Here is a 95,563-nt window from a genome sequence, read left to right as displayed (position 1 = left end):
AAAAGGTATACGAACTCCCCGGGGCAGTCGTAAGGGCTGTGGACCCTAGAAAACCAAAAGGGAATACTTACGGAACATTACTCGACACTGCTGCGCTCGCTAAATATAAGCCCATGTCCCTGTATAACTACATGATGTTCTTGCCGGGAGTGGTAAGGGTGGGGGGAGGTTTGTTTGTAAAAAGAAAAGGATTGCCAATGCCTCAAGAGTTGGCTTTTGATATGTTTTATGCTCCCGTTTCATTATCGCTTAACGGAAAGGGATGCGCTTTGAGTGATTTAACTGACTACACCGTTGATGATGTCCTATATATCAACCATATACACAAAACAGAAACAGCAATGATAGGAGAGTATCCGTACCACATAGAAATCATCCTAAAAGAAGGGGTTTCTGCTATTAGATCCGAAATAAAAATGTACCGCACGATCGGTTATGCCGAAAGCGTCGAGTTCTACAGTCCGGTATACGATACGCCCGAAAAGATCGCCGACGAAAAACCCGATATCCGTACTACGCTGTACTGGAACCCTTATCTGCAAATCGGCCCGGACGGCACCGCCCAAATCGAGTTCTACTCAAACGATCATAAAAACCAGCAATACGATATCGCTATCGAGGGAATAACGCCCGACGGAAAAACATGCCGCTACCGAAAAGATATATCCGCCCGGTAAATACGACGGCGGCATTTTCTGTTTCCTACACGAATACGCAAGCGTCGATTCGCTGAAAACCGCGCAGCAGATCGGCTACGGGCATACGCTTTTTACCGGCCACCTGCAGTTCGTCGAGAAAAACGTATCCGTCCGCACAGGCTACTTTCAGAAAGGTTTTTCCGTCGGAAAGGATCGTTCCGGGAGCGCTCCTCGCTCCCGCATCCGGATCGGGATGAGCACGGTAAATCTTGACGGCAAGCGGAGCCGCATCGTCCCTGCGGAGTTCGCTCCATGCGGCCGGATAGGGACTCAGTCCGCGGATCAGGTTAAACACCGTCCGGCGGTCGGACTTCCAGTCGATCCGACAGGTGTCTTTGAATATTTTCGGCGCCTCCCGGATTTCGGCAGGCGCTATGCCATCCTGTCCGACAGGTACGATGTCTCCCGCCGCGATTTTCTCGACCGTCTCGACGACCAAATCCGTCCCCGCGACCATCAGTTTGTCATGCAGGGTTCCTGCGCACTCGTCCGGCCCGATCGGGACACGGCTCCGGCACAGGATATCTCCTTTGTCTATCTCGTGGTTCAGCATAAAGGTAGTGACGCCGCTCTCCGTCTCGCCGTTGATAATCGCCCAGTTGATCGGCGCGGCCCCCCGGTACTGCGGCAACAACGACGCATGCAGGTTAAACGTCCCCAGCTCAGGCATCGACCAAATAATTTCAGGCAGCATCCGGAAAGCGATCACGATTCCCAGGTCGGGCCGCAACGCCCGGAACGTCTCGACGAACTGCGGATCTTTCAATTTTTCGGGCTGCAAAACCGGCAACCCGACTTCCACGGCATACCGCTTGACGGCCGACTGCTGCAAATGCAGCCCGCGTCCTGCCGGTTTGTCGGGCATCGTCACGACGCCGACGACGTGATAACCCGCTTCCACCAATCTCCGCAACGGGGCCACCGCAAAATCGGGGGTACCCATATAAACGATACGCAGTTTCTTGCTGTCCATATCTCTAAATATCCCGTTAAGCTACGATCTCGATCCGGTTGCCGTCGGGGTCGCAAACGACGCTCTCGAAGTATCCGTCCCCGGTCTGCCTCGGTTCGCCGGCGATCCGATACCCGTCCCGCCGCAACCGTTCGGTCAGGCTGCACACCGCTTCGCGGCTGCCGACGCCGAACGCGACGTGACAAAAGCCGGTATGCTCGCCTTCGTCCGAATCCCGGACATCCGTCCTCCGCATCAGTTCCAACGCGACGCCACCTTCGAAACGGACGAAAAAAGACTCGAATCCCTTGGCCGGATTACGGTATACGGGGCCGCTCTCCCCGTCGAAATAACGCACGTAAAAATCCCGCAGTTCTTCCAGACGGTTCGTCCAAAGCGCTATATGAGCAACAGCTATTCCCATTAGACCACAGCGTATTATCCGTTATTACTTAAACAATCCGAGCCGGTGCCCCATCACCTGCTCTTTGGTGCGAAGGTATTTTTCGTCGTACGGATTCGGAGCGATCACGATCGGGACATTCTCGACGATTCGCAGGCCGTAGCCTTCCAGCCCGGCGCGTTTCTGCGGATTGTTGGTCATCAGCCGCATGTTCCGGATACCGATCTCGCGCAGAATGCTGGCTCCGACTCCGTAATCGCGCTCGTCGACCCCGAAACCCAGTTTGACATTGGCTTCGGCGGTATCGTACCCTTCTTCCTGCAATTTATAGGCTTTCATTTTATTGAAAAAGCCGATTCCCCGGCCCTCCTGATTCAGATAGACGACCGCGCCTTTTCCTTCCTGCTCGACCATTTTCATCGCTTCGTGCAACTGGGCTCCGCAATCGCAGCGGCACGAACCGAAAATATCGCCCGTCACGCACGAAGAATGCACGCGCACCAGCACCGGTTCGTCCGGCTCCCACTCCCCTTTGATCAAGGCCACATGATCCAGCCCGTTGCTCGTCTGGCGGAACGGGATCAGCTTGAAATGTCCCCATGCCGTCGGCATATCCACCATTTCGCCCCGCTCTACGATCGATTCGGTTTTCAGGCGGTAAGCGATGATATCGGCGATCGAAACGATCTTCAGGCCGAATTGCTGAGCGATTTTCCGCAAATCGCCCAGACGGGCCATCGTACCGTCTTCGTTCATGATCTCGATCAGCGCGCCGCCGGGAGTCAGTCCGGCCATCCGCGTCAGGTCGATCACCGCTTCGGTATGACCCGGACGGCGGAGCACCCCTTTGTTACGCGCCCGGAGCGGGAAAATATGCCCCGGACGGCCCAGATCGGACGCCTTGGTGGCAGGATCGACCAGCGCCCGCACCGTAGCCGCGCGGTCGGTCGCAGCCACGCCGGTCGTACAACCGTGTCCGAGCAAATCGACCGACACCGTGAAAGGCGTACCGAGCAGCGACGTATTGTTGGCAACCTGCATCTCCAGATCCAGTTCCCGACAGCGGTCTTCGGTCAACGGAGCGCACAACACGCCGCGGCCGTTGTGAAGCATGAAATTGACGATCTCCGGGGTGATCTTTTCGCCGGCGACGATAAAATCGCCTTCGTTCTCCCGATCCTCGTCATCGACCACGATGACGACTTTGCCCGCGCGGATATCTTCGATCGCTTCGTCCACACTGCTGAGAATCTTTTCGTTGTTTTGTTCTTGTGACATGATATTTCGATTTTGTATTTTTAATTTTCGGTTTTCGTACGGTTACCGGTTCTCCGGCTGCATACGCCGTTTTCGCGGGAATATCCGTTTAAAAAATCCGCGGATCTTCCGGGTATGGGCGAGGTACCATTCGGCGTTGAACAGGTTCGAATCGTTGGTCGCTTTATAGGTCAGGTAGACGGAAATCGGCAGTAGGATGAACGTAGCGATCCACATCCCGATAAAAGAGTTCCACGAGCCCTCGCGCGCCATCTTCTCGCCGGTGATCGTAATGATGTAATAGATTACGAAGAAACCGACCGATACGACGACCGGCATCCCCAGCCCCCCTTTGCGGATGATCGCTCCCAAAGGCGCTCCGATCAGGAAAAAGATCATGATCGAAACCGGCAGGGCCATTTTTTTATGCCACTCGACCTTAAATTTGTAGAGCTGCGTGAGGGCGTCTTTCGAGGTCACCTCGTCGAAGGAGTAAAAACTGCGGGAGTTGCGCGCTTTGTTGAGCGCCTCGTTGTAAATCCGTTGCCGGTCTTTCAGGCCCATGCTGTCGATGTGAGCATTCAGATAAACGGGCCGCCCGTGCAACGGAGCGATCGAATCGGCGCCGAGTCCCTGGTCGAAAGGGAAAATGAAGGTGGTGATCAGCGGCTGGTAGGAGGCGCTGGCCGCCGCCGCGCTGACTTTCTCCAGCGAGTCGATCCCGGCCGAAAGTTCTTTCGTATTTTTGGTCTGGCTGTTGTTGAACAGCGACATGTCGGTTCGGGAAAAATCGAAACCCGACATCGGGATCACCATGTTGTAAACGTCGAAATAACGGCGTTCCAGCGTATTATCTTTCATCCACTGGTAGTTGCGCACCTCTTCGTGCATCTCGCCGTTATACAGCGTGGCCAGCAGAAAACGCTTGTCGTCGGACAGCGAAATGTAGCCGGAGTCGGCTACGATCGTCCCCATCTTGCCGTTTATATTGGTATTGCGCGTATCGTAGATCAGGATATCGGTCAGCAGCTTCGTCTTCGGGTCCTGGTGGTCGACCCGGATGCTCATGTCGTTGTCGAGATTGAAAAAGAGCCCGTCCTTGAACTCGATGACCTGTTTCTGCTGCCGGATGTCGTAGATCAGCGCCGACATCTTCCGCATCGCCATCGGCACCAGATTGTTGGCGACGAAAAAACTGCCGACGGCGACGAAAAAGACCAGTACGATCAGCGGCCGCATGATCCTCGGCAGCGATACGCCGGCGGATTTCAGCGCGAGCAACTCGTAATTTTCCCCCATGTTGCCCATCGTCATCACGGCGGCGAACAGCGTCGCAAGCGGCAACACCATCGGTATCAGCGTGATGGCGGCGTACATCATCAGCTCCATAATCACGCCCATGCCGAGCCCCTTGCCGACCAGTTCGTCGATATAGCGCCACATGAACTGCATGATAAAAACGAACAGGACGATGAAGAAGGTGAGCACCATCGGCCCTACGTACGATTTCAATATGAGCTTATGTACCGTTTTCATCCCGCTTCCGCATAAAGTCACGCAAAGGTAATAGTTTTACAATAATAAGCGTAACGGTCAGTATAAATATTGTAGACGCGCCCGACGGAATATCGCCCTTGTAGCTGACATAAAGCCCGGCGAACGAACCGAGCACGCCGATCGCCGAAGCCCCGGCCATGATCCGTCCGAACGAGCGGGTCAGCTGGTTGGCGATCACCGCGGGCATGGTCAGCAGCGAGATCAGCAGAACGATCCCCACCACGCGGATCGAAATGACGATCGTCACGGCGATCAGCGCCGACATCAGGTAACCGATCAACCGCGTCGGCATATTCTGGCTGCGGGCATACTCCCGGTCGAAAGCCACGTACAAGATCGGCCGGTACCAGACGGCGAAAACGATCACGATCGCCAGGTCGACGATCCCCATCCAGATCAGGTCGGAGGAGGTGACGCTCAGTATATTCCCGAACAGGAAACTCATCAGGTTCGGAGCGTATCCCGGCGTCAGGTATACGAAGATAATCCCGACGGCCATGCCGAGCGACCAGATCAGGCCGATCGCCGAATCCTCGCGGATCCGTTTGCCGGCCGTAAAGGCTTCGATCCCGAACGCCGACAGCACCGCGAAACAGAACGCGCCGGCAATCGGATTCAGCCCGAAATAGTAGGCGATCCCGATCCCGCCGAACGACGAATGGGTGATCCCGCCGCTGAGGAAAACCAGCCGGCGGCACACCACGTACGTACCGACCATGCCGCAGGCCAGACCGCACAACAGGCAGGCGAGCGTCGCATGGGTCAGAAACCTGTACTGAAAAAGTTCGTAAAAGAAATCCATAAACCGTCGATCGAACTACAAAGCTACGCGTTTTTTTCGGGAATTCTTCCACAATGCGGCATAAGCGGCAAAAATTAGGCGGCGGTTTTGTACCTTTGCGCCGGTATCGAAATACAACGCCATGTCATCCGCTAAAAAAGTAGGTTTTTACACATTGGGCTGCAAGCTCAATTTCTCCGAGACGTCGACCATCGCCCGCGAATTCGAAGCGGGCGGCTTCGTACGCGCCCGGCAAGGGGAAACCGCCGACGTATATGTCGTCAACAGCTGTTCGGTCACTGAACATGCCGACAAAAAGTGCCGCAACATCGTGCGCCGGATCGTCCGGACGAATCCCGATGCCATCGTCGCGGTCACCGGATGCTACGCCCAGCTGCGACCGCAGGATCTGGCCGCCATCGACGGGGTCGACCTGGTGATCGGCAACAACGACAAAGGCTCGATCTACGAACGGGTATCCGCACTCGGCGCCAAACGCAAAGCATCGGTACACACCTGCGAAGCCGGCGAACTGACGAACTTTTTCGCCGCGTTCTCGACCGGCGACCGCACCCGCTCGTTCCTGAAAGTACAGGACGGGTGCAATTACCATTGCAGCTACTGCACGATTCCGCTGGCGCGCGGCGCCAGCCGCAACCTCCCGATCGCCGATCTCGCGGCCGAAGCGCAGCGAATCGCCGCGCAGGGTCAACGCGAAATCGTACTGACGGGTATCAACACCGGCGATTTCGGCCGAACGACCGGCGAACCGTTCATCGACCTGTTGCGGGCCCTCGACCGGGTCGAAGGCATCGATCGCTACCGCATTTCGTCGATCGAGCCGAACCTGCTGACCGACGAGGTCATCGCTTTCACAGCGGCTTCGAAACGATTCCAGCCGCATTTTCACATTCCGATCCAGAGCGGAAGCGACCGCATCCTGGCGCTGATGCGCCGCCGGTACGACACGGCGCAGTTCGCCGACCGGATCGCTGCGGTGCGCCGCGCCGTGCCGGACGTATTCCTCGGTATCGACGTGATCGTCGGATTCCCGGGCGAAACGGACGAAGACTTCGCCGACACCTACCGTTTCCTCGAACGTCTCGCCCCGGCATTCCTGCACGTTTTCCCCTACTCCGCGCGTCCCGACACCCCCGCCGCCGGATTCCCGAACCGGGTTCCGCCGCCGGTCGCCGAACGACGGGCCGCCGAGCTCGGCGCGCTGTCGGAACGTTTGCACCGCGCTTTTTACGAAAAGCAGGTCGGAACGCAAGCGCGAGTATTGTGGGAAAGCACGCGTCGCAACGGATATATGTACGGATACACAGGCAACTACGTCAAAGTCCGCACGCCGTTCGACCGTGCGCTAATCAATACGATCACGCCGGTGAAACTGACTGCGACGGACGGTGAAGAGGTAATGGATGCGGCTATTCTCGGCCGGGAATAGCGTAAGTACGCCAAATTGTTTATATTTGTAATCTTGAACAACGACAATCGGGCATGGGTTTGAAAAACAAAATACGGTTGGGCTTCCTTTCGTTGGCCCTGCTGCTTTTCTTTTCGGGAATCATTTCCTACTTCGAGCTCAGCAGGCTGAGCCATTCGACGCACAGTATGCTGGGAGCCAGCTTCCGCAACATGGAACTGTCGAAAACGATGCTGGACGCCGTGCAGGATCAGAACACCGCACTGCTGCAGATGATCGTCTCGGGCAGCCGCAACAGCGACTCGATGCTGATCGTCGGCCGGCAAAAATTCGATTCGTCGATGCGCGAAGCCAACGTGCTGATCCGCGACCTACAAGGGTTCGACTCGATCTACGCCGCCAACGTCGCCTACAACCGGATCGTCGACGCCTACCTCAGCGACAGCCTGCACAAAAACAGCGTCGGCTGGTACGTCAACATCTACGAAACGTCGTATGCCGACCTGACCACGTCGATCAAAAATTTCATGGTCTCCTCGCAGCGCATCATGGACGTCAAAGCCCAGCGGCTCGAAGACAACGCCTACCGCGCTACGATGCCGGGCTTCATCGCGCTGCTGATCGGCATTCTGATCGTCGTGGTATTTTTCTATTTCATCAACCTGTACTACATCTCCCCGGTGCTGAAAATCACCGACGCGCTGAAAAATTACCTGAATTCGAAAATCCCGTTCAAGGTGAACGTCGAGGGCCGGGATGAAATGTTCCGGCTGAAGGAATCCATCGAAAAACTGATCGATCAGCAAAAAAGCAAACGAAACGAATAGTCGGACATGCGGTTGAACATCGTACTCAGATACATCGGTCTCATCTTGCTGCTGAACGCGGCGTTCCTGCTGCTGTCGGCTTGCGTTTCGCTGCTGAACGGCATGGATACCGCTTTCTACCCGCTGTTGCAGAGTTTCCTGCTGACGGCGATCCTCGGAGCCTTCCCGCTGATCTTCGTGCAGGGCGGCGAACAGATATCGAGCTCCGAAGGCTATGGCGTGGTGGTCGGGGCGTGGCTGATGTCGTGCCTGATGTGTATGCTGCCCTACATGCTCTGGGGCGGCGAATTCACGCTGGCCGACGCATGGTTCGAAAGCGTTTCGGGCTTCACGACGACCGGGTCTACGTCGCTGAGCAACGTCGAAGCGCTACCCAAAGGACTGCTGTTCTGGAGGGCGTCGACACACTGGTTGGGAGGCGTCGGGGTCGTGATGTTCGTTCTGGTCGTGCTGCCGTCGATGGGCTCGACCAAGATGCGACTTTCGAGCGTCGAACTGTCGTCGATGGCCAAGGACAATTTCCGGTACCGCACCCAGAAAACGCTGCAAATCCTGATCGTCGTTTACGTCGGATTGACGCTGATCCAGACCGTGCTGCTGAAGATCGTCGGGATGGGCTGGTTCGACGCGGTCTGCAACTCGTTCTCGACCATCGCTACCGGCGGGTTCTGCACCCGCAATTCGAGCATCGCGTCGTTCAACAACGCCGGGGTCGAATTCATCGTGATGTTCTTCATGCTGGTCTCCGGACTGCATTTCGGCCTGATATACGGCACGCTGACCGGCAAGAACAACAACATCTTCAAATCGGAAATCAGCAAATACTACATTTTTTCGACACTCGCGGGAGGCGTCGTCATTGCGATCAGCCTGTGGCTGACGGACATCTATCCGAATATATGGATTTCACTAAGATACAGCCTATTCCAGATTATATCGGTCGCCTCGACCACCGGTTTCGCCACGGCCGACTCGTCGGTATGGACGCCGCTTGCCATCGTCGTGCTGATGCTGTTCACGATCCAGTGCGCCTGCGCCGGGTCGACCGCAGGCGGCATCAAATGCGACCGTATTCTACTGTCGTTCAAAGCGATGAAAGCCGCCATCATTCAGCGGCAACATCCGAACGCCATCATCCGGGTGAAACTCAATGGAGTGATCCAGGAGAACAATACGGTCAACATGGCGATGCTTTTTATCGTGCTGTACCTGATGCTGCTGGGGATCGGAACGGTCGTGGTAGCCGCTTTCGGCATCGATCTTGAAACCAGCTTCAGCATGACGGTAGCCAGCATGGCGAATGCAGGAGCCGGGTTCGGGCAGGTCGGTTCGATGGGCAACTACCACGAGATGCCGGGGATGGTGAAATTCATCGCCACGATCATGATGCTGCTGGGACGGTTCGAAATTTTCGGATTCATCCAGCTTTTCTTTTTGAACAAGTGGAAATGACGCCGGGCCGTATGTCCGTGTCGTTAAAAAATATATTTTTGCAGTTAGATTGATATTGCCATGTACAGACTGAGTCAGCTATTTGTTACGTTGTTTGCGGTTGCCCTCTCGACCGGACTGCAAGGACAGCAGGTCACGGCGCGCGTAGCGGGACTGGAAAGCAATGCGAAATACATGTCCCTGCTCGAACAGGAACAGCGTCTGCACCGAACCGAAGATTCGGTCGTGCAGGTCATCAACGACACGCGCAAACTTTTTACCGCCGAAACCACCGATTCGGAAAAAGAACAGCTCGGAACCAAAATCCTGCAACTCGAAAAAGAACTCTTCGAAATCCGGAATCAGCAGGGAGTCACGGCCAATGAAATCGGAGCGATCGAGCAGGACTTCATCCTAAAGAATCTGAACGGCACGGCCGAAAATCCGGCGGCAGCCGGCACTCCGGCTCCGGCGGGCGGAAAACAAACTCCGAATCTGGTCTACAACGTCTACTTCAAAGAAAACCTGTCGGAGCAGGATTACAAAGCGCTGCGGCACGCGCAGGAACTCGAACCGCTGCCGCTGAAACTGCTGGGAACCTATCTGGAAAACTACCGGAAAGCAGACTCGCTGGCAACCCTGTACGACACGACCGCCAACAAAACGCTGGCCGAAGAGACCTATGCGCAACTGGAATCGATCGGATCGCTGAACCGGGCGCTCAGCGACTCGCTGTCGCATGTCTGGAATTACATTTACGACAACAAGACCTACGCTTACAACTACCTGCTCGACAAGATGGGCAAGAACGAGATGCTGGACAAATTCGGCACGCAATTCCGCAACAACCGCCAGCAAATCGCCGCGATGCAGGACAGCGTAGCCTCGGAAACCGTTTACGGCTACCCGCTGAACAAACGGCTGCTGCTCGGCTACGAGGAGGCCCTGGCCGGAATCCTCGGATACACGGCGGCCCGGGACTCGGTGAACAAACAGGCCGAAATTTTCGGCAAACTGCACTACGACCTGCCGAAAATAGCTCCTAAAGAGCGTATTTTCATCGAATACGCCGATATCGAACGGGCCAGCCCGTCGAAATACAACGCCTCAAACCCGATCCCGGAAATGGAAGTATACCGACAGGGAACCGTATACCGCATCCAACTGGGCGCTTTCACCCAGAAGCAAGCGGTTTCGCTCTTCAAGGGAGTCTATCCGCTGTGTTACGAGAAGAGCGAAGACGGGAAATTCCGCTACTTCGCCGGGGCGTTCCGCGATGCGGCCGCCGCCGACGCCGGACTGGCCAAGCTGAAAAGCATGGGATTCCGCAAACCGGAAATCGTCGTATGGCGTGACGGCCGCTTCGAAATTCCCGGTGAAACGGGCGGCGAAGGAACGGCCGGCGAGCTTTCCACCCTGTACCGCGTAGAGATCGCCGGGCAGGGCGAAACCATTAGCGAGGCGATCAAAGAAGTGACCGACAGCCAGGCGGCCGGCAAGGAACTCTCGCGCGCCACGAACGACGACGGATCTTACCTCTATTCGATCGGGAATTTCGACAGCAAGGAAGCCGCCGATTCGCTGTGCCGGGCTATCAATGCAGTCTCGCAGGGTAGCGCGACCGTATTGGCCCTCGACTATTAGCGACCGGTTCCGCGCCCCCTAAAAACGATGCCTTCCCCGGTAAAAAACGGAAGGCATTTGTTTTTCACCTTATTTTCGACCGGTTCTTTTGCAGGTTTCCAAAAAATCCGTACCTTGGAAAAGAATTTCCCGCCCGGGATAAAATCTGATAAAAACAGGCTTATGTGGTTAATCGTCGCGCTGATCGTCGTGGGCGTACTGTTGCTGGTAGCGGAACTGGTACTGCTGCCGGGAATCAGTGTCGCCGGGATCGGAGCATTCGTCGCATTTCTGGCGGCCGCATTTTACGGTTTCATGCAATACGGCGTAATGGGCGGCGCACTGATCCTCGCAACGATCGTGATCCTCTGCGTCATCGCGGTAGTCGTTTCGCTCAGAGCCAATACATGGCGCCGTTTCTCGCTGAAAGCGACCGTGGACAGCACGTCTACCCCTACCCCCGAACAGCAGGACATCCATGTCGGACAACGGGGCGAAACGCTGACCCGACTCGCTCCGATGGGTAAAGTGCAGCTCGGCGAAGTGACCATCGAAGCAAAATCCGTGGACGCCTACATCGACCCGCACCAGGCGATCGAAGTGATCGGCTACGACAATACCGCCGTCATCGTAAGGCGGGTTGATTCCGCGGCCGGATACCGGGGAACATTTTCCGAACCGCTCGATTAAAAACACAAAAACACTAAAAATATGACTATGGAAGGATTTGGTATTTGGGTGATTGCGTTCGTCGCGCTCGTTCTGTTATGGTTCATTTTATACTTTATTCCGATCGGGCTATGGTTTTCGGCCCTCGTATCGGGAGTACGCATCAGTCTGCTGCAACTGGTGCTGATGCGGTTCCGCAAGGTGCCGCCCTCGGTCATCGTCAACCAGATGATCGCCGGAACCAAAGCGGGTCTGCATCTGACCTCCAACGACCTGGAAGCGCACTTCCTGGCGGGCGGCAACGTGCCCAACGTCGTGACGGCTCTGATCTCGGCGCAAAAAGCCAACATTACGCTCGACTTCCGGATGGCGGCGGCCATCGACCTGGCCGGCCGTAACGTGGCGGAAGCCGTACAGATGTCGGTCAACCCGAAAGTGATCAACACCCCTCCGGTAGCGGCCGTAGCCAAAGACGGCATCCAACTGATCGCCAAAGCCCGCGTAACGGTACGGGCGAATATCAAACAACTGGTCGGAGGCGCCGGCGAGGACACCGTGCTGGCCCGCGTGGGCGAAGGGATCGTATCGTCGATCGGTTCGTCGACGTCGCACAAGACCGTGCTTGAGAATCCGGATTTCATCTCGCGGGTAGTACTCGAAAAGGGACTGGATGCGGGAACCGCCTTCGAAATCCTGTCGATCGACATCGCCGATATCGACGTGGGCAAGAACATCGGCGCTTTCTTGCAGATGGACCAGGCCAATGCCGACAAGAACATCGCGCAGGCCAAAGCCGAAGAGAAACGGGCGATGGCCGTAGCGCTGGAACAAGAGATGAAAGCCAAAGCGCAGGAAGCGCGGGCCAAAGTCATCCTGGCCGAGGCTGAAATCCCGATGGCGATCGCGGAAGCCTTCCGCAACGGCAATCTCGGCGTGATGGATTACTACAAAATACAGAACATCCAGGCCGACACCCACATGCGCGAAGGGATCGTGAAGCCGGATAAAAAATAACATCCGGCCGTACACCGGTATGAAAACTCCGCGAAGAGGATCTCTTCGCGGAGTTTTTCGTTATCCCCGCCTCTATTTGTTTTTTCAGGCGGAAATCCCTAACATTGCAACGTCCGAATCGTTTCCGGATCTGAAACCAGAATACGAAAAACATGAATCCATCCGAAAAATACTGGCTGACACGCCTGGAAAGTTGTGCGAAAGCGCTGACTAAAAACGGATTCTCGGCAATCGTCGTAGACCGGATCGAAGATGCGGCAAACGCGGCGGCGGAGATCATCGAAAAGCTGGCTCCCCGTACGATAGGTTATGCCGATTCGCGCACCATGCACCGCAGCGGAATCCTGAACGTCATCCGGCAGGACGACCGGCGCACGCTGATCGACGGATTCGACCCGTCGAAAGAACGCGCCGAGAATCTCCTGACCAGACGGCAGGCCCTGCTGTCCGATCTGTTTTTGACCGGAGCGAATGCCGTGACAGAAAAGGGGGAATTGGTATGGCTGGATATGATCGGCAACCGCATCGCGGCGGTCGCATTCGGGCCAGAACACGTCCTGTTGTTCATCGGGCGGAACAAGTTGACTCCCGACCTCGAATCGGCCCGCCAGCGGATCAAGACCCTCGCCGCCCCGATGAACGCCCTCGCTCATGCGACATTCAAAACGCCCTGCCGGACGACCGCCCGGTGTCACGACTGCAACAGTCCCGACCGGATTTGCAACGGCTGGTTGATCCTCGAAAAGTGTTTTCCGAAAGAGCGGATCGCCGTCATCCTGATCAACGAGGATCTGGGCTATTAGCAAACCGGCGACTACATCTCCTCACGGGCATAATCCACGGCCCTGTTCAACAGAGCGATGAAAGGCATCGTCGCGCGGAACTCGCGGGCAACGCTTTCGACCAGATCCGCCTGCAACATAAAACGGTCGTCGACGAACTTTTCCAAATAGACGTCCTTCAGTTTCAGGTATTCGACATACGGACTGTCGGACGGAAAACCGGCCGGCGCCCGTTTCAGCCGGTTCTCCGCGTTCAACGAAAAACCGGACGCTCCCCGGACAGCGGCGGCGAAACGTTCCCCGTTATCGAAGATCTCGTCCCGGACGCTTTTCAACACGTTCGGTTCCGGCATATACAATCCGGCCGAAAGCAGGTGACCGCCGATCAGCCCGTCGCCCTGCGGCTCCACATGGAAATAATAACCGGCATACCCCGACTTTTTCCCGCGAGGACAAAAATAAGCCCCGAAATGGGTTTTGTAGGGTTCTTTGTTCGGACTGAACCGCGTATCCCGGTAAATCCGATAAGTGCAGTCCTTCACCGCAAGCCCAGCGACCGAAGGATCGAAAGCGGCGATCGCGTCGATCAGCCGGGCGACCAAACCGTCGAACCGGGCCTTTACGTCGCGGTACCAAAGCTTGTTCGCTTCGAACCATTCCCGGTTGTTATGGCGCCTCAACTGTTCCAGAAACCGTATGATATCTTCCATGCCTATCCGAATTGAGTAAGGATACAAAGATAACGAAATATCCGGACGGTCGCGGAACTACACATAAATATCCGGCTCCTTCCGCACGGAATAAGCTTTCACGAATTTCCGGCGGACGATTTTATACAGCAATCCCCCGAAACGGCGGGCGCGGGCCGGACATACGACGATGCAGCGGCCGCAGGCGATACACTTCTGCGGATCCGTTTGCCGGGGACGGCCGGCAGGAATGGCCTGTACGGGGCATCGTTCGACGCATACGCCGCACCCCGTGCACTTGCGGCCGCCCGTCGGTCGCAACGGCACTTTCCCCGGCGTTTTATAAGGACGGCCGCCCGGAGGCACGACTTCCTGCAAAGAGGCGGAATCGGCCGCAGAATCGATTTTCCGACGGAACTGCCGAACGAATGCGGCGATCCGCCGTATGTCTTCCTCATCCGGACGATTCGTTCCGACCTGCGGAAATATGGAGTGTTGCGCGACGAACGCGGCGGCGGCGGCGACCCTGAATCCGTTTTCTCCGACAACATCGGTCAGTTCGAGCAACGCATCGTCGTAATCCCGGTTGCCGTAAACGCATACGACGACGGCAGGCGTCCCGTTTCCCCGGAACTTGCGGAGCGCCGGCAGCGCGGATGCGGGAATGCGTCCGGAATAGACGGGCATACCCACTACCAGCAGGTCGCCGTCGTCCATCGTTACTTCCGCCCCGGGCGCGCTCCGGGTAATGTCGTACTCCGTCTTCCGTCCTTCGATTTGCGCGGCGATCTGTCTCATGACCTTCCGGGTCGTATAAGTCGCGCTGAAATATACCAGGTGAATATTTTCCGTCCTCACATTCTTACGACTTATTGATAACAAACGCTTTCTATACGTACGGGGCCCAGCAGCCCGGATGTCTGCAACGGCGACGACGGGGTCCACGGATTGTGCGGAGACCACGTCGGACGTTCGCCGGCGGGCAACGCGCTGTCGCCGATCAGACGGTTGACCCAGGTATTGACGACCTCGATTTCCAGATCGTTCCCGCCCTCTTTTACGAAGTCGGTTACGTCCAGCCGGTACGGATAAGTCCACACCCCTCCGACGTCGCGTCCGTTCAGCCTGACCCGGGCCATCGCGGCGACGCACCCCAGGTCGAGCAACAACCGCCGGGAAGGATCGGCCGCCTGCCAGGTAAACCGGTTCTTATACGAAGCCGTTCCCGAATAGAACCGGATCCGGTCGTCGTCGCTGAGCGCCCAGTCGGTCAGGGAATCCATCGTTACGGACTCTCCGGGTCCGCGCCGGGCGGCGTCGAAAGCCACCGTCCAGGGAGCGGTTATCTCGACGACCGGAACCGGCTCCGGATAGTTGACTCCCCCGCGGGAAGCGTCCGACGCCTGCGCAGGCTCACGGAAAACGACGAACGCGCTTTCGTAAGGCTCCAGCTTCAACGGAACCGAAACGCTCCTGTCCGAAACCGTAAACTCGGGAAGCGGGCGCATCGCACCCGAAACGGGAAGCCACAGCTCCGGTCGAAGCCCCCTAACGCGAAAACCGGCCTCGAACGCAACCGGACGGGCGGATTGGTTCGCCACGAAATAGATATCCGTCTCCCCCACCCTGCGATGCCCGTATACGATATCGCGGCAATCGGTTTTCAGATCCGGCGGGCAGTCGACATAGGCCAGGGCCTCCTCCATGCTCATGCCGGACAACACCGCTCCTTTGCCGTACCGCCGGGACTTCCGGGTCACTCCGTCCACCTCCGCCCACATTTCGGAAGCGAGCGCACGCACCAGCAGGTCGGCGCCGGGCTGTCCCTGCAAGCTGGGCGAACGGTCGGGACACGGGCCGAGCACGACGGCCCCGTCCCTTACCAACCGGGCGATCTTCGTCAGCAGTTCCGGCCGCATGGTTTCGAGTTCGGGAAGCACCAGCAATCTGTACTGCGTTCCGTGCGGCAGAGTCAGCAACCCGTCGCGCACAGACGCCCGGTCGCGCAGCACCTCCCCGTTGATATAGTCGAACTGATAACCGGCAGGTAACGCGGGATCGGCGACGCCGGTCATCTTCGGAGCGTCCTCGCCGACAAAATAGGCCACGTCGGCTATATTCAGCCCCTGTTGCAACATGAAATTGCAGCGACGCAGGTACTCGATAAAAGTATTCAACTGGGGATACCACGTGTTGTTGCGGTTGAATTCGTTTCCGTAAGCGGCATTCACGCCCGGAAGCCGGCCGTCGTCGAGCTGCGAGATGAACAGCGTCAGCAGGGTGCTGTTGATCCCTTCGGCGAAAAAACGGTCGCAACGCTGTTTCATATTGGCCGGATAACGGCTGAAAGCCGCCCCCGCACATGTAAACGACTCGGCATACACCCTGGACTTGCCGTAAATATGCGCGCAGGACGAAGCCGCCCGGTTCTCGATATCGCCCAGTTCGCCCTCGCTCCAAAACTCGCCGGCCACGTCGTCCGACTGTCCGCCGTACTGCAGGAACTCGCCCGGAAATCCCCAGTGCCCGTAATTTTCGAGCCATGTGGTAAGCCCGTGTTCGTGACAGACTTCGCGCATGCCGCCTACATATTCGTACGACACGGCGTCGGCCACCATCCTGCGCACATCCCACAGAAAACGCTCCGAAGTTTCGGCGCTTCCGACCACGACGCCTTCGAACACCGGCAAAAACGGCACCGGATCGTATCCGTAACATTTTTCGAACCGGGCGATGAAATCGTCCGTAAAATTCTGCCCGCCGGTTTCGTAACTATCCTGCACCACCACTTTGAACGACCGGCGGTCGGCCTCCGGAATCCGCTCGAGAATCTTACCGATAAAAGCGTCGAAATGGGTACGGACATGCTCCCTGTTCATTTTGTCGATCTCCAGCCCCGTAGCCTCCGGGGCGGCGGGACTGTTCGTAACGCCCGTGGAAGCCATTCCGGTACGCAGGATCGCCCACTCCCCGGCCGGGACGTCCCATGTCAACATTCCGTCCCCGGATACGAACTCCGTGATATCCCGCACGGCGGCAGGATCGACCGCCAGCGAAGGATCGTCCGTTTCGGCCGGAGCGGGCCAAAGGTAGTCCTTCCAGTACGGCAGAGGAGTCTGGTGCATTTTAGCCAGACTTTTTTCGCTGTAACGTTCGACCCGCGCCGCTGCCGAAAGTTCCACCTCGCGCAGGGCGGCGGGTCCGCCGGCATTATCGACCGAAAGGCGGAACGCCCGGGAAGACGTGGCCGGGAAAGAGATCGTAACGGGAGCATAAACATCGAACCCGACATTGGGCATTTCGTTGAACCGACTGATATCGAACTCCGCCACCGGCCGGTAGTCGCTCCCGTCCAAAGCCTCGAGGACGGCATTCGCTACGATCGGGCGGTGTTCCGGACGTACGGTGATGCTGCGGGCGGTAAAAAGCTCCGGCGACTCGAAAACGATCGCGGTTTTCCCGACGGGGAGCCGGACGGACGTAAGCGTATCCCCGTCGGCCAACCGTCCGATACCGGGCAAAGCCGGTACGGAACGCACCGTTCCGGACGCGCCGTTCAGCAGCACTCCGTCGTTTTTCGGCACCGGATAGGCGATCACGCGCACGTCCTGAATCATCCCTTCGGGCTTCGGCAACCTGCCCGAAAACTTCGAAGGGCCCTCGACCCGCACCTGCGAACTGCACAGATAACGCATCGACTCTTCCGGCTTCACCCAGGGACCGCCGGACTGACTCCACCCCGGAGAGTTGAAAATGCCGATCTCCATATCCAGTTCCGTCGCGGTCTTGAGGGCCGTATGCAGTATCTCCCACCACGGCTCGCTCATCAGCTCGACCGGCCCGTAAGGAACGTCGTCGTGACCGATGTTGCCGATATAGGCGCGGTCGATTCCGGCTGCTTTCATCGATCGCAGGTCTTCGGCTACACCTTCTTTCGATACGTTTCCGGAAATCCAATACCAATACGTACTGATTTTTACCGAATCGGGCGGGGCGACGAATCCCCGTTCGAGCATGGACGAAGCAACGGTTCCCGCATCGCTGCGGCAACCCGTTAAAAACACGGCGGCGATCAACATCAGCCGCGCTCCGAATAGAGTGTGGGACATAGTTTAGTAGTTTTTTCTGTTTACCGGAATTCATCCGTATTCCGAACCGGCACAAGCCGCTCGGGTGCATAATCGACGATCGGGCAACGGGTCATCTTTTCATGATTCGGGATCGACGGACAAAACATGCGTCCCCGTTCGACAAAGCACATTCAAATATAGTGTAAATATCGGTACGAAAATCATTTGCCCGTACCGACAACGAAGCTTTTATCGGTAATCCGTCCGAATTTCGCCGTTTCCGCCGCCGGAAAGGACGCGAGCGGAATGCAGGACGCACATAATTCCGCCGATTCGACAATATTCGGTTCCGCATTCGCGACGAACCGAAAATAATATTATTTTTGTAGAATACTTAATCTAAACAAAATGAAGGAAAAAGTACTCGTTGCGCTCTGTTTTTTTTTGATTGTCGGAGGAAAACTGTCTTCACAAACCGAAAATAAAACGACCGGCTCCTTTACCATCGAATGGGAAGGGGGAACCGGAACGGGAAGCATTTCGGCTACGAACGGGAAAATCGCCCGGATCGAAGCCGTAAAAGGGAATGTCCGGATCGACGGGAACGCCTACCGCATCCGGAACGCTTCCGGAGCTCGGCTGGAATGCTTCGTCGACAGCGCCGATACGAAAATCGGACCGGAGGCGACTCTGATCCACGTCGAAGCTCCGCAGGGTTCCTTCTCCTTTTTCCTGAGGGACTTAAACCGGAATACGCCGATCTACATTCCGAATTACAAAGTAACGGTACTCCCGGCCGGAGACGGCCGTTGTTATGCGGAGGTCGAGCGAGAGATCCTTTCCCGAAAAAGCCGTACCAAGATCGAACGGATCGAAACCGAGCCGGAAGTCTCTTTCGAAACCGCGGCGGCACGCGCCCGCCGGTCGAACGTTCCGATCTGGCTCGGCATGGGAAGAGACATCCGCATGTTCGAAATATCGGAAGAGCTGCCGGACGGCACATTAGAGGACAAACTGATCCGTCCGATTTTCTCTTCTTCCCCCGTCGTACTGCCGGAAACGGCCCCTTCGGCGCTCTACTACCGGTACGCGCTGGGACGCGGCGTGGGAGTCATGGATAACATCGCCCGGCATCTGGATGAGGGCGTACTTCCCATTTACCACTCCGAACTCACGGACGACGATGTCCGTTACCACAGCGTATCGTTCGTGTCGCTCGAAAAGTCGGAGTTGAACGCCGGCAACGTGCAGGGAACCCACTTCCTGATCTCGGACAGCCGTTCCGGAGGAAGGGTATTTACCGAAACGCAGCAGAAACAGTTGGCCGACATACAGGCCGCGATCCCGCCCGCCGACGAGGAAGCCGTCCTCTACATCCGGACGGAAATCGAAAACGAAGGAGCCGTTCCCCGCTACGCCTGGATCAAGGCCCCCCGCCCGGCAATGCCCACCAACAATCTGTATATCGGAGCGGCTTATCAATTCGACCGGGAAAAAGGATTTTCATTTTTCTCGGAGGACCGGGTATTCTGTATTTCCACAATCAAAGGGAAACCGCTGTGTAACGAGGAACTCGCCGTACTGCTCCAACCCGGGGAACGGATCGAAGTGAACTTTTACATTCCGCACGAACCCGTCTCCCGACAGCGGGCCGAAGAACTGGCCGCACAGTCGTTCGAAAAACGCTACGAAGCGTGCAGGGCCTATTGGAACGGGAAACTGGAGCGCGCCGCCCGTATCCATGTCCCGGAAAAAAGGATCGACGAGATGGTCCGCGCGGGCCTGCTGCATTTGGACCTGGTGACTTTCGGGCAGGAGCCGGACGGGACGCTGGCCGCTAACGTGGGCGTTTACTCTCCGATCGGAACGGAAAGCGCCCCGATCATTCAATTTTACGCCTCGATGGGGTTGAACGACCTGGCCCGGCGGGCATTGAACTACTTTATCGAAACCCAGCAGGAGAATGGAAAAATCGAGAATTACAACGGCTATATGGTCGAAACGGGGGCCGTTTTGTGGTCGGTGGGCGAATACTTCCGCTACACCCGGGACAAGGAATGGATCGGGGAAATCAAACCGGCCTTGCTGAAAGCCTGCCGCTACCTGACCGAATGGAGAAACCGCAGTAAAAAGGACAGCCTCAGAGGACGCGGATACGGCATGATCGACGGAAAGGTCGCCGATCCGGAAGACTATTTCCACCAATTCATGCTGAACGGCTACGGTTACCTCGGCATGAAACGCATGGGAGAAGTATTCGAAGCCATCGGAGCGGAAGAGGCCGAAAGCCTGCAGAAGGAAGCGGCCGACTGGAGAAACGACATCCGCGAATCGCTCGAACGGACGATGGCTCTTTCGCCGGTCGTTCCGCTGGGAGACGGAACGTGGAGCCCGACCGCGCCTCCCTGGACGGAAGCTCCGGGACCGCGCCTGCTGTACCAACAGGCCGAATGTTTCCGCTCTCACGGCACCTTTACCGTCCCGGATGCCATGCTGGGGCCGATGTACCTGGTTTTTTGCGAGGTAATCGACCCGGCAGAGCCCGTTTCGAATCTGTTGTTGAAATATCACAGCGAACTGATGTTCCAGGAAAATTCGACTTTCAGCCAACCGTATTACAGCCGTCACAACTGGTTGCAAGCGAAAAAAGGAATGGTAAAACCTTTCCTAAGCACCTATTACCACACCATGGCCCCCTACGCCGATCCGGGAACCTATACGTTCTGGGAGCATCTCTACAAACTGAGTCCCCACAAGACCCACGAAGAAGCCAACTTCCTGATGGAAACCCGCTGGATGCTTTATATGGAGGATGCGGATACGCTGAATCTCTTCCGGGTAATTCCGCGCCGGTGGATGGCGGACGGCGATCGAATCGAACTGAGCGGCGTGCAAAGCTATTTCGGGCCGCTGAACGTCCGGGCGGTATCGAACGTCCGCAACAACCGGATCGAAGCCAGCGTTCGATGCGACCCGGCCCGGAAACCCGCCTGCGTGAAAATCAGGCTGCCGCATCCCGAAGGGAAAAAACCCGTGCGGGTAACGGGCGGCACATATAACGCGGACGACGAAACGGTCGTCGTCCGCCCTTTCGACGGAGAGACTGAAATACGGCTCGAATTCTAAACATTCGGATTCCCGAGAATCCGAATGCGGACGACACGCCTTACGCTCCCACGAAGATCGCCTGCCGGATCGCCGACGCCGCGTCGGTGCGAAATACGAAAATCTTTCGTAAATTCGCGTCGTTGTTTTTCGTATCGATGAAAAATCTTGTGGGCAGATACCTGTTGTTCGTGACCGGGCTTTATTTCCTGGCCGCCGGAATCGTGCTGATCCTGCGTTCGTCGTTGGGGACAACCCCGATATCGAGCGTGAACTACGTGTTGAGCCTCAACAGCGCGCTGACGTTGGGAACCTGGACATTCGTGATAAACATGCTGCTTATCGCCGGACAGTTCTGGTTTATTCGCGACCGCATGACGCGACGCGACACGGTCGAAATCCTGTTACAGATGCCTTTTTCGTTGCTTTTCGGGCTGTTCATCGATTTCAACATGGTACTGACGCAACATCTGCTGCCGCCGAACTACGCAGCGGCGATCGTACTGCTGTTGGCCGGCTGTATCGTGCAGTCGATCGGCGTCGTACTGGAGATCAAACCCCGCGTGGTCATGATGAGCGCCGAAGGATTCGTCAACTACGCCTCGCGGCGCTATAATACGGATTTCGGAAAATTCAAAGTCGCTTTCGACATCTCGCTCGTAACGGTTGCCACGCTGCTGTCGCTCCTGCTGGCACGGCGCATCGAAGGCGTGCGCGAAGGAACACTGATCGCCGCTTGCAGCACGGGATACATCGTCAGTTTTCTGAACCGCAGGATACTCACGCGGGCGACGCTCCGCCGCGTACTGCCGATCAAAGGAATATAGCCGTCGCTTCGGAGAACGCCGCCGAAAATTCGACATCTCGAATTTTATTCGTATTTTTATCCGCGATAGGCCGACTGTCAGCCGGACATCCGGAATATCCGACGTACAATAAAACGAAGCCCAGTATGCAAAAACCTTATCGACTGCTTTTACCCGTCCTCCTTTTTTTCTGCATTGCCGGCCCGAAAGCCGCTTATCCGAAAATCCCGGCGGAACCGGCGCTACAAACGGAACCGGAACGCGCCGTGAACGTCGAAGGGAAAGACGCGGCCCTGACGGAACGGGATTTCCTGTTCGGCGACGACCGTCCTTTCAAACAGTGCCATGCATCCACGCTGGTAGGACTCGACGACGGCAATTTCCTGGTAGCATGGTTCGGCGGAGACAAGGAGAGCGCGGACAACGTAGCCATATGGCTGTCCAAAGGCAAGCCGGGCAACTGGTCGGCGCCTCGCCGAGTCGCGAAAATCCGCGACGACGCCCACTGGAACCCGGTGCTGTTCCGCGACGGGAAGGGAAAAGTTTATCTTTTTTTCAAAGCGGGGAAAAAAATAACCGAATGGGAGACATGGTGGACGACTTCGTCGGACGACGGAACGACCTGGTCGAAACCCGTCGAACTCGTCAAAGGCGACCGGGGAGGCCGGGGCCCTGTTCGCAATAAGCCCATCGTCCTATCGAACGGCGTATGGCTGGCCGGCGCATCGTTCGAAAGCGAGACGGGCGACAAACACTGGGACGTATTCGTCGACCGCAGCAGCAACAACGGCAGAACATGGAAGGCGACGCCCTTTCTGGAACTGGACCGCAGCAATTTCAGGGGACACGGGGTCATCCAGCCCACGCTCTGGGAATCGGAGCCGGGAATCGTCCACATGCTCGTACGCAGTAGCAACGCCCGCATCTACCGGAGCGACTCGAAAGACTACGGAAAATCCTGGTGTCCGCTCTACCCGACCGACATGCCGAACAACAACAGCGGCATCGACCTGATAAAACTCCCGGACGGCGCGCTGGTTCTGGCATACAATCCGGTCGGCGGCGATGCGGGGTCGAGGTCGCTGCTCAACTTGGCCGTATCGTTCGACAACGGCAAAACGTGGCCGAAGACAATCGCGCTCGAAAACGACAATCCGCCGGCGGAGTATTCCTACCCGGCGATTATCGCCCACGGAGACCGTGTGGCGGTCACTTACACGTGGAACCGGCAACGCATCGTTTTTTGGGAGTTCGCAAACGATGCTCTGGAGGCCCGATAATCATTTACCCATGAAAAAACTATTGTTATCCGCCCTGCTGCTACTGACCGGCAGCCTATTTGCGAACGAGCGCATAGCCCGCCTCCGCTGCGAAGAGATGACCGACCCGATCGGGATCGACGTATTGCAGCCGCGGCTGAGCTGGGAACTCGAATCCGACCGGCGGGGCGTGCTTCAGACGGCTTACCGGATCCTCGTCGCTACGGACAAGACTCTGCTCGACCGCGACCAGGGCGACATGTGGGATTCGGGAGAGATCGAAAGCGACGCGACGTCGGGGATAAAATATGCGGGAAAGCCGCTGCAGCGCAACAGCTATTACTACTGGAAGGTAAAAGCGAATACCAACAAAGGAGAAACGGCATGGAGCGAACCGGCGCTATGGCAGGTCGGGCTTCTTCAATTCCAAGACTGGGTCGGCCAATGGATCGGTTTCGACCGCCGCTTCCCGTGGGACGGCGATCCGCAAGGTTCGCGACTCTCCGCACGCTACTTCCGCAAAGAGTTCGACTGCGACAAGGAGATCCGTTCGGCGACGGCTTATATCATCGGGCTCGGATTTTACGAACTTCGCATCAACGGCCGAAAAATAGGCGACCGGGTACTGGCTCCCGTACAGACCGAATTTACCAAAAACGTAAAGTACAATGCATTCGACGTAACGGACGCGCTGAAACGCGGCCGCAACGCGATCGGCATAGTCCTCGGAAACGGTATGTATTTCACGATGCAGCAGTTCCAGCAAGCGTTCAAAATAAAAAACTTCGGCTATCCGAAAGTACTGTTCAACCTGGCGATCACCTACGCCGACGGCTCCTCGAGAGTGATCTTCACGAACGACTCGTGGAAGGGAACGGCCGACGGCCCCATCCGGGCCAACAACCTGTACGACGGCGAAGAGTACGACGCGACCCGGGAGTTTCCGGGCTGGGACGCGCCGGGATTCGACGACGGCGGATGGCTGCAGGCCGAGTTCGTCCAGGAGCCGGGCGGAACCTACGAGGCGCAGACGACCGACCCGATGAAGGTCGTAAAAGAACTCGCCCCCGTCTCCGTAACGGAGAAAACGGACGGCCGGTTCATCGTCGATTTCGGGCAAAACCTGACGGGATGGATGCGTTTCAGCGTCCGCGGAGAGCGCGGACAGACTGTCCGGCTGAGATACGCCGAATCGCTCGACGAAAACGGAGAGCTATTCACGGCCAACCTCCGGAGCGCCAAAGCCGAAGGGTTGTACACCCTGCGGGGCGGCGAACGAGAAACCTACGAACCGGCTTTTACGTACTACGGTTTCCGATTCGTCGAAGTCTCCGGTTATCCCGGACAATGCGACCCGTCCGATTTCACGGCCTGCATGGTCTCCGACGATATGCGTACGGTAGGCAGTTTCAAAACCTCGGACGAGTTGCTCAACAGGATCTACCGCAATGCCTGGTGGGGCATTGCGGGCAACTACAAGGGAATGCCGGTGGATTGTCCGCAGCGCAACGAAAAACAGCCGTGGCTGGGCGACCGGGGAGTAGCCGCTCTGGGAGAGAATTTCGTGTTCGACAATGCAAAGCTCTATCGCAAGTTGCTCGACGACCTGAAAAGGGCGCAGAAAGCGGACGGTTCGCTGCCGGACCTGGCGCCCGACTTCTGGCGCTATTTCAGCGACAACATGACCTGGCCCGGAGTCATGCTGATCATAGCGGACATGCTTTATACCCAGACGGGAGACCTCTCCGCCGTATCGGATCATTACGATGCCATGAAGAAATGGCTGGCCTACATGAAAGGGCGTTACATGACCGCGGAGTATATCGTCAGCAGGGACGTCTACGGCGACTGGTGCGCGCCTCCCTCTACGGCCGAGGCCGGGAAAGGATTGAGCGGGAACGTAAAAAAACCGAACCCGCTCCTATCCACGGCATACTATTATCATTTCACCGGACTGATGCAAAAATTCGCCGAACTGACCGGCAGGCCGCAGGATAAAGCCTATTACGCCGAGCTGGGCGAAAACATCAAAAACGGATTCAACCGCAGGTTCTACCGTTCCGAGGACGGCTATTACGACAATGGGGAACTCACATCCAACCTGTTGCCGGTAGCGTTCGGAATGGTGCCGGCGGAAGAACTGCCCCGCGTGACCGCTTACGTCGGCGACCTCGTCGAGGTGAAGAATCGGGGCCACCTGAGTACGGGCGTCATCGGCACCCAATGGCTGATGAAAACGCTTTCGGGCATCGGCCGTCCGGATCTCGCGCTCGGCATCGCCCTCAAAAAGACCTACCCGAGTTGGGGTTATATGATAACGCATGGCGCCACGACGATCTGGGAGCTCTGGAATTTCGATACGGCCGCACCCGATATGAATTCGCAAAACCACGTGATGATGCTCGGCGACCTGCTGGTATGGTTTTACGAGAACCTTGCAGGCATCCGAACCGATCCCGCGAAACCGGCCTTCCGGCGGATCGTCATGAATCCCGACTTTCCCGAAGGACTCGACTTCGTCGAAGCGTCCCACCATTCGGTTTCCGGAAAAATAGAGAGCAGGTGGCGGCGGACGAAGCGCAAAAAAACGGAATGGAATATCCGGATACCGGCCAATTGCAGCGCCGAGGTGCACTTCCCCGCAGCGGCGAGGGAAAAGATCACCGAATCGGGACATACCGTCGCGGCGGACGACGAAAACATCAGGTATCGGGGCACCGTAAACGGCAAACAGGTGTTCGAAGTGCTGTCCGGCGAATATAGCTTCGTATTTTAACCCGATTTACAAACGACGATCAATCAAAATCGCCTGAGGCCGATGGCCTCAGGCGATTTTGATCCGCATACCGGAAAAAATAAATACGAATATTTTGCCCACTGAGCGGAACCGCCCTCAAGTCGGATATACAAGCCGGCCCGTTCGGGACGCCCTCATGTCACCGGCATTTTACGCTGTTCCCGATAAACTTTTTTGTAACGATCGGTCATAAGTTCGCTCGTAAACAGGGCATATGCCCGTTTGCGGGCCGCTTGTCCGAAAGAATCCCGAAGTTCCGGGTGCCGGATCAGGGTCATCATATTTTTCGCCAAAGCCTGCGGATCACGCGGATTGCATAACAGTCCGGTTTCTCCGTCCGAAACGACCTCGGGAATACCTTCCACGTTGGTCGCAACTACCGGAAGCCCGTAATGGGCGGCTTCGACGAAAATCAATCCGAAAGATTCGTAGATCGAAGACATCGCAAAAATATCGTGCGAAACATAGAACGATGAAACATCTTGCTGCCATCCGGCCAAATCGATACTGGCCGTCAAACCATTGTCTCGGATAAAACGCTTGCACTCCCCGTATTTTTCGCCGTCTCCGACCATAGTAAACTTTGCGTCGGGGTATTCCCCGATAAGGATTTTCGCCGCTTCGAGAAAAGTCAGAGGGTCTTTCGGCGTATCCAGCCTGCCGACAAAAAGAATCCGGGGCGTCGTTCCTTTCTGAGAAACCGGAAGATGTCCCGGATAAGCGGAAAAATCTATCCCGTTATAAACGGTCGAAACTTTACGGGCGCACCATTTGAAATATTTGCTGTAATAACGGTTGACCAGGATGATTCTGTCGCAAAACAACGACGCAAACATCTCGCATCCCCAGTAAAACAGCCACCGGGGAAGCCCGACGAATTTATGAAAGGCCAGTCCGTGCACGGTATGTATTACCCGCGGCGTACGGGCCAACGTCGCCGCTATGCGCCCGACCACACCCGGTTTCGTGGAATGGGTATGTACGATGTCAAATCTTTCCCGCCGGCATAACCGATAAATCTCCCGGACAGCTCCGATATCCGACAATCCGATCGCTCGCTTCATTTTATTCGAGTAGATAACCCGAACGCCGGCTCTCCGGAATTCTCTTTCACACTGCTCCCGATCGCCGACGTCCGTCGAATCGCTGAAAAGTATCCATTTGTCATACTGGCTATCGGGCAGACTCTTCATAATCTCCAGAGATACGCGTTGTACGCCGGATAATTTCGGAAGCACCTGAATGTGCAGAATTTTTGTTTTCATAATTGATATATGCACCGAACAGTCCTATACGGGCAGCAACAACGCGGCGCCGATACAGGACTATCCGGTATTATTTGTTCGATTGAATTTTAAAGCCGAATGTAAACAGGGACAATAACTAGCGAAACAGAATACCGAAAGTCATAACAGAGATTCAATCGGCAACCTGCGCATCCTACAGCGCACTCAGATTTTGATTCACACGCTTTACGATCTCCAGATAACGGTAACCGTTTCTCAAGTCGGGTTCAAGATAAGCGCCTTCCGACCATTCGTTCCATGCATTGAAAAACACATAAGGAGAGTCGTGCTCCCGCGCCTTTTTCATGAGTTCGGTCAGGTTGTTTTCCATGGAGTCGAAAGAGAGCCCCCGGTATATTTTTGCCTTGTTTTTGTAGCGGGCCGTATTATCCCAGTCAAAAAACGCCGTTTCATAAATATCGACAGACTCTTTGAATTCGGGACAATAAGCATTTTTTAAAATCACCTCCCACAATTCATTCGCATCGATGATTTGATAGCTGCGTATACTTTGATTGATTTTACGCAAATAATTTTGAATGCTTTCCGGGAGTTTGCGCAGCCAGTAAAAACGATCCGTTAGATTCTGATGTTTGAAATGTTTCGAACCGAAGGCTTCCCGTGGCTGCGTTTTTAACAAACCATCATACGATTTTAGAAAATCGCAGGAAGGATATTGGTGTCCTTTGACGGCCATCAGGTATAAACCGGGCAGGCCGCTTTCTTCCGCCCATTTACGCCAGTATCCGAACATTTCCTGCGTATTCGCAATAATAAACGGCTGATAAATCAACAATAAAGGCTTATTGTCGATGCGGATTGCCCGCTCGTCTTTGAAAAACGGCAACAGGTAATCGAAATGCCTGCGCCACAGATCTACATTGTCCGTATGATTCTGTTGTATCAATACCGCTTCGGGATGTCCTATCCATGCCCGTGTCCAGGTCTCGTTGGCCCAGGTCAGACAAAACGGAATATCAATCTGCTTATGTTCCAGAAAAGTCTCCAGCGGCTTCTCCAGCATCAATTTACCGTCGAACCAATAATGATAAAAAGAAAATCCTCCGACACCGTATTCCGAAGCCAGCCGAGCCTGTTTGGCAAGCGTCTCTTTATCACAGGGGTTGTAATAGTTTCCATCTATGGGGATACGGGGTTGATAGTGTCCGTTAAACAGCGGTTTTGCATTTTGCACCAGTTGCCAATCATGAAATCCGGCCCCCCACCACACGTCGTTTTCCGGAATAGCGTGAAACTGAGGGAAATAAAATGCAATAAGTTTCGGAATAGTCATAATATGTCTTTTATCGTTAGTTCAAACTGATGATTGAGATTTAGAAGGCGGACTTTATCATATCCGTTAGAAGACAGCCTGTTGCGAAGCCCTTCCTCCTGTAATGCTTCCAAACACTTATACAATTCGTCTTCGTCGGACGGGTCGAAAAACAGGCACTCTTCTCCGGTCAGTATCTCGTGCAAACCGGTTTCCGTCGTCGTAATGACCGCTTTCCGCTGGCTCATGGCTTCCAAAACAGTCAATCCCCACGATTCGTTCAGCGAAGGCTGGACAAGCATATCGATATCGGCAAAAAAGCCGGACACATCGTTTTGAAAAGCCCGGAACTCGGTAAACGTCTCTACATGAAGCGTACGGGCCAAATCCTGCAATTCATGCAGGCAAGGCCCGCTTCCGCATATCAGCAAATAAGGAGGATCCTGCGGATGAGAAGTATGCAACCGCGCATAAGACCGCACGAGCGCAGCGACGTTCTTCCCCGGAATCAAAGCCCCCAGATAACCGATCGTGAGAGCCGTTCCTGTTTTCTTCGAAACCGTTAAAGGCAGCTCTTTCAACGGAGGATAAGCAATCCTGTAAACGGGGAAATCGCACGCTAATTTTTGACTCCATAACCTACGGCACCGTTCGGTCACGAATACGGGAGTGATATTGGATGCCGTAAACAGTTTTCGATAGGTCGAAATCATCCAGCGGGGGAGGTAATCGGTATGTGCATTGGGCTGCTCATGAATATGCCACAGACAGCGTTTCCCCGTAATGTAAGCGACCCATGCTCCGGGGAAATTAACAGCGCTGTTCACATAAATCCGATCGGTCTTGCGGAACAGGCAGACAGCGATAAGCCACAAAATCGTCGGAAGGCTGTACAGGAGAACAATCAATGTCTTTAATGAGCCCGAAGCTATATTCCGGTAAGGCAATGCGCAACATCGCCTTACGGTTTCCGAACGAAGCGCTGTTCTGAAAAGGGAACCCGTTCCCAGCGGGTAATATACATCCGTTTCATACCGGGAAGAATCCGACAACACGTTGTTGATCGCGTGCGCCAGCACGGTCTCCGCCCCTCCCATATAACCCGAATGCGCGACGATGAGGAGCCGGGTTTTAGTCATTATTTTCACGATTCATCAATTCGTACAAACGCTCCTCGCCGTTACTGGGGAGCTTAAAGATTTTATGCACGATGTAATTCTGGTACGGCGAAAAAGTCGGGATCGAAAAGAAATAATTCTGACATTGATACCAGTTGACAAAAACGAAAACTACGAAGGTCAACTGCCGGATCAATTTCCGGGATACGATCTCGAATAACAGCGGAAATCCCATCGTCATGCCCAACGACATGTAAAAGCCCAATCGCATATCCAGTTCGACGGATTCCCACAATACGTTTCTGAGCAGCACAAAAAGGAAAAGCAGATTCAATATAATATTGAAATAAGGAAAACGTTCCGCCAGTTTATTTCGGTTATATACGATGACAAAGAGTATGGCCAGGTAGAAGAATACTTTAATATTGATCGGCCAGGGTTCTATATCGGAAGTCGTATAATACAATACCTTGTATAGTATATTCGACGAGAAAAGCGGTGAAATCAGATATTCGGTTATCCAACCTATAATCGGCAACTGCAAACCGATTACCAGCAATCCTGCCACGGACGTTCCCACGATCAGCCGGGACGATATTTTTTTATTCAAAAAGAAATATAACGGATAAACGATGATCACCGACACATGAAAAGTCGCAGCTAACAGGATACAAAGCGTATAACGCCAAAACTGGCGCCTGTAAATATATCGAAGCGCCACGAAAAATACATTCAATGCGATGGCCTGTCTCAATCCGCTCATATCCATTTGAAAATAGATGAAAGCGAAGTAAGTCAACAATCCGAGGTATTTATAATCGGGCAGATAATCTTCGAATGAACGGAATAACAGTAAAGTCGTACAGAAAGAGATAAACAGAAACATGTAATTGACATCCACTCCCAACGAAATGAATATGGAATTAATAAACAGATACCCCGGTTCGATCATCGGCACATCGAACGTACCCGTATGCAATAAATGGCTGAGATCGGAGGAACTGTCGAAAATCCGGACATACGCCAGGTAATCCGTCCCCGTTTCATACCTCCATCCGGCCGTAAACCAGAAAAAGATAAACAACAAAAATTGCAATCCCCGTTTAGTTTCCGGAGACAAACGACCGTGCAGCGAGAGGCTGCAGCATACGACGATAAATAAGAAAAAAATGAGGTAGTACATCCGAATAAATGCCGCTCTATCGATTACGGCAAGCGTTCGCCATGCGGCCGATGCTTTTGATCAATCTTATGGGGAGAACGTACAGCCTGCCCCGAATTCCCCGGAACCGACGTCGACAGACGACTTCGAGGCATATATGCCGGGCACTATTTACGCTCCCAGCCAATAGTCGAATTTTAGGGATATGTCGTTCCCCGTTTGTTTCAAATAATCGTTGATCGCCCGGATGTCCAGCGGGTCGAGTAAAATATCGAGTGAATTTTTATAAATCCTTTCGGTCAGATGCACCGCCGACAGCGTATCGAAGATACGATCGTTCATCCGCGTAAAAGACCCGGCCAACGGAATGACGACGAACGGTTTATTGAAAATAATACTGAACACCATTCCATGGAACGAATTGGTGACGACGTACCGGGCATTCCGGATCAGACTGAGCCACTCGTCCACATTGGGATAGATTTTGTCGTATGCGTCCTGCCGTCCCTGACTTGCGACGTATTTCACCTCGATATGCCGGCTTCGAGCCCAAGCATAAACTTCGGCCACATCGAAATCGATTTCATTGCCGAGCAGGTAAAGCAGCAGGTAATCCTGCGAATATAGGCACGGGGCGGCTATCGACGAATAATCGTGCACGGACAACAGCAAAGTAGGATCGGGTACCAATGAAGCGTCGCTGCGTCCCAACTCCCTGCATATTTCCACGCCCTGTCGCTCCCGCAATGCCAGTACGTCGAACCCGGATATGTACCGTTTAATCTTTTTCCGGAGGCTCCCGGCGAGTTTCATACCGCCGAACGACGGCGCATAAGCAATTTTTTTGCAACCTTCCGGCACGAACATCAGGTAATAGACCGGATCGACCGATCCCCAGACCTGATCGCTTCCGGCGATGTATGCATCCGCCCCGGGCGGATCGGTGAAAATATCATATTGATCATAGACTCTCGAAGTGACCGCAATAAAGCGCTCTTTGAATGTCGAAAAATGACGCGGATGGGCAGCATTCTCCTGCCTCACGATCCGGTTCATTTCTTTAAATCGCTGCGAAAAACGGAATTCCTTCCGACGGAATAACCGTAGCGAGATCTTCCTGACGATTCTACACGGAAGAGACAAAACCCATTTCAGGTTTATTTTCCGTCCGGGCGCATATCTTATCAGAAAAGCATCGTGCCCTTTATCCCGCAGAAAACGCTGAAGAGCATAACACTGAAGTATTTGACCGTAATTATCCTCGCTGTTCCAGAAAGTTACGATTCCAATTTTCATATTCTGCAAATATTCTTATGAGACAAAAAGCCAATAGTTACCGGCCCAGCGTTTTTTTGATGAAACTTTTTTGTTTTTCGCTCATAACCGATCGTGCGAAATCCACCAACTTCCCTGTCGTATTCTGTTCGACGGAGCGAATGGCGCGAAGGGCATCGCTCTCGTCCCCGCTGTCGGTAAACACTTCGAAAAGCATCGGCCGGGCGGCCGGTTCAGGAGAGAGGAACCGCTCGTACAGCGCTTCGAATTCATTTTTGTCCGAAGCGCACATGTATTCGAATCCGAGATCTTCCGCATAGTGCCGGATCAATGCCTGCGATTTGTTGCCAAAATGCCCTGCCGCTGCGATATAAGGATCGGCTTCGTCTCCGAAAAGAGCTCCAGGATGGTCATACTGACGAAATTCGGTTCCCCGGCCGTTATTGATTATCAAAATCCGGACATTGTTGCCGACATGACGATTTCCGACCGCATTCATATCGTAGAAAAACGCAAGATCGCCGAAAATACCGAAACAAAGTCGGGTCGGGTCGGCCAACGAAGCCCCGATCAGCGAAGAGACGCCGCCGTCGATCCCGAACCCGCCGACGTTCGAATCGGAAAACACGGACTTCGGTATTTCGAAGAAATTCCACGATCGCAGCGTATTCAGAATGCCGAAATGCAACACGGAGTTCTCCGGAAGAAGAGGCGCCATTTTATACGCCGTCCAAACATTCGAAAAGGGCAAATTCTGCGGAATAGCGTCGTAAACTTTTTGATAAAGCGCCCGACAGTTTTTCAGATATTCATCGGAATGCCTATCGGATACACCGGCATAATGCCCGAAAAAATTCTGCTCGGACATTTCGAATACATAACGCAGTTTATGAAAGGTATCGCGGATCTCGCCGTCCTCGCTGACGCGCCATACAGTCCGAGCCGAAGGATAGTAAGACGCGGATACCTCTCCGATATGAATCAGCAAATCGACGCTGTTGGTTTCGGTTGTAAGCATCTTTTGATTCTGCACCAACGAATAAAGAACCCTGTATCTCCCTTTGTAATTACTCGTATGATCGCAGAAAACGACGGCATCGTGCGCCTCGCAGAATCGATCGACCGCCTCGGTCTGCTCCGAAGTCCATTTCGGATGGGAACCGACGAAAACGGCAACTTTACCTTCAGGAAATTCCGGAAACCGGTCTCCTGCACAAATCCTGTCGATCACGCGGACGGACGGCAGTTCCTTCACCGAATAATCCCTGCTGTAAGTGGTCGCCAAATTGATATGCGCCGGACCGCCGCCGCGATGCTTGAGGGCCAGGATCGCCTTATTGGCATTTATTTCGCAACTCCACGCTTCTTCCTCGTCCCTTACGGCCGGAAGCGAAACGCTTACATGAACGATATCGTTGAGCGGTCTGCTGCGATCGATTACCTGAGGTATATGATGCCCGACCCTGCCTTCGTACTGCGTCGACGTGATCGCCAGTACGGGCAACTTCCGGTAAAAGGCTTCGGTCAGCCCAGGAAGGTAATTTCTCGAAGCTGTAGCGCCCGTACAGCTCAAGACGACCGGCTCGCCGGACTCTGCCGCCAGACCGCACGCCATATAGGCCGCCGAACGCTCATCGACCGAAGAATAGATCTCGAAATAGGGATCCTGCTGTATCGAAGCGACGAACGTTATGTTCGTAGCGCCCGGAGATGCTATGATTTTACGGATGTTATTAGCTTTCAACAGAGCGATCACGATCTGCGCATTGCGTTCGGAGGTGTAATACTTTTCCATGATATTTGTCTGACGATTATCGAAAAAAGGATCAATTACCGTTTGATAAGTTTTCGTATGAGTTCAAATAAATTACGGGGCATATACCTTGCCGCCAGATACGCCAAGCGGAATTTTACGGACGGAATCTCACGAAGCGGAGTCCGTTCGCCCGTGATTCTGTCGCAACGGGCTTCCGCCGTCCAAACGATCTGCGCGAACCGCGGATTCCGAACAAAACGTTCCAGACAGAACCGCAATCCGTCGGCCGGTTTCGTAAAACCGGCCGTGTCGCAGAACCGGTCGATTTGCGTATTGTCGAATTTGCGATCATACCATCTGTCATATCGCACCTGATATTGCGTTTCCGGATTTTTCAGGTTGGGAGCCGCGTCAGGCATCACCACTCCGGGACGTGTCCCCAGATGAGTTTCAAGTACATCGAGGTATATTCCCAGCACATCGCTCCATCTGATCGCCTCCGCAGCAGTAACATGAAACGCACGGCCGTTAGCCGCCGGTTTTCCGGCAACAGCGGCTATACCGCACGCCACATCGTAACCATAGGTCAACGTAGTCATTTTTTCCGCGATATCTTTCGGAAAAACGATTTTTCTACCGTTCATAGCCCGGTATAGCCACTGCTCTTTTTCCAGTACGCCCAGTTGCAACCGTATTTCGCTGTAAGTTATATAAGGGCGGACGATCACCCAGTTCGTTTTTCCGGACTGCGACAGTAAATTTTCTTCGCGGGCCTTTGCAAGGGCGTATTCGTCGGTTCGCAGGTAAACTTCATCGTTTACGGTATCCAACAACCTCGGCGAGGTTTCGACGATCGGCTCGTTCGATCCGGCATAAACCCGGGCCGAACTCAAAAAAACATATTGTTTGCATACCGACAACAAGAAATCCACGCGCTCCCTGAATTCGTCGGGCGTATAAACCATAAAATCCACGATGCAGTCCCACTTCGCCCCCACAGGGACAAGCGATCGGACAAAGCCGATATCATGGGCATTTCCCCGTACGTACCGTATACAACCGTTTTCGACGGAGGGAAATTCTTTGCGGGTGGTAACCGTCAGTTCATTCGCAGGATCGGCCGCAAGGATCCCGACCAGGTGCGATCCCATGGCGCCGGTACCTCCCATAATTAAAATCCGCATACTTTTTCAGACATTTTACCGGCCTGTCAATTCGGAATGAAATAATCCGGACATGTATTCTACAAGGAGTCTCCGCCGAGAATTTCTTCTTAAAAAATACCGAAATGAAGAACCATTCAACAGACGCCTGTCTACGAGGCATCAACCGGACTACTCAGAGCCGTACTATTTTGCGAATAGGCTTTATGAACAGGTCGCGTTCATACTGATTCATTGAGAACCGATAGATACAGGGAAAATATATCAACGAAAAAACAACCGCAACACACAGGAAAGAGAGTACGCTGTCTACCGATACGTATTTCAACAAGATGAACGCGCCGACAGTAATGATCAACGGAGCGACACTCATCCGCGCGATCTCCGTCCAGAAAAGCGGTATATCCAAATGAATTTTGCGCTTATAATAGATATTCAACAGGATGCCATGTCCCAGCACGACCGCTACGGAAGTTACCGCCGCCACACCGAAAGCTCCGAACTGTCTGGCTGCCGGGATGGCCGCAGCCAGACTCGCCGCGGAAACCGCCAGAATAAGGATCGACCTGTATTTCATTTCATTCCTCGCCTGAAGAATCGTAATTCCCAGATTCTGAATCATCGGAATCAGGGTCGAAGCAAAAAACATCAACGCGATAACATAAGTTTCGTCATACCCTTCGCCGGCCCACAACGCGATAAACGGCCGCCCCAACAGAATAAAAGCAGACAGGACATATGCCAGTACGATGTACTGGATACGTCCGATACGAATAAACAGATCGGATACGGTCTGCTCCGACGCGCCGGTAGTGATCATTGCCGTAACTTTGGGTAGGAAAACGCCGGATATCGAGGTCGAAAACGAATAGTACATATCTTTCAGGTAAATCGCTACGGCAAAAACGGCCACGGCTGCGGTGCCGACGGTGGCTCCCAACACAAACTGCCCCGTACCCCAGTAAATGCGGTCCATAATCGCATTCAGAAATATCCAAAACGAATAAACGGTTACTTCCCGGAGAAACCCCCAGCGAAAACGTCCGAAAACGATCCGTATCCCGATTTTGCGACGACAGTAATAATAATTCAACAACAGTGTAACGAGATTGAACAGCGTTTGCACGACTACCATCGCTACAGCCCGATACCCCATTTTCAACAAACAGATCATCACGACGGTGTTCAGCAAGATGCGGACGATCTGAACGACTTTCTGAAAAATAAAATCTTCGTAAGCCGTAACAACGGCTCCGAAAATACTCAGAGGAAAAGTGACGGCCAAATTAAAAATCAAAATGATCATCAACACCTTAGCCCGTTCGACCTCAACGACGGTCATCGTATCTCCGAACAATGCTTCGACATTGAAATACAGTCCCAAGCCGGCTCCGAATGCAAGTACACCGATCACCGAATAGAGGATCAGAAACATTCCGAACATGGCGTATTGCTCCTGCTGTCTGCCTTCCGCGCGAAATTTAGCCGTATAACGGATAATAGCATTTCCAAAGCCGAAATCCATGATCGTCAGATAGGCGATCACAGACGCCACGAGCGAATAAAGACCGTATTCGCTCTGCCCCATCATCCGCAGCATATAGGGCGTATAAAGCAGCCCGACCAGCGAGTTCAGCCCGATCACTACGTAATTTAGAACGGCTCCGGCTTTCAGTTGATTTACGACCATCGGATTTTACCCATTACTATGTCCGAAAAATAAATCTTTTGTAACAGATATTGCATCCAGCACCGACGCATAAAGCGAGGAGACATTCTCGAAACACACCCAATATCATATCCCTATAAGGCCGGTACGAATGTCTCGTACCGCCCGAAAGACACGGGATTACCCCAATACGTACAGGCAAATTCATTCGGCCTCCTGCATTATTTCATGCTGCACCCTGTCCATAATATCGGAGCAACATTGCTCGACGGCGTAACTGGTAGCAAGATACCATGTATCGGTACGAGTCTCGACAGTATTCGCCACCCCTTCGATCAATCCGGCAATCCGCTTCGGCAGATCGTGCTCACAAGGGAACGCACCGGAAATCCGCAACAGATCATACCATGCCGTCAACAACGGAAGTTGTTCGGCGACAGCGTTCTCAGGAAGAACCAAACGTTTCTTATAATAGTTATACGCACGCAACACCGCATCGTGAAAACGATCGTCCCGGAAAGCATCGCTATAATTTTGCAGCAACTCGATCCTACGTACGGCTATTTCCTGAGGAAGTCTTCTCCAGCAACCCTTCGTATCCAGTTCGCCGACCCATTGCCCGCACTTTGCTCGGTAAAACGGGTAATAATCCAATTCCGTATTATCACCCATAACATTTCCCAACTCATAAGCTATACAGCGCAGTACATCCAACTCCTGTCCTGGATCGGGATCTTTCAAATAACTGTCTAAAAGTCGGTAATATAATCCGCTACATTCTTCGTCTTTTTTTCCGTAAACGCCCCATGCGGATTCTTTAACCAGGCGATACATCCGGCACAAACCATTAACCGAGGTACGATCCATGATCTGATAAAGAATGTCCATCTTGCGGATAATTTTATTGCAATTCAAATAATCACAAGACGACGCAACACAACACAACATACTAATCGACAAATACATACGAAGAAGAGCATCGATACGTACTTCGCTTTGTCCTTTTATGCGGTGATTACACAAAAACGGAAGCAATACCTGTAAATCTGTTTCGGTCATGGAAATTCCGGTTATGGCTGTTAAAATAAGAGATGAACGGGATGAAACGACCGCTGTCTATTCGGATAAAATTTCGATCAGATCGGGATTGACTTCAACCGCGACAGCCAAAGTATTGGGCAACTCTATCACCAGCCGTTTGGCCTTTGCGCCTTTTACCTTCATAAATATGCCTTCAATTCCATCAAACGGCCCTCCGTGAATTCGGATTCGGGTTCCTTTATCGATATTCAACTCCTGAGGCGTAAAATAAATGGGACGTTCCGATCCTTTCACCGCATTGATAAACTGTTCCATCTGGCTGTCGGGAATAATAAGAGGTTCTGCCTGTCTGCCGCCCCGGCGGTACCGATATTGGAAATAATTATCGGCTTCCAAAAAAGGAGCTAAAACTTTTTCGGTAGAATGAACGAACAGCAAATCCCATATTACAGGAACGTAAGCGCGTATTTTCTTACCATTTCGATTTTTAATCTCGCAACGCATAGGAACGAATGTTTCGACAGAAGCTTTATCGAGACGGTCCCGCGTATCCGATTTGCGATTATACAGAAAACGCATTACATACCAAACGAGTCGTTCTTCCTCCATGCATTGTGACATTCGAATTCTCTCTGCTTTCAGGCTTAATCATCGCTAAATTTGAGCTATGGACATAACTCTGAATCCCCTAATATCACCTATATCACTAATACTAAGGTCATTGGAAACTAAAATTCTAAATACGCACTTTCGTATCAGTATCGTTTCTTTGTAAGAGACGGCACTTTATGGGTACAAATATTGGAAATATAAATCTAACGGCCAAATATTCCATCATCATTTATAGCTATTTCGCGCGTTTTTATGTATTACTAACACATTGATTTATATAATTATATACGTGACTTTCAAATCGCAACAGCATTTACTCCGGAAAAGTTCGGAATACGTTATCGAATCGACGATCCCATTGCCCAATTTATATATCTCTTATCCTGAATGATGTATTAAATGCTACTCTCTCATTGTTTATTACACTTGTTTACAGTATTTTATTATTCCATGCCGTCTCTTACAAAGAAACATCCTAAACCTATAAATTACCAACAGCGATCCGCAACAAAGAAAACATTGATACCCAGCCCTTGGGGATCATCCTGCATCTCTTTCGTATAGATTCCGGGATTCGCTTTTAAAGCTATTTTTCGCATTCGGTTATCGAAAACGAGCCGCCGCCATTATAATGATTTTGGAGGAAAATACCGGAAAAATTCTCCGGTTCCGAATAAACGGTTATCTTTGCAAGAAACATCAGATGATATGATGAAAGAGCGACCGGATTCGGTCATACGGAAAAGATCGCTGGCCGAAGAGTTGGCCGAACGGCTCCGCCAACGGATTACGGACGGGCAATTCGAGGTAGGCGAAAAACTGCCGGCCGAGCCGGAACTGATGCGTATTTTCGGCGTCGGCCGTTCGACGGTGCGCGAAGCTGTGAAGATACTGGTTAACATGGGGTTCCTGAAAGTGCAACAAGGAGCCGGGACGTTTGTCGAGAGCCGGGCGGCGGCGGACGACCCGATGGCGCAACGTCTCCGCCGTGCCGACATCCGCGACCTGGACGAAGTGCGGAGAATACTGGAGGTCGCCATCGTCGAGCGGGCTGCCGGACGGCGTACGGAGCAGGATATCGAAAAGATCGAAAGATTCCTTGCGGAACGCGGCGCGACGGCAGCGGCGGGGCGGTTGGAGGCGTGTATCGAAGCGGATATCCGGTTTCATGTCGCTTTGGCGGAAGCTACGCACAACGAGATTTTGTACGAACTCTACCGGTCGGCGACCATCCACCTGCAAAAAGGTTTCGAACACATTTACGTCGATACGGGCTATTTTCTCGCATCGCAGCCTACGCACGAACGGTTGGTACGGGATATAATCGCCCGGGATGCCCGGAAGGCGCTGCATACGATCGGCATTATCCTGAAAGAACCGTAACCCATGAATACGAACTCCTCCTGCGCGCGGCCGCTCCGTAATCCGATGAACCGGACAGTTTATCCGATCCTGTTGATGGTTTGCACCACTCATCTGCTCAACGACATGATGCAGTCCGTCATTCCGGCGGTCTATCCGCTTCTCAAAGAGAAATTCGGCTTTACATTCGCACAAATCGGCGTCATCACGCTGGTTTTTCAGATGACTTCGTCGCTTTTGCAGCCTTTCGCCGGACGTCTGGCGGACCGTCATCCGAGGCCCTACTCGCTAGCTGTAGGGATGTGTTTCACGCTGGCCGGACTGCTCGCGCTGTCCGTAGCCCCCGGCTTTGTCTTTATTTTGGCGGCGGTCGGCCTGATCGGCTGCGGTTCGTCGGTTTTCCATCCTGAATCCTCGCGGGTAGCGCAGCTCGCCTCGGGCGGGCGCAAAGGACTGGCACAGTCGATCTTTCAGGTCGGCGGCAACGCGGGAAGCGCTATGGGGCCGTTGTTGGCGGCTTTGATCGTGATTCCGTTCGGTCAGGCTTCGATCGGCTGGTTCGCATTGGCCGCGCTGCTGGCTATTTTCATACTTATTAAGATCGGGAACTGGTACAAACGGCGGCTGGCCGTAGCGGCACGCAAGACCGTCGCAACGGCGGCGGCGCCGGCTCACGGACTTACGAAGCGAAAAATCCGGGCCGCGCTCATTATCCTGGGCGTATTGGTATTTTCGAAATATTTTTACATCGCCTGTATGACCAACTATTTCACGTTCTTTTTGATGGATAAATTTTCGATGTCGGTACAGGGGGCGCAGTACTGTCTTTTCGCATTTCTGGCGGCTTCGGCGGTCGGAACATTCTTCGGCGGGCCGCTGGGCGACCGCATCGGACGGAAATACGTGATCTGGGGTTCCATTCTGGGGGCCGCTCCCTTCACGCTGATGCTTCCCTATGCCAACCTGGCCTGCACCATCGTACTGGCGGTCGTGATCGGCCTTGTCATCTCGTCGGCGTTTTCGGCGATTCTGGTCTATGCGACCGACCTGATGCCGGGAAAGGTCGGCATGATCGCCGGAGTATTTTTCGGACTGATGTTCGGGCTGGGGGGACTCGGTTCCGCCTTTTTCGGCTGGCTGGCGGACAAAACCAGCATCGAGTATATTTTTCAGATCAGTACGTTGTTGCCTTTGCTGGGTGTAATAACGGGCTTTCTGCCTAATATCGAATCGAAGAAAACCAATAAATAAATCAGCGATGCAGTACACTTTTAAATACCGGTCGCCCCTCGGCGGGATCACGATCGCAGCCGACGACGAAGGCCTGACGGGGCTGTGGTTCGACGGGCAGAAATATTTTGCCGACACGCTGTCGGCCCGGCACGAAGAGAAAATGCTGCCGGTATTCGGGCAGGTCAGGGAATGGTTGGACTGTTATTTCGGCGGCGGCATCCCCGGTTTTACGCCGCCGGTGCACCTACAAGGTTCGCCGTTTCGGCTCGCCGTCTGGGACGTGCTGCGGCAAATCCCGTACGGGGAAACCGTCACTTACGGGGAGATCGCCCGGGAGATCGCCCGGCGACAGGGAGTACGGAACGTATCGGCGCAGGCCGTAGGCGGCGCCGTGGGGCACAATCCCGTCAGCATCGTCGTGCCCTGCCACCGCGTCGTCGGGAGCAACGGAAGCCTGACGGGTTATGCGGGCGGCATTACGCGGAAAGTGCGGCTTCTGAATCTCGAACGGGCGGAAATGTCGGGATTGTTCGTTCCGAAAAAAGGGACCGCATTGTAGGCGGCCGGCCGCTGTCGCGTCTTCTCGTTTAGCCGATGTCCGTCAGGTTGACGAACTTACCGTGCAGCCTGCGCCGCTCGATGAGCAGTTTCAACTGTTTTTGACGTTTGGGAGTGATCCAGCGGCGTGCAAAAATGTTCGGGATGGCCACGCCGATAGCGATGCAAAGGATCATAAGCGAGGCCTGGATGGCATTGTTCATCGCTACGGTGACTTCGCCCACCACGCCGCGCATATCGATGAAAGCAAACAGCGCCCGATACATCAGCACGCCCGGGATCATCGGGATGACGCTGGGAATCGATAGGCAATGGTGAGGGGTGTGGAACCAATGCACCGCCCGCGTTACGATGATGCTGATAAGGGCCGAGCCGACCAAAGAACCGATCACCGGTCCCATGTCCAGTCCGATATTGTGGTTGCTCGGGCCAAGATTGACAAAGTTGCGGGAGCAAACGGCGATGACGCCTCCTACGGCCACCACCCAGAGCAACCGGCGCGGGATATTGAAGATCATCGAAAATCCTACGGCCGATATGGCGGCCGCTACGGCGAATTCGAAATAGGTGTGATGCGGCGTCATGCTCAGATCCTTCACGAAGTTGTCGATCCCGCAGACGTGGATGGCCAGCGCGATGCCGAACGACATGGCGACCACGATGAGCAATGTATTGACGGCCCGTGTGATACCCACCTGCACGTAGTTATCCAGCATGTCGCTTACAAAATTAATCAGCGGGACGCCGGGGACGATGAAAAGAGCGCAGGCCATCAGCGGATGCCACGGCGTATCGGAATGGAGAACGGCATGGAGCGGTCCGGGCAGTGCGAGCGTCGATATGAACGTGGAAACCCATGCCAGCAACGTTGAGACGAAGGCGGCGACGGCAATATTCATAAAGTGATTGGAACCCAGATCATTGAGCACCGCACGCAAACGGAACCCCAGGATAGCGGCCACCGAAGCGTAGAAGAAGGCCGGCCAGTCGCAACCGAACTGGATGCAGAACCCGCCGCAGGCGAATCCCGCGCCGACGGCTACCTGCCAGGGGGTGTAGTTACGTTTGCGGGTACGGATTTTTTCCAGCTCCTCCTCGTATTTTTCCAGCGAATAATCCTCGCGGATGGCTCTCCAGGAGAGTTTGCTGACGGCGGAAATAGCAGTCATGTTGATGCCGTGTTTTTCGCAACTCTGGAATTTGGAAAACGAATGTTCTTCGTCGCCCAGGTTTACCATCAGCATGTTGTAGTTGATGTAAATATGCAGGTGTTCGTCGGGCAGTCCCAGGTAGGCCGCCGTGCGTTTCATGTTGCGCATGATGCGGCTCGTGTCCGCCGCGCTTTCCATCAATAGCTTGCCCGTACGCAGCAGCAGGTCGAGCTTCCGGTGCAAAAGTTTTTCCGAATACTGTGATGTCTTTTCCATAACCGCCTCTCTTTACATCCGACAAACCGGCATTGCCGTGCCGGTGTTCAAAAGTTCCACTACGACGCTGACATACTTTCTCATCCGTATATTTCTCAAAACGAGGATAATTTTTTTCGCTATTTTTCTAAACCCACGAGCAAAAACAGCCTTTTACGAACGGCAGGTCTTCTGACTGACTCCCGCTTTGAAACCTTCCCGGCCCCTTTCGAAACCAGTGGTATCGTATGATCAAAGCGTAAACGGAGCTTCACAGCAGCGGGACTGTCCGGGATTTTCACCCGATTCCCTTTTAATCCGGACGACAGAAAAGCGCCCCCGGAACCGATTCCGAGGCAAAGATAAGTTTTTAAAATTAATTAAAATAGATCCGCCGCGATATTTTAGGGCAACCTGCGAACTTTTTCGGGCGAGAAAGGCAAATAAAAAACTCCCTTCGGGAAGAGCGTTTTTCGAGGTTTGCGCGCCGGGACGGTCGCCGGAAAAGGTCATTCGGATTTGCCGATATATTCTTTGACGACCTCCCCGAAGATTTTAAGTCCTTTCTCGATCCGGTCTCCGGGTATATTGGAATAATTGATCCTGAGGATATTCTCTTTATGCTCGTTCGGAAAAAAGAGCCGCCCGGAACGAAAGCTATTTTTTTTCGAGGCATTTGTTTAAAATTTCGCGCGCCGAAATCCCTGTCGGAAGTTCGATCCAGATAAATAGTCCGCCTTCGGGCCGAATGAATCTTATGTTCGCGGGGAAGTAACGTTCGATGGATCCGACCGCAACGTCCCTGCGCCTTTTGTACACTTCGACTATCTTTCCGATATGCCGGTCGATGTCGTACCGTTGTAGATACCGGACGATGGTCATCTGGGCCATCGTATTGCAGGTCGGTTCCCTGTTTGACCAACCAGGACGTACTTGCGGATGATGTCCTTGTCTCCGGCGATCCAGCCGATCCGGAATCCGGGGCAGAAAATTTTAGAAAAACGTCCCGTGCACGGGACGTTGCCGGTCGTGTCGAAAGACTTTACCGACGGCAAAGACGCTCCTTCGAATCTTAGCTCGCCGTACGGATTGTCTTCCTGTACCGCGACGCCGTATTTCGAGGGCAGTCCGGCCAGTTTCTTGCGTCTTTCCAGGCTCCACGTTTTTCCATCCGTTCATTTTCAATCCATCCGACTTCCGAGCAGGTTCTTAACACTCTTTTGCCCTCATCTGTAAAGGATTCATTCAACAGTGTCCATTAATTTTACACACCCGGATCGAACCACACAACATAAAATCCTGTATTACAAACATTAGCACATCGCGGCATTATTTTCGAACATTGCTGTATCGATTGAAAAAGCACTCCGCCGGATCCAAAGCGGAAAAATAAAAACCGACGACCAATATGAGGGATCTGAACATCGCCATACGCTCGCTCTTCAAAAGGGGACGGCATAACGTAACAAAAATCGTCTCGCTGAGTATCGGATTGGCCATCGGTCTGGTACTGATTGCCAAGATCTATTTCGAACAATCCTACGACTCGTTTTATCCGAATGCGGATAGGATCTATCGTTTGACGGGCTACACGAGCAACGAAAACGAGTCGAAGGTCAGCGAATCCGTTTCGGCAATCGTCGCTCCGACCATGAAAGAGGAAGTACCGGGCATCGAAGCCGCAACCCGGCTGACCCATATCGGCGGAGACAGGAACAAATTCATAACGTCCGATAAGCGGCGCTACTCGATCGGCGGCATCCTGATGGCCGACAGTTGCCTGTTCGACGTGCTGCCGCGTCCGGTACTGTCGGGCGATCCGAAAAAGGTATTGGCCCGGCCCGGCTATGCGATGATTTCGCGCTCGTTCGCCGAAAAGCTCGGAGGAATCGACCGGGCAGAAGGCACGGTCATCGCTTCCGACAACAAACCGGAGATGACGCTGACCATCGGAGGCGTATTCGAAGATCCGCCGGAAAACTCGCACTTGCGCTACGACGTACTGGTCACATTGGAGGAAGCGGACGACGGAGGCTTCCTGGCCTGGTTCGGCCGCCACTACCTAACCTATGTGCTTCTGTCCCCCGGCGTCACGCCCGAAACCCTGCGTCCGGCCATCGACCGGATGCAACAAAAACACATCGTCCCCCAAGCCCTGCAAAATGCCGGCGTCGACCGATTGGCATTTTTCCTGAAACCTATAAGGGAAGTGCATACCGGCGAAGCCAATATCCGGAACATGACCGTCATGTTGGCGATCCTCGCTTTCGCGCTGCTGTTCACGGCCGTGATGAACTATATCCTGATCGCGATCTCGGCGATCGTGAACCGTAGCAAAGAAATCGCCCTGACTAAATCGTACGGCGCATCCGGGACCGACATCCACCGTATGACGATGTCGGAAACGCTGGTACATCTGATTCTTTCGCTCACTCTGGCCGTCCTGCTGATCCTCGCGTGCCGGGACACCGTCGAAGGATTGCTGAACGTTTCGCTTGCCGCCTTGTTCTTCTCCAAAGGAGCTTTCATCCTGTCGGGCATTTGCGCCATTGTATTTTTCGTAACCGGGTTCGTCCCCGGCATGCTGTTCGCCCGCATTCCGGTAGCGTCCGCCTTCCGCAATTTCAAGGAAAACCAGCGGCATTGGAAGCAGGGATTGCTGTTCATGGAATTTACGGCCTCGGCGCTGCTGGTTTCGCTGCTGATCGTAATCGGCGAACAACACCGGCATATGCTGAACAGCGATCCGGGATACTCGTACGATCGCCTGGCTTACTGCGCGGTCACCGATCTGGATTCGACGGCTCGAACGATGTTGACCGACGAAATCGAAAAACTTCCGGAAGTGGAACAAGTGTCTTCCTGCATAAGACTGCCGTTCGGCCAAATGCCGGGCGGCGCGGCGATGTTACCCGGCACGGACCAGACCTGTTTCGAGATCGCCGATCATTTCCGCGTCGGCGACGGATTTCTGGCCCTGATGGAAATTCCGGTCGTCGAAGGACGTTCGTTTACGGAAGAAGTATCCCATTCCAATGAAATTATGGTAAGCCGCTCTTTCGTCGATCGGATGAAGGATTTCGCGGATTGGCCCGACGGTGCGGTCGGCAAGCGGATCTCGATCACGGGGCACGAGCAGAGAGACTTTACGATCTGCGGCGTATACGAGAATTACCGCATCGGATCGTTGGCCGGCAACCTGGACGATCGGCCCTCCGTCATGCTCTACGGCCGCCAGGATCGGCGCATTCCGTCGAGATACCTGCTCGTGAAGTTTCGCAGGATGACGGCGCAAGCCGTAGAAAAAGCGGATTCCAGATTGCAAGAATTGATGCCGGATGCGGAACTGGAGCTGACGCTTTACTCCTCGAGAATAGCCGGACTGTACGAGAGTTCGCGTATGCTTTGGATCTATGTTACGATCGGAGGTCTGATTACGGTAATCATCTCGCTGATCGGCCTAATCGGTTATACGAATGATGAGATCAACCGCCGCCGCAAGGAAATAGCCATCCGCAAGATAAACGGCGCATCGGTACGAACCATTCTCCGGATTTTCCTCGGGGACATTCTGAGGATAACCCTCCCGGCAGCCCTGCTGGGTTGCGGCATTTCCTACTTCGTTTCGGAATACTGGCAACGGCAATTTGCCGAGAAAGTTCCGCAGAACCCTTTGTTTTTTATCGCGGGCGGCCTGAGCGTTTGCATCATCGTCACCGCCTGCGTGGTTTACCGCACCTGGAAAGTAGCCAACGAGAATCCGGTCAACAACCTGAAGTCGGAATAAACCAAGTTACGTACCCCGGTCTTTTCCTGCTTTTCCTTTCGGGGGCCTAAAAAGAAAAAATCCTTACATATCATGGATACATAAGGATTTTTCTGTCTTTTGCAGCCTCTTTATCAGGGCTTTAAGAGCGGAAAACGAGAACCGAACCTTCGGTTTTTATCCGTTATATATCAACGTTTTAACGCGAGTCTTAACTTTTTAGATCACTAATAAGGAGTTGTGACTTTGCACCGCATTGCATTTCTATACTAAGTATAAAGATAGTAATAAATGGTATTAGAAACAATCAATCTATGATGATTGTTTGTGGAAATTTCAATGCACAAATCTCGATTATAGCCTATTTTTGTGCATTAATAGTCCGATTGTCAAACTATTATACAGCAGGAGATACTGGGCGATTTTATATAAAACTCTCCGGTACGATAATTTGATTTTTTTATGTGTTGGTATATCTCCAAAAGAACAATAATGTATTTATAATCAATGTAATAATATATACCAAACAAATGAAAGTGATAATAATCATTGCATATACAATCCAGCCTATATCTAAAAACTTATCTATCCAATACATCATATAAGACAATATAGACATTGCGCTTATTAATCCTATATGAATTATTGCCTTTCGTAACCGTTTTATATATTTTATTGAGTAAACTATTTTTCCTTTAAGACTTAAGTCCATACTTGATGTTTTATAGACATCAGAATAAACTTTAACCTCATCTTTTTTACTAATGGTAAAAGATATTAATACAGTTAATAACGTAATACCTATCCCAAATAAAGACAAGTTCAAATTTGAAATATCCTGTATGGTATTTGTCTGATCAAGCATAACTTGCTAAATAGTTTTCTATGACAGGTTTAAGTTTTTCTGTCATAAAATCAATGCTATATAAAGTATTTGTTTCTAGATATTCGCCTGTTACATAACTTGTCATATTAAATGTTTCTTCAACTACGTCTTCTAAAAGTTTCTTTGCTTCATCTAATTGAGCTTTCTTGATAATTTTATATTCTTTTTTACCAACAGTTATATAGATGTCTTTATTGTGATATTCGGATTTATATGATTCATCAGAGATTATTTCCTCTGTATAATCGAATGGCATATTGGCAAAAGATTCTAATTTTTCTTTTTTGAATTTATCACAAATTACATAATTCTGATATTTAGGCATAACATCGTTATTCCCAGATGCAATATAAGTATATTTTATTTTCAATTCGGGCGTTGTTCCCAAATCTTTTAGTTCTTTTAAAACATCTTGAGTTTTAATGTGTCTTAATCTTAATTGTAAAATATAACGAACAAATAGTTTGGCCGATTGTGTAATATCGTTAAAATCCTTATGAGGGTCAGCATATACAAAAATTAACCAATAACAGGTATAGTGATTTGGGTCTATTCCCTTAATTTGAGGGTATAATAATAACCAATTATTTTCACTACCAACTTTGTCAGTTTTGCCAAGCTCTATAAATTCTTCTCGCTGTATATATGTATCATATAAATTTGTATTGCCGGCATTCATTCGCACGAATAATGCCGGCACATCATTAAAGGAACGTTTAACGTAATTAAGTTCTGCGATCTCTTTCTTTTTTGTTTTCTTTCTTTGTTGAGCTACTATCTTTTTTTCTGATGCATTGTGTTCATCAATCCTTTTTGTAATTAAATCTATCATATTTTCATATGTTACATTTGCAAATCCATTCGGATTTCTAACGATAGGTTCAGAAACGTACACCGGAACCTTAATCTCATAATGTTTCTCTTCGTTTACCATAATATTACTTTATTAAATTTAGAATATTTATTCTATATCAATCAGCATCTATTATCTTGTTTTTCAAAGATAATAAATTTTATACTGATGTTATTAATGAAGATTAGAGAATGCTGTACCGAACTTTCTTTATGATGATAAACTAATAGATAATTTTGTAGGTAAAACTATTGAATATTCCTAAATTTTAAATCGTATATTTGCTAATAACAAGTCAAATAATGATTTATATGCAAGACATATTTACATCACAAAGTTTTATTTCATATCACTATACAGATATAAATGCTTTGATACACATTTTAGGGAAAGACTATATTACATTAAGAGCCACAAATTGTTTGTATCTTAATGATTCTCGTGAAATTAAAGAAGGCATAGATTCTGTAAAAAGAGTTGCAAATGTTGAACTCCAAGAAGGGGCTTTTAGAAATTATTATGTGACATCATTTTCTGATTCGGATGATGAACTTTCAATGTGGGGAATGTATGCAGCTAATGGGACTGGTTGTGCTATCGGCTTTGATATGAATGAAGTACAAAAATATTATGGGATATTAGCACGTTGCACTTATGGTGCTAACAAAATTGACCAAAACTTGAGTGGTTTCATGAATCTATACAAAAATGGATCAAAAGTCTTTTTCCCAAATAGTCCGGAAAGCAAGGCGCCTGTCGAAAAATTAGAATTTGACGATATCGCAAAGAATAATCTATATTTGACTATATGTTTAGGATCTAAACATGAATCGTTTCGTAATGAACGTGAGGTTAGATGTGTGTATTATAACGGAAATCAAACAAATGTTTGTTTCAGAGAGAAAAATGGTATTATTGTACCATATGTAAATTTACGTATGCCAAAATCTGTTTTAAAAAAGATTATCATAGGGCCAACCAATAACTCTCAACTTAGTTTGCAATCAAGTATCCATTTTTTAGCTATAAATGGATATGATTACAAGAATATAGAAGTTCGTGTTTCAAAAATCCCATATCGTGGGTAGTTAGCATTTATAGAACTGAATAGTTCTTAGAATTTCGCCCTTTTCATCCTATAATGTCCAGCCCCAAGATTTTGGATTGGAAAGAGGGATTATATCCTCCAACCTTTCCTGCGTCGTGGCGTTTGCTCATCCTGATCGACCTTTTTCTCTTGCCGGGATTGAATAGGCGGCACTTGCTTTACGGTTAGTTTCTCGTTTTGTTTCGGTTTTCTGGGATCGTTCCATGATTCTTTATAGGTGGTATCGGTCGGATTTTCTTTCCAGAGGAACGGCCTCGCGGTTTGTCCGATTCCGTACCACTTTACGAGGGCACGGGCAACGTATCCCGCTTCGATCAGGGTTTTGTCCATTTCCCGCATTTCGTACTTTCCGAACTTTATCCAGTTGTCTGGGGCTTGTTTGAATACCCATCCGTGTTTTAGCCTGTCGTCCATCACGAGATAACCCGAAAAAACGGTTTCATCGCCTCGTTTCATGTTTTCGATATAAACGTACTGGCCGTCCCTGATTTTCCGGACGTGTTCGTCGGTAAGCTGCACCCCGAAAACAAGAGGATTGTTACTGATCTTTCGCTCGGACAGGATTTCGTGGGTAAGTATGTCGGGGCCGTTCTCCTGCGCAAAAGGCCGAAAACAAACGGTGCGTTCGTAACCGTTCTTTCGGTAGGTAAACGTGAATCCCTGCGGAGAATACAATTTGTCCTGCTGTTGCGGCGTCAGCTTCCGGCCTTCGATCTGGGTAATGCGCGTATCCGGAATATCCGGTATATCCAGTGTGTCCGGCATAGGTGTTGGTATCGGTGTTGGTATCGGTATCTGCATCCGGAATACGGGATCGCACTCCGGTTTCTGTTCCTGCCCTTCGGCCCGGTTATCCGGTTCTTCCGTGTCCGGCCCTACATGGGGTTCTATGATGCTGTCTTTTATAAACTCCTTCCACTTTTTTTCGAAGGCTTCGTGTTTTTCCAGCCTGCGGCGTTCGGCGGCTTCCTTTCGCTGCCGGGCTTTGCGTTGGCGTTGTTCCTCGGCCTTTTGTTTTCGCTCCGCTTCGGCTTTGTTCTGTTCGACGGTTTTGGTCAGGTTGGCATAGCTGAATTTCCGGTCTACCTGCGAGGCTTTGAACGTGATGCCGTCGCAGGTAAAAGTCAGTCCCTGCACCTCCTTTCCCGGATCGCCGCCCCGGTGTACGAACGTCGTTGCGATTCCCTGCCGTTCCAGTTCTTCGGCCAACGCCTCGACGGACTGCATGCGGGGCAATACGTCTTTGATCGCTTCGTAAATCGCATACTTGACCTGATCGGGCCCGTGCAGTTTTTCGACATCGACGTTTTTTTTGCCTTCCGAAAAAGTCAGCGCGTATTTTTGTTTCATGGCCTTGCAGACCGCCACGTTCCGGATTCGCTCGTTATGCTTGCGGACGAGCTTCGCATCGTACTTTACCCGGTTGTAGATAATATGCAGGTGCGGATGTTCGGTATCGCCGTGCCGCACGACGATATACTGCGTATCGGTTATGTTCATCCGCTGCATATACTCCCCGGCCAACTGCCGCATCAGATCGTCGGTCAGCCTCGGCGCATCGTCCGCATGGAACGACAACGAGACATGCCCCACGACCTCGGCCTTTTCGGGCCGGGCTTTGCGCTGGAAATTGAAGCTGCGGATCGCTTCCCGCGTATCGGACGTATTCACGCCGTCCGACGAAAGAAGCCGCGCGTCGGGTTTGTTCATCACGTACCCGACCGCGCCTTTGAAACTCTTTCCGGTTACTATTTTACCGATCATGGAAATATCCTTTTATCCGTTTTACCACACCGTCGTAAAAATCCAACAGTCCGACCAACCGGGGTACGACTCCGGCAACGCTTTTTTCGGAGTTTGCGATCCGTGCCAGTTGATTCAGATTGTTCCCCTGCCGGGCGAGTTCGGCGATTGCCGTGAGCACTTCGGGCGGAACGCGCCGGGGCGGTCGTCCGGTCAGCACTTTTTCCCGGCAGTAAGTCGCCAGATCGACGCCCGCCGCTTTTGCTTCGTTTTGCAGTCGGCGTTTCACGTCCGGCGTAACGTGGAATTTGACTTCTTCGGAACGTTTTTGGGCCTTGCCTACGGGCGGTCTGCCGCCTTTGTTCCTACCCTCTGTCATCGCGTCCGGTGTTTAGAGACAAACTAAAGGAACGGTGGCGACAGCCGGAATTGCGGTCGAGCGACCGAGCGTAGCGACGGGAGCCGTCCGCCGATGTCGCAGACATCGAAAGTCCCGAATCCCCTGCGACCGACGGAAGCGGGGGATGGTTCGTCGTGCGACCGCAGGGAGCGCGCCGAACGGGACAGCCCCGCAGGGCAAGGTTGCCCGGAAGTGTCCGAGAAGCTCCCGGCTGGGAGTTTCGAGGGCCTCCGGGTACAACCTTGCTTCCTCCGGTTTCGGGAGCGTTCGATGCCGGGGCGTCAGCCCTGCTCACGGCACGCCGAAGCCGCCCCGCTTGTTGCGCCGCGCAGAGTCGGCGCGAACAAAGGGCGGCGAGTGCGGGACGTGCGGCATCGGTGCTCCCGCCGGAGAACGGGCGGTAGCGGAACGGGATTCAGTAGCCCGAAACGGACCAGGTGTGAAGATCGGGATTCAGAGCAGGGGCTTGCGCTGCCCTTCATGCCGGAACGCGGGAAGCGTCGGCGGGGAAATAAAGTTGCATCGGCATAAGATTGCGTTTTAGGTTTCAGCAAAGATACGAACGTACCGAGCGGATTATTTCGCCCCGCACCCGGTACGGACACGATTGCTGCCGGACGCTTTATCTTTCCGATCCGGCAGGCAAACAAGGATGCGAACGGCAAAACCGCCGGAAATAACCGGAAACAGTCGGAAGGGGTAAACAATCCGCCGATTCGCGCGCTTTATTTGTACGGACGAACGGAAACAGGGGTACACGGCGAATACGGCATGCGAGGCGAAACGGCGTGCGTGTAGTCGGACGCTACACGACTACACACGGGCAAACGCGCCGACACAACACACGGATGTCCGTTTGCAAAGATTTCCGGATAGCCGGAAAGATGGTTAGATACTTAGCTATTTAGCTATCCGAATAGCTTGTTACCGATCTATTTAAACGGTTGATTCCGGGGGGCGATTCGTTTTTTTCGGAATTCAATTCGGTCAATTCCGGACAAAACGTGACTTTACACGACACGGGGGAGCGGATGCGGCGGGTATGCGGAAAACCGGCTTATATTGGCCGCGCGGACGGCCCCGAACGGTCTGGAAGGGACTACGGGGGACAGGGTGTACTAAGCGAACGCAAGAACGGTTACTATTGTAACGGGCGGAAGCCTTACATAAATTACTTATTTATTCACTTAAAACTTTAAATTATGAATGCAATCTGCATCGACGAGAAGGTATGAATAGCCCTCGTCAGGAAACTGGAATCGCTGTCGGCGCAGGCGCGGCAGTTGGAACGCAAATACGCTCCGGGGACGGACAGTAGCTGAATCGACTCTCAGGATGTGTGCTTCATGCTGGACATCGGCAAACGGACGCTGCAAACCTACCGCGAAAGGGGGATCATTCCCTTTTCCAGCGTGGGCGGCAAATACTTCTACAAAGAGGCGGACGTGGCGGCCTATCTGGAATCGAAAACCAAACGGAAGAAAGCGTAAACGATGGCATTGGATTATCTGACGATGGACAGCGACGAAGTGCGGCAAGCCTTCGCGCTGATCGGCGAGGCCGAACGGGCTATGAAAACGGCGGCGGACAACTACACGCCGTCGATCCGCAAAGAACGTTACCTCAGCGGGGGCGAGGTGTGCCAGTATCTGCACCTTTCGCCCCGGACGCTCCAGACGCTCCGCGACACGCGGCAGATCCCTTACACGGCGGTCAGCGGGCGGGTGTTCCTCTATCCCGAAGCGGGAATACGGGAAGTGTTGAAACAGAACTACCGATCAAACAAGGAGCGGTAAACAAACGAAACGGCGGACTTTTCAGTCCGCCGTTTCTTATTTCGTTCTAATCTCCTTGAAAAAATCTTCAAAAGAAATCTGATAGAATTTACATAACTCGGATAAAGAACTCATTGTAATATTAGAATTTCCCGATTCTATGCGCCCTATATGTATCTTAGTTTGTCGGTAAACTTCTGCTTGCGTCAATTTTTTCACACTTCGCAACTCTTTCAGCTTTTTCGCCACTTGGGTCATCAAGAATTCATTATGTCTTTGATTATTCATAATTTTATTCTTTATGGATTAGGCATGCCTTTAAAGAAATCTTCCAATGATATGTTATAATAATCGCAAAGATCGGCAAGCGTACTCAACGTAATATTATACTCTCCCCGTTCGACCATATCCATGTCTATTCCGGTATGAATATAAACTTTCTGTTGTGACAGATTTTCGTTTTCACGCAGATCGACAAGCTTTTTCGCGATCATCCCGAGTAATATGTCATTGCGTCTTTGCTTTCTCATATAACAAAGAACCTGAATAATGACATATTCTACTTTCATGTATTTGTCATTGAAATTTATTTTATATATATTTGCTTTTGATAACGGAGTAGGTCTGCGATAACAGACTTCATTAATAAAAAACAAAAAATTATGTTACTTTTGTATTTGAATAACACTACATAGCGGCATTGATCGCATTATAAATAAGGTAAACAACTCTTCATACTTTTGGCAAACTTTGGGGCCTCTTCGGAGGTTGTTTGAATCGGGTATAAAAGTTGTCAGTCCTCGTTATGTTCTACCCGAAAACGGGTAGGACTAACTTGGGCGCAGGACAGCTTCCGATTCAAGGTTCCCAAAGACCTGCCAAAAGGAGCTGACACCGCGCCTTCTTTTTTTATCCCTGCACAAGACAAATCTGTTCTGCAACGGCGGTATCGTGGGCGCATATTTTCCAACCTATTTAAATTCTGCATCCATGCCTGTGCAAATACAAGACATTATCGCTAAGCGGTTCGCCGTCATTCGGCATCTTCAACCTTTCGATCGCATCTTAAAATGAGAAGCCGTGAAAAGAACGACCAATGCAAATTGGAAGCGGCTCTACAAGATGATCGAACATTCGGAACTTTTATTGATCCCGCGCGGACAGTGGCTTTTACCGGACACCGTTCCTATAAAATATATGCCTCGGCACGCGGAGAGAACCGCCGCCGGGTACAGCAGATCGTTATCGCCCGCACCGAACGGGCCGTGCGGCTACTGTGCGCTCAGGGGTACGACACATTCCTGTGCGGCATGGCGATGGGCTTCGACCTCTGGGCGGCGTGGGCCGTGCTGTCGGTAAAAGCGGACTTTCCCGGTGTGCGGCTGATCGCCGTTATGCCGTTCCGGGGACAGGAAGTGAAGTACCCGGATTCAGACAAAAGACTATACTACGAGATCATGGACGAAACGGATCACAGCATTTGCCTGTACGACCGCTATACGTCCAACCGGGATTATATCGACCGCAACCGGGCGATGCTCGACCACGCCTCGATGCTGGTTTGTTACTTCAACGGCGAATCCGGCGGCACGGCCAGTACGGTTTTCGATGCCCGGAACCGGGAAATGCAAATACTGAATATCTGCGGACACCGGGCCGCCCGCCGGTATAACCACAATGTAAACGACCGGCTGATTACCGAAATTATGAAGATCAGATAAACGCCAGAACACTCATTTTATATAAAAAATTATGAAAACAAAAAAAACACAATTCAAAGGTTCGTCGGTCGCTGTCGCTTATTATAAACGAAGCGTCGCATTTTTTAGGAACCACGATGTTACGACCGTCGGATATGGCTACATTCCCGACGATTTGCTGCTGGCATGGGTCGCGCCCGATCCGCAGCAATTACTTTCCGACATGGCCCACGGGAAGGCCGATCCGGACAGCACCCTGCCGTTCGCCGTTTATTCGTGCGCCTACGGTTATCACGACCAGATTTATGCCGCCAAGCTCAAAGACGATTCGTACCGGACACCCTCCGAAAAGATCATCGAAGATTTCTTTCTGTTTCAGGAAACCCTGCATTATATCGTGGAGCTGCAGAAGCGGAATTATTTTTTCATACCGCTTCCTATTCTGCATTTCAAAGCCCTGCCCGAAATGCTCCCGCTGCTAAGAGAGGCCGTTCAAAGACTCGGCATTTTACAGCTATAAAGCCGCCGGGATGGAAAGGATGTGCAGGAATCTGCGGACGCTTCCCGCTGAGCCGGGTTGGAAACATTGTCGGAACGATTCGTAAATACCATACGATACGGCGTAACGAACCGTAGGCGTTCAATAAAAAAGCGGGGGCTTCGGGGATCGCCAAAAATCCCGGAAGCCCCCGCTTTTTTATTGCCCTGACCGCGTGCAGTTTATACTCTTTTACGGTCGGTTCATCAGGTTGCCTATTTTCATCATTTCACGGCTGATGTTGTTCTCCGAAATCTTCGCGTAATGCCGCGTCATATTCGTATTGGTGTGGCCGAGGATTTTGGCGATGACGTCGATCGGCATCCCATATTCGATAGCGAGGCAGGCGAATGTGTGTCGGGCGCAATGCGTCGTCAGGTTCTTGTCGATGTTGCAGATCACGGTCAGTTCCTTCAGGTAACTGTTCATCTTCTGGTTGCTCGGCACGGGCAGTAGCTTGCCCTTGGCCTGCAATTCCGTGTCGTGCTCGTATTTCTTTAGTAATTCGACCGGGTAGGAGAGTAGCGGTATACGGCTCATTACGGCGGTCTTTTCGCGGGGTTTGTGAATCCAGACCGTTCCTTTGTCATCGGTCGAAAGATGTTCTTTCCGCAGATGATCCACGTCGGTAAAGGCCAGTCCTGTCAGGCAACAGAATACGAACACGTCGCGGATGCGTTCCAAACGTTCGTTGGGCATCTGTTTTCGGATCAGCGTATCGAGTTCCGTTTTGGTCAGGTGGTCTTTCGCTTTGTTGTGCTGCTCTTTCAACTTGTAGTGCTGAAACGGATTCTTTTCGATCCATTCGTTCCGCTGGCAATAGAGCATGAAGTTTTTCATGCAATCCAACAGATTGACGGCTCCGTTGTGATGGCAGTTATGCGCCGTTTGCAGGAACGTGTTGAAGGCGTCGATATACTCGTAACTTACCTGTTCCAACGAAATATCCTCTTTGCCGTATTGCGCTTGCGTGTATTCCCGTAAATAGCGGAGTAGGCGATGGTATTTGTTCGCCGTGAGTTGGGTAATGCGGACGCCGACCTCTTTCTGCCGTTTGTCGCAATACTTGTCCAGTTCGGCCAGAAACATCCGCATCCCGGAATGAGGGTTGTCGAGGCGTTGTTTGATGGCAAAACAGTTCGGTTCCCGGCCTTCCCTGATGAGTTGGTCGTAAGCGGCCAGAATATTGGCCCGGTAACTGGCTACGATGTCGTTGATCTGCTGCGATACCTGATCGCGGAACAGCGAGCGTTCGGCCCGTTGGTTCCACTTCTGCGGTTCGATCTGGCACTGGGTGTAAATCTCGGTCGATACGCCCTGCGTGGTAATGCGGGCGTAGATCGGGGCCTTTCCTTTTCGGGTAACTTTCGTTTTCTTGCAAAAGAAAACGACGCTGAACGTTTTTCTTTCCATACTGCTGCGGTTTTAGGTTTGTAAAACTACGTTTGCAGCATAGAAATGCAACGGTATAAGATTCAGCAGGACAGCGAAATAGTCGCTATTCGTGACCTATTTCCGGTTCGGGCCTAATAGGTCACGATTAAGGCTATGCGAACCTGCTTTTTCCTGCTTTCCCTTTCAGGGGACTAAAAAGAAAAAATCCTTACATATCATTGATACATAAGGATTTTTCTGTCTTTTGCAGCCTCTTTATCAAGGCTTTAAGAGCGGAAAACGAGACTCGAACTCGCGACCCTCAGCTTGGGAAGCTGATGCTCTACCAACTGAGCTATTTCCGCATTGAGCGTTGCAAATATCCGTTTTTTTATCCGTTTTAGCAAGTATTTTCAGACAAAAACAACGCATTTTCTCAAAAAACGGCAACCCGGCTGTCGGCATCCCCGTTTACGAACCGTCGGCGCCGGTACGGACAGCCCGGAAGAAACCGCTTTTCCCGGAGCGAAACGTCAATCCATTTTCAGCACGGCGAGGAACGCTTCCTGCGGAACTTCTACGTTACCGACTTGGCGCATCCGCTTCTTCCCCTTTTTCTGCTTTTCGAGCAGTTTGCGCTTGCGGCTGATATCGCCGCCGTAACACTTGGCCGTCACATCCTTGCGAACCGCTTTGACCGTCTCGCGGGCGATGATCTTAGCGCCAATGGCAGCCTGTATAGCGATATCGAACTGTTGACGCGGAATCAACTCTTTGAGCTTCTCGCACATCCTTCGGCCGAAATCGTAAGCATGATCGACGTAGGTCAGCGACGACAGCGCGTCGACCGGCTCGCCGTTCAGCAGAATGTCGAGTTTGGCCAGCTTGCTCGGTTTGTAACCGGTCTGGTGATAATCGAACGATGCGTAACCGCGCGAAATGCTTTTCAACTTATCGTAAAAATCGAACACGATTTCGGCCAGCGGCATGTCGAAATTAACCTCGACACGATCCTGCGTGATGAAAACCTGGTTGAGCAGCGTTCCCCGCTTGTCGATACAGAGTTTGATAACGCTGCCGAGAAACTCGGCTTTCGTAATGATCTGAGCGAGAATATAGGGCTCTTCGATCGAACTGATCAGCGTAGGTTCGGGCAGCCCCGACGGATTGTGCACATCGATCACTTCGCCCTTACTGGTATGCACCTTGTACGACACGTTCGGCACGGTCGTGATGACGTCCATATTGAATTCGCGATACAGACGCTCCTGAATAATCTCCATATGCAGCAACCCCAGGAAACCGCAGCGGAAACCGAACCCGAGGGCCAGCGACGATTCGGGCTCGTAAGTCAGCGAGGCGTCGTTCAAGTTCAGTTTTTCGAGCGAAGCGCGCAGATCTTCGTACTGGTCGGTCTCGACCGGGTAGAGTCCCGCAAAAACCATCGGTTTCACATCCTCGAACCCGGCGATGGCTTCCTTGCACGGATTGGCAATCGCAGTGATCGTATCGCCGACCTTGACGTCGGCAGAGGTTTTGATCCCGGAAATAATATATCCCACGTCGCCGGTACTCATCATGTCGCGCGGAGCCATCTTGAGTTTCAGTACGCCCACTTCGTCGGCCGAATATTCGCTGCCGGTATTGAACAGCTTGACACGCTCGCCCTTGCGCAGCGAGCCGTTGAAAATCCGATAATAGGCGATGATGCCTCGAAACGGATTGAACACCGAGTCGAAAATCAGCGCCTGCAGCGGAGCCTGCGGATCGCCTTGCGGAGCCGGAATACGCTCGATAATGGCTCCGAGCACCTCTTCGACGCCCTGTCCGGTCTTGCCCGAAGCGGCCAGAATGCTGTCGGGATCGCACCCGAGCAGGTCGACGATCTGGTCCTTCACCTCGTCGACCATCGCAGCGTCCATGTCGATCTTATTCAGCACCGGAATAATCTCCAGATCGTGCTCCAGCGCAAGATACAGGTTCGAAATGGTCTGAGCCTGAATCCCCTGCGTAGCATCGACCACCAGCAACGCCCCCTCGCACGATGCGATCGCACGCGATACCTCGTACGAGAAATCGACGTGCCCCGGAGTATCGATCAGGTTCAGCACGTACTTCTCGCCCCGATAGGCATACTCCATCTGGATCGCATGGCTCTTGATGGTGATCCCCTTCTCCCGCTCCAGTTCCATATCGTCGAGCACCTGCGCCTGCAACTCGCGCGCGGTCAGCGTCTTGGTCATCTCCAGCAAACGGTCCGCCAACGTGCTTTTACCGTGGTCGATATGGGCTATGATACAAAAATTCCGGATATTCTTCATACATTCTTTTTAAAGCTACGCAAAGTTAGTTATTTTTGCGAATCCTGAAAAAAACACCCTTATGATTCGTCCGCAAACCGTTTCCCGATACGCCTCGATGGTCAAGTTCAGCCATACGATTTTCGCCATGCCGTTCGCGCTGGTCGGCTACGCCTATGCGCTGCAAACGACCGATGCGGAATTTTCGCTGCTGCTGCTCGTAAAGGTACTGCTGGCAATGGTGTTCGCCCGCAACACGGCGATGGGATTCAACCGGTATGCCGACCGGCGGATCGACGCGCTGAACCCGCGCACCCGCAACCGGGAGATCCCGGCGGGCGTGATCACCCCGCGCCGGGCGCTGATCTTCGTGATCGTCAACGCGGCGCTGTTCCTGGCCGTCGCGCTGTGGATCAACCGGCTGGCTTTTTTCCTCTCGCCGGCAGCACTGCTGGTGCTGATCGGATACAGTTTTACAAAACGTTTTACGGCCTGGTGTCACATCGTGCTGGGCGTCGCGCTCGGAATCGCTCCGGTGGGCGCTTACATCGCGGTAACGGGCGAAATAGCCGTCTTCCCCGTCCTGCTGACCGGACTGGTCATCACCTGGTGCGGCGGGTTCGACGTGATCTACGCCCTGCAGGACGTCGAGTTCGACCGCAGTCATTCGCTGCACTCGATCCCGGCGCGTTTCGGCGTACGGGGAGGCATCCTGATCAGCATTCTGCTGCACCTGATCAGCGTTTACGCGGTCGTCGTCGCCGGACTGTATTACGGGGGCGGCACGCTGTACTGGATCGGCGCGGGACTGTTCGTCGGATTGCTGATCTTCCAACACCTGCTGGTGTCTCCGAAGAACCTCTCCCGGATCGGTCTGGCATTCGGAACGACGAACGGCATTGCCAGCGTCTGCTACGCCGCTTTCACGATCGCCGACCTGTGTTTCTAAAACGCTTCTGCCGGAAACATACGCCGGCCGACGGCAAATAAACGAGCCGGCCGGACAAAACCTGTCCGTTCCGAGAACTCCCGAACGAAAGGATCGTCCGCGCCTTTCCCGTAGAACCGCCGCATTCCGATCTTCCCCGGCAAGTCTATGGGCAGAGATATCTGCAAAGGAGAAAAAACCGATGCAACGCATATCCCACCTCCGCGGCCCGACCTTTGTTTCCCGAGTATCCCCCCGAACGAACCTACAAAAAACGAGGCGGGAAGCCGTATCGACTTCCCGCCCGTTTCTATATGATTATTCTTCTTTATCGCAGCGAAATCTCGCTGGAACCGATCATATGCCCGTCGGTATAGATCTTGACCTGGTATTTCCCGCTGGTAATCCCCGGCCCGTTATAGAAGAGACTTACATTCAGATCATTGTTCTGGTAATCTACCGAACGCATCGCCGAATAGGTGATCGAACTGCCTTCGAAATCGAACAGCGCGTTGCTGCCGTTCACCAGCGGATAGCCGTCGGGGCCGATGATCTGCGTATAAACGTTCCGCTCGCCCGGCGTGGAGAGTTCGTTGCCTACCAGCACCAGATCGACCCGGAGCCGTTCCGCGCGGTTCGCACGCGACACTTCGCGGTCGGACTTACTGAGCGCCACGAGGCGTATGTCGCGCGCCCGGATTACGGAACCCTGCCGCACCTTCGTCGACAACTCCTGCGATTTCTCCTCGGCCGACTCGGCGCGCAGGCGGTAATCCAGGATTTTCTTTCGGATCGAGCTGTTTTCGCTGACCAACTTTTTATTGATCGTATTGAGCGAGTCGATCTGACGGATGTACCCGGTCATCACCTCGCGCATATAGGTCATTTTTTTCTCGTATTCGCGGATTTTCGCATAGCTCAGACGGCGCTCCTTCTGCAGGGTCTGCAACAGCGAATCGGCTTTCTGCCGTTCGCCCTCGTAATGAACCGAAAGCGTATCGTTCAGCGTTTTCAACGTGTCGTAATCGTTCAGCAGCGAAGTGAGCTGACTGGTCAGCGTATCCCGTTCGATGGCGAAATCCTCTTGCATCTGCTTGACCTGCATAAAGTAGATCGCCGACAGCGCCACCAGGATCACCGCCATGATGATAATCATGATCTTCAATCCTTTGACCGACTTGTTCGGGCCGCCGCCGTCGTATCCAGGATCGTAATTGTTGTTGTAATCGTAATTCGGGCCTCCGTAGTTCTGGTTGCCATAGTTTTGGTTACCGTAGTTCTGATTCCCGTAACCCTGGTTATTGTACGGCTGCTGTTGATTGTAATCTTCCATAACGTCAAAAGATATCTTTCAGTTGCAAATATAATAACTTTTTAATTTATTTTGCTATCCAGCGGGTATTTAAGATTTTCGTACTTCAGCAGCCGCGCCCGGATCGAACCGACGCGGATCGGCGACTCGACGTAAACCGGAATCCGGTTGCGGTCGTCGGTGATCCACAGCGTGAACTCGTTGCCGTCCTCGAACGACTCGCCGGTCGAAGTGGCCATCTGGCAGCGGAACTTCAGCGTCCGGAATTTCCCGGTACCGCGGACATTCTTGTTCTCGCGTCCGAGCAACTTGTAACGGATCACGCGGATCGTATCCTCCAGTACAAGGTTCATCGTCCCGGCTCCGCCGGCCTTCTCCAACTCGCTCAGATCCGACCCGCGCAGATTGAAAAAAAGCGCCAGCGCATCGTAACTGCCGTCGATGAGCTTCAGTTGTTTGTGGTTGCTGTTCTCGTTCTTATGGTTCCGGAAGGTATTGTTCACCACGTATTGATCCCAATCGTAAACAAAACTGCTGGAATAGCGGTACTTGCCTTCGCGGATCTCGGTCTGCAACTCCAGCGGACGCAGCGTTACGGAATCCAGAATACTGACATACTGATCGTTCAAATCGAAAAACCAACGGTAAAACGGATAGGTCTTGCCGAGCGCATCGACCTGAAAAGCCTGCTGCCCCTTGTAATCCTTCGAAGACGTGGCGATAATCACTTCGGCCACGTCGGTCATCACGAACGACACTTTGTAACTCACCGCATATTCCAACCGTTCGCCGTCGCCGAACGCCCTGCCGTCGAACGCATCCTGCGCCCGAAGTTGAACGGCCATCGCTACGGCCGACACAAACAGATAAAAAAATCGTCTCATAACATTTTCCCCACGGTTCAATTCTCCGTAACCGGATCCGCAATCACCCGACTGCGCGTATTCCGTCCTAAAAATAACGGATAATCGCGCCGAAAGTTATGAAATCATGCTGAAATCCGTCTCTTTTTTCGAAACATATTTTGCCGCCAATTCGCATAACAGCTTGTTTTGCGGCTTCGCAAGCTCAGGATCGTCGGCCAGCACCCGTTCGGCCGCATCGCGCGCCAACGTCAGGATCTGCCCGTCCTTACCCAGCGACGCTATCTTCAAATCAAAGGCCAAACCGCTTTGCAGCGTCCCGGAAAGATCGCCGGGACCGCGCAATTGCAAGTCCATCTCGGCCAATTCGAAACCGTCCGTCGTCCGCACCATCGCCGCGAGCCGCTTGCGCGAATCGGACGATAGTTTGTCGCCGCTCATCAGAATGCAGTACGACTGTTCGCCGCCGCGTCCGACACGCCCGCGCAACTGGTGCAACTGCGACAGTCCGAACCGCTCGGCGCTCTCGATCACCATGATCGACGCATTGGGCACGTCGACGCCGACCTCGATCACCGACGTGGCGATCATGATGTGCGCGACGCCCTGCTTGAACAGGTTCATGCCGTAGTCCTTGTCGGCCGGCTTCATCTTGCCGTGCACGACCACCGTCACGTACTCCGGCGGCGGGAACGCCTGCGTAATACCGGCATAACCGTCCTCAAGGTCTTTATAATCCATTTTTTCGGATTCCTTGATCAGCGGATAGACGATGTAGACCTGACGGCCTTTCTTAATCTCGTTGCGGATGAAACCGAACACCTGCAACCGGTGCGCATCGCGGTAGTGCAGCGTCCGGATCGGCTTGCGGCCCGGCGGCAGTTCGTCGATCACCGACACGTCCAGGTCGCCGTACAACGTCATCGCCAGCGTACGCGGGATCGGCGTGGCGGTCATTACCAGCACGTGCGGCGGCCGGCGGTTTTTGTTCCACAGCCGCGCCCGCTGCTCGACGCCGAAACGGTGTTGCTCGTCGATCACCACGAACCCGAGGTTTTTGAACTGCACCGTATCCTCGATCAGCGCATGGGTCCCGACCAGAATATGCACGTCGCCGGAAAGCAGGTCTTCGGCCAACGCCGTCCGCTCGCTTTTCCGGGTCGATCCGGTCAGCAACTCCACCCGCACGCCGAGTCCGTCGAGCATCCGCGACAGCGTGGCATGATGCTGCGTCGCGAGGATCTCGGTCGGCGCCATCAGGCAGGCCTGAAAACCGTTGTCGCATGCCAGAAGCATACTCATCAGCGCGACGAGCGTTTTGCCGCTGCCCACGTCGCCCTGCAGCAACCGGTTCATCTGGTGGCCGGTGACGGTATCCTGCCGGATTTCGCGGATTACCCGCTTCTGCGCTCCGGTCAGCGGGAACGGCAGTTTTTCGTTGTAAAAACCGTTAAAAAAGCGACCGACCGCCGGAAACAGAAACCCGTCGTTACGGGCTTTCCGACCGCGTTGCTCACGGAGTATATTCAGTTGGATGCCGAACAGTTCTTCGAACTTCAGCCGGTATTCGGCCGCCCGCAACGCCTGCTGCGAAGTCGGAAAATGGATGTTGTACAGCGCGTCGCGCAACGGCACCAACCCGTAACGGCTCATCACGTCCCCGGGCAGCGTCTCGCGCAGATGTCCCTCGACCTGCGGCCACAGATTGCACATCAGCGTATAGATCGCCTTCGTGCCCAGTTGCCCGTTGTTCAGCTTTTCGGTCGTACTGTACACTCCCTGCACTTCGGCATGGAAACGGTTCGCCTGTTCGAGCACGGATTCCACCTCGGGATGCACGAGGTTCAGCGCGCCGTTGAAAAAAGCGGGCCGTCCGAAAATAATGTATTCGCGCCCCGCTTCGAGCCGTTTTTCGATCCAGTTGATCCCTTTGAACCACACCAGTTCGGCCGTACCGCTACCGTCGGCAACGACGGCGATAAAACGCTTCTTCGGCCCGGAACCTACATGCTGGAAACCGGTGATGCGTGCCCGGAGTTGGATATAAGTCAGCGAATCGTCGGCGATCTCGCCGATGCGCCAGATGCGGCTGCGGTCGATGTAACGGAACGGAAAGTAGTAGAGCAGGTCGCCGAGCGTGCGGATACCGAGCTCCTTTTGCAGCAGCAGGGCGCGCCGCTCCCCCACTCCGGTGAGAAACTTGACGTCGTTGTCGAGAATATAACCCATCTTCCGTCGCGAATTTGGATCAAAGATACCGAATCTGCGGCAGAGTTTCGTAACTTTGCGAAAAATTTAAACGCTCCATGGAGAAATTTTGCGATTCGCTGACCCGGTACAGCCGGCGGGAAACCGTTGCCGTTCAGATAGGAAACACCGCTATCGGAGGCGACAACCCGATCCGTATCCAGTCGATGACCAATACCGACACGAACGACACCGCCGCTTCGGTCGCGCAGACCGAACGGATCGCCGCCGCCGGCGGCGAAATCGTACGCCTGACGGCGCAGGGCCGCCGCGAGGCCGAAAACCTCGGCGCCATCCGCGCCGAACTCGACCGGCGCGGATGCCGTGTTCCGCTGGTGGCCGACATCCATTTTCTGCCGTCGGCGGCGCTCGTCGCGGCGGAGCATGTCGAGAAAATACGGATCAACCCCGGCAACTTCAACGACAAGGGCGGTCAGTTCGACGAACTGCTGGCCATCTGCAAAAGACGGGGAGCCGCGCTGCGTATCGGCGTCAACCACGGTTCGCTGGCCCCGGCCGTCATGGAGCGCTACGGCGATACGCCCGAGGGAATGGTCGCCTCGGCGATGGAATTCTTACGCCGCTGCCGCGCGGCGGCGTTCGACCGGGTGGTGCTATCGGTCAAATCGAGCAACGTCCGCGTGATGGTGCAGGCCTACCGGATGTTGGCGGCGGCCATGCGCGCCGAGGAGATGCGCTATCCGCTGCACCTGGGCGTCACCGAAGCGGGCAACGACCGCGAAGGACGGATCAAGTCGGCTGCGGGCATCGGCGCGCTGCTGGCCGACGGGCTCGGCGACACGATCCGCGTTTCGCTGACCGAAGCCCCCGAACGCGAGATTCCGGTGGCGCGGATGCTGGCGGACTATTTCGCCGGCCGCGAAAACCATGCGCCGATCCCTGCCGTAGACGAATCCCTGTATTCGCCTTACAGCTACCGCAAACGCCCGTCCGAAAAAATCGGCGGTATCGGCGGCGACGCACAGGTTGCGATCTGGAGCGAAATCCCGGCCGCCGTCCGCGAAACGCTGTTCGAAGCCGATATCCGGACGGTCGACCGGATTCCCCGGGGACGCATCGTGCTGCTGAAAACAAACAACCTCAACGGCATCGCCGAGCAGCGGGCCGCGCTGCTGACGATGGCCGGACGCGGGCTGACCAACCCGGTCATTATCCAACGCACGTACGACGAAAGCGATCCGGAAGTTTTACAAATCAAAGCGGCGGCCGATCTCGGCCCGCTGTTCCTGGACGGATTCGGCGACGCCATTCGGATCGAGAACTTCAATCCGGCCATCCCGCAAAGCGAAATCGACGCACTGAGCCTCGACATCTTGCAAACGGCGCGGGTACGCATTTCGAAACCCGAATACATCGCCTGCCCGAGCTGCGGACGGACATTATACAACATCGAAAAAACGCTGGCCGCGATCAAAGCGCGCACCGGACACCTGGTCGGCGTGAAGATCGGCGTGATGGGGTGCATCGTCAACGGACCCGGCGAAATGGCCGACGCCGACTACGGTTACGTAGGCTCCGGCCCCGGACGGATCACGCTGTACAAAGGCCGCGAAGTGGTACGCCGCAACATCCCCGAAGAGCAGGCCATCGACGCGCTGCTCGAACTGATCGAGAAGTCGCAAATGGAACGTTGATTCCCCCTTACTTTTTTTGCGGCTCGAAGACTTTGAACAAAACGCGGTCCTTGCGCAGGGCCGCCTGTTTTACTTTATCAGCAAAAGATTTCATATTATCGGGAAACTGCTTACAGTCGAGCAATTCGACACACCGGTCGAACCTGCCGATTTCGCGGCACAATTCGGCTTTGAAAAGACGGTCTTTGTCCCGCGTCGAATCAAGTTCGTCGATAAATTTCGACGCATAAAGAACAAATACATTGCGTAACCGATCGTACGAAGCCTTATCTCCGCTGCGGAGAAAATCGTTATAAGTATGCCAGATACCCCAGTAAGCTATTTTTTTGTCCCCGATCAACGGAAACGCTCTTACCCACTGACTAAAACTAAGCGCTTTCGTATACTCTTTTTCGACCTTGTCGGCCTGCTGCTGTGAAAGCTCACGATGGTTGTCTTTCGGATAGAAAAACTCTCCGCAGGCCGGCCACTGCACAAACGACGGCAGCATCGGCGCATCGAGCTTCCCATCCGACCATAGCGTCGAATTAAACGTATTGTCCGAACTCCAACTAATTTCGCACCAAATACGACCGCACTTCGGACATTTGACGAATCTATCGGCGTCGTAAATGGTAGCATACGCGTCGCTACGCACCTTCAACGACAAAAGCAATCCGATAAATCCCCAGGCAAAATAACTTTTTCGCAATCGTGCTCATCGGGATCTATTCTTAGGCTAGTGCTTCGATGCCAGCTTTCCGCTCAAGCTCCCGCGTAGATCAGAAACCCGAGCCCGATGATAAACAGCACGAACATCCAGGCATTCAGTCGGTCGGACGCTTTCGGAGCGCCTTTGAACTCTTTCCAGACCAGGATACCCCACATGGCGGAGACCAGCGTGGCTCCCTGCCCCAGTCCATAGGAAATCGCAGCCCCGGCCTGTTCCGAAGCGATCATGCTGAACGACTGACCGACGCACCAGATCACACCGCCCAAGATACCGACCAGGTGCGTCTTCGCACTGCCCCGGAAATAGCCGCCGATCGAGATCGGCTCGCCCTCGACCGGACGTTTCATCGCAATCGTATTGAAGATAAAGTTGCTGGCGAACACTCCCACGGCAAAGACGAATACGGCCGTATAGGGCGTCAGCTTCCCGGGAGCCGGATCGGCAAAATTCGTAAGATCCATCGACGCCGCGACGAAACGGTAAAAGAAAGCCATGATTACGCCCGCTGCGATCGAAATCCCGATCCCCTTGGCGGGAACCTTCTTCGAGCCGGTCAGCATTTTCCGGTAGGCCAGTCCGTTCAGTACGATGGCTACGACGATCAGCGCCACCCCGATGAAAATGAACAACGGCGCGCCCTTCGCGGCCCCGAAATAGTTGACCAGCACGCCGAGCACCAAAGCCAGCCCGATCCCGACCGGGAACGCCACCGACAGTCCGCAGATCGCGATAGCCGCCGCCAGCAGAATATTCGCCGCATTGAACACCACGCCGCCGAGCAGCGCGCTACCGATATTGCTCCAGTCGGCCTGCGCCAGATCGGGCAGGAAACTGCGCCCTTCGGAGCCGACGCTACCGAGCGTAAAAGCCGACAGGATCGAAAACAGCAGCAACCCGATCACATAGTCCCAGTAAAAATATTCGTAACGCCAGGTTTTGGCGGCCAGTTTCTGCGTATTTCCCCACGATCCCCAGCAGATCATCGTGACGACGCAGAAAATCACGGCCAACGTGTAATTGTTTACGATATACATAATTTCGTTTTTAAAAGTTCGACATGCTACGGAACGAAACGATCGACTTCGCTGCGATACGGAATCGACGACTGCGCCCCCATGCGAGTCACCGAAATCGCCGATGCGCGGCTTGCGAAACGCACGGCTTCCTCAAGGCTTTTGCCTTCGGACAGCGCGACGACCAGCGCCCCGTTGAATACGTCCCCGGCTGCCGTCGTATCGACCGCCCGCACTTTCTGCGCCGGAACCGTTTCGTCGAACCGGTCGTTACAGATATACGCCCCGCGCGAACCGAGCGTGATAATCACGTTCTGCACGCCCATCGCCCGTATCCTGCGGGCCGCTTCGGCTTCGGTCTCGGCATTGTGGATCCGGATACCCGTAATGATCTCGGCCTCGGTTTCATTCGGCGTAATCAGGTAAAGACTTTTGAGCAATTGCGGCGACAGCGCAGCGCCGGGAGCCGGATTGAGCACCGTCCGCTTACCGCGTTTGGCGGCTTCGGCGGCTACGTATTCGATCGTCGTCATCGGCGTTTCGAGCTGCATCAGCACGATATCGCAATCATCCAACGCCGTTTCGGCCTTGGCCACGTCCAGCGGCAGCAAATTCGCATTGGCCCCGGAAGCCACGACGATCGTATTTTCGGCGCGGCTGTCGACAGAAATCAACGCCACCCCCGACGGATTATGATCGTCGATGAACACGAAACGGGTATCGATGCCCTCCTGAGCCAACTGCTGGCGGGTGGTGATGCCGAACATGTCGTTGCCGGTCTTGCAAACGAAAATCACGTCGGCCCCGAGCCGGGCCGCCGCAACGGCCTGGTTGGCCCCTTTGCCGCCGGGATTCATCAAAAAAGTTCCGCCGAGTACGGTTTCCCCCGGCCGCGGCAGGTGTTCGGTTCTGACCACCATATCGGTATTGGTACTGCCGACCACCAGAATTTTTCCTTTTCTTAACCCATTCATCGCGACACTATTTTAGATTGATTTGATAAAGTTAAACTCTATTTTCCGAAAAAGCAACCCGGACGCCGAATATTTAAACTCCCAAAAAACGGACCGATTGCAAAAAGCGACCGCCGGGACAGCTTTTCCGCACCGTCCGTAGCATCCGCTTCCGGACGCCGCCGAGAGCGGAATTCCGGAATTTTGCCGCGGGAATTGGATTTTTCCGGCCATTTTTGCTAATTTTACCGACCCGTGCAAAAGGCCTGCCGCCTTTGCCCGGACAAATCCAACCTGAACAACAACCCGTCATGAAAAAATTTTGCATTTTACTTACCGCGCTTTTCCTCGGCCTGTCGGCCGGAGCGCAAACTCCGTTTCAGATCACCTTCGGCCCCTATCTACAAAACGTGACGGCCGACGGAGCCACCGTAATCTGGGGAACCTCCGCCGACGCGCTGTCGTGGGTCGAAGCCGCACCCGACGGCGAAGACCACTTCTACGCCGAAGAACGCCCGCAGTATTACCAGACCAAGCTCGGCAAACGGACGGTGGGACGACTGCATACGGTGCGGATCACCGGACTGAAGCCCGCCTCGTTTTACCGCTACCGAGTATGCTCGCGCGAAGTGACCGAACTGCAACCGTACAAAGTCAGCTACGGACAGACGATCTGCTCGGACGTCTACCGCAAAAAACCGTACCGCTTCAAAACGCGGGACGCCGCGCAGCAGAGCGTATCGTTCACCGTGGTCAACGACATCCATGAAAACAGCGACATGCTGGCGACGCTGCTGTCGGACGTCAAAAAAGAGCAGCGCGACTTCGTCTTTTTCAACGGCGACATGGTCAACAACATGAGCAGCGAACAACAACTGATCGACGGCTTTCTGCGCCGTTCGACCGAACTGTTCGCCGCCGAAATCCCGTTCCTGTTCGCACGCGGCAACCACGAAACGCGCGGCCTGTTCTCGGATCATTACCTCGACTACTTCCCCACCCCGACCGGCGAACCGTATTACGCATTCCGCCAGGGGCCCGTATTTTTCGTCGTGATGGACGGCGGAGAAGACAAGCCCGACAGCGACATCGAATATTACGGGCTGTCCGACTTCGACCGCTACCGCGCCGATCAGGTGGCCTGGCTGAAGGAAACCGTCGCGAGCGAAGCGTTCCGCACGGCCCCGTTCAAGGTGGCGATCATACACGTTCCGCCGGTCAACAGCACGTGGCACGGGCCGCTCGACGTCAAGAAGCATTTCCTGCCGGTGCTCAACGACGCCGGGATCGACCTGATGCTGTGCGGCCACCTGCATTCGTACCACTACCTGCCGGCCGGCCAAACCGAATGCGATTTCCCGGTGCTGATCAACTCGAACGACCGGGCGGTCGAAGTCGAAGCGACGGCCGACGCACTGAACCTGAAGGTCAAAGATACTAAAAAACAGGTTGTTCAGGAACTGACGCTGAAAGCCAAACAATAGCCGGCCAGCCGAAAAGACACGGAGCCGTCACTCGAAAAAAGAAGCCGTATATGCGGACAAGGAACCCGCTACCACATGTAGATCACGGCGTCGCCCGGATCGACCGTCATCTCGGTAATGTCGTCCGCCGGCACGATCGAACCGTTCTTCAGTACCTGCCGTACCCGGCTCTCCGCTTCGAAACGAAGCCCCATGGCAGTATTCGGATCGCGGTTAACGATCACCAGGAACGTATACCCCTGATTTTCCAACTGTGAAACGACCGCTCCGCTTCCCTCGGTTTCCAGTCGCCTGACCGGTTCGGGCAGGTCGGTCAGCCGAACGGTTCCTTTCGGAACGGACGTCCCCGTATGGCGTACGGAAACAACCCTGGCTCCGAGGAAAACGCCGCTCAATCGCTGAATTTCACTCGTCACGGTTTTCACCAGATCGTACGTCGCCGTACGGGCTCCGTCTTCGGCGATCGGCGCCATCCGATAATTCCAGTCGCCCGACACCGTCGGCGTCCAATAAGTAAAGTATTGCAGCACCTGCGCCCCGTAAGCCAGATCGCTGTACAACTGCAACCGCAGATCGGACAAAGTCGGAACGGGATACACCACGTGAGGGCATGTCAGCGCGAAAGCCCAAAACTTCTTATTCGCCTTCCGGGCCTCGTCGGCAACGATTTCGAGATCCTCGTACCAAGTGTCTTTGATCAGACGCACCGAAGAACCCGGATTAGTCACCAACGGATATTCGTCGAACGACAGAAAAGCGGCGGGCACCTCGTTCAAGTAGCGCTGCACGTACTCCCGGTAGGTAGCGACGCCCAAGGCCTGCAAATGCTCCGCAGGCCCGGCCGGGAACAGGTTCGCATAGCAGTAGTGATCCGGGTCGACGGCCTGGACCGCGTTCATCATCCGGGCAATGGTCGGAAACTCGCTGCACAGCGGCTCGTCCTTGCAGAAATAGGCTTCGAGGGCCGGATACCTCATCAGTTTTTTCACGGCCGCTTCGCGCCGGGTATCCGAATACAGCGCATCGCACTCGACGATCAGCTTCACGCCGGCCTGCCCGGCGTATTCGAGCGCCTTGCAAGCCGTCTCGGTATCCGAAAAACGGGTGTAATTCACGGTGATGCCCAGTTCGGCGGCTTCCCGGAAACGGGCTACGCTAACCTGGCTCGCCCGCACTCCGTGCCAGGCGACGATCGGAATCCGGCCCGGCGAAGGCAGCTTTTCGGGAAAAGGATCCGGATCGGGCCGGCCGGTCGTATCCGGAGGCGTTACGGCGGTGGTATCCGGAGGAGCGGGCCGCTGCCCGCCGCCGCCCTTCGAAGACGTTTCGTCCTTGCCGCACGAGAAAACGAGGACGGCCGCAGCCGCGCACAAGTAAAACAATTTTTTCATGCCAATCAGTAGTTTATTCGGTTAAAACGGGGCTATCCGCCGGGCAAAGCGGCCAAACGGCGCGCGCGCCGCAGATTCCCCTACTCGATCTTCACGATCCCCTGCCAACTGATATAATGTTCCGTAATGCCGATCTCGTCCATCCAGCGGCGGGTCTCGATCGTTTTCATGTAGGCCGTATCGAAACCTTCGCCCACATCGTTGTTCCATACCCACAGCGGCGTAGGCCACAGGCAGGCGCGGAACCGGATCGATTTGTAGAAATGCTCGTCGCATCCCTGCTGGCCGTGATGCGCCATTTGCAGGTAATCGCAATCCAACAGGGGTTTGTAAGGACCTTCGAGCAGCATTTTGCCGCTCTCGACGCCGGTATCGCCCAGAAAGACCATCGACTTTTTCCGGTCCCACACCCTCAGCACGATACTCGCATTGTTGTAGGCATTCGTCAGGATGGACGGATGGGCGACGCCGAGCACTTTCAGGTTCATGCCGTCGATCTTCATCTCGAGTCCCGGCTCGGTCAGGTTTACGACCGGAAGGCCGGAATCCCGGAGCGCTTCGTAGTAAGCGTCCGCAAGCTTTTTGCGGTTCATGTCCGTGCGGAGCTGCTCGTCGGTCATCGGCGACTGATAAACCGTGTCGATAATCATTTGTCGAGGATCTTTCAGGATTTCGGTCAGCGCCCCCATGTGATCCACATGCGGATGGGTGACGATCCATTTATCGACGCGGTTGCCCAGGGCGGCCACGAATCCCCGCAAAAAAGGCGCGTCCGCAGCGGTTCCCCCGTCCAGCACGACCACCCGTCCCCGGTCGGTCACGAACACGTAGGAATTCATCTGGGAAGGCCCCTGGGCGCAAAGCTGCCATACGGCGAAACCGGGCTTTTTAGCCGCTGTGAAAGAGACGGACATCAGGCCGCACAGCAGGCATACGATCAATTTGTTCTTCATATCGAAATCGTGTAACGAATTTTTTCCGTCCGTTCCCCGTGCATTCCGGCCTTCGGCCGGCTTCAGGAATCCGCAACGGATATTTCAAAAAAAATCGGAAAAAAGAATGTCCGTTCTCACGGACATTCTTTTCAGTTTTAAAGCGTTTCGATCTCCGCGGTTAAGGATGGAGCGAACCCGGATACAAATCGCATATCTCGTGGTTCTCGCCGTTCTTGTTGTGCGTGTGCATCAGGGTCTGCGGTTGCCCGTTTTCGCCCCAATAGGTCCAACATTCAACGATTACGCCGGCATTCAGCGCATCGATGGCCGGGTTATCCGTCACCCAGGTAAGCTCGGCGCCCACCGTATCGACATTGGCCTGCGAAACGCATCTCCACCAATAATATTCCACTTTCAGCGTACGTTCCACGGAAGTATCTTCGGTAAATTCGAAATTAACCGCCGCGCGACCCGGTTTTTTCCACAAATACATGTATCCGTCGGCATTGGCCATCATGTTGCGGATATCGAGGTATTCGAGCGGGTTGTCCATGATCGTCAGTTCGCAAAGCTTCACAACGTTGCTGACGTCGAGCCTCTTGATTTTGTTTCCGTTCAGATGCAGATACCGCAATTCGTTGGCTGGAGCGACTCCCACGGCGCCGAAATTCACGGTTTCGAGCGTTCCCGTATTCCGGGCTTCCAGTCTTTCGCAGTTGGGGAACAACGTCATGTCGAGCGACTGCAACTTGGAATTGTCCAGCGAGAAGAATTTGATGTTCGCAGCATCCGGGAATCCTTCCAAGCCTTCCACCGAAGTCACCGCTTTATCGATAAGGTTCAGCGTCTTATAAGTAGATTCGTATTTCACTTCGTCCGGGAATACGACTTCGGCCGCATCGGGTTTGTAAGCGTTGCCCTTTTCGTCGAACAGGTACTTATTGTCCGGAACGAGACTCTGCAAATATTCGCGGAATGCGGCATCGGGAACCATAAAGCGTCCTACCGCGGAACGGAAACATCCCAGTTCCTGCGTCTGCGTACCGCGCTTGAGCGTCATCACCCAGCCTTTGGCATCGACAGCCAGGTCGGCGGGGAACGCGAACACCAGTTTGGCGTCGGTAATCTCGCCGGATACGGTCTCTACGGCGTCGCCGCCGGACCGGGGCTGGAGAACGATTTTATCTTTGCCCAGGAAACCGCGGCCGGTAACCGTCACGTTCCCTCCTACCATCGATTCCACGAAAGAAGGAAGCGACAGGGAAGCGAGTTCGATCGGGGTGTTCAGATCGGGATCGTCCGCCGGATCGACCGGTTTGAGCGTACCGAACTCTTTGCTCTGCGTACCGCGTTTGAGCGTCAGCGTCCAGCCTTGTTCGTCGATGGCCAAGTCGTCGGGGAACGTGAACACCAGTTTGGCGTCGGTAACTTCGGAATTGGTAACCTCCACGGCATCGCCGCCCGAAACGGGTTTAAGTTCCACCCTGTCTTTACCGAGGAAACCTTTGCCGTCGATCGTAACGCTGGCGCCTTTCATCGATTCGGTAAAATCGGGAATCACCACGTCCGACAGTTCGATCGGCGTCGTCAGTTCGGGGTCTTCCGGATCTTCGGGCATCATCGTGCCGATTTCCTTGCTCTGCGTACCGCGCTTGAGCGTCAGCGTCCAACCTTCTTCGCTGGTGGCCAGATCGCTCGGGAACTTGAACACCAGCTTGGAAGCCGTAATTTCCGCCGGAGCGATCTCGACGGCCGTACCGCTGGGACGGGGCGTAAGGGCGATTTTGTCCTTACCGAGAAAACCTTTGCCCTGGATCGTGACATTGGCTCCCTTCATCGATTCCTGGAAAGTCGGGATCACGACGCCGGACAACTCGATCGGAGTCGTCAGATCAGGGTCCTCCCCGCCGTCGTTCTTCTCGTCGCTACACGAAGTAGCGGCGAACCCCATCGTGGCGATTGACGCCAACAACAATAAATACTTTTTCATACGCATAAAGTTTTAAAGCGGCATTTCTGCCAAAAGTAATTAATGGTTAATAGATTATGTTTGTTACTCCATTCGGTATCGTCTCGTATTCAATCCGTTGCTTTTTTCGCGGCCCGGTCCGCCATTACTGCTACTTAAACGGTTAAGCTGCGCTGCCTAAAAAAGATTTTTCTCCCGTTCGAATTTCAAAAAAAACAACCGTTAAAAAACAAATGCCATCCACGTTTTTCATAATTTATTAAAAATATACAAAAACCGCACTTTACCGTTACAGAGAGCGCCTCTTACTTTTACTCGGTTCATTACTTTCGCAAACCGGAACAAATCGCCGCCGTTACGACGCTTTTTCGTTCGCTCTATCCTCTTTTACGAACTTCTGTTTTCAAAATTAGATTTAATTTTCTAAATAAACAACAAATTCCCGTTACATTTTCATTACTTTTTTCGCATTTTCCGTAAAAAACAAAACCGAAACGGGATTTACAGCCCGTTTTTCACCGCCTGGAATACACGACCCGCCTTTTTTCGTTTTCCGCAAAAAGACAAAAACGGGATTAAAACGAGAGAATCGGCATCCTCTTTTCCTCCGGAGTTCTTCGAAATCTCCCGGACGAAAAAACGGACAGGAGCAATCGTCGGTTACCGCACCCCGCCGTAAGCCGCAAAACATACGTTCTTATGCAGGATCTCCACCTCGCGGAAACCGACTTCGCGCATCAGGTCGAGTTGGTAGTTCAACGGCCGGGGAGAATCCTCCCGCTCCACGTAAGCCAGCACCCTGTCGCGGTACTCCGTTCCGCCCAGAACGGTCAGGTAATCGCCGTAACGCTCCCGAAAATAGGCGGAAAGTACCTCCGTTTGCTGCGCGACCAGGTCGGAAATCATCAGGCAGCCGCCCGGACGCAGGCTCCGGTACAACCGGGCGAACACGGTCAGCCACTCCTCGTCCCCGCGCAAATGATGCAGCGCGGCTCCCGACAGCACGATATCGTACCGGCATTCGCCCAGATCGGCCTCGCGGACATCCCGTTGCACCGCCGTGACCCGGCCGGCCGAACAGGCCGAAACGCGTTCGACGGCCCGGTCGAGCATCGGGCGGCTCAGGTCGAGCAGCGTGCAATGAAGCCCCGGCCGTTTCGAAAGCATTTTGAGCGTATAGTTTCCCGCCCCGCAGCCCACGTCTAGCAGATCCGTCGCCAAAGGCGTCAGACGCGCCGCGGCTTCGGTAATCAGTTCCAGCGACAACGCCGCATCGACAGTCGAAACCTGTCCGCTCTGCAAATTCGAAAAACGCTCGACATCGTGATCGAAGCGTTCCCGAATCTCTTCCACACTCGATTTTTCCCGCATATCTTATAAATTGAATTCCATATCCGGAAAACCCAGACATTCATAGCAAAGATAACGTTAATTATCACAAAATTAATCCTACATTTGCATAAATATACCACACCCTATGAAACAAACCGTCCGCCCCCACTCGATGCGCGCCTGGATACTTGCGGCGCGCCCGAAAACGCTCCCCGCGGCAGCCGTTCCCGTACTGCTGGGATGCGCGCTGGCGCTGGCGGAAGGCGGATTCCGGTGGATTCCCGCTCTGCTCTGCCTGCTGTTCGCGCTGCTGATGCAGATTGACGCAAACCTGATCAACGACCTGTTCGACTACCGCAAAGGAAGCGACCGCAAAGACCGCCTCGGGCCCGAACGAGCCTGCGCGCAGGGCTGGATTTCGCCGCGCGCCATGAAACGGGGAATCGCCCTGATTACCGCGACCGCCTGCGCGACGGGCCTTTGCCTGCTTTTTTACGGAGGAACCGAGTTGATCGTCGTCGGAGCGGTCTGCGTCGTATTCGCATTCCTGTACACCGCCGGGCCGTACCCGCTGGCCTACCACGGCTGGGGCGACGGGCTGGTGATCGTCTTTTTCGGTTTCGTTCCGGTCGGAGTCACCTACTATGTGCTGTGTCACGGATGGACGACCGAAGTAACGGTCGTCTCGCTGGCCTGCGGACTGGTGATCGATACGCTGCTGATGGTAAACAACTACCGGGATCGCGAGCAGGATGCGCAGAGCGGCAAACGGACGTTGGTCGTGCGTTTCGGCCCGAAAGCGGGCAGCCTGGCGTACCTGACGCTGGGAATAGTCGCCTCAGGACTCTGTCTGACGCTGCTCTCCGGCGGGTATTTCGCGGCGGGGCTACTCCCGCTGGCCTACCTGCCGTTTCACCTGGCAGCCTGGCGACGGATGGTACGAATCCGCGAAGGCCGGGAACTGAATCTCATCCTGGGAAAAACGTCCCGTAATATCTTGATTTTCGGAATACTGCTAACCGCGGGGCTGATCCTGCGGTAATGCGGCGAACGAGCGGCTCCGGCGGAACGATCCGCCGGGCATGGGATTTGAACCGTTACCGTAACCACCAAAATCCTTTATCATGAAAAAAATTCTGCTTTTCGTCTTCCTGCTTGCCGGAACCGCCCTGGCGGCCCAGAAATCCCAACCGATCCGAGTGCTCTTCATCGGAAACAGTTATACCTTTTACCATAACCTTCCCGATCTGGTGTCGCAAATCGGCGAAAGCGTCGGCTTTCCGATCGACGCGACGGCCTGCACCAAGGGCAGCCAACGCTTTACCGGCCACCTGCAAAACGGGAAACTGCTTCGGATGCTCGCCGCCGGAGGATGGGACTACGTCGTCCTACAGGAGCAGAGCGAAGCCCCGGCCCTGCCGACCGAACTGGTCGCCGAGGGAACGTACCGGCCCGCCCGGACGCTGGACAGCCTCGTTCACGCCGGAAGTCCGCAGGCGCGGGTAATCTATTACATGACCTGGGGACGCAAAGAAGGCAGTAAGACTTACGGGAACCACTATCCGCCGGTAGCGACCTACGAAGGTATGCAGCAGCGGTTGGCGACCAGTTACTTGGAGATGGCTTACCGCAGCGGCGGCTGGTGCGCGCCGGTAGGACTGGCCTGGATGCGGGTACGGAGCGAGAAACCCGAATACGAACTGTATATGCCGGACGGAAGCCATCCGTCGGAAGCGGGCACGCTGCTCGCGGCGAACGTAATTTTCAGCGTTATCTACGGCAAACCGTATACTTCGGATATCCGGGCGGGCGTTCCGCAGCAGCAGGCGGAATACCTGCGACAAGTGGCGCAGCAGACCGTATTCGACAACCTGCGGCTGATCAACGTCGAACCGGTCGCCCCCGGCCCGCTGCCCGAAATCGCCCTGCCCCGCAAATAAACGGGCCCCGGGAGAATCCGGCAAAATACGAAGACGCATTTCCGGCCGCATTCCGCGCAACGGTCTTCTTATGGCGGACGCCCGTCGCAAAATAGCGCTACCTCAACCCGTCGAGCCATTTCTCCAGTTCGGCGAGCCATTGCCGCTTGTAGCGGAACGTATCGCTGAACCCGAAACCGTGTCCCCCCTCGGGATAGATATGCAGCGAAGCGGGAACCCGGTTATCCATCAGGGCCCGGTAATACAGCAGGCTGTTTTCGGGCGTAACGGCCTGGTCGTCTCCGGCCAGCGCGATAAAGGCGGCCGGCGTCTCCGGGGAAACATACCGGTCGAGCGAACATGCGGCGATCTCATCCCCGGAAGGGTGCGGCCCCATCAACCGCTCGCGCGAGGGAAGATGCGTCAGCCCGTCCCGCATACTGATAACCGGATAAAGCAAGATTTGAAAATCCGGTCGCATTCCCGTCTCCGGGAACAGGGCCGCCGACGCCGCGACATAGCCTCCGATGGAGGCCCCCATCACCCCCAGAGACCGGATGCGCAACTCTCCGGAGCGCTCTTCCAACAGGCGTACCGCCCGGCGGATATCCTCGCCGGGAATCTCGCGGCGGCCGTTCGGCAACCTGTATTTCAATACGGCCAGCGTAATGCCCCGCTCGTTGAACCACGATGCGAAAGCGCGGCCCTCGTGCTCCACGGCCACGCCCCGAAATCCTCCGCCCGGACACAGGATAACGGCTTGCCCGCACGGCTGCGAGGCCGGATAAACGTATAACACGGGGACGGAAACATTGCCGATCAGTCCCGGCCCGAGCGTCTGCTCCGCTCCAGAAAGGCCGTTGGACGAAGGCACGCCTTCGGGCCACAAAAGCACCTCCCGGCAAATCGATCCGAATTCTTCCATCAGTTCATCTTTTATCTATCTGAAACGCGACACGCGCAGCGAGCGAAGCCCGTTCCCCGCGCGCCTGCCGCCGGTTCGTCGGCTCAGCGGCCGCGCTCTTTCACCGCAAAATACCGATCGACGGCGAACTTGCCCGGCCCTGCGATGTACATCAGCACGAAAACGACCAGGTACACCAACGCCAACTCGCGAACGGCAAAGGCATCCTGGCTATGAATCACGAAAAAGGCCATCGCCATCGTAAAAATCATCGGGATCATCGCGAGGCGGTACAAAAAGCCGATCAAAAAACCGAACGAACAAACCAGCTCGCCGAATATGGCCAGCATCAGCGAGAAACGGCTGCCGACGCCCAACGGATCGGGAAAGACATCGGCCATCTGCGCGAATCCGGCCCACTTCTGCAACCCGTGCGACATCAGCAATACGCCGAAAATAACCCTCGCCGCCAACAATAACAGCGACGTCTTCGCGCCTTCCGGTCTAACGGGAAATAAAAAACGATATAACATAACATTCAATTTAAATTCATACCAACTACAAGCTTATCAAATACTTTGCCACGAAACGCGCCGTCCTGCCGAATCGAAGAACCGATCCCTTTCGACGCCCGGCGCGTTTCACGCGCAACCGCAGAACCCGGCCCCGCACGATACGATTCTCCGGCTTTCGCCGACGAACGGCTACAACCGTAAATTTAATAAAAATAATTCGGTAGAAACCGATTGACTTTTTGATCGCTCAGAATAACGGACAAAGCGCCTAGATCTTTTTCGGTGAAACGCCGTAATATTTTGGGATTCTATACTGCCGGATTTGTGCGAATAAAGTGCGGAACGCAACGAATCAGGGATATTCCCTTGACGGAAAATATCTTTAATATCGACACCGTCCGCTTACCAAATTCGTCCGACCCGGTAAAACGACGAAGGCAGATGCCTTTTATCATCTGCCTTCCGACGTTTGCGGTCGTAGACCTTTTTCGATTTGTGTATCCGACTGAAACAGATCGGACGGTTGTGATTCTCGATCTCGGCCTCGCGGCTTCCTCTGCGACAGGCTTTGACGTAATCGCGTTCGGTAATTCTTTTTGTTTTCACTTCATGTCAATTTACGGCTGAGCCGCAAAGATAGCATATTTTAAGTCGCTCCGGCCCTATTGACCGTTTCAAAAAGACCTATTTCCCGCCCCTCATCGGTTGTCACGTCATTATTTTTAAACGCATACCCGCCCCACAAAAGACATAATATACTAATTATAAAATCATTAAAAGAACAACGATACAAATCCGGAAATTATTTTCCACAGGAATCTTGTTTTATCGGAAAACAATTCGCACCTTTGCGCCATTACTTTCCTACGGAAGTATCTTCCATTAGATCGCATTGTAAATAATTTTCAAACAGGCTATATGAAACATATCATTATCGGAGGCGTCGCGGGAGGTGCAACCGCGGCGGCCAGGATTCGTCGGGCAGACGAGGAGGCCGAGATCGTCCTACTCGAAAAAGGCAAATACATCTCGTACGCCAACTGCGGTCTGCCGTATTATATCGGCGGCGCGATCGCCGAACGGGAAAAACTCTTTTTACAGACCCCGGCTTCGTTCGGCGGACGATTCAATATCGACGTGCGGATCGAAAACGAGGCGGTAGGCATCGATACCGCGGCAAAGAGCGTCGAAGTGCGCCGTGCGGATGGATCGACCTATACGGAAAGCTACGACAAGCTGCTCCTGTCGCCGGGCGCTTCGCCTGTGCGTCCGCCGCTGAAGGGCATCGACAGCGAAGGAATTTTCACCCTGAGAAACGTCGACGATACGGACCGTATCAAAAACTATATAACTACACGAACGGTCGCCAGCGCTGTCGTCGTGGGCGCGGGATTTATCGGATTGGAAATGGCCGAGAACTTGCATCGCGCGGGAGCGGGAGTGTCGATCGTAGAGATGGGCAATCAGGTGATGGCGCCGGTCGATTTCTCCATCGCCTCGCATGTGCACCAACACTTGTTACAAAAAGGGGTGCACCTTTATTTGGAGCAGAGCGTCGAACGCTTCGAAAAACGGGACGACAAAATCGAGGTCTTTTTCACAAGCGGGAAGAGTATCGCGACCGACCTGGTTATCCTTTCGATCGGCGTCCGTCCCGAAACGGCACTGGCCAAAGCAGCCGGACTCAGGATCGGCGAGACGGGAGGCATCTGGGTGGACGACTATCTTCAGACTTCGGCGGCGGATGTTTATGCTGTGGGAGACGCCATCGAATTTCCGCATCCGCTGACAGGCAAACCCTGGCTAAATTACCTGGCCAATCCCGCCAACCGCCAGGGACGCATCGTGGCGGACAACATGGTCTTCGGCAATACGACCCGATATGAAGGGGCGATAGGAACTTCTATCGCCAAGGTGTTCGATATGACGGTGGCTTCGACCGGACTTGCGGCCAAGCGGCTCAAACAGTTCGGCATTCCGTATGCCAGTTCGACCACCCATTCGGCCTCGCATGCGGGGTACTATCCCGATGCGTTGCCGCTGACCCTCAAGCTGACCTTCGACCCCGCGAGCGGCAAACTCTACGGCGGTCAGTGCGTGGGCTACGACGGAGCGGACAAGCGTATCGACCAGATTGCCCTGCTGATCAAGCAGGGAGGCACGGTTTACGATCTGATAAAAGTCGAGCACGCTTACGCCCCTCCTTTTTCATCGGCAAAAGACCCGATCGCCATAGCCGGCTATGTGGCCGGCAACATCATCAGCGGGGCGATGCCTGTGGCGACCTGGCGGCAAATGGCGGAAGCGGATCGCTGCGACACGCTGTTTCTGGATGTGCGTACCCGCGAGGAACACGCCTTCGGAGCGATCCCCGGTTCGGTGAACATTCCGCTGGACGAGCTTCGCGGCCGGATCGGCGAACTGCCGCGCGACAAAGAGATTTACATCTATTGCGCCGTTGGTCTACGGGGATACCTGGCCTTGAAAATTCTGACGGGACACGGGTTTACCCGTGTCAAAAACTTGTCGGGCGGATACAAAACCTATGCGACGGCGACCGCGCCGATCGAAAATAAAACGGCGACGATCAGAACGAATGGCAAAACGGATACGCAGCATACCGGGGAGCGGATAAAAACCTTGAAAATCGACGCCTGCGGATTGCAGTGCCCCGGCCCGGTCATGAAGATCAAACAGGCGATCGACTCGATCGGCGAAGGCGAACGAATCGAAATGGTCGCCACCGACGCCGGATTCTCGCGCGACGCGCAGGCATGGTGCAACACGACCGGAAACATCCTGATATCCAATTCGGAAGAAAAGGGCAAATATACGGTCGTCATTGAAAAAGGTTCGCCCCAAGCGTGCAGGACGGCCACCTCGTGCGACGGCAAAGCCAAAACGCTCATCATGTTCAGCGACGACCTGGACAAAGCCCTGGCCACATTCGTGCTGGCCAACGGCGCGGCGGCTACCGGACAGAAGGTGTCGATATTCTTTACGTTCTGGGGATTGAACGTGATCAAGAAAGTCGCCAAGCCGAAGGTAAAAAAGGATATTTTCGGACGCATGTTCGGCATGATGCTACCGTCAAGTTCACTGAAATTACACCTTTCCAAAATGAGTATGCTGGGAATCGGCGACCGGATGATGCGCCACATCATGAAACGAAAGGGTATCGACTCGCTCGAATCGTTACGGCAACAGGCCATAGACAGCGGCGTGGAATTTATCGCCTGCCAGATGTCGATGGACGTCATGGGTGTCAAACGCGAAGAGCTGTTGGACGAAGCGACCGTAGGCGGCGTTGCGACCTACATGGAGCGTGCCGAAGGAGCGAATGTAAACCTGTTCGTCTAAAACCGACATATGCTATGAAAAAAGGAATTTTAGTCGTTCTCGCGGCGGCAACCTCCGTCCTCGGTCTCCGGGCGCAAGAGCGAGCGGGACACGGAGAGCACGCCCACCCGCGAAACGAAGCAGGACTGAGCCTCGGCGCGGCATACGGCATCGAGCATAAAGAGTGGGCTCCGGCGATCCACGCGCACTATTTCAGGACGCTCGCCCCGCACAGTCGCTGGGCCCTGGGCGCCGGAATAGAATTCATTCCCGGCGAGGAGCGTCATTGGGAGATCGGCGCAGGAGCGAGATTTCAGGTACTGAACGATCTTCAACTGTCGCTGATGCCGGGCATATCGATCGTCGACAAAGCGAAGTTTTCCCTGCACACCGAGGCCGTTTACGAAGCGATCCATCTGGGGGGCTTTCATTTCGGCCCGGTCGTAGGTTACGCATGGACGCGGGATCACTCCCATGTGTCGGCCGGCATACATGCCGCTTTTGCATTCTAAACGGAAAGGATCATGAACAGGTTTGGGATCATCCGGCTCAGCATTGCCACGATTCCCCCGGCGGAAATCTCTATCGAGGACTTGTAGGCTGCGAGCCTGATCGCCTCGTCGCCCGGAATGCGTCGACGGGCGCTGTTGTTCGGACTGTTCCAAAAAGAGAAAAGACAATGAATAACTTTTTGAAAACCGAATGCGGTAAATAACTAAAATACTGCAACATGCACCGAAACATCAAAGACATGGATAGACTCTGTAAAATACGCGACATTCAGCGCGCGGTCAACCAATTCGAGCAAGGATTTGAAAAAACATACGGAATTTGTTTGAACGAAGGAATGGCGCTGTGTTCGTTGCTCAAAGCCGGCAGCCTCTCTTCGGGAGAAATCGGCGAGCTGTTGGGACTGACTTCGTCGAATAACTCGAAAGTGATCGGCTCGATCGAGAAAAAAGGACTGGTCGAGCGCGTGATAGGCACAAAAGACAAGCGTCAGATGTATTTTTCGTTAACCCCGAAGGGAAAGGAATTGATTTCGTCCCTCAAATGCGAACAGATTGAAATCGCCCCGCCGCTTCTGGAGTTACTGGAACGGAGCGGAACAGCCGAGTAGAGTTGTTAACATATGAAGTTACACTGGTATTGAATGCCTGTACGGCCCCCTCAGATTGCAGGACTTTCACATTTTCGACCGTCCAGCGGGCGCGGCGATTCAGTTCGTTCAGTGCTACGGGACGACAAATTTCCTTATCTACCATAAGAAACTGCGATTTCAGATCGAGATCCTGTATAGGCATGACTTCCAGTAAATCGTAAAAATAGTCTTGCACATCGAATGAATGCGCGATATCGGGATGCTTATCTGCAATTTTACCCTTCGGTCGAATAAAGCCCGCAATCGTTCCAAACGGCTGTGCGAGTACTTAGATCCTTTGTCTCAGACTACATAATTCCAGAACATAACGTCGCAACAACTCCTGAAACAAACGACTATCCCTGTTCACTGCATAGAGTCCGATCCCGACCGAACGGGACAGATCCCGTAGTAGCGGCTCTTGAATCATCGTAACCATTCGCCGAAAAATCACGGCATCGGTAGCCCTCAAAATACTATTCATGTCGCTTTCGACCTGCTCGTTACGTAGCAGGTAAGACAGACACCAGCCGATACCGGCAAGTCCTCGTTTGAATAAAATGTCTTTCTTCCACATATCTGGCAATATGTTCCATTGTATTTTAAAGCGATAAAACAAATATTTTTTTAACTTTGCGTCGCAAGGTTTTCCGGAAGTTATTCTGTTGCCGGAAATAATAAGGGAATGCCGTGAGAATCGGCGACAATACCCGTTGCTGTGAGTTTCAGCCCTGATTGGGCAACTTCGCGCACTCTTTGCCACTGGTTTTAAACTGGGAAGGCGCAGCGGAGGAAACGAGTCAGAAGACCTGCCTTGCGACAACGAAGATTTACCCCTGCGGGAACACGGGCGGTAGGTAATTGACTTTCTCAAACATTCAGTGCGTTTGTTCTGTTCGGTCAATTGCAGAGGTAAATTGTATAAACGAATAACTTTGCACACAAACAACTGAAAATAAACACCTTGCAACAAAAGAAAAATCATGATTTCCCTTTTGGGATATCGGATATAGAACGTGCGGCAATTCCTCGGCAGGGTTCCAATCGGCTAAAGATTATGGCCTCTATACCGGTGAACAACTCACAGCCGTGGTACACCCGCGATATGTCGTTGTCCAAGAATTTTCAGTGGAACCGGGTAGGCATACGGATTACGGCTGAAGTCAACAATATTTTCAACCAACAATACGAGATCGCCCAAGTGCTACCTGATGCACGGGACGAATTTAAAAATTAAAATAAACATAACGATATGAAAAACAACAAACTGATATATGTCCTGATACTGGCGGCAATCGTGTGCGTTACATCCTGTCGCAAAGAGGAGGAGATTGTCCCTTCGACATCCTTACAGGTAGTTTATCCGGATCCAAATCCCGGCGAGATCAAGGGTTTTTTCCTGCTCAACGAAGGCAATATGGGCAACAATAAAGCCACGCTCGATTATTTCGATTATGAAACCGGAGTATATACCAAAAATATTTATGCAGAACGCAATCCGGGAGTAGTGAAAGAGCTCGGCGATGTGGGCAATGATTTGCAGATATACGGCAGCCGTTTGTATGCCGTCATCAACTGCTCCAATTTCGTCGAAGTAATGGATGTGAATACGGCTAAGCACATTGGTGTTTTTTCTATTCCCAACTGCCGCTATATCGCGTTCAAAGGCAAATATGCTTATGTGAGTTCTTATGCTGGCCCGGTAGTGGAATCCGATCCTAATTACCGGCTCGGATACATTGCCAAGGTAGATACGGCAACCCTCGAGATAATAGGTACATGCGATGTCGGATACCAGCCCGAAGAAATGGTGGTGGCCGGAGATAAACTATACGTAGCCAATTCAGGCGGATACCGGTACCCGAATTATGATTGTACGGTGTCGGTGGTCGACCTGGAGACATTCACCGAAATAAAAAAAATAGAAACCGGCGTCATCAATCTCCACCGAATGGAATTGGATGTCTACGGCCAGATATGGGTTTCGTCCCGCGGAGATTATTACGGGACATCGTCGAAAACCCTTGTTATCGACAGCCGGACGGATAAAGTGACCGACGTGCTGGATCTGCTTCCCAACAGTGAAATGACCCGGTGCGGCGATTCCCTTTATGTTTACAGTAACGAATGGAGCTACGTTACCAATTCATGGAAAAAATCGTATGCCATCGTCAACGTCAAAACGAAAAAGATCGTCTCCCGCAATTTTATTAAAGACGGAACGGAAAAAAGCATAGTCTCACCATACGGGATAGCGGTCAATCCCGTTACGCGTGAAATCTTCGCTACCGATGCCCGGGACTACGTAACACCGGGAACGATATACTGCTTCTCGCCCCAAGGCATGAAAAAATGGTCGGCTACTACGGGGGATATTCCCGCCCATTTTGCATTTACCAAACGGAAACTCCGACCTCTGGAATAGTTCATAATCAACATTTATAATTTATTACGCTATGAAAAACATGTACCAAACATCTTGGTTATGCCTGTTGCTCGGCTGTATTTTGTTCGCAGCCTGTAGCAAAGACGATGTGAACGATGCACTCGCGCCGAAAATCACATTGAGTAGTTCGACCAGCATCTACACCGGAAAGGTCAACCGCGATATCGTGCTTGAAGCCACCGTGGAACACGGCGACGGCGGCATATATTCGTGGAAACAGGACGGGAAAATCATCTGTACGCAACCGGTCTGTATTTTCCGCTCGGACAAAACGGGCGAGTATTACGTTACGCTGAGGGTTGACACAAAGAACGGTTATGCCGAAAAAGAGATGCGCGTCGACGTCCTTGAGATGGCGCCTCCCGTCATATCGTTGGCTGTGCCCGAAGGCGGTATCGTCACTTATGTGAATACGGAACTGACCCTTTCGCCCGATGTACAGAACAGCGAGGGGGCGACCTACCAGTGGTATATCGACAATGGAAAGGCGGGGACGGACAAAGATCTGGTTTTCACCAAGACCGAAACGGGCGATTACCAGGTAAAGCTTGTGGCTACCAACGAAGACGGAACAACCGAGTACGAAACGATTGTCCGCGTCGAAGAGAGCCCGACGCTTAGAATCGAGACGACCGATCCTGTTTCCCACATCAAATCGGCTCCCCGCACAGTAATGGAAGGGCGTTCCGTTTTCCTCAAGCCCATTATCGTCAATGCGGTCGATCCGACTTACAGTTGGAGCGTGGACGACATCGAGCAGGAAGGCGTTACAACCCCGTATTTCAATTTCACGCCTGCGGAACAAAAGGAATACACGGTAAAATTGACCGTTACCAATCATACGCCACAGGTCCGGTCCGTGCTTTCCCGGAATCTTACCCAAAGCGAAAGCAATACCGCATCCGCAACGATCCAGGTAAATTGCGTCGGTACGGACAATGAAATGAACCGCTTCCGCCCTTATGCCGGCACGGAACGCTTTACCGTCATGGAATTCGTGGCTGCTCCGGGCCAGTTCGTCAATGCGGGTTATGAAGCGACTACCTACGAAGAAGCCAATGCATACGCCCAAAAACGCCTGAACGAAGGCAACTACGTCAGCCTCGGCGGTTTCGGCGGCTACCTGACCGTATATTGCAGCCACAGCATTGTCAGCAGCAACGGCGATTATGATTTCTGTGTGTTCGGCAACCCGTTCGATGGAAGTTCCGAACCCGGTATCGTATACGTCATGCAGGACGAGAATGGCGACGGACTTCCCAACGATACGTGGTACGAAGTGAAAGGCAGCGAAACGGGCAAACCCGAAACGATCCAGGATTACGCGATCACTTATTACCGTTCCGAAAAATCCGCTATCCGCTGGTCGGACAACCAGGGAAACAACGGCAGCATGGGCTTTATCAATCACGGAACTTCGTCCATGTATCCGAAATGGATCAGGCCGAACAGCTACACGCTCCGCGGAACGCGCCTCGAACCGAGGACGGTGCAGGAAGGCGGTATCTGGAAAAACAAATCGTTCGACTGGGGCTATGTGGACAATTACAGTACGACAGACCTCATAACAACAAAGAATCCCATGACCCAGCAAACTGCCTCGGGCAACCGTATCCGTATCAGCGACGCCATCACCCCGGACGGGAAACCGGCAAACCTGAAATATATCGACTTTATCAAGGTGCATACGGCCCTGAACGTTTCGGCCGGCGCACTGGGCGAAAACTCGACCGAGGTATTCGGCTACGCATCTCTCGATCCGGAAGCCGCGATTCAATAATCTTAACAACATTAAACCATGAGAAATATACTGAAAAATATTTTCTGCGCCTCGCTCGCCGGATTGATACTGGCCGGATGCAGCAAGGAGGAGAGCGATTTCGCCGGAACGGACAACCACATCATATCGTTCGAAATGAAAGTGGGTTCGGAAAGTTACAAGGCCGTCATACTGGATAACGAGATCCGTCTTACCGTCCCGAAAGGCACCGACCTGAGCCAGGGGAAACCCGATATCGTCCTGTGCGAGAACATGAGGCTGACCCCCGATCCGTCGACCATAACCGATTGGGGCGAAGAATACCAGTTCATCGCCACTTCGTATAACAACAGCGACAGGATCTACCGCTACCGCATCATTCATCCCGAAGTCAGCACCGACGGCAACGTCGTACTGAACACGCAGGCCGATGTGGACGCATTCGCCCGTTCGGGAATAGACGTCATCCGGGGGAACCTGATCATCGGCGCGGAAAAAGGGGGCCCGGCCTTCGATTCCATCCGCAACCTGGAAGGACTGGAAAACCTGCTGGAGGTCGAGTATAACGTCATCGTCAACGAAACGTTCGCCGGGGAAACCCTGAACTTGAAAAGCCTTCGCAGCATGTACGGATTGACGCGCACGACAGATGACAGGGGCAATAATATTATCTGCAAAAACCTGAAAAACATCGTCCTGCCCTCGCTGACTGAAGTGGTATCCGGGATAACGATCAGGCAACCCCATATACAGCGGATCGAAATGCCGGCACTGGTCCGTGTCGGCGGGAATATGACCGTCAATACAGATGAACTGAATGCCATAGACCTGACCTCGCTGGAGACGGTACGGGGCGACCTCTCGTTTACATCCGGCCGCAACGGTACGAAACTGGAGACATTCTCCCTGCCGGCCCTGAAAGAGTTGGGGGGTACGCTTTCCCTTTCGGATATTCCCCAGATGACCGCGGTCGATCTGCCTGATCTGGCCTCCGCCGGGGGATTCAGCATGACCGGATGTGTCAAGATATCCAATTTGACCAATACGATACTCGAAAACCTGACCGGGGAACTGACCCTCTCGGGTAACAATTCGCTGTCGGAAGTGCAATTTCCGACCCTGAAAAAAGCGGGCAGCGTCAATATCCTGGACGGCACGGTAGGTTTTGTCGATTTCACCGCCCTTGCCGAGGTGGGCATCCTCGACCTTCAGACCCTGACCATTATGAACCTCGACGGGTTCAAGTCCCTGAAAACGGCGGCTAAAATATCCCTGACGAATATGGAACTGGTCGAGTCTTTCGACGGAATGGAGTCGCTGCAAAGCGTAGGCGAACTGATACTCGACCGCATCCCTATCAGCGGCGAACTCGACCTGACGAACCTTCAGGTAACTTCCAAACTGCAACTGACCGGATCGACGCTCAACGTGCCGAAGATCGTCGGCCCCGAAGTGCTCGAATGCGACGTTACGATGGACGGAACCAACTATTTCGGAGTCACGAAAATGCCCCTTTTCGAAGGGATCAAGCAGATCGGGAGCCTTAACCTACAGTTCACCACGATGGGAATAGAGGTGGCCGACCTTGGGAACCTTACCCGTATTACAGGCTTACTACGCATATATACGAACCATCAATATTTCCGCAAGGTAAACGCTCAGAATCTGGTCAGCATAGGCGGCCTGACTTTCGGCGGACTCTACACCAGCAAAGCGGAGGATGTGCGTACTTTCAATTTCCCGCTTTTGGAAACCATCACCGGTGACGCCAGTATCAATCTGGATATAAAAGGAATATTCCCGGACGGATTTTCCGTTCCCGCCCTGACCTCGATAGGCGGGAGTATAGAGATCGAAGTATCCACTCAAACAGGCCCAGGATCGCTGGATTTCTCAGCCCTGACGACCGTTGGAGGAAAACTGTCCATTATAAACCGTAATCTGGGTGCAAGCACGGGAATATCCAGTTGGAATTTCGACAACCTTGAATCGGCCGGGTCGGTATATATCAGCCGCATCGGGATGACCGATTTTTCGACATTCAAAAAGGTCATCCCGAGCCTGAACGAGACGACATGGGAGACAAGGCAAGGCGTTTACGACCCGACTTATCAGGATATGCTCGATGGAAAATACACTCCGGAAAGCAATAATTAACCAAACAGTACAAAATATCATGAAAAATAAGATCAATTTACTGTGCGTCGCGTTCTTTTCACTGCTGTTGGCAGGGTGCGAAAAGGAGAACAACGACTTCGTAGGGAGCGACAACTATATCATCTCTTTTAAACTGGTAAACGGGGAGCAGGAGTGGCCGGCTATTATCGCCGATAACAACATAACCGTTACCGTTCCGGCCGGTGCCGATCTGTCCGGAGCCGCGGTCGTATTGGAAACCTGCGAACACGTGGCGGTTTCGCCCGATCCGGCTTCGATTACGGATTGGGAGGCGTCCCGTGATTTCACAGCCGTATCGTACAACCAGACGCAGCGAACCTATCATTATTCGCTGGTACGTACAGAAGCCGACACGAAAGGAGATTTCGTATTGAACACCCAGGCGTCGGTAGATGCGTTTGCGACGATGGGCATAGAAACGATCGACGGGAACCTGTCGGTCGGAACCGAAACGTCGGAAGACGATCCCATTACCAATCTCGACGGATTGCAGAGCCTTAAAAACGTGCGTTACATCCTGACCATAGGCGAATACTGTACCCTGCCGGAAATAAAGCTCGAAAACCTACAGCGCACCGGAGCCCTTCGATTGAGCAGTCTGGCCGACGAGGTGCAGAGCCTTTCGTTGCCCGCGCTGGAGGCCGTAAGCATGAACGCCGAAATATGCAGCGGCGAACTCACGTCGCTGGATCTTGCGGGCCTTTCACGGGTTGACGGGGATTTCATACTGAAAGCCGACAAAATGGAAGAAATATCGTTGTCCGCCCTCGTTTCGATCGGTGGAGAACTCCAGATTCAACAGCTCAACAATAACCAGGCACAGGTGCAAAAAATCTCGCTGGGCGCGCTTCAAACCATCGGGAAACGGTTATATTTATACAGTCTACGACAATTGGTCGAGTTGGATGTTCCGGCCCTGAAAATCGTGGGCGGAATATATTTGGAAGATTGCAGGGAGTTTACCGAACTCTTTTGTCCGGCGCTGGAAGAGACGACCTCCTATAGCATCGACTTCAAGAGGTGCAGCCAATTGACCTCCTATAAATTCCCTACGCTGAAAAAAGCCTGGAGCATCATTTGCAACAGCAGCCTCACTTCGCTCGACTTCTCCTCCCTGACGACCGTGACGAGTGATCTTACTTTGACCTCGATGACCCTGTCCGATCTGGGCGTATTCGGCAAACTCGAAACCGTAGGCGGGATACTGAGCCTGGACGGGGTGAAGGAACTGACCTTTTCTTTCGACAAGCTGGGGACTCTGAAAAACATAGGCGGTCTAGGCCTGAACAATATTCCTGTCGATGGAGGAGAACTGGACTTCACCCAATCCGGCATCACCGGCAATATCACGCTTTCGGGTTCCAGTATGCTGATCGATAAGATCATCGGTCCCGACCGTTTTGAAGGCACGCTGAACCTGAATAATAGTTCGGCTACTAAACTGCCCGTTATCGAAGGATTTCGGGTAATGGGCGGATTGACGATCAACGCCAATCCGTCCGATGCCGTGTCGCTGCCCGTCGAAGAGATCCTCGGTGATTTGACCCTGACCAAAATGGGCGGCTGCCCATCCTTCGAAATGCCGAACCTGAAGCGGGTGGGAGGCGAATTCGAAGCGGTTATCACCACCTTGACAAAAGCGACGTCTTTTACCTTGCCTGCTCTGGAAACGATCGGCGGCAACATGACTTTTGCAACCGGACGTCCGGGCACACCGCAATCCATCGGTATGCCGGCCCTTACCGCCGTCGGAGGAAATCTTTTTGTCGGCCCGACATCTACCATAGCTCTTCTCAAGCCGAATACGGCGATCACATCGCTCGATTTCGGGAAGCTGACTTCCGTAAACAGCGTTACCGTCGACAACCTGAAAGGCCTGAAAGATTTCTCAGGGTTCACGGCTTTGGTTCCTTATATCGATGCTACGCGGTGGAATGTGACCGAATGCGCTTATAATCCTAAATACTCAGATTTAAAAAACGGCGATTTCACAGAGCCCTAACAGATTTTAACGTTATACCGATAAAGCCCCGGCTTTGTGAACTGCACCCTACTCTGCGTGCTGCTGAAATACTCCCGGCGCATCATCGTCTGTGAAAAGTCGCCCGAACGGATTCGTTTCGTGCGGGAATATTACTCCGATGCGCTGGTTACCGAACCGGAGGTATGCCGAGATTTCGCACTGCACCACAGCGATCGCGGAAGGGCTGACGCGGCGCTGGAAGCGGCGGGAGCCGTCGATACGCTCCGCTTGCCCTGGGAGTGCGTTCGGCCCAAGGTCGTCGTCACCGCAGTGGCATTTTACGACCGGCCGCAGACACTGCTTTTAGCGGATATGTATGGCAAGAACCTCACCTTCTGTATCGGCGGCATGGATGGCTGCGACTGCGCCCGATCGGACAGGGCAAGATCGACACCATGCCGCTCATTACGCACCGCTTTCCATTGAGCCGGATCGGGGAGGCATACCGCCTTTTCGAAAGCCGGCAGGACGGAGCATTTTACTGCAAACGGGGGTACAAATTTGTACCCCCGTTTGCAGTAAAAATAAATAGCATCGATTTTGTCAGTGATGGGCCCCGGCCACGAGTAGCGCCACCAGCATACCCGTCAGGAAAAGAGATTAGTTCGTTCTCACAATATTACTTTGCCGATTGGAGCGCATCTTCCAGCGAAATACCCAGCGCCTCGGCCACGCCTCGACCGTAAGCCGGATCGGCCTTATAGCAGTTCCGTACGTGCCGCTGCTTGATGAACAGTTCCGAGTCGCCCATGTTGGCCGCCGTGTTCTTGAACAGCGCCTTCTGCTGTCCGGGCGACATCAAGCGGAACAGATCGCCCGGCTGACTGTAATAATCTTCGTCGTATTCGCGCTCGTTGTAGTTGTAAGCGTCGCCGTGCAGCTTCAAAGGCGGTTCCTTCATTTCGGGGCTGTCCTGCCACTCGCCGTAGCTGTTGGGCTCATAACCGATCGCCGAGCCATTGTTGCCGTCGGTACGCATCATCCCGTCGCGGTGGTACGAATGGAACGGGCATCGGGGACGGTTCACGGGAATCTGGCCGTGGTTGACCCCGAGGCGGTAGTTCTGGGCGTCGCGGTACGAGAACAGGCGGCCCTGCAACATCTTGTCGGGCGAGAAACCGATACCGTCGATCACGTTCATCGGATTAAAGGCCGACTGTTCGACTTCGGCAAAATAGTTTTCCGGATTGCGATTGAGTTCCAACACGCCGACATCGTGCAGCGGAAAGTCCGCATGCGGCCATACCTTAGTCAGGTCGAACGGATTGATGCGGTAACCGTCGGCCTCCTGCTCGGTCATCAACTGTACTTTGAGTTCCCAGCGCGGAAAGTCGCCCCGCTCGATGGCTTCGTAAAGGTCCCGCTGATGCGATTCCCGGTCGCGGCCGATCAATTCCATAGCCTCTTCGTCGGTAAGATTCTTGATCCCCTGCAGGGTCTTGAAGTGGAATTTCACCCAGGTGCGTACATTGTCCTTGTTGATAAAACTGAACGTATGGCTGCCGAAACCGTGCATGTGGCGATACGAGGCGGGGATACCGCGATCGCTCATGGTAATAGTCACCTGATGAAGCGCTTCGGGCAACGAAGTCCAGAAGTCCCAGTTGCTGTTGGCGCTGTGCATGTTGGTGCGCGGATCGCGCTTGACGACGTGGTTCAGGTCGGGGAACTTCAGCGGATCGCGCAGGAAGAAAACCGGGGTGTTGTTGCCCACCAGATCCCAGTTGCCCGTTTCGGTATAGAACTTCATGGCGAAACCGCGAATGTCGCGCTCTGCATCGGCTGCGCCGCGCTCGCCGGCGACGGTCGAAAAACGCACGAAGCATTCCGTTTTCTTACCTACTTCCGAGAAGATCGAGGCGCGGGTATACTTGGTAATGTCGTGCGTCACGGTGAACGTACCGTAAGCGCCCGAACCCTTGGCATGCATACGCCGTTCGGGGATCACCTCGCGGTCGAAATGCGAAAGCTTTTCCAAAAACCAGGGATCTTGCAGAAGCATCGGCCCCGGCCGGCCGGCCGTCTGTACGTTCTGGTTATCGGCCACTGGACGACCGGAAGCCGTAGTCATTTTTTTCTTTTCCATAATCATTCGGATTTTAAATGGTTAATAATAATTTGCACCTGTATCTTGTCGATATTCGTGTCGCCGGGCAATTTTCCTGCCAGATAGCGATAAATCAGCCGTGTAAGCTCCGGATCGTCGTAGTCCGCAATCTTCTGTCCGTCGAACAGGTGATGGTGATTCCCGACCGTTATGTCGAAATAATGTTTCCCATCGGCGGGATTGCCAACCGAAGAGAGCACCTTCGCCCTACAAAACGAATCCAGAATCCGGTAAATAGTCGACACCGTGATATCCGGATTGCGTTCGCGCACTTTCTCGATAACCGTATCGACGGAAGCATGCCGCAGCTCCTGCATCACCTCGTAAACCATCCTGCGCTGCGGGGTGACTTTCAGTCCCGCAGTCTTGATTGCCTGAGTTATACCCGTTTTTCGTTCCATATCTATCGCAATATAAATATAAAAATTATCAGTTGCAAAAAAATTGCATCTAAAAACAGATCGACAACGCCTGCAAATATTCGTAAGACGAAATACGGGCAAGGCTTTTCCGGGAGAACGGGGCGATCGTCCTGCCCGAAGGACTCGAAAAAACTTACCGCCACGGCGACCGGAACCTGACGCTTCGCAGCGGACGGAACGAAATCCGCTGACCGTCCGGTCGCACGGGCACAGACGCGCCGTACGTCCGGATTTCAGACGACCGAAACGCAGGAAGCCCTGCGGCCGCAACGGGAATTGCGGCCGCAGGGTCTTCTTTTGCGCGCTCCCGGAGCTAAACGAACTCCTCCTTTTTGAATACGAAACGCACGACGGGGCCCGTCCCCATGTCCGACCAGTCGAGGAACTCCAGTTCGACCGGGGTCAGCTTATCGACCAGCACCGGGCGGCCTTCGTGCAGCAGCCACCCGCGCGGTCGGTCGAACGCGTAGGGAACCGTAGCGACTTTCAGATACGATTCGTAACGGTCCA

The 95,563-nt window shown here is 53.5% G+C and carries 75 protein-coding genes, 1 tRNA gene, 3 pseudogenes and 2 riboswitches; of the genes and pseudogenes, 35 read left to right on the top strand and 44 right to left on the bottom strand.

All coding sequences use genetic code 11. The features are described 5' to 3' along the window. Positions 1-677: pseudogene (locus C1A08_RS13170) on the top strand (hypothetical protein); the annotation flags it as partial. 25 nt (positions 678-702) lie between these two features. Here the strand turns inward: C1A08_RS13170 and fmt are convergent. From fmt to C1A08_RS12905, 5 genes are read right to left on the bottom strand one after another with little or no spacing between them, the layout of a single operon-like run. Beyond that, positions 703-1,671 carry a methionyl-tRNA formyltransferase gene (gene fmt, locus C1A08_RS12925; protein ID WP_101574031.1) on the bottom strand — a complete coding sequence of 323 codons (969 nt, stop codon included), beginning with the start codon at positions 1,669-1,671 and terminating at the stop codon, positions 703-705. A gap of 16 nt (positions 1,672-1,687) precedes the next feature. Beyond that, complete coding sequence (locus C1A08_RS12920) at positions 1,688-2,068, bottom strand: VOC family protein (protein ID WP_101574049.1); 381 nt, start codon at positions 2,066-2,068, stop codon at positions 1,688-1,690. Positions 2,069-2,098: 30 nt separating this feature from the next. Continuing rightward, positions 2,099-3,331, bottom strand: a complete 1,233-nt coding sequence (locus tag C1A08_RS12915) for a bifunctional 3,4-dihydroxy-2-butanone-4-phosphate synthase/GTP cyclohydrolase II (protein WP_055205122.1) — start codon at positions 3,329-3,331, stop codon at positions 2,099-2,101. A 42-nt stretch (positions 3,332-3,373) separates the two neighbouring features. Next, on the bottom strand, positions 3,374-4,846 hold the full coding sequence (locus tag C1A08_RS12910; RefSeq protein WP_101574029.1) for an LptF/LptG family permease: 1,473 nt from the start codon (positions 4,844-4,846) through the stop codon (positions 3,374-3,376). Beyond that, the gene (locus C1A08_RS12905; protein WP_055205120.1) at positions 4,830-5,669 is read right to left on the bottom strand and encodes a metal ABC transporter permease; all 840 of its coding nucleotides are present in this window, start codon (positions 5,667-5,669) and stop codon (positions 4,830-4,832) included. The genes C1A08_RS12910 and C1A08_RS12905 overlap by 17 nt, the downstream gene beginning before the upstream one ends. 121 nt (positions 5,670-5,790) lie before the next feature. On the opposite strand from C1A08_RS12905, the gene mtaB reads away from it, so the two are divergent. From mtaB to C1A08_RS12870, 7 genes are all read left to right on the top strand, one after another. Continuing rightward, on the top strand, positions 5,791-7,098 hold the full coding sequence (gene mtaB / locus C1A08_RS12900; RefSeq protein WP_101574028.1) for a tRNA (N(6)-L-threonylcarbamoyladenosine(37)-C(2))-methylthiotransferase MtaB: 1,308 nt from the start codon (positions 5,791-5,793) through the stop codon (positions 7,096-7,098). Positions 7,099-7,151: 53 nt separating this feature from the next. Next, positions 7,152-7,904, top strand: coding sequence for a hypothetical protein (locus C1A08_RS12895; RefSeq protein WP_055205118.1), 753 nt, complete (start codon positions 7,152-7,154; stop codon positions 7,902-7,904). Between the two features lie 6 nt (positions 7,905-7,910). Continuing rightward, a complete protein-coding gene (locus tag C1A08_RS12890; protein WP_180951588.1) occupies positions 7,911-9,356 on the top strand; it encodes a TrkH family potassium uptake protein in 1,446 nt (481 codons plus the stop codon). 60 nt (positions 9,357-9,416) lie between these two features. Continuing rightward, on the top strand, positions 9,417-10,979 hold the full coding sequence (locus C1A08_RS12885; protein ID WP_101574026.1) for a sporulation protein: 1,563 nt from the start codon (positions 9,417-9,419) through the stop codon (positions 10,977-10,979). 162 nt (positions 10,980-11,141) lie between these two features. Further along, positions 11,142-11,648 (top strand): NfeD family protein, encoded by a 507-nt coding sequence (locus C1A08_RS12880; protein ID WP_055205169.1) that lies wholly within the window; start codon positions 11,142-11,144, stop codon positions 11,646-11,648. Positions 11,649-11,675: 27 nt separating this feature from the next. Beyond that, positions 11,676-12,641: a flotillin-like protein FloA gene (gene floA, locus C1A08_RS12875; RefSeq protein ID WP_101574024.1), complete on the top strand. Its 966-nt coding sequence runs from the start codon at positions 11,676-11,678 to the stop codon at positions 12,639-12,641. Between the two features lie 152 nt (positions 12,642-12,793). Next, a complete protein-coding gene (locus tag C1A08_RS12870) occupies positions 12,794-13,444 on the top strand; it encodes a lactate utilization protein (RefSeq protein ID WP_055205115.1) in 651 nt (216 codons plus the stop codon). An 11-nt stretch (positions 13,445-13,455) separates the two neighbouring features. On the opposite strand, the gene C1A08_RS12865 is transcribed toward C1A08_RS12870, so the two are convergent. From C1A08_RS12865 to C1A08_RS12855, 3 genes are all read right to left on the bottom strand, one after another. Continuing rightward, positions 13,456-14,133 carry a DUF2461 domain-containing protein gene (locus C1A08_RS12865; protein WP_101574022.1) on the bottom strand — a complete coding sequence of 226 codons (678 nt, stop codon included), beginning with the start codon at positions 14,131-14,133 and terminating at the stop codon, positions 13,456-13,458. A 57-nt stretch (positions 14,134-14,190) separates the two neighbouring features. After that, positions 14,191-14,910 (bottom strand): 4Fe-4S binding protein, encoded by a 720-nt coding sequence (locus tag C1A08_RS12860; RefSeq protein ID WP_145996584.1) that lies wholly within the window; start codon positions 14,908-14,910, stop codon positions 14,191-14,193. A 71-nt stretch (positions 14,911-14,981) separates the two neighbouring features. Continuing rightward, positions 14,982-18,221, bottom strand: coding sequence for a glycosyl hydrolase (locus C1A08_RS12855; protein ID WP_101574018.1), 3,240 nt, complete (start codon positions 18,219-18,221; stop codon positions 14,982-14,984). A 369-nt stretch (positions 18,222-18,590) separates the two neighbouring features. On the opposite strand from C1A08_RS12855, the gene C1A08_RS12850 reads away from it, so the two are divergent. The 4 genes from C1A08_RS12850 (at position 18,591) to C1A08_RS12835 (ending at position 26,128) form a co-directional block, all read left to right on the top strand. Further along, positions 18,591-21,308, top strand: coding sequence for a hypothetical protein (locus C1A08_RS12850; RefSeq protein WP_101574016.1), 2,718 nt, complete (start codon positions 18,591-18,593; stop codon positions 21,306-21,308). A 137-nt stretch (positions 21,309-21,445) separates the two neighbouring features. Next, complete coding sequence (locus C1A08_RS12845; RefSeq protein WP_101574045.1) at positions 21,446-22,114, top strand: YczE/YyaS/YitT family protein; 669 nt, start codon at positions 21,446-21,448, stop codon at positions 22,112-22,114. Positions 22,115-22,239: 125 nt separating this feature from the next. After that, positions 22,240-23,373: a sialidase family protein gene (locus C1A08_RS12840; RefSeq protein ID WP_101574014.1), complete on the top strand. Its 1,134-nt coding sequence runs from the start codon at positions 22,240-22,242 to the stop codon at positions 23,371-23,373. Positions 23,374-23,383: 10 nt separating this feature from the next. After that, the gene (locus C1A08_RS12835) at positions 23,384-26,128 is read left to right on the top strand and encodes an alpha-L-rhamnosidase (protein ID WP_219618099.1); all 2,745 of its coding nucleotides are present in this window, start codon (positions 23,384-23,386) and stop codon (positions 26,126-26,128) included. Positions 26,129-26,283: 155 nt separating this feature from the next. Here the strand turns inward: C1A08_RS12835 and C1A08_RS12830 are convergent, their stop codons facing one another. From C1A08_RS12830 to C1A08_RS12785, 10 genes are all read right to left on the bottom strand, one after another. Continuing rightward, positions 26,284-27,414 carry a glycosyltransferase family 4 protein gene (locus C1A08_RS12830; protein WP_101574011.1) on the bottom strand — a complete coding sequence of 377 codons (1,131 nt, stop codon included), beginning with the start codon at positions 27,412-27,414 and terminating at the stop codon, positions 26,284-26,286. A 175-nt stretch (positions 27,415-27,589) separates the two neighbouring features. Next, positions 27,590-28,729: a glycosyltransferase WbsX family protein gene (locus C1A08_RS12825; protein WP_101574009.1), complete on the bottom strand. Its 1,140-nt coding sequence runs from the start codon at positions 28,727-28,729 to the stop codon at positions 27,590-27,592. Continuing rightward, complete coding sequence (locus tag C1A08_RS12820; protein WP_180951587.1) at positions 28,726-29,535, bottom strand: glycosyltransferase family 4 protein; 810 nt, start codon at positions 29,533-29,535, stop codon at positions 28,726-28,728. Before C1A08_RS12820 ends, C1A08_RS12825 begins: the two co-directional genes overlap by 4 nt. Positions 29,536-29,839: 304 nt before the next feature. Continuing rightward, complete coding sequence (locus tag C1A08_RS12815) at positions 29,840-30,922, bottom strand: EpsG family protein (RefSeq protein WP_180951586.1); 1,083 nt, start codon at positions 30,920-30,922, stop codon at positions 29,840-29,842. Positions 30,923-31,159: 237 nt separating this feature from the next. Further along, complete coding sequence (locus C1A08_RS12810) at positions 31,160-32,284, bottom strand: polysaccharide pyruvyl transferase family protein (RefSeq protein WP_145996583.1); 1,125 nt, start codon at positions 32,282-32,284, stop codon at positions 31,160-31,162. 37 nt (positions 32,285-32,321) lie between these two features. Next, a complete protein-coding gene (locus C1A08_RS12805) occupies positions 32,322-34,058 on the bottom strand; it encodes a thiamine pyrophosphate-binding protein (RefSeq protein WP_101574002.1) in 1,737 nt (578 codons plus the stop codon). A 35-nt stretch (positions 34,059-34,093) separates the two neighbouring features. Continuing rightward, entirely contained in the window at positions 34,094-35,203 is a 1,110-nt protein-coding gene (locus C1A08_RS12800; RefSeq protein WP_101574001.1) for an NAD-dependent epimerase/dehydratase family protein, read from the bottom strand. 154 nt (positions 35,204-35,357) lie between these two features. Further along, positions 35,358-36,872: an oligosaccharide flippase family protein gene (locus C1A08_RS12795; RefSeq protein ID WP_101573999.1), complete on the bottom strand. Its 1,515-nt coding sequence runs from the start codon at positions 36,870-36,872 to the stop codon at positions 35,358-35,360. A 183-nt stretch (positions 36,873-37,055) separates the two neighbouring features. Continuing rightward, the gene (locus tag C1A08_RS12790; RefSeq protein ID WP_101573997.1) at positions 37,056-37,910 is read right to left on the bottom strand and encodes a hypothetical protein; all 855 of its coding nucleotides are present in this window, start codon (positions 37,908-37,910) and stop codon (positions 37,056-37,058) included. A gap of 57 nt (positions 37,911-37,967) precedes the next feature. After that, positions 37,968-38,501 carry a UpxY family transcription antiterminator gene (locus tag C1A08_RS12785; protein ID WP_172970798.1) on the bottom strand — a complete coding sequence of 178 codons (534 nt, stop codon included), beginning with the start codon at positions 38,499-38,501 and terminating at the stop codon, positions 37,968-37,970. 711 nt (positions 38,502-39,212) lie between these two features. Between C1A08_RS12785 and C1A08_RS12780 the strand changes: the two genes are divergently transcribed. Genes C1A08_RS12780 through C1A08_RS12770 form a run of 3 tightly spaced genes read left to right on the top strand, consistent with a single transcriptional unit; the run spans position 39,213 to position 41,658 of the window. Then, the gene (locus C1A08_RS12780) at positions 39,213-39,887 is read left to right on the top strand and encodes a FadR/GntR family transcriptional regulator (protein WP_228385781.1); all 675 of its coding nucleotides are present in this window, start codon (positions 39,213-39,215) and stop codon (positions 39,885-39,887) included. A gap of 45 nt (positions 39,888-39,932) precedes the next feature. Continuing rightward, complete coding sequence (locus C1A08_RS12775; protein ID WP_101574042.1) at positions 39,933-41,117, top strand: MFS transporter; 1,185 nt, start codon at positions 39,933-39,935, stop codon at positions 41,115-41,117. Between the two features lie 7 nt (positions 41,118-41,124). Then, positions 41,125-41,658 carry a methylated-DNA--[protein]-cysteine S-methyltransferase gene (locus C1A08_RS12770; RefSeq protein ID WP_101573993.1) on the top strand — a complete coding sequence of 178 codons (534 nt, stop codon included), beginning with the start codon at positions 41,125-41,127 and terminating at the stop codon, positions 41,656-41,658. 28 nt (positions 41,659-41,686) lie between these two features. Here C1A08_RS12770 and C1A08_RS12765 read toward each other — a convergent pair whose 3' ends face one another. Continuing rightward, complete coding sequence (locus C1A08_RS12765) at positions 41,687-43,084, bottom strand: threonine/serine ThrE exporter family protein (RefSeq protein WP_055205105.1); 1,398 nt, start codon at positions 43,082-43,084, stop codon at positions 41,687-41,689. A 144-nt stretch (positions 43,085-43,228) separates the two neighbouring features. After that, positions 43,229-43,428: riboswitch (cobalamin riboswitch) on the bottom strand. Positions 43,429-43,572: 144 nt separating this feature from the next. Then, a pseudogene (locus tag C1A08_RS13515) lies at positions 43,573-44,232 on the bottom strand (aminotransferase-like domain-containing protein); the annotation flags it as partial. A gap of 239 nt (positions 44,233-44,471) precedes the next feature. Between C1A08_RS13515 and C1A08_RS12755 the strand changes: the two are divergent. Next, positions 44,472-46,850 (top strand): ABC transporter permease, encoded by a 2,379-nt coding sequence (locus C1A08_RS12755; RefSeq protein ID WP_101573991.1) that lies wholly within the window; start codon positions 44,472-44,474, stop codon positions 46,848-46,850. 836 nt (positions 46,851-47,686) lie between these two features. Here C1A08_RS12755 and C1A08_RS12745 read toward each other — a convergent pair. Beyond that, positions 47,687-48,649 (bottom strand): hypothetical protein, encoded by a 963-nt coding sequence (locus C1A08_RS12745; RefSeq protein ID WP_145996582.1) that lies wholly within the window; start codon positions 48,647-48,649, stop codon positions 47,687-47,689. Between the two features lie 230 nt (positions 48,650-48,879). Between C1A08_RS12745 and C1A08_RS12740 the strand changes: the two genes are divergently transcribed. Further along, on the top strand, positions 48,880-49,656 hold the full coding sequence (locus C1A08_RS12740; protein WP_180951585.1) for a DUF2971 domain-containing protein: 777 nt from the start codon (positions 48,880-48,882) through the stop codon (positions 49,654-49,656). 89 nt (positions 49,657-49,745) lie between these two features. Here the strand turns inward: C1A08_RS12740 and C1A08_RS12735 are convergent, their stop codons facing one another. Further along, on the bottom strand, positions 49,746-51,440 hold the full coding sequence (locus tag C1A08_RS12735) for a relaxase/mobilization nuclease domain-containing protein (RefSeq protein WP_101573982.1): 1,695 nt from the start codon (positions 51,438-51,440) through the stop codon (positions 49,746-49,748). Beyond that, entirely contained in the window at positions 51,430-51,798 is a 369-nt protein-coding gene (locus tag C1A08_RS12730) for a plasmid mobilization protein (RefSeq protein WP_101573980.1), read from the bottom strand. Before C1A08_RS12730 ends, C1A08_RS12735 begins: the two co-directional genes overlap by 11 nt. Positions 51,799-53,141: 1,343 nt before the next feature. On the opposite strand from C1A08_RS12730, the gene C1A08_RS12725 reads away from it, so the two are divergent. Continuing rightward, positions 53,142-53,309 (top strand): helix-turn-helix domain-containing protein, encoded by a 168-nt coding sequence (locus C1A08_RS12725; RefSeq protein ID WP_101573978.1) that lies wholly within the window; start codon positions 53,142-53,144, stop codon positions 53,307-53,309. A gap of 3 nt (positions 53,310-53,312) precedes the next feature. Continuing rightward, positions 53,313-53,615 carry a helix-turn-helix domain-containing protein gene (locus tag C1A08_RS12720; protein ID WP_101573976.1) on the top strand — a complete coding sequence of 101 codons (303 nt, stop codon included), beginning with the start codon at positions 53,313-53,315 and terminating at the stop codon, positions 53,613-53,615. Between the two features lie 36 nt (positions 53,616-53,651). Here C1A08_RS12720 and C1A08_RS12715 read toward each other — a convergent pair whose 3' ends face one another. Further along, a complete protein-coding gene (locus C1A08_RS12715) occupies positions 53,652-53,852 on the bottom strand; it encodes a helix-turn-helix domain-containing protein (protein ID WP_257937134.1) in 201 nt (66 codons plus the stop codon). Positions 53,853-53,893: 41 nt separating this feature from the next. Further along, positions 53,894-54,163 (bottom strand): helix-turn-helix domain-containing protein, encoded by a 270-nt coding sequence (locus C1A08_RS12710; protein WP_257937132.1) that lies wholly within the window; start codon positions 54,161-54,163, stop codon positions 53,894-53,896. A gap of 501 nt (positions 54,164-54,664) precedes the next feature. Between C1A08_RS12710 and C1A08_RS12705 the strand changes: the two genes are divergently transcribed. Together C1A08_RS12705 and C1A08_RS12700 are read left to right on the top strand one after the other, a co-directional pair. Then, positions 54,665-55,315 (top strand): SLOG family protein, encoded by a 651-nt coding sequence (locus C1A08_RS12705; RefSeq protein WP_101573972.1) that lies wholly within the window; start codon positions 54,665-54,667, stop codon positions 55,313-55,315. Between the two features lie 31 nt (positions 55,316-55,346). Then, the gene (locus tag C1A08_RS12700; RefSeq protein ID WP_101573970.1) at positions 55,347-55,814 is read left to right on the top strand and encodes a hypothetical protein; all 468 of its coding nucleotides are present in this window, start codon (positions 55,347-55,349) and stop codon (positions 55,812-55,814) included. A 210-nt stretch (positions 55,815-56,024) separates the two neighbouring features. Here the strand turns inward: C1A08_RS12700 and C1A08_RS12695 are convergent, their stop codons facing one another. The 3 genes from C1A08_RS12695 to lepA form a co-directional block, all read right to left on the bottom strand. Next, entirely contained in the window at positions 56,025-57,245 is a 1,221-nt protein-coding gene (locus tag C1A08_RS12695) for a site-specific integrase (protein ID WP_101573967.1), read from the bottom strand. A gap of 253 nt (positions 57,246-57,498) precedes the next feature. Next, positions 57,499-57,571: transfer RNA gene (locus C1A08_RS12690), tRNA-Gly, on the bottom strand. 168 nt (positions 57,572-57,739) lie between these two features. Continuing rightward, positions 57,740-59,527, bottom strand: coding sequence for a translation elongation factor 4 (gene lepA / locus C1A08_RS12685; protein WP_101573965.1), 1,788 nt, complete (start codon positions 59,525-59,527; stop codon positions 57,740-57,742). A 61-nt stretch (positions 59,528-59,588) separates the two neighbouring features. Here lepA and C1A08_RS12680 point away from each other — a divergent pair, with 61 nt between their 5' ends. After that, positions 59,589-60,455: a UbiA-like polyprenyltransferase gene (locus C1A08_RS12680; RefSeq protein WP_055205101.1), complete on the top strand. Its 867-nt coding sequence runs from the start codon at positions 59,589-59,591 to the stop codon at positions 60,453-60,455. Between the two features lie 307 nt (positions 60,456-60,762). On the opposite strand, the gene C1A08_RS12675 is transcribed toward C1A08_RS12680, so the two are convergent. From C1A08_RS12675 to recG, 3 genes are all read right to left on the bottom strand, one after another. Next, a complete protein-coding gene (locus C1A08_RS12675; protein WP_055205100.1) occupies positions 60,763-61,767 on the bottom strand; it encodes a hypothetical protein in 1,005 nt (334 codons plus the stop codon). 41 nt (positions 61,768-61,808) lie between these two features. After that, positions 61,809-62,630 carry a DUF3108 domain-containing protein gene (locus tag C1A08_RS12670; RefSeq protein WP_070103329.1) on the bottom strand — a complete coding sequence of 274 codons (822 nt, stop codon included), beginning with the start codon at positions 62,628-62,630 and terminating at the stop codon, positions 61,809-61,811. 96 nt (positions 62,631-62,726) lie between these two features. Further along, on the bottom strand, positions 62,727-64,838 hold the full coding sequence (gene recG, locus C1A08_RS12665) for an ATP-dependent DNA helicase RecG (RefSeq protein WP_101573963.1): 2,112 nt from the start codon (positions 64,836-64,838) through the stop codon (positions 62,727-62,729). A 77-nt stretch (positions 64,839-64,915) separates the two neighbouring features. On the opposite strand from recG, the gene ispG reads away from it, so the two are divergent. Continuing rightward, the gene (gene ispG, locus C1A08_RS12660) at positions 64,916-66,511 is read left to right on the top strand and encodes a (E)-4-hydroxy-3-methylbut-2-enyl-diphosphate synthase (protein ID WP_101573961.1); all 1,596 of its coding nucleotides are present in this window, start codon (positions 64,916-64,918) and stop codon (positions 66,509-66,511) included. Positions 66,512-66,518: 7 nt separating this feature from the next. On the opposite strand, the gene C1A08_RS12655 is transcribed toward ispG, so the two are convergent. The 3 genes from C1A08_RS12655 to rbsK are packed head-to-tail and all read right to left on the bottom strand — an operon-like array spanning position 66,519 to position 69,210. Then, the gene (locus C1A08_RS12655; protein WP_101573959.1) at positions 66,519-67,202 is read right to left on the bottom strand and encodes a hypothetical protein; all 684 of its coding nucleotides are present in this window, start codon (positions 67,200-67,202) and stop codon (positions 66,519-66,521) included. A 53-nt stretch (positions 67,203-67,255) separates the two neighbouring features. Beyond that, the gene (locus C1A08_RS12650; RefSeq protein WP_101573957.1) at positions 67,256-68,257 is read right to left on the bottom strand and encodes a GRP family sugar transporter; all 1,002 of its coding nucleotides are present in this window, start codon (positions 68,255-68,257) and stop codon (positions 67,256-67,258) included. A 26-nt stretch (positions 68,258-68,283) separates the two neighbouring features. Next, on the bottom strand, positions 68,284-69,210 hold the full coding sequence (rbsK, locus tag C1A08_RS12645; protein WP_101573955.1) for a ribokinase: 927 nt from the start codon (positions 69,208-69,210) through the stop codon (positions 68,284-68,286). Positions 69,211-69,500: 290 nt separating this feature from the next. On the opposite strand from rbsK, the gene C1A08_RS12635 reads away from it, so the two are divergent. Continuing rightward, positions 69,501-70,673 (top strand): FN3 domain-containing metallophosphoesterase family protein, encoded by a 1,173-nt coding sequence (locus C1A08_RS12635; RefSeq protein ID WP_055205095.1) that lies wholly within the window; start codon positions 69,501-69,503, stop codon positions 70,671-70,673. Positions 70,674-70,741: 68 nt separating this feature from the next. Here the strand turns inward: C1A08_RS12635 and C1A08_RS12630 are convergent, their stop codons facing one another. From C1A08_RS12630 to C1A08_RS12615, 4 genes are all read right to left on the bottom strand, one after another. Next, positions 70,742-72,064: a hypothetical protein gene (locus C1A08_RS12630; protein WP_257937128.1), complete on the bottom strand. Its 1,323-nt coding sequence runs from the start codon at positions 72,062-72,064 to the stop codon at positions 70,742-70,744. Between the two features lie 80 nt (positions 72,065-72,144). Continuing rightward, positions 72,145-73,017 (bottom strand): ComEC/Rec2 family competence protein, encoded by an 873-nt coding sequence (locus C1A08_RS12625; RefSeq protein ID WP_101573951.1) that lies wholly within the window; start codon positions 73,015-73,017, stop codon positions 72,145-72,147. 160 nt (positions 73,018-73,177) lie between these two features. After that, complete coding sequence (locus tag C1A08_RS12620) at positions 73,178-74,989, bottom strand: hypothetical protein (RefSeq protein ID WP_101573949.1); 1,812 nt, start codon at positions 74,987-74,989, stop codon at positions 73,178-73,180. Between the two features lie 639 nt (positions 74,990-75,628). After that, positions 75,629-76,339, bottom strand: coding sequence for a class I SAM-dependent methyltransferase (locus C1A08_RS12615; protein ID WP_101573947.1), 711 nt, complete (start codon positions 76,337-76,339; stop codon positions 75,629-75,631). A 106-nt stretch (positions 76,340-76,445) separates the two neighbouring features. Between C1A08_RS12615 and C1A08_RS12610 the strand changes: the two genes are divergently transcribed. Together C1A08_RS12610 and C1A08_RS12605 are read left to right on the top strand one after the other, a co-directional pair. Beyond that, entirely contained in the window at positions 76,446-77,342 is an 897-nt protein-coding gene (locus tag C1A08_RS12610) for a 1,4-dihydroxy-2-naphthoate polyprenyltransferase (protein ID WP_055205091.1), read from the top strand. Between the two features lie 82 nt (positions 77,343-77,424). Next, positions 77,425-78,240, top strand: a complete 816-nt coding sequence (locus C1A08_RS12605; protein WP_101573945.1) for a hypothetical protein — start codon at positions 77,425-77,427, stop codon at positions 78,238-78,240. Positions 78,241-78,337: 97 nt separating this feature from the next. Here the strand turns inward: C1A08_RS12605 and C1A08_RS12600 are convergent, their stop codons facing one another. The 3 genes from C1A08_RS12600 to C1A08_RS12590 form a co-directional block, all read right to left on the bottom strand. Further along, a complete protein-coding gene (locus tag C1A08_RS12600; RefSeq protein WP_101573943.1) occupies positions 78,338-79,144 on the bottom strand; it encodes an alpha/beta hydrolase in 807 nt (268 codons plus the stop codon). An 83-nt stretch (positions 79,145-79,227) separates the two neighbouring features. Next, the gene (locus C1A08_RS12595) at positions 79,228-79,656 is read right to left on the bottom strand and encodes a DoxX family protein (protein WP_101573941.1); all 429 of its coding nucleotides are present in this window, start codon (positions 79,654-79,656) and stop codon (positions 79,228-79,230) included. Between the two features lie 384 nt (positions 79,657-80,040). After that, a complete protein-coding gene (locus C1A08_RS12590; protein WP_101573939.1) occupies positions 80,041-80,244 on the bottom strand; it encodes a hypothetical protein in 204 nt (67 codons plus the stop codon). A gap of 312 nt (positions 80,245-80,556) precedes the next feature. Between C1A08_RS12590 and C1A08_RS12585 the strand changes: the two genes are divergently transcribed. The 9 genes and pseudogenes from C1A08_RS12585 to C1A08_RS12545 form a co-directional block, all read left to right on the top strand. Further along, positions 80,557-82,998 carry an FAD-dependent oxidoreductase gene (locus C1A08_RS12585; protein ID WP_101573937.1) on the top strand — a complete coding sequence of 814 codons (2,442 nt, stop codon included), beginning with the start codon at positions 80,557-80,559 and terminating at the stop codon, positions 82,996-82,998. Between the two features lie 14 nt (positions 82,999-83,012). Next, positions 83,013-83,489, top strand: coding sequence for a hypothetical protein (locus tag C1A08_RS12580; protein WP_101573935.1), 477 nt, complete (start codon positions 83,013-83,015; stop codon positions 83,487-83,489). 239 nt (positions 83,490-83,728) lie between these two features. Beyond that, the gene (locus C1A08_RS12575) at positions 83,729-84,097 is read left to right on the top strand and encodes a winged helix DNA-binding protein (RefSeq protein WP_101574038.1); all 369 of its coding nucleotides are present in this window, start codon (positions 83,729-83,731) and stop codon (positions 84,095-84,097) included. Between the two features lie 647 nt (positions 84,098-84,744). Continuing rightward, positions 84,745-84,949, top strand: a riboswitch (cobalamin riboswitch). Between the two features lie 226 nt (positions 84,950-85,175). Then, positions 85,176-85,355, top strand: coding sequence for a hypothetical protein (locus tag C1A08_RS12570; RefSeq protein WP_145996580.1), 180 nt, complete (start codon positions 85,176-85,178; stop codon positions 85,353-85,355). Positions 85,356-85,370: 15 nt separating this feature from the next. After that, the gene (locus tag C1A08_RS12565; protein ID WP_101573929.1) at positions 85,371-86,543 is read left to right on the top strand and encodes a YncE family protein; all 1,173 of its coding nucleotides are present in this window, start codon (positions 85,371-85,373) and stop codon (positions 86,541-86,543) included. A gap of 31 nt (positions 86,544-86,574) precedes the next feature. After that, entirely contained in the window at positions 86,575-88,344 is a 1,770-nt protein-coding gene (locus C1A08_RS12560; protein ID WP_101573927.1) for a PKD-like domain-containing protein, read from the top strand. An 18-nt stretch (positions 88,345-88,362) separates the two neighbouring features. Continuing rightward, on the top strand, positions 88,363-90,480 hold the full coding sequence (locus C1A08_RS13455) for a hypothetical protein (protein WP_228385783.1): 2,118 nt from the start codon (positions 88,363-88,365) through the stop codon (positions 90,478-90,480). A gap of 19 nt (positions 90,481-90,499) precedes the next feature. Further along, positions 90,500-92,503, top strand: coding sequence for a hypothetical protein (locus tag C1A08_RS12550; RefSeq protein ID WP_101573925.1), 2,004 nt, complete (start codon positions 90,500-90,502; stop codon positions 92,501-92,503). 42 nt (positions 92,504-92,545) lie between these two features. Continuing rightward, positions 92,546-92,997: pseudogene (locus C1A08_RS12545) on the top strand (alcohol dehydrogenase); the annotation flags it as partial. 146 nt (positions 92,998-93,143) lie between these two features. Here C1A08_RS12545 and C1A08_RS12540 read toward each other — a convergent pair. From C1A08_RS12540 to C1A08_RS13310, 3 genes are all read right to left on the bottom strand, one after another. Beyond that, a complete protein-coding gene (locus C1A08_RS12540) occupies positions 93,144-94,610 on the bottom strand; it encodes a catalase (protein ID WP_101573923.1) in 1,467 nt (488 codons plus the stop codon). 2 nt (positions 94,611-94,612) lie between these two features. Next, complete coding sequence (locus C1A08_RS12535) at positions 94,613-95,032, bottom strand: Fur family transcriptional regulator (protein WP_101573921.1); 420 nt, start codon at positions 95,030-95,032, stop codon at positions 94,613-94,615. A 334-nt stretch (positions 95,033-95,366) separates the two neighbouring features. After that, a partial coding sequence (locus tag C1A08_RS13310) for a hypothetical protein (protein WP_180951521.1) occupies positions 95,367-95,563 on the bottom strand: 197 nt, incomplete at its 5' end.

The sequence above is a fragment of the Alistipes sp. cv1 genome (assembly GCF_900240235.1).
GTDB classification, from domain to species: domain Bacteria; phylum Bacteroidota; class Bacteroidia; order Bacteroidales; family Rikenellaceae; genus Alistipes_A; species Alistipes_A hominis.
Note: the sequence above shows the minus strand (reverse complement) of the source record. Positions and strands in the feature narration are given on the sequence as shown.

Coding starts and splice junctions, on each gene's coding strand:
- C1A08_RS12865 (WP_101574022.1), bottom strand. CDS start 14,133: ATGGAAGATATCATACGGTTTCTGGAACAGTTGAGGCGCCATAACAAC.
- C1A08_RS12680 (WP_055205101.1), top strand. CDS start 59,589: ATGATTCGTCCGCAAACCGTTTCCCGATACGCCTCGATGGTCAAGTTC.
- C1A08_RS12705 (WP_101573972.1), top strand. CDS start 54,665: ATGAGAAGCCGTGAAAAGAACGACCAATGCAAATTGGAAGCGGCTCTA.
- C1A08_RS12845 (WP_101574045.1), top strand. CDS start 21,446: ATGAAAAATCTTGTGGGCAGATACCTGTTGTTCGTGACCGGGCTTTAT.
- recG (WP_101573963.1), bottom strand. CDS start 64,838: ATGGGTTATATTCTCGACAACGACGTCAAGTTTCTCACCGGAGTGGGG.
- rbsK (WP_101573955.1), bottom strand. CDS start 69,210: ATGAATGGGTTAAGAAAAGGAAAAATTCTGGTGGTCGGCAGTACCAAT.
- C1A08_RS12890 (WP_180951588.1), top strand. CDS start 7,911: ATGCGGTTGAACATCGTACTCAGATACATCGGTCTCATCTTGCTGCTG.
- C1A08_RS12670 (WP_070103329.1), bottom strand. CDS start 62,630: ATGAGACGATTTTTTTATCTGTTTGTGTCGGCCGTAGCGATGGCCGTT.
- C1A08_RS12575 (WP_101574038.1), top strand. CDS start 83,729: ATGGATAGACTCTGTAAAATACGCGACATTCAGCGCGCGGTCAACCAA.
- C1A08_RS12740 (WP_180951585.1), top strand. CDS start 48,880: ATGCAAGACATATTTACATCACAAAGTTTTATTTCATATCACTATACA.
- C1A08_RS12780 (WP_228385781.1), top strand. CDS start 39,213: ATGATGAAAGAGCGACCGGATTCGGTCATACGGAAAAGATCGCTGGCC.
- C1A08_RS12830 (WP_101574011.1), bottom strand. CDS start 27,414: ATGAAAACAAAAATTCTGCACATTCAGGTGCTTCCGAAATTATCCGGC.
- C1A08_RS12715 (WP_257937134.1), bottom strand. CDS start 53,852: ATGACCCAAGTGGCGAAAAAGCTGAAAGAGTTGCGAAGTGTGAAAAAA.
- C1A08_RS12770 (WP_101573993.1), top strand. CDS start 41,125: ATGCAGTACACTTTTAAATACCGGTCGCCCCTCGGCGGGATCACGATC.
- C1A08_RS12570 (WP_145996580.1), top strand. CDS start 85,176: ATGGCCTCTATACCGGTGAACAACTCACAGCCGTGGTACACCCGCGAT.
- C1A08_RS12730 (WP_101573980.1), bottom strand. CDS start 51,798: ATGACAGAGGGTAGGAACAAAGGCGGCAGACCGCCCGTAGGCAAGGCC.
- C1A08_RS12850 (WP_101574016.1), top strand. CDS start 18,591: ATGAAGGAAAAAGTACTCGTTGCGCTCTGTTTTTTTTTGATTGTCGGA.
- C1A08_RS12785 (WP_172970798.1), bottom strand. CDS start 38,501: ATGGAGGAAGAACGACTCGTTTGGTATGTAATGCGTTTTCTGTATAAT.
- C1A08_RS12800 (WP_101574001.1), bottom strand. CDS start 35,203: ATGCGGATTTTAATTATGGGAGGTACCGGCGCCATGGGATCGCACCTG.
- C1A08_RS12915 (WP_055205122.1), bottom strand. CDS start 3,331: ATGTCACAAGAACAAAACAACGAAAAGATTCTCAGCAGTGTGGACGAA.
- C1A08_RS12870 (WP_055205115.1), top strand. CDS start 12,794: ATGAATCCATCCGAAAAATACTGGCTGACACGCCTGGAAAGTTGTGCG.
- C1A08_RS12710 (WP_257937132.1), bottom strand. CDS start 54,163: ATGAAAGTAGAATATGTCATTATTCAGGTTCTTTGTTATATGAGAAAG.
- C1A08_RS12825 (WP_101574009.1), bottom strand. CDS start 28,729: ATGACTATTCCGAAACTTATTGCATTTTATTTCCCTCAGTTTCACGCT.
- C1A08_RS12765 (WP_055205105.1), bottom strand. CDS start 43,084: ATGGAAAAGACATCACAGTATTCGGAAAAACTTTTGCACCGGAAGCTC.
- ispG (WP_101573961.1), top strand. CDS start 64,916: ATGGAGAAATTTTGCGATTCGCTGACCCGGTACAGCCGGCGGGAAACC.
- C1A08_RS12650 (WP_101573957.1), bottom strand. CDS start 68,257: ATGTATATCGTAAACAATTACACGTTGGCCGTGATTTTCTGCGTCGTC.
- floA (WP_101574024.1), top strand. CDS start 11,676: ATGGAAGGATTTGGTATTTGGGTGATTGCGTTCGTCGCGCTCGTTCTG.
- C1A08_RS12735 (WP_101573982.1), bottom strand. CDS start 51,440: ATGATCGGTAAAATAGTAACCGGAAAGAGTTTCAAAGGCGCGGTCGGG.
- C1A08_RS12695 (WP_101573967.1), bottom strand. CDS start 57,245: ATGGAAAGAAAAACGTTCAGCGTCGTTTTCTTTTGCAAGAAAACGAAA.
- C1A08_RS12805 (WP_101574002.1), bottom strand. CDS start 34,058: ATGGAAAAGTATTACACCTCCGAACGCAATGCGCAGATCGTGATCGCT.
- C1A08_RS12885 (WP_101574026.1), top strand. CDS start 9,417: ATGTACAGACTGAGTCAGCTATTTGTTACGTTGTTTGCGGTTGCCCTC.
- C1A08_RS12840 (WP_101574014.1), top strand. CDS start 22,240: ATGCAAAAACCTTATCGACTGCTTTTACCCGTCCTCCTTTTTTTCTGC.
- C1A08_RS12620 (WP_101573949.1), bottom strand. CDS start 74,989: ATGAAAAAGTATTTATTGTTGTTGGCGTCAATCGCCACGATGGGGTTC.
- C1A08_RS12910 (WP_101574029.1), bottom strand. CDS start 4,846: ATGAAAACGGTACATAAGCTCATATTGAAATCGTACGTAGGGCCGATG.
- C1A08_RS12855 (WP_101574018.1), bottom strand. CDS start 18,221: ATGTCCCACACTCTATTCGGAGCGCGGCTGATGTTGATCGCCGCCGTG.
- C1A08_RS12700 (WP_101573970.1), top strand. CDS start 55,347: ATGAAAACAAAAAAAACACAATTCAAAGGTTCGTCGGTCGCTGTCGCT.
- C1A08_RS12775 (WP_101574042.1), top strand. CDS start 39,933: ATGAACCGGACAGTTTATCCGATCCTGTTGATGGTTTGCACCACTCAT.
- C1A08_RS12810 (WP_145996583.1), bottom strand. CDS start 32,284: ATGAAAATTGGAATCGTAACTTTCTGGAACAGCGAGGATAATTACGGT.
- C1A08_RS12550 (WP_101573925.1), top strand. CDS start 90,500: ATGAAAAATAAGATCAATTTACTGTGCGTCGCGTTCTTTTCACTGCTG.
- C1A08_RS12755 (WP_101573991.1), top strand. CDS start 44,472: ATGAGGGATCTGAACATCGCCATACGCTCGCTCTTCAAAAGGGGACGG.
- C1A08_RS12560 (WP_101573927.1), top strand. CDS start 86,575: ATGAAAAACATGTACCAAACATCTTGGTTATGCCTGTTGCTCGGCTGT.
- C1A08_RS12610 (WP_055205091.1), top strand. CDS start 76,446: ATGAAACAAACCGTCCGCCCCCACTCGATGCGCGCCTGGATACTTGCG.
- C1A08_RS12795 (WP_101573999.1), bottom strand. CDS start 36,872: ATGGTCGTAAATCAACTGAAAGCCGGAGCCGTTCTAAATTACGTAGTG.
- C1A08_RS12580 (WP_101573935.1), top strand. CDS start 83,013: ATGAAAAAAGGAATTTTAGTCGTTCTCGCGGCGGCAACCTCCGTCCTC.
- lepA (WP_101573965.1), bottom strand. CDS start 59,527: ATGAAGAATATCCGGAATTTTTGTATCATAGCCCATATCGACCACGGT.
- C1A08_RS12720 (WP_101573976.1), top strand. CDS start 53,313: ATGGCATTGGATTATCTGACGATGGACAGCGACGAAGTGCGGCAAGCC.
- C1A08_RS12540 (WP_101573923.1), bottom strand. CDS start 94,610: ATGGAAAAGAAAAAAATGACTACGGCTTCCGGTCGTCCAGTGGCCGAT.
- C1A08_RS12745 (WP_145996582.1), bottom strand. CDS start 48,649: ATGGTAAACGAAGAGAAACATTATGAGATTAAGGTTCCGGTGTACGTT.
- C1A08_RS12835 (WP_219618099.1), top strand. CDS start 23,384: ATGAAAAAACTATTGTTATCCGCCCTGCTGCTACTGACCGGCAGCCTA.
- C1A08_RS12635 (WP_055205095.1), top strand. CDS start 69,501: ATGAAAAAATTTTGCATTTTACTTACCGCGCTTTTCCTCGGCCTGTCG.
- C1A08_RS12630 (WP_257937128.1), bottom strand. CDS start 72,064: ATGAAAAAATTGTTTTACTTGTGCGCGGCTGCGGCCGTCCTCGTTTTC.
- C1A08_RS12625 (WP_101573951.1), bottom strand. CDS start 73,017: ATGAAGAACAAATTGATCGTATGCCTGCTGTGCGGCCTGATGTCCGTC.
- C1A08_RS12615 (WP_101573947.1), bottom strand. CDS start 76,339: ATGCGGGAAAAATCGAGTGTGGAAGAGATTCGGGAACGCTTCGATCAC.
- mtaB (WP_101574028.1), top strand. CDS start 5,791: ATGTCATCCGCTAAAAAAGTAGGTTTTTACACATTGGGCTGCAAGCTC.
- C1A08_RS13455 (WP_228385783.1), top strand. CDS start 88,363: ATGAGAAATATACTGAAAAATATTTTCTGCGCCTCGCTCGCCGGATTG.
- C1A08_RS12565 (WP_101573929.1), top strand. CDS start 85,371: ATGAAAAACAACAAACTGATATATGTCCTGATACTGGCGGCAATCGTG.
- C1A08_RS12535 (WP_101573921.1), bottom strand. CDS start 95,032: ATGGAACGAAAAACGGGTATAACTCAGGCAATCAAGACTGCGGGACTG.
- fmt (WP_101574031.1), bottom strand. CDS start 1,671: ATGGACAGCAAGAAACTGCGTATCGTTTATATGGGTACCCCCGATTTT.
- C1A08_RS12595 (WP_101573941.1), bottom strand. CDS start 79,656: ATGTTATATCGTTTTTTATTTCCCGTTAGACCGGAAGGCGCGAAGACG.
- C1A08_RS12600 (WP_101573943.1), bottom strand. CDS start 79,144: ATGGAAGAATTCGGATCGATTTGCCGGGAGGTGCTTTTGTGGCCCGAA.
- C1A08_RS12605 (WP_101573945.1), top strand. CDS start 77,425: ATGAAAAAAATTCTGCTTTTCGTCTTCCTGCTTGCCGGAACCGCCCTG.
- C1A08_RS12905 (WP_055205120.1), bottom strand. CDS start 5,669: ATGGATTTCTTTTACGAACTTTTTCAGTACAGGTTTCTGACCCATGCG.
- C1A08_RS12880 (WP_055205169.1), top strand. CDS start 11,142: ATGTGGTTAATCGTCGCGCTGATCGTCGTGGGCGTACTGTTGCTGGTA.
- C1A08_RS12675 (WP_055205100.1), bottom strand. CDS start 61,767: ATGGAAGATTACAATCAACAGCAGCCGTACAATAACCAGGGTTACGGG.
- C1A08_RS12790 (WP_101573997.1), bottom strand. CDS start 37,910: ATGACCGAAACAGATTTACAGGTATTGCTTCCGTTTTTGTGTAATCAC.
- C1A08_RS12895 (WP_055205118.1), top strand. CDS start 7,152: ATGGGTTTGAAAAACAAAATACGGTTGGGCTTCCTTTCGTTGGCCCTG.
- C1A08_RS12860 (WP_145996584.1), bottom strand. CDS start 14,910: ATGAGACAGATCGCCGCGCAAATCGAAGGACGGAAGACGGAGTACGAC.
- C1A08_RS12585 (WP_101573937.1), top strand. CDS start 80,557: ATGAAACATATCATTATCGGAGGCGTCGCGGGAGGTGCAACCGCGGCG.